General features: G+C 51.4%; 99 protein-coding genes and 1 pseudogene (2 of these 100 cut by a window edge). 35 read left to right on the top strand and 65 right to left on the bottom strand.

Going from position 1 to position 115,343, the window contains the following annotated elements:
• Positions 1–15 carry the 3' portion of a small multi-drug export protein gene (locus tag E1757_RS10245; protein WP_133227382.1) on the top strand. The gene continues 423 nt to the left of window position 1, outside the view, so only the last 15 of its 438 coding nucleotides appear in the window; the start codon falls outside the window, past its left edge; it ends in the stop codon at positions 13–15.
• 614 nt (positions 16–629) lie between these two features.
• Here E1757_RS10245 and E1757_RS10240 read toward each other — a convergent pair.
• The 8 genes from E1757_RS10240 to E1757_RS35730 all read right to left on the bottom strand — a co-directional run bounded on the left by E1757_RS10240 (position 630) and on the right by E1757_RS35730 (position 9,932).
• Positions 630–2,339 carry a putative polysaccharide biosynthesis protein gene (locus tag E1757_RS10240; RefSeq protein ID WP_133227380.1) on the bottom strand — a complete coding sequence of 570 codons (1,710 nt, stop codon included), beginning with the start codon at positions 2,337–2,339 and terminating at the stop codon, positions 630–632.
• A 78-nt stretch (positions 2,340–2,417) separates the two neighbouring features.
• A complete protein-coding gene (locus E1757_RS10235) occupies positions 2,418–2,903 on the bottom strand; it encodes a DUF456 domain-containing protein (protein WP_133227378.1) in 486 nt (161 codons plus the stop codon).
• Positions 2,904–2,957: 54 nt separating this feature from the next.
• Positions 2,958–3,695, bottom strand: a complete 738-nt coding sequence (locus tag E1757_RS10230) for a Cof-type HAD-IIB family hydrolase (RefSeq protein ID WP_133227376.1) — start codon at positions 3,693–3,695, stop codon at positions 2,958–2,960.
• Positions 3,696–3,723: 28 nt separating this feature from the next.
• Positions 3,724–5,601 (bottom strand): asparagine synthase (glutamine-hydrolyzing), encoded by a 1,878-nt coding sequence (gene asnB / locus E1757_RS10225; RefSeq protein ID WP_133227374.1) that lies wholly within the window; start codon positions 5,599–5,601, stop codon positions 3,724–3,726.
• A 228-nt stretch (positions 5,602–5,829) separates the two neighbouring features.
• Positions 5,830–7,878 carry a peptidoglycan D,D-transpeptidase FtsI family protein gene (locus tag E1757_RS10220; protein WP_133227548.1) on the bottom strand — a complete coding sequence of 683 codons (2,049 nt, stop codon included), beginning with the start codon at positions 7,876–7,878 and terminating at the stop codon, positions 5,830–5,832.
• Positions 7,879–8,107: 229 nt separating this feature from the next.
• On the bottom strand, positions 8,108–9,268 hold the full coding sequence (locus E1757_RS10215) for a transglutaminase domain-containing protein (RefSeq protein WP_133227372.1): 1,161 nt from the start codon (positions 9,266–9,268) through the stop codon (positions 8,108–8,110).
• 15 nt (positions 9,269–9,283) lie between these two features.
• Complete coding sequence (locus E1757_RS10210) at positions 9,284–9,706, bottom strand: hypothetical protein (RefSeq protein ID WP_133227370.1); 423 nt, start codon at positions 9,704–9,706, stop codon at positions 9,284–9,286.
• 70 nt (positions 9,707–9,776) lie between these two features.
• Entirely contained in the window at positions 9,777–9,932 is a 156-nt protein-coding gene (locus tag E1757_RS35730) for a hypothetical protein (RefSeq protein ID WP_165972054.1), read from the bottom strand.
• Between the two features lie 163 nt (positions 9,933–10,095).
• On the opposite strand from E1757_RS35730, the gene E1757_RS10205 reads away from it, so the two are divergent.
• Both E1757_RS10205 and E1757_RS10200 read left to right on the top strand, forming a co-directional pair.
• On the top strand, positions 10,096–11,265 hold the full coding sequence (locus tag E1757_RS10205; RefSeq protein WP_133227546.1) for an MFS transporter: 1,170 nt from the start codon (positions 10,096–10,098) through the stop codon (positions 11,263–11,265).
• Between the two features lie 407 nt (positions 11,266–11,672).
• Positions 11,673–13,256, top strand: coding sequence for an S-layer homology domain-containing protein (locus E1757_RS10200; protein WP_133227368.1), 1,584 nt, complete (start codon positions 11,673–11,675; stop codon positions 13,254–13,256).
• Positions 13,257–13,381: 125 nt separating this feature from the next.
• Here the strand turns inward: E1757_RS10200 and E1757_RS10195 are convergent, their stop codons facing one another.
• Both E1757_RS10195 and E1757_RS10190 read right to left on the bottom strand, forming a co-directional pair.
• Positions 13,382–14,167 (bottom strand): pirin family protein, encoded by a 786-nt coding sequence (locus E1757_RS10195; protein WP_133227366.1) that lies wholly within the window; start codon positions 14,165–14,167, stop codon positions 13,382–13,384.
• 292 nt (positions 14,168–14,459) lie between these two features.
• On the bottom strand, positions 14,460–14,813 hold the full coding sequence (locus E1757_RS10190; protein ID WP_133227364.1) for a hypothetical protein: 354 nt from the start codon (positions 14,811–14,813) through the stop codon (positions 14,460–14,462).
• 647 nt (positions 14,814–15,460) lie between these two features.
• Here E1757_RS10190 and E1757_RS10185 point away from each other — a divergent pair.
• Entirely contained in the window at positions 15,461–15,811 is a 351-nt protein-coding gene (locus tag E1757_RS10185; protein WP_133227362.1) for a toprim domain-containing protein, read from the top strand.
• Positions 15,812–15,857: 46 nt separating this feature from the next.
• Here E1757_RS10185 and E1757_RS10180 read toward each other — a convergent pair whose 3' ends face one another.
• The 8 genes and pseudogenes from E1757_RS10180 to E1757_RS10145 form a co-directional block, all read right to left on the bottom strand.
• Complete coding sequence (locus tag E1757_RS10180) at positions 15,858–16,475, bottom strand: SCO family protein (protein ID WP_133227360.1); 618 nt, start codon at positions 16,473–16,475, stop codon at positions 15,858–15,860.
• 176 nt (positions 16,476–16,651) lie between these two features.
• Positions 16,652–17,599, bottom strand: coding sequence for a heme o synthase (cyoE, locus tag E1757_RS10175; protein ID WP_425464832.1), 948 nt, complete (start codon positions 17,597–17,599; stop codon positions 16,652–16,654).
• Between the two features lie 517 nt (positions 17,600–18,116).
• Positions 18,117–19,022, bottom strand: coding sequence for an urease accessory protein UreD (locus E1757_RS10170; RefSeq protein WP_133227358.1), 906 nt, complete (start codon positions 19,020–19,022; stop codon positions 18,117–18,119).
• On the bottom strand, positions 19,015–19,677 hold the full coding sequence (gene ureG, locus E1757_RS10165; RefSeq protein WP_133227356.1) for an urease accessory protein UreG: 663 nt from the start codon (positions 19,675–19,677) through the stop codon (positions 19,015–19,017). The genes E1757_RS10170 and ureG overlap by 8 nt, the downstream gene beginning before the upstream one ends.
• A gap of 34 nt (positions 19,678–19,711) precedes the next feature.
• Positions 19,712–20,416: an urease accessory protein UreF gene (locus tag E1757_RS10160; RefSeq protein ID WP_246079115.1), complete on the bottom strand. Its 705-nt coding sequence runs from the start codon at positions 20,414–20,416 to the stop codon at positions 19,712–19,714.
• A 216-nt stretch (positions 20,417–20,632) separates the two neighbouring features.
• The gene (ureC, locus tag E1757_RS10155; protein WP_133227352.1) at positions 20,633–22,363 is read right to left on the bottom strand and encodes an urease subunit alpha; all 1,731 of its coding nucleotides are present in this window, start codon (positions 22,361–22,363) and stop codon (positions 20,633–20,635) included.
• A 58-nt stretch (positions 22,364–22,421) separates the two neighbouring features.
• Positions 22,422–22,775, bottom strand: a pseudogene (ureB, locus tag E1757_RS10150) (urease subunit beta); the annotation flags it as partial.
• Positions 22,776–22,803: 28 nt separating this feature from the next.
• Positions 22,804–23,109 carry an urease subunit gamma gene (locus E1757_RS10145; RefSeq protein WP_133227348.1) on the bottom strand — a complete coding sequence of 102 codons (306 nt, stop codon included), beginning with the start codon at positions 23,107–23,109 and terminating at the stop codon, positions 22,804–22,806.
• Between the two features lie 464 nt (positions 23,110–23,573).
• Here E1757_RS10145 and urtA point away from each other — a divergent pair, with 464 nt between their 5' ends.
• From urtA to E1757_RS10115, 6 genes are all read left to right on the top strand, one after another.
• Positions 23,574–24,845 (top strand): urea ABC transporter substrate-binding protein, encoded by a 1,272-nt coding sequence (urtA, locus tag E1757_RS10140; RefSeq protein WP_425464831.1) that lies wholly within the window; start codon positions 23,574–23,576, stop codon positions 24,843–24,845.
• A gap of 155 nt (positions 24,846–25,000) precedes the next feature.
• Positions 25,001–25,906, top strand: coding sequence for an urea ABC transporter permease subunit UrtB (urtB, locus tag E1757_RS10135; RefSeq protein ID WP_133227346.1), 906 nt, complete (start codon positions 25,001–25,003; stop codon positions 25,904–25,906).
• 149 nt (positions 25,907–26,055) lie between these two features.
• Positions 26,056–27,183 (top strand): urea ABC transporter permease subunit UrtC, encoded by a 1,128-nt coding sequence (gene urtC / locus E1757_RS10130; RefSeq protein WP_133227344.1) that lies wholly within the window; start codon positions 26,056–26,058, stop codon positions 27,181–27,183.
• A gap of 119 nt (positions 27,184–27,302) precedes the next feature.
• Positions 27,303–28,094, top strand: coding sequence for an urea ABC transporter ATP-binding protein UrtD (gene urtD / locus E1757_RS10125; RefSeq protein ID WP_133227342.1), 792 nt, complete (start codon positions 27,303–27,305; stop codon positions 28,092–28,094).
• A complete protein-coding gene (gene urtE, locus E1757_RS10120) occupies positions 28,078–28,773 on the top strand; it encodes an urea ABC transporter ATP-binding subunit UrtE (protein ID WP_133227340.1) in 696 nt (231 codons plus the stop codon). Before urtD ends, urtE begins: the two co-directional genes overlap by 17 nt.
• Positions 28,774–28,900: 127 nt before the next feature.
• The gene (locus tag E1757_RS10115; protein ID WP_133227338.1) at positions 28,901–29,728 is read left to right on the top strand and encodes an aldo/keto reductase; all 828 of its coding nucleotides are present in this window, start codon (positions 28,901–28,903) and stop codon (positions 29,726–29,728) included.
• A 419-nt stretch (positions 29,729–30,147) separates the two neighbouring features.
• Here the strand turns inward: E1757_RS10115 and E1757_RS10110 are convergent, their stop codons facing one another.
• From E1757_RS10110 to E1757_RS10095, 4 genes are all read right to left on the bottom strand, one after another.
• Positions 30,148–32,100, bottom strand: a complete 1,953-nt coding sequence (locus E1757_RS10110; protein ID WP_133227336.1) for an FtsX-like permease family protein — start codon at positions 32,098–32,100, stop codon at positions 30,148–30,150.
• Positions 32,075–32,854: an ABC transporter ATP-binding protein gene (locus tag E1757_RS10105; RefSeq protein WP_133227334.1), complete on the bottom strand. Its 780-nt coding sequence runs from the start codon at positions 32,852–32,854 to the stop codon at positions 32,075–32,077. The genes E1757_RS10110 and E1757_RS10105 overlap by 26 nt, the downstream gene beginning before the upstream one ends.
• Before the next feature lie 188 nt (positions 32,855–33,042).
• Positions 33,043–34,131 (bottom strand): sensor histidine kinase, encoded by a 1,089-nt coding sequence (locus tag E1757_RS10100; RefSeq protein ID WP_133227332.1) that lies wholly within the window; start codon positions 34,129–34,131, stop codon positions 33,043–33,045.
• The gene (locus E1757_RS10095) at positions 34,128–34,835 is read right to left on the bottom strand and encodes a response regulator transcription factor (protein ID WP_133227330.1); all 708 of its coding nucleotides are present in this window, start codon (positions 34,833–34,835) and stop codon (positions 34,128–34,130) included. The genes E1757_RS10100 and E1757_RS10095 overlap by 4 nt, the downstream gene beginning before the upstream one ends.
• A 407-nt stretch (positions 34,836–35,242) precedes the next feature.
• Here E1757_RS10095 and gerQ point away from each other — a divergent pair, with 407 nt between their 5' ends.
• Both gerQ and E1757_RS10085 read left to right on the top strand, forming a co-directional pair.
• Positions 35,243–35,680: a spore coat protein GerQ gene (gerQ, locus tag E1757_RS10090; protein ID WP_133227328.1), complete on the top strand. Its 438-nt coding sequence runs from the start codon at positions 35,243–35,245 to the stop codon at positions 35,678–35,680.
• Positions 35,681–35,964: 284 nt separating this feature from the next.
• Positions 35,965–36,966, top strand: a complete 1,002-nt coding sequence (locus E1757_RS10085; RefSeq protein ID WP_133227326.1) for a zinc-dependent alcohol dehydrogenase family protein — start codon at positions 35,965–35,967, stop codon at positions 36,964–36,966.
• A gap of 3 nt (positions 36,967–36,969) precedes the next feature.
• Here the strand turns inward: E1757_RS10085 and E1757_RS10080 are convergent, their stop codons facing one another.
• The 13 genes from E1757_RS10080 to E1757_RS10020 form a co-directional block, all read right to left on the bottom strand.
• Entirely contained in the window at positions 36,970–38,064 is a 1,095-nt protein-coding gene (locus tag E1757_RS10080) for an Ldh family oxidoreductase (protein WP_342774554.1), read from the bottom strand.
• Positions 38,061–38,738 (bottom strand): RraA family protein, encoded by a 678-nt coding sequence (locus E1757_RS10075; protein WP_133227324.1) that lies wholly within the window; start codon positions 38,736–38,738, stop codon positions 38,061–38,063. The genes E1757_RS10080 and E1757_RS10075 overlap by 4 nt, the downstream gene beginning before the upstream one ends.
• Positions 38,739–39,014: 276 nt before the next feature.
• The gene (locus tag E1757_RS10070; RefSeq protein ID WP_133227322.1) at positions 39,015–39,998 is read right to left on the bottom strand and encodes a 2-hydroxyacid dehydrogenase; all 984 of its coding nucleotides are present in this window, start codon (positions 39,996–39,998) and stop codon (positions 39,015–39,017) included.
• A gap of 13 nt (positions 39,999–40,011) precedes the next feature.
• Positions 40,012–41,025 (bottom strand): LacI family DNA-binding transcriptional regulator, encoded by a 1,014-nt coding sequence (locus E1757_RS10065; RefSeq protein WP_246079126.1) that lies wholly within the window; start codon positions 41,023–41,025, stop codon positions 40,012–40,014.
• 460 nt (positions 41,026–41,485) lie between these two features.
• A complete protein-coding gene (locus E1757_RS10060; RefSeq protein ID WP_133227318.1) occupies positions 41,486–42,265 on the bottom strand; it encodes an SDR family NAD(P)-dependent oxidoreductase in 780 nt (259 codons plus the stop codon).
• A 145-nt stretch (positions 42,266–42,410) separates the two neighbouring features.
• A complete protein-coding gene (locus tag E1757_RS10055; protein WP_133227316.1) occupies positions 42,411–43,238 on the bottom strand; it encodes a carbohydrate ABC transporter permease in 828 nt (275 codons plus the stop codon).
• Positions 43,238–44,122, bottom strand: coding sequence for a carbohydrate ABC transporter permease (locus E1757_RS10050; RefSeq protein WP_133227314.1), 885 nt, complete (start codon positions 44,120–44,122; stop codon positions 43,238–43,240). The genes E1757_RS10055 and E1757_RS10050 overlap by 1 nt, the downstream gene beginning before the upstream one ends.
• 13 nt (positions 44,123–44,135) lie before the next feature.
• Positions 44,136–45,536, bottom strand: a complete 1,401-nt coding sequence (locus E1757_RS10045; protein WP_133227312.1) for an ABC transporter substrate-binding protein — start codon at positions 45,534–45,536, stop codon at positions 44,136–44,138.
• An 11-nt stretch (positions 45,537–45,547) separates the two neighbouring features.
• On the bottom strand, positions 45,548–46,513 hold the full coding sequence (locus tag E1757_RS10040; protein WP_165972053.1) for an ROK family glucokinase: 966 nt from the start codon (positions 46,511–46,513) through the stop codon (positions 45,548–45,550).
• Positions 46,513–47,334 (bottom strand): alpha/beta fold hydrolase, encoded by an 822-nt coding sequence (locus tag E1757_RS10035; protein WP_133227308.1) that lies wholly within the window; start codon positions 47,332–47,334, stop codon positions 46,513–46,515. The genes E1757_RS10040 and E1757_RS10035 overlap by 1 nt, the downstream gene beginning before the upstream one ends.
• Before the next feature lie 13 nt (positions 47,335–47,347).
• Positions 47,348–48,178 (bottom strand): sugar phosphate isomerase/epimerase family protein, encoded by an 831-nt coding sequence (locus tag E1757_RS10030; RefSeq protein WP_133227306.1) that lies wholly within the window; start codon positions 48,176–48,178, stop codon positions 47,348–47,350.
• Between the two features lie 20 nt (positions 48,179–48,198).
• Positions 48,199–49,218: a zinc-dependent alcohol dehydrogenase gene (locus tag E1757_RS10025; RefSeq protein ID WP_133227304.1), complete on the bottom strand. Its 1,020-nt coding sequence runs from the start codon at positions 49,216–49,218 to the stop codon at positions 48,199–48,201.
• 32 nt (positions 49,219–49,250) lie between these two features.
• Positions 49,251–50,324, bottom strand: coding sequence for a Gfo/Idh/MocA family protein (locus E1757_RS10020; RefSeq protein ID WP_133227302.1), 1,074 nt, complete (start codon positions 50,322–50,324; stop codon positions 49,251–49,253).
• 273 nt (positions 50,325–50,597) lie between these two features.
• On the opposite strand from E1757_RS10020, the gene E1757_RS10015 reads away from it, so the two are divergent.
• On the top strand, positions 50,598–51,344 hold the full coding sequence (locus E1757_RS10015; RefSeq protein WP_133227300.1) for a DeoR/GlpR family DNA-binding transcription regulator: 747 nt from the start codon (positions 50,598–50,600) through the stop codon (positions 51,342–51,344).
• Between the two features lie 75 nt (positions 51,345–51,419).
• Here E1757_RS10015 and E1757_RS10010 read toward each other — a convergent pair whose 3' ends face one another.
• Together E1757_RS10010 and E1757_RS10005 are read right to left on the bottom strand one after the other, a co-directional pair.
• Positions 51,420–53,069, bottom strand: a complete 1,650-nt coding sequence (locus E1757_RS10010; RefSeq protein ID WP_133227298.1) for a response regulator — start codon at positions 53,067–53,069, stop codon at positions 51,420–51,422.
• Positions 53,066–54,838, bottom strand: a complete 1,773-nt coding sequence (locus E1757_RS10005; protein WP_165972052.1) for a sensor histidine kinase — start codon at positions 54,836–54,838, stop codon at positions 53,066–53,068. Before E1757_RS10005 ends, E1757_RS10010 begins: the two co-directional genes overlap by 4 nt.
• A gap of 204 nt (positions 54,839–55,042) precedes the next feature.
• Here E1757_RS10005 and E1757_RS10000 point away from each other — a divergent pair, with 204 nt between their 5' ends.
• The 5 genes from E1757_RS10000 to E1757_RS09980 all read left to right on the top strand — a co-directional run bounded on the left by E1757_RS10000 (position 55,043) and on the right by E1757_RS09980 (position 60,510).
• Positions 55,043–56,560 (top strand): ABC transporter substrate-binding protein, encoded by a 1,518-nt coding sequence (locus E1757_RS10000; RefSeq protein ID WP_133227294.1) that lies wholly within the window; start codon positions 55,043–55,045, stop codon positions 56,558–56,560.
• Between the two features lie 69 nt (positions 56,561–56,629).
• Positions 56,630–57,577 (top strand): carbohydrate ABC transporter permease, encoded by a 948-nt coding sequence (locus E1757_RS09995; RefSeq protein WP_133227292.1) that lies wholly within the window; start codon positions 56,630–56,632, stop codon positions 57,575–57,577.
• A 7-nt stretch (positions 57,578–57,584) separates the two neighbouring features.
• Complete coding sequence (locus tag E1757_RS09990; protein ID WP_425464830.1) at positions 57,585–58,421, top strand: carbohydrate ABC transporter permease; 837 nt, start codon at positions 57,585–57,587, stop codon at positions 58,419–58,421.
• A gap of 69 nt (positions 58,422–58,490) precedes the next feature.
• On the top strand, positions 58,491–59,282 hold the full coding sequence (locus tag E1757_RS09985; protein WP_133227290.1) for an SDR family NAD(P)-dependent oxidoreductase: 792 nt from the start codon (positions 58,491–58,493) through the stop codon (positions 59,280–59,282).
• A gap of 16 nt (positions 59,283–59,298) precedes the next feature.
• Positions 59,299–60,510 (top strand): enolase C-terminal domain-like protein, encoded by a 1,212-nt coding sequence (locus E1757_RS09980; protein ID WP_133227288.1) that lies wholly within the window; start codon positions 59,299–59,301, stop codon positions 60,508–60,510.
• A gap of 324 nt (positions 60,511–60,834) precedes the next feature.
• Here E1757_RS09980 and E1757_RS09975 read toward each other — a convergent pair whose 3' ends face one another.
• The 10 genes from E1757_RS09975 to E1757_RS09930 form a co-directional block, all read right to left on the bottom strand.
• Positions 60,835–62,304, bottom strand: a complete 1,470-nt coding sequence (locus tag E1757_RS09975; protein WP_133227286.1) for a sulfatase — start codon at positions 62,302–62,304, stop codon at positions 60,835–60,837.
• A 25-nt stretch (positions 62,305–62,329) separates the two neighbouring features.
• Positions 62,330–63,199 carry a carbohydrate ABC transporter permease gene (locus E1757_RS09970; RefSeq protein WP_133227284.1) on the bottom strand — a complete coding sequence of 290 codons (870 nt, stop codon included), beginning with the start codon at positions 63,197–63,199 and terminating at the stop codon, positions 62,330–62,332.
• A 12-nt stretch (positions 63,200–63,211) separates the two neighbouring features.
• Positions 63,212–64,090, bottom strand: coding sequence for a carbohydrate ABC transporter permease (locus E1757_RS09965; RefSeq protein ID WP_133227282.1), 879 nt, complete (start codon positions 64,088–64,090; stop codon positions 63,212–63,214).
• A 21-nt stretch (positions 64,091–64,111) separates the two neighbouring features.
• Complete coding sequence (locus E1757_RS09960; protein ID WP_246079125.1) at positions 64,112–65,389, bottom strand: extracellular solute-binding protein; 1,278 nt, start codon at positions 65,387–65,389, stop codon at positions 64,112–64,114.
• A gap of 197 nt (positions 65,390–65,586) precedes the next feature.
• The gene (locus E1757_RS09955) at positions 65,587–67,797 is read right to left on the bottom strand and encodes a helix-turn-helix domain-containing protein (protein ID WP_165972050.1); all 2,211 of its coding nucleotides are present in this window, start codon (positions 67,795–67,797) and stop codon (positions 65,587–65,589) included.
• A gap of 495 nt (positions 67,798–68,292) precedes the next feature.
• A complete protein-coding gene (locus tag E1757_RS09950; protein ID WP_133227267.1) occupies positions 68,293–69,462 on the bottom strand; it encodes a mandelate racemase/muconate lactonizing enzyme family protein in 1,170 nt (389 codons plus the stop codon).
• A gap of 98 nt (positions 69,463–69,560) precedes the next feature.
• The gene (locus E1757_RS09945) at positions 69,561–70,457 is read right to left on the bottom strand and encodes a dihydrodipicolinate synthase family protein (protein WP_133227265.1); all 897 of its coding nucleotides are present in this window, start codon (positions 70,455–70,457) and stop codon (positions 69,561–69,563) included.
• Positions 70,458–70,644: 187 nt separating this feature from the next.
• Positions 70,645–72,102, bottom strand: coding sequence for an alpha-ketoglutaric semialdehyde dehydrogenase GucD (gene gucD / locus E1757_RS09940; RefSeq protein ID WP_133227263.1), 1,458 nt, complete (start codon positions 72,100–72,102; stop codon positions 70,645–70,647).
• 224 nt (positions 72,103–72,326) lie between these two features.
• Entirely contained in the window at positions 72,327–72,989 is a 663-nt protein-coding gene (locus tag E1757_RS09935; RefSeq protein WP_133227261.1) for a GntR family transcriptional regulator, read from the bottom strand.
• 123 nt (positions 72,990–73,112) lie between these two features.
• On the bottom strand, positions 73,113–74,162 hold the full coding sequence (locus E1757_RS09930) for a lactonase family protein (RefSeq protein WP_133227259.1): 1,050 nt from the start codon (positions 74,160–74,162) through the stop codon (positions 73,113–73,115).
• A 253-nt stretch (positions 74,163–74,415) separates the two neighbouring features.
• Between E1757_RS09930 and E1757_RS09925 the strand changes: the two genes are divergently transcribed.
• Positions 74,416–74,736, top strand: coding sequence for an NIPSNAP family protein (locus E1757_RS09925; RefSeq protein ID WP_133227257.1), 321 nt, complete (start codon positions 74,416–74,418; stop codon positions 74,734–74,736).
• Between the two features lie 67 nt (positions 74,737–74,803).
• Positions 74,804–75,919: a Gfo/Idh/MocA family protein gene (locus E1757_RS09920; RefSeq protein ID WP_133227255.1), complete on the top strand. Its 1,116-nt coding sequence runs from the start codon at positions 74,804–74,806 to the stop codon at positions 75,917–75,919.
• A gap of 488 nt (positions 75,920–76,407) precedes the next feature.
• On the opposite strand, the gene E1757_RS09915 is transcribed toward E1757_RS09920, so the two are convergent.
• The 3 genes from E1757_RS09915 to E1757_RS35725 form a co-directional block, all read right to left on the bottom strand.
• A complete protein-coding gene (locus E1757_RS09915) occupies positions 76,408–77,199 on the bottom strand; it encodes a VOC family protein (protein ID WP_165972049.1) in 792 nt (263 codons plus the stop codon).
• 79 nt (positions 77,200–77,278) lie between these two features.
• Positions 77,279–78,586, bottom strand: coding sequence for an ABC transporter substrate-binding protein (locus E1757_RS09910; protein WP_133227251.1), 1,308 nt, complete (start codon positions 78,584–78,586; stop codon positions 77,279–77,281).
• A gap of 20 nt (positions 78,587–78,606) precedes the next feature.
• Complete coding sequence (locus E1757_RS35725) at positions 78,607–78,744, bottom strand: hypothetical protein (RefSeq protein WP_165972048.1); 138 nt, start codon at positions 78,742–78,744, stop codon at positions 78,607–78,609.
• A gap of 647 nt (positions 78,745–79,391) precedes the next feature.
• On the opposite strand from E1757_RS35725, the gene E1757_RS09905 reads away from it, so the two are divergent.
• The 3 genes from E1757_RS09905 to E1757_RS09895 all read left to right on the top strand — a co-directional run bounded on the left by E1757_RS09905 (position 79,392) and on the right by E1757_RS09895 (position 80,398).
• On the top strand, positions 79,392–79,529 hold the full coding sequence (locus tag E1757_RS09905; protein WP_246079113.1) for a hypothetical protein: 138 nt from the start codon (positions 79,392–79,394) through the stop codon (positions 79,527–79,529).
• A 107-nt stretch (positions 79,530–79,636) separates the two neighbouring features.
• Positions 79,637–80,125 (top strand): hypothetical protein, encoded by a 489-nt coding sequence (locus tag E1757_RS09900; protein ID WP_133227247.1) that lies wholly within the window; start codon positions 79,637–79,639, stop codon positions 80,123–80,125.
• Between the two features lie 117 nt (positions 80,126–80,242).
• Positions 80,243–80,398, top strand: a complete 156-nt coding sequence (locus E1757_RS09895; protein WP_133227245.1) for a DUF1540 domain-containing protein — start codon at positions 80,243–80,245, stop codon at positions 80,396–80,398.
• Positions 80,399–80,473: 75 nt separating this feature from the next.
• On the opposite strand, the gene E1757_RS09890 is transcribed toward E1757_RS09895, so the two are convergent.
• The gene (locus E1757_RS09890; protein ID WP_165972047.1) at positions 80,474–81,241 is read right to left on the bottom strand and encodes a phytanoyl-CoA dioxygenase family protein; all 768 of its coding nucleotides are present in this window, start codon (positions 81,239–81,241) and stop codon (positions 80,474–80,476) included.
• Between the two features lie 137 nt (positions 81,242–81,378).
• Here E1757_RS09890 and E1757_RS09885 point away from each other — a divergent pair, with 137 nt between their 5' ends.
• From E1757_RS09885 to E1757_RS09850, 8 genes are all read left to right on the top strand, one after another.
• The gene (locus E1757_RS09885) at positions 81,379–82,164 is read left to right on the top strand and encodes an AraC family transcriptional regulator (RefSeq protein ID WP_165972046.1); all 786 of its coding nucleotides are present in this window, start codon (positions 81,379–81,381) and stop codon (positions 82,162–82,164) included.
• 102 nt (positions 82,165–82,266) lie between these two features.
• A complete protein-coding gene (locus E1757_RS09880) occupies positions 82,267–83,805 on the top strand; it encodes a response regulator (protein ID WP_133227239.1) in 1,539 nt (512 codons plus the stop codon).
• Positions 83,802–85,628: a sensor histidine kinase gene (locus tag E1757_RS09875; protein WP_133227237.1), complete on the top strand. Its 1,827-nt coding sequence runs from the start codon at positions 83,802–83,804 to the stop codon at positions 85,626–85,628. Before E1757_RS09880 ends, E1757_RS09875 begins: the two co-directional genes overlap by 4 nt.
• A gap of 88 nt (positions 85,629–85,716) precedes the next feature.
• Positions 85,717–86,676 carry an ABC transporter permease gene (locus tag E1757_RS09870; protein ID WP_133227235.1) on the top strand — a complete coding sequence of 320 codons (960 nt, stop codon included), beginning with the start codon at positions 85,717–85,719 and terminating at the stop codon, positions 86,674–86,676.
• 18 nt (positions 86,677–86,694) lie between these two features.
• The gene (locus E1757_RS09865; RefSeq protein WP_133227233.1) at positions 86,695–87,567 is read left to right on the top strand and encodes a carbohydrate ABC transporter permease; all 873 of its coding nucleotides are present in this window, start codon (positions 86,695–86,697) and stop codon (positions 87,565–87,567) included.
• A 33-nt stretch (positions 87,568–87,600) separates the two neighbouring features.
• The gene (locus E1757_RS09860; protein ID WP_133227231.1) at positions 87,601–89,097 is read left to right on the top strand and encodes an extracellular solute-binding protein; all 1,497 of its coding nucleotides are present in this window, start codon (positions 87,601–87,603) and stop codon (positions 89,095–89,097) included.
• A 53-nt stretch (positions 89,098–89,150) separates the two neighbouring features.
• Positions 89,151–89,900: a LamG domain-containing protein gene (locus tag E1757_RS09855; RefSeq protein WP_246079112.1), complete on the top strand. Its 750-nt coding sequence runs from the start codon at positions 89,151–89,153 to the stop codon at positions 89,898–89,900.
• Positions 89,901–90,142: 242 nt separating this feature from the next.
• A complete protein-coding gene (locus E1757_RS09850; RefSeq protein ID WP_165972045.1) occupies positions 90,143–91,003 on the top strand; it encodes a helix-turn-helix domain-containing protein in 861 nt (286 codons plus the stop codon).
• Between the two features lie 183 nt (positions 91,004–91,186).
• Here the strand turns inward: E1757_RS09850 and E1757_RS09845 are convergent, their stop codons facing one another.
• On the bottom strand, positions 91,187–91,909 hold the full coding sequence (locus tag E1757_RS09845; protein WP_246079111.1) for a GNAT family N-acetyltransferase: 723 nt from the start codon (positions 91,907–91,909) through the stop codon (positions 91,187–91,189).
• A 255-nt stretch (positions 91,910–92,164) separates the two neighbouring features.
• On the opposite strand from E1757_RS09845, the gene E1757_RS09840 reads away from it, so the two are divergent.
• Together E1757_RS09840 and E1757_RS09835 are read left to right on the top strand one after the other, a co-directional pair.
• Positions 92,165–93,484, top strand: a complete 1,320-nt coding sequence (locus tag E1757_RS09840) for an ABC transporter substrate-binding protein (protein WP_133227227.1) — start codon at positions 92,165–92,167, stop codon at positions 93,482–93,484.
• Positions 93,485–93,613: 129 nt separating this feature from the next.
• Positions 93,614–94,435: a tetratricopeptide repeat protein gene (locus E1757_RS09835; protein WP_133227225.1), complete on the top strand. Its 822-nt coding sequence runs from the start codon at positions 93,614–93,616 to the stop codon at positions 94,433–94,435.
• Positions 94,436–94,744: 309 nt separating this feature from the next.
• Here the strand turns inward: E1757_RS09835 and E1757_RS09830 are convergent, their stop codons facing one another.
• The 9 genes from E1757_RS09830 to E1757_RS09790 all read right to left on the bottom strand — a co-directional run bounded on the left by E1757_RS09830 (position 94,745) and on the right by E1757_RS09790 (position 105,708).
• Complete coding sequence (locus tag E1757_RS09830) at positions 94,745–96,106, bottom strand: MATE family efflux transporter (RefSeq protein WP_133227223.1); 1,362 nt, start codon at positions 96,104–96,106, stop codon at positions 94,745–94,747.
• A 308-nt stretch (positions 96,107–96,414) separates the two neighbouring features.
• Complete coding sequence (locus E1757_RS09825) at positions 96,415–97,995, bottom strand: response regulator transcription factor (protein ID WP_133227221.1); 1,581 nt, start codon at positions 97,993–97,995, stop codon at positions 96,415–96,417.
• Positions 97,985–99,802 (bottom strand): cache domain-containing sensor histidine kinase, encoded by a 1,818-nt coding sequence (locus E1757_RS09820; RefSeq protein WP_133227219.1) that lies wholly within the window; start codon positions 99,800–99,802, stop codon positions 97,985–97,987. Before E1757_RS09820 ends, E1757_RS09825 begins: the two co-directional genes overlap by 11 nt.
• Before the next feature lie 121 nt (positions 99,803–99,923).
• Positions 99,924–100,142, bottom strand: a complete 219-nt coding sequence (tatA, locus tag E1757_RS09815; RefSeq protein ID WP_133227217.1) for a twin-arginine translocase TatA/TatE family subunit — start codon at positions 100,140–100,142, stop codon at positions 99,924–99,926.
• Positions 100,135–100,887 (bottom strand): twin-arginine translocase subunit TatC, encoded by a 753-nt coding sequence (tatC, locus tag E1757_RS09810; protein WP_133227215.1) that lies wholly within the window; start codon positions 100,885–100,887, stop codon positions 100,135–100,137. Before tatC ends, tatA begins: the two co-directional genes overlap by 8 nt.
• 27 nt (positions 100,888–100,914) lie before the next feature.
• Entirely contained in the window at positions 100,915–102,519 is a 1,605-nt protein-coding gene (locus E1757_RS09805) for a glycosyl hydrolase family 32 (RefSeq protein WP_133227213.1), read from the bottom strand.
• A 36-nt stretch (positions 102,520–102,555) separates the two neighbouring features.
• Positions 102,556–103,401 carry a carbohydrate ABC transporter permease gene (locus E1757_RS09800; protein ID WP_133227211.1) on the bottom strand — a complete coding sequence of 282 codons (846 nt, stop codon included), beginning with the start codon at positions 103,399–103,401 and terminating at the stop codon, positions 102,556–102,558.
• A gap of 16 nt (positions 103,402–103,417) precedes the next feature.
• A complete protein-coding gene (locus E1757_RS09795; protein ID WP_133227209.1) occupies positions 103,418–104,362 on the bottom strand; it encodes a carbohydrate ABC transporter permease in 945 nt (314 codons plus the stop codon).
• Positions 104,363–104,379: 17 nt separating this feature from the next.
• The gene (locus E1757_RS09790; protein ID WP_165972044.1) at positions 104,380–105,708 is read right to left on the bottom strand and encodes an ABC transporter substrate-binding protein; all 1,329 of its coding nucleotides are present in this window, start codon (positions 105,706–105,708) and stop codon (positions 104,380–104,382) included.
• A gap of 432 nt (positions 105,709–106,140) precedes the next feature.
• Between E1757_RS09790 and E1757_RS09785 the strand changes: the two genes are divergently transcribed.
• A complete protein-coding gene (locus E1757_RS09785; RefSeq protein ID WP_133227205.1) occupies positions 106,141–106,428 on the top strand; it encodes a hypothetical protein in 288 nt (95 codons plus the stop codon).
• A 107-nt stretch (positions 106,429–106,535) separates the two neighbouring features.
• On the opposite strand, the gene E1757_RS09780 is transcribed toward E1757_RS09785, so the two are convergent.
• From E1757_RS09780 to E1757_RS09765, 4 genes are all read right to left on the bottom strand, one after another.
• Positions 106,536–107,390, bottom strand: coding sequence for a sugar phosphate isomerase/epimerase family protein (locus tag E1757_RS09780; protein ID WP_133227203.1), 855 nt, complete (start codon positions 107,388–107,390; stop codon positions 106,536–106,538).
• A 36-nt stretch (positions 107,391–107,426) separates the two neighbouring features.
• Positions 107,427–108,491: a Gfo/Idh/MocA family protein gene (locus tag E1757_RS09775; protein WP_165972043.1), complete on the bottom strand. Its 1,065-nt coding sequence runs from the start codon at positions 108,489–108,491 to the stop codon at positions 107,427–107,429.
• Positions 108,492–108,722: 231 nt separating this feature from the next.
• On the bottom strand, positions 108,723–113,255 hold the full coding sequence (locus tag E1757_RS09770; RefSeq protein ID WP_133227199.1) for an S-layer homology domain-containing protein: 4,533 nt from the start codon (positions 113,253–113,255) through the stop codon (positions 108,723–108,725).
• A 327-nt stretch (positions 113,256–113,582) separates the two neighbouring features.
• Positions 113,583–114,716 (bottom strand): response regulator, encoded by a 1,134-nt coding sequence (locus tag E1757_RS09765; protein ID WP_133227197.1) that lies wholly within the window; start codon positions 114,714–114,716, stop codon positions 113,583–113,585.
• Positions 114,717–114,991: 275 nt separating this feature from the next.
• Between E1757_RS09765 and E1757_RS09760 the strand changes: the two genes are divergently transcribed.
• Positions 114,992–115,343, top strand: the beginning of a protein-coding gene (locus E1757_RS09760) for a LysR family transcriptional regulator (protein WP_133227195.1). It continues 524 nt past the right edge of the window; the window shows 352 of its 876 coding nt (coding positions 1–352); the start codon lies at positions 114,992–114,994; its stop codon lies off the right edge, out of view.

Genomic DNA, 115,343 nt, shown 5'->3' with positions numbered 1-115,343 from the left:
ACTTCGTTTATTTGAAGCCGGCGGCGTCAATGCCCCGGATTAGCGTCTACGTCTACTATTCCTCCGGGTATATGGCTCCGCTACAACCTTCACAAGAGTATTGCGGAAGCACTCCAGCCCCCCCTCCCATAGAGCCGGTCTTGGTTGCAATTGAAGAAAATAGCGGAAGTCAAAGATTGGTTCCGCTATTGCCGCCGCCTGCCCCGCAAAGTGAAGCCAAGCTCTGATGCAAATTTCAATCCCGGTACTACCGGACCACTCTACGCGGTCTCATTCAGATATTCGGTACCATAATGATCAAAAACCTGCATATCTGCATCTGTTTACTTCTTAGTTTGTTCGCCCGGCATCTTTCCTGCAAAAATACATCTTTTTCCCCTGTTTCATTCAATTTAGGCCAGACCGGAATAAATTCCTGTACATTTGCAGCAATTATTCCCCAATTGGCGGTTTTGATGAAAAAAACTTGCATTTTCGCAGGTTTTTATATTCCAGCAACTTTGTGGTGATGATGAGAATCGTCCTTCATTGGCAGCGGAAGTTTAAGTTCCGCCAAGATCAGCTTCTTTCATTCAAAAGAAGCCCGTACAAGCTTGCACATCTGCAGCTTGTACGGGCTTTGCGGTTTCTTAGCTTCCGCCGCTTTCCTTATTGGCGCGAACTGACCGCGGGGCCAGTTTCGCGGCGATTTTCCGGATGGGCCCCGGCATTTGCTGCACATCGGACCATGTAACGGTACGGGTCAAAAGCAGCAGCAGCGGGTACAATCCACCCGTAACCGCGCAAACGATAACGGCCTGCACAAATGCGTCGCCGCGGGGATGGCCGAAAGGTAGAACGTAAGCATGTGTCAACCGTTCCAACACGAAACCTATGGCTATAATAACAATGGTCGTTACGGCAATGCCGACCCATCTGCGGCCGCCCAGAACGCGGAACGTCACTTCCTTGCGCAGCACCCGAATATTAATTATAGTCATGACGACGAAGCATAGACATGTGGCGGCGATAATGCCGTATATGCCGAAATATCGCGCCAGCGCATAGCTTGCGATCAGCTTGGCGGCGATTCCGACGGCCACGCTCAGCATGAGCGGGCGCATTTTCCCCATACCCATCAGCACCGCTCCGGACGTCTGCATCACAATCTGAAAAATCGCGCTGACCGTCAAGAAAATAATAACCGGCGCCGCGTAAGCGTCGACAATCGCCGAGCCTTTATCGTTACCGAAAATAAACGCGTTGATCGGACCGGCCGCCAAACAAATAAGCAGCACCATAGGCAGCCCCGTCAATATCGACAGCTGCAGCACTTTGCCGGTTTGCTCCGTAAGCTGCTTGGTATCTTTGGTCGAATAAGCGGACGAGATGATCGGTACGATTGATTGGCTCAGCGCGACAGCCAAAATAATCGGAATGCCGGCGAGCGACTGCGCCCGGCCGAGCAGGATGCCCAATATTTCTTTCGCCTGCTCCTCGCCCACCTGATCTTTCAGCAAAATAGTGACGATCGACGAATCGATCGTGTAAATTAACGTCACCGTTAAAGAGAAAATAACGATCGGGATCGAAACCTTGAACAGCTGCGCATATATCGTCTTAAACGGCAGGGCGCTCGTTCGAACGCCTTCGCGGGCGCCGCTGACGCACGCCCGCTCCGTGCCGCCTGTGCCAGCGGCGGCAGACAGCAGCCCTTCCGCGCGGTCGCTGCGGCGCAGCTTCAGCGCGAAGTAGAGCATGACGGCGGCGGCGGCCACACTGCCGATCACGCCGCCGAAGGATGCTCCGGCTACAGCCCAGTCCATGCTGTAGTCCAGCAGCACATACGCGAGCGCTACCGAGGTGACGACGCGGAAAATTTGCTCAATGATCTGCGACAAGCCATTGGGCATCATCATGCGGCGACCCTGGAAGTAGCCGCGCATAATCGCGATCAGCGGAAACAGCAGCAGCGCCGGCGCCAATGCGCGGATCGGCAGCGCGGCCTGCGGATTGATGATGCTGTCGGCATAGAACGGCGCGAACCCGTACAGGAACAGCGTCATCAATAGGCCGGCGGCTGCCGCAAACAGCAGCGCGGCGCGGTAAATCCGGTTCGCCTCGGCGTGGAGACCGAGCGCCGTCCGCTCCGAAATCATTTTGCTGAGCGCGCTTGGAATGCCGGCTGTCGCTACGACCAGCAGCATCGAATACAGATTGAATGCGATTCCGTAAGCCGCCATCCCCAGATCGCCCAATAAAAAAACGAGCGGAACCCGCTGCACGACACCTAGCGCGCGTGCAACCAGAGCCGCCATCGTCAAAATAAACGTACCTTTTATTAACGAATCTTTAGCCACAACGTTCCCTTCTCCCCGCTTGCATGCAGCGGCCGTACCGATAGCGTTCGCCAACGCTGCGGCACGGCTGAGCAATAATCAGTTCCAAAATATCCAGATGAAGAATAACAATATCATCAGTCCCTGCAGCAGCACCTTTACGACGACGCTTGAGAAAAAGCCGACAAGCGCGCCCAACCCGGCCCGCAGCGACTGCTTCCACTCGGTTCCGACGATCAGCTCGCCGATGACGGCGCCAAGGAAAGGTCCGATCAGCAAGCCCGCTACCGGGATCACGAACGGCCCCAGCAGCAGACCGACCGTACTGCCGATGACAGACGCTTTCGTACCCCCGAATTTTTTGACCCCCAGCGCACTCACCGCATAATCCGCAATAAGCAGAATGGCGAGCAGTGTCGTCTGGGTCAGCCAAAACCATAGCCCGAAGGAATTGAATCCGACCATCCATCCGTACGCGAAATAAGCCGCGTAAATGGCGATGGCTCCGGGAAGCACCGGATAGACCGCACCCGCCATTCCGACGATAAACAGTACGATCACCAGGATCCATGCTGCAATAACCATCGATTTTCCTCCTCGAACTTAAAGGACTGTACAGCCGGACACGGCGCGGCGGCATCAAGAGAGTACATATCGCTCGATGATACGAGCTACGCCGTGCTCCTCATTCGTCTCCGTAACGACATCGGCCAGCCGTTTGACCTCATCCTGCGCATTGCCCATCGCTACGCCGAGACCCGCTGCGCGAATCATGGACTCGTCGTTCAAGCTGTCGCCCATCGCAATGACCTGCGACATGTCGATGCCGAGCAATCCGCATACTTGCCTGATTCCGCTCGCTTTGTTAATGCCTTTCGGATTGATCTCAATATTGAACGGATGCGAATTGGTCAATTCCAAAGCATCCCAGGAAGCCAGCCTGCTGCGGATCGCCTCCAGCTTATCGGCATCCTCGTAATAGTAGCCGAATTTCAGCCACTGCTTCGAATCGACTTCATCGGTCCATTTGTCCCGGTTGAATATTTCCTGCACCGCATAGGCCCAATACCATGTGTCATATTCCAGCGCGATGGCGTGCATTTCACGGATCAGCGCCGTATCCATCAGCGTACGGCTGTGCAAAATGCCGGGCGCCGCCCACACCTCGCTGCCGTTCACGGTCACGATCGGTGCCGACAACTGCAGCTCCTCTACATAGGCCGCTACATTTTGTATGCCCCGGCCTGTCGCGAACATGACGGTAACGCCGGCCGCATGGGCCGCCTTGATCGCCGCTTTGTTATCCGCTGAAATGAGCTTGTCCTCCGTTAACAGCGTTCCATCCATATCCAGAGCGATCAGTTTATAATTGCCCACGTACGATCCAGTCCCCTTTACGTAAGAGTTACAATGCTTCGGCAAACGTCGGTCTCGGCAGCTCTTCCAAATAAGTCGCATGCCATAAGGCGAACATATAAATCGTCCACAGCCTGCGCGCGTAGTCGCCCTGCCCGTTCTGGTGCAGCTGAACCATTCTGCGCACCGTATCCATATTAATATAATCCTCGACGCCGCTTGAGGCGATCTGCTCCATCATGACGCCGCCCTGATTGCCCTTTAACCAATCGCGGAGCGGCACGGGAAAGCCGAGCTTCGGTCGGCCCAGGATAAAGTCGGGAATGATGCCTTCCATCGCTTTGCGGAAAATGTACTTGGTCGTGCCTTCGGCTATCCGGTAGCGTGCCGGAATTTTTCGCGCGACCTCGTACAACTCCACATCCAGGAACGGGACGCGCAGCTCCAGGGAATGCGCCATCGTCATCTTGTCCGCTTTCATCAGTATATCGCCCGGCATCCACAGATTCATGTCGATATACTGCATGCGCGTCACCGGATCCTGATGGCGCGTCTTCTCGTAAAACTGCTGTGCGATTTGCAGCGGATTGCGGTAGCTGCGCAGCATTTCCTTATCGATCCGCACAACCTCGGCCTTCATGTCCTCGGTGAATATTTTCGCATTGCCGATAAACCGCTGCTCGAGCGGCGTCGTGCCGCGCAGTACATAATTTCGGCCGTACATTCCGCCCGGCAGGAGGCGCGCCACCGCATGCAGCAGCCGCTTTAACGGCAGCGGCAGCCGCTCGATCGGGGCAAGCGACAGCGGCTCGCGGTAAATGCGGTAGCCGCCGAACAGCTCGTCGGCGCCTTCGCCGGAAAGCGTCACCGTGACATGCTCGCGCGCCAGCTGCGCGACGTGATACAGCGCAATAGCCGAAGGATCGGCCACCGGCTCGTCCTGATGCCATACGGCTTTCGGCAGCGCGTTAAAAAAGTCCTGCTGCGTAATGATTTTCGCATAATGCTCCGTATCCAGCGCCTTCGCGGTTTGACGCGCGATCTCCGTTTCGTTGTTCGGCCCTTCGAAGCCGACAGAGAACGTCCGGATCGGCTCGATCGACCTCATATGCGCCGCGATCGCCGTCGAGTCGATGCCGCTGGACAGGAAGCAGCCGCGGTCCACATCGCTCTGCATATGGTGAATGACCGAATCCTTCAAGCCTTCGCGGATTTGCTCCACGTAGTCGGCAAACGGGCGCTCCTCCGGTTCGAACATCGGATCCCAGTAACGGCGGATGCTCATATCCCCGTCATAGCCGATCGAAATGCAGTGACCCGGCGGCAGCTTGCGGATGCCTCTGAACATCGTATCCGGCTCGGGCACGTATTGAAATGTCAAATAATTAAGCAGGCTCTCCGTATGTATGTTCCGGTCCATGCCGTTTGCAGCTAGCAGGCTTTTAATCTCGGAGCCGAACAAAAATCGTTTGCTGTCCTTGTAGTAGTAGAACGGCTTGATTCCGAAATGATCGCGCGCGCCGAACAGCCGTTTTTTTCTGCGGTCCCAGATGACAAAGCCGAACATCCCGCGCAGCCGGTGCACGCATTCCTCGCCGTATTCCTCGTACAAATGTACGATGACCTCGGTATCGCTGTGCGTTTTGAATTGATGTCCTTTTTCCTGAAGCTCGTGCCGCAAATATTTATAATTATAAATTTCTCCATTGAATACGATCCATACCGAATCGTCCTCGTTGGAAAGCGGTTGGTGACCCTCTTTCAAATCGATGATGGACAGCCTGCGAAAGCCTAATCCTATGCGGTTTTCACCCCAAAATCCAACATCGTTCGGCCCGCGGTGCACAATGCAGTCCGTCATGGCCTTGAGCATCGTCTGGGACGGTTCCCTATCTTCAAAATACATCGCTCCGGTGATCCCGCACATGTTTACATTTCCTCCTCAAGCGTCCAAACAGCCAAAATATAGACCCAATATATGAATCAATATATTAGTATACCATATTCGCTGCAAGATCAGAAAATAAGCTCGTAATTACCAGTTACATCCAACCGCCGTAGGGAAGGGGCTCGATTTGTCAAGGTTGTGCGAAGCAAATAATGATACTTGTACTTTACATACAAAGAAACTCCCCGAAGGGAGTTTCCGCAATGATTATTGCTGTGTAGACGCTGTGCCTTTACCGCCCTTCGGCACGCCGTCCAAGCCGTAATATTGATCATACGCGTCAAAAATTTTTCTTGCGATCGGCGCCGCATTCCAGGCCCCGAAGCCGCCCTCCGGCACGACGACCGCAACGGCCAGCTTCGGGTTATTCACCGGAGCGAAAGCGATAAAGACGGCGTTATCGATCATTTTACCGCCGACCGATTGGGTCGATGTCCCTGTCTTGCGGGCAAAGCTGTATGGGAAGTCGTCGAAGCCCTGCACACCGACCTTCTCCATCCCTTTGATGACGGCATCCCAGTACGGTTTGGGGAAATTCGTCTCCTCCATAATTTCCGGTTCGATCTTTCTGACCGGCTTGCCTTCGTACGTTTCGATTTTATCGACGAGCAGCGGCCTCAGTTTTTTGCCCCGGGTCGCGAGCGTGGTCGCATATTGCGCCATTTGCAGTGTCGTATATTTTTCATTCTGGCCCCATGATGCATAGACCATCCGCGACTGCAGCGTTTCCTTCGTATTGACTTTAAATTCGCTGATGCCCGGGTTCTCTCTCGGCAGACCGCTGCCGGTCACAACGCCCATACCGAATTTGTTCATATACGATTCCCACAGATCGGGAGCCTTCGCACCGTCGCGCAAATAAAGCGGATTGCCGATCATCGCGGACATATAGGTGTTGGACGAATGCCAGATGGCATCAGCCGCATTGATCGGTCCGTAAGCCGCACGATCGGAGTTCGTCAGTCTTGCGTTGTTATCTTTCCCGTAGGTGAATACTCCCGTATCGTTGTAGATCGTATTGACGCCGAACAAGCCTTCGTTCAGTCCGATCAGCACGGACAACGGTTTGATGATCGAACCGACATATACGATCGAGGAGGGATGGTTTTTCATCTCTTCCGGCGGATAATTGGGATATGCAGTCGTAATCGTTCCATTGTTTATAAAAGGCTGAATCCGCTGAAACTCTTCATTATTCGAAAAACCGCTGCTCCATACGCCGGGATCGTAGTCGGGCATGCTGGCCATCGCGACGACCCGTCCGCTATCCACTTCCATCGCTACGGCGTAGCCTGCCCTTGCATTCGGCGCATAGCCGTAACGGGAATTGCGGGCCGCCGGCGATTTGGCATAGTCCAACTGATCGAGAATCGCCTGCTCCGTAACCTGCTGCACATCCTTATTGATCGTCAGGAACAAGTTGTTCCCCTTCTTCGGCGCTTCGACCTGAACTTTGCCGATGATTTTGTCGGAGGCGTTGACCGGGTATGTTTTCATCCCGTTTTGACCGCGCAGTTCTTCCTGATACATCAGCTCAATCCCGTCATAACCGACATCCTCGGTATCCAGGTAACCCTGCGTATTGTCTTTGTTTTTATAAAATTCCAGTCCGTTTTTCGGTTCTCTCGCTCTGGAAAAAGGCCTCATGTAACCGATCAGCTGTACGGCAATCGTGCCCGGATCATAGGTACGGATGCTCTCCTCCATAATTTCCAGCCATTTCAGCTCGTCGCGATGCTCCAGAATAAAGGCGATTTCCTGTGGCGACAAGCCCGATTTAATGCGGCGCGGTACGAAGGAATAGCTGGGCGGCGATGTCGTGTTTTTATCCAGATCGTAACCGACATCCATCTCTTTAATAATTCCGGCGGCCGTCAGCGGACTGTTGGTAGGGGTGCCGTATTCGCTGAAAATTTGCTCCAGCTTGCGGGCCAGCGCCACGATATCGTCCTTCTTTTGATCGGATTCCATTCGGAAATAGAGGGATTGCGCCGAAGAGGTGAAAGCAAGCGGATAACCGTTGGCATCGTAAATATTGCCCCGGATCGGCGCAATTGGCGAAGGGCGCACTGCCGTCTTGGCTTCCTCCTCCTTAAGCTGCTTGCCTTCGACAAACTGCAGTATCGCCAGACGCACAATAAGCACCGAAAACAGAAAAAATATACAAAAAAACAACAAATTCACACGAACCGTAAAATGACGGCGCTTCGTCGCTTCCTGCTGCTGAGGATCTTCTACGGACATCGACTTTCTTATTTTCATTGCCTGCTGACACTCCTTTTTCCTTACCAAAATGCTTGAACAGCGGGCTCGGGTGGCGCGTTTCGGTCGCGGATGCAGCATAGCATCTCCGAAAAACCGCTTGCCGACAGCATTCGCAAAGGCTGCCTCCAACAGTTTAACATAATTCGCCGTAAAGTGGAAAATCCGCGGGAGTGAAGAAAAAAGAAGGCTTACCCGCATGGCGGACACGCCGCTTTACGGATTAAGCCTCCCGGATATGCGTTTGATCGAAATTCGGCGGATCGAACCAATTGCCTCCGCTTGCGACCCAAGTAGCGTCCAACGGGACCCACTTCTGCATATCGGCGATATAAACCTCGTTCCATGCATGCGGACCGTAACCGCCTCTCCCGTCATAGCCCAGGCCGGTCACAACCTTCACGTCAAGCCCGACCGAACGGGCCATCACGGCATACAGCCGGGAATAATCGATGCAGACGCCGCTTTTGGTCGCAAATGTTTCTTCCGGCGTCTGCTCCTTCCAAATTCGTTTCTGCTCATACAAATTCACTTTATCCCAATCGTATTTCACCCGGGTGCCTACCCAGCTGTAAAGCAGTCTCGCCTTATCCTCGTCCGTCCTGCCTTTGGCCGTCACTTCCTTTGCCGCCTGGGCGATATCCGCCGGAACATTGGCGTCAAGCACCTCGTATTTGCGCTGCAATATATTCGCGAACTCCTGTTCGACCGCTCTCGTAAACACCGGCAGCTTGTCGGCCAGAAAGTCGCCGGTTACCGGCTTGATAATTTCGTTCGCGCCCTTCCGGTACAAGTCCGACGCTTGAATGTATGCAGCAGCAGGCGACTGGGGAAACAGTGAAGCGACGATAAATAACGCCGCGATCACGAGCAGAGCGCGGCCGGCTCCGATCACACAACCGATAACGCCCCCGGCCAGGCTGCTGATCAAGGCAGGCCGGCGGCTGCGCTCATGATGCCGATCCGGCTCTACGGTTCGAACCGTCCACCCGACCAGGATCGAATCGAAAATCCGAAGCAGCACTTGCTTCGAAATGATATAGCCGAGTATGAAAATAATCCCGATGCGGAGCAGCGGAAAATCGCGAACCGCGGTCACGCCTGTATAATACATCTGCTCGAAAAAACCGAGCTCACGCGAAGGAATGGCAATTTGCAGCGATGTCAGCCACATCTGCACATGCGGCGACAGCCAATTCGCCAGCTTCCAGCCGATGACAAGCCCGAGAATAACGGCAGCGCCTTCCGAAGCCATGAGCAGGAACTGTTTGGCCGAGGTCGAAGCGCCGCGGACTAACCCCATGATAACGGATAGGAGCACAATGGCTGCCAGCAGCAATGTAATCCCGTTTGCCGCGCTAATCTCCTGCCATGCTTCGCTCATTGGACTCAACTCCCCTTACAGCTTCGCGTTTTTCTTCGCCTGCTCGATGAGCGCGTTCAGCGCATCGTCCAGCTTCATCGTAAAAGACTGGTTCATGAATGTCACCTTGACTTCATTCGAGCCGGGATTGCCATCCAGCTTCAGGCTTTTCGTCGTGACGGTGAATGTGCCATCCGAATTTTGCTTGTACTGCGCATCCTTCATTTCATTAGAGAACGCAGAGACGGCCTGATTTTTTACATTGGCCGAGACAACCGAGCCCAGATCAAGCAGCTGGTCCTTATAGCTCGCGCCGTAGAAATACAATCCGGCCAGTACCGCCAATACAATAACCCATTTGACGACCGTTTTTACAATCCGTACGACGAGAAACAGCACAACGATCGCCGCCACGATAATAAACCAGCGTTCCTGCAAAAAAGACATTACGAAATCCAAATTTCATCTCTCCCTCTACACCTTTTCAATATTAATGAGCAACAAATTTGCTTGAAACTAAAACCCCTTCTTATTTGTTGTCTTCATTCCGTTTTTTTCTCAGCGCGGCCAGCTTCTCCTGAATTTCATCCGAACGATCGGCTTTCCGCGCGCGGCGGTATGTCGAACGCAGTCTGAACAAAGCAAGAAGAACGATAATGACCGAAATCAATATAAATGGATCCACCTGCCGGCATCCGCCTTTCTGAACATAATAGCTTGTGCAGTCCGTTGCGATGACCTTCCGTCGGGCTGCCGCGAAAATAATGGTACTAACCCCAAGGCTTGTCACGTAAAAGTAATGATAGACGGATAAGCAGTAGTTAATGATCATACTTGAGGTGATGATGTTGAAAACCGCTATATGGCTTTATTTGTTTATGTTCGTAGCCTTTTTCGATCTGCACGCGCAATATCCGATACTTTCACCGTTCGCCATCTCGCTGGGTGCGGCGCCATCCTTTATCGGACTCATCCTGGGCGTCTATTCGATTACGCATTTGCCCGGCAACCTGATTGCAGGCTATGGTGTCGATAAGTACGGCAGCAAACGGTTTATCGTGTTCAGCCTGATTGTAGCAGGAATTGTGCTGCTCGTACAATCCCGGGTTACCGATCCCTGGGACCTGCTCATCGTCAGATCGATCAGCGGTTTCGTTCTTGCCTTCCTCTCTCCGGCATGTTTGTCCCTGCTGGCCAAAATCGCCAAAGATAGCGTCCAGCAGAGCAAGCTGATGGCGGGCAACGGCTTCGTGCATACGATGGCCTCGGTGCTTAGCCCGGCTGCAGGCGCATTCCTAGTCGCGAAGCTCGGATTCGCGCAATCGTTTCATCTGCTCGGATGGATTCTCATTATCACCGGCGTACTTGCCATCTTCGGCGTTAAAGAACGGCAGTATACGCAAACCGCCGCCGAACTGTTTCCGCCGCCGCATAACGCACAAGCGATTCAAGGCGATGCCGCCGGTGCGCCGGCTTCCAGCGAAAGCAGTCCGATTCCATGGTTGTTCTTCGGCGTGCCGCTCGCCATTTCCTGCTCCCAGGGCATCTTATTCTTCGAGCTTCCTTTGATGAAGGAAACGAACGGCTCGATTTTAACTTCGGGCATCCTTTTTTCACTGGTCAGCCTCGGCGCTCTCGTCACATTAAGTATGGTTTTTCTAAACCGCGTATCCCCTCTGCTTCGCACGTCCATCGGAAGCTTGGCCTTAGCTCTTATCTTCTTCGGCTTGTCGGTTCATTGGCCGCTGCCGATGTATGTTTCGCTGTTCATGATCGGCATGACCAAAGGCGTGATTTATCCCGCCATTGCTTCCTTGCTGGCCAGCTTGACGAGCGCGAACCGGTACGGACGCATTTTTTCGTTTCTGTCGATCTCTTTTTCCGTCGGCGCCTTTATAGGACCCATTGTTGCCGGGCATTTGAGAAGCCATACTTCTCCTTATTTTATCGCTTTTGTATGCCTAATGACAGCATTAACGATGCTTCCGCTTCGCTCTTTTAAGCCTGTCCGTATTTAATCAATGCACCGTTTGCAAATAATCTTCATCCGATTACGACTTTATCGGGTTAAGACCCCCACCTCTAAGGTGGGCCTTGAATCAGGTGGGGTAGAGTCCCCATCTGATTCCCCGATGTTCTGCAAAGCTGAACGAGTTCACTCCGGGCGGTTATTTTTTTTCGACTGCTTGTTTCACCATCGGATTTACGGGGTAATTACACATTATGTCGGGCCATTTTTCACGAAATCGCCATAATTCCCACTATTTTCAATCCTACATAGGGGGACAGGACGGACTGATTCCGAGAAATGCGTTCGAATTTTTTAGTGTTTATTTTTATATATGAAAAAGGAGGTGAGATGCATTTGAAAAAGGCGGATTTACAAAAAATTAAACAAGGCAATGATAGGAGGAGTGAGCCCCGCATGAAGTCAGCGGTAGTTAAAAAGACAGCTCAGGTGACCGTCATGATGCTCATCATTTCGGTGTTAATGCCTGTGCTTGCATTCGCAGCAACAGGATTCAGCAATTTAACTTACAAGAACAATTCCGTTTCCGGTACGGTTTACAGCGACACTCCTTTTACTGAAGGCGCGCAAATAAACTTTTACGACCCAAGCGGCAATCTAGTAGGCACTACAACGACCAGCGCAACTTACAACGTATACGATGGCGTTTACTACAATTATTCGTTCAGCGGCTCGCCAGACGTGCTTCGTCAAACTTACCTGGATCTTAAGGAAGTTTCAAGCTCCGTTTACGGTCGTGTCTATGACTCGACATCCAGCGGCAACAGCGGCGGTGGTGGTGGCGGCGGCGGTGGCGGCGGCATCGCCAACGGATCTTCAATTACCGTATCGTCCGATGGAACAATTGACGCCTACGCTTTGAAAAATGCTCTCGACCAATACGACCTCGTCGAGCTTAAGCTGAGCGGCGACGTCGCATTGATACCTGCCAAAGCATTGGTGGACTACGTAAGCGACAAAAACAAGAAATTGAAAATTTCCAACGACAAAGGGACTTATACACTTCCTCTTCATGTATTAGCGTTGGAAGACATTGCTACCAAGCTTTCCACAACTGTCGATGACTTGATTATTAAAGTCGGCATCGCGGCAGCAAGTGAAGCTGACGTTAGCGACATCAATACGGCCGCTTCTTCCTTGAGCGCGACTGTAATCGGCAATGCCGTTGATTTCACGCTTGCAGGTCAGGCACCTGACGGTACATCGCAAGCAATCGATCTGGGCAGCAATTACATCAGCCGTACGATTCCTTTGACGAAAGAAGCGAATTCTTCGCAATCTACAGCTGTCGTGTATGATCCGACTACGAAAAAGCTTAGCTTCGTGCCTTCCCTGTTCTCCACGGAAGACGGAACGGGCGTTGCCGAGATCAAACGCAACAGCAACAGCATTTATACAGCTATCGAGCTGAACAAAAGCTTCGCTGACAGCAAGGGCCACTGGGCTCAAAGCTACATCGATCTGCTTGCCAACAAGCTCGTTATCGATGGCGTAACCGATACTTCGTTCGAGCCTGAGCGCAATATCACGCGTGCTGAATTTGCCGCGCTGGTCGTTCGCGCATTAGGATTGGATCAATCCGTTGGAAGCAGCTCGTTCAAAGACGTTTCTTCCAGCGACTGGTTCTCCAGTGTAGTCGGAGCCGCTGTTAATGCCAAAATCATTGACGGCTACGAAGACAACACATTCCGTCCGAACCAACCGATCAACCGTGAAGAGCTTGCAGCTATGGTTGTTCGCGCATTGAGCTATGCTGGCGCTAAACCTGAGGTTGACGCATCCCAGCAATCGAGCTTGTTGGCCAAGTTTACTGACGCCGGCAAAATCGTATGGGCTCAAAACGAACTGGCTGTAGCGGTTCAAGCAGGAATTGTTGACGGAGTTACCGATACGACAATTTCTCCGAATACGCAAGCAACCCGCGCTCAATCGGCAACTATGCTGAAGCGTTTGTTGACAGCGGCTAATTTCATTAACTAATTCTTTTTAAGTACACTCTCCAAAAAAACCGGATTGACCCGCGGGTCAATCCGGTTTTTGCTGTTATGCCAGAACCCCTTTTCGGAATAGACAGCCTGGAGATTATCATTGCACCGGCATCAATCTTAACGGTTCTTTTTATATAAAGGATAGTCCACCTCTGTCGGAACCTCGATCAGAATGATGCGCAAGCCTTCCTCGCCGGCCGCCAGCCGTACAGACTCCCCTTTCCCCGCCTCTGCCGCAATGACGGTGAAGTCTTTGGGATTAAACTCGACAGTCGATCGATTCGTATCCGATGCCAGCGACCAGCCGCCGCGGCCGCGGATCGCCAGCGCCGCCAGAGAGCTCCCGCCTTTAAGCTCGTGGCTGTAGGCGCTCCCCTGTGCCAGCTCCACATCCCACATCTTCACATCGGCAACCAGTTTGACCGGAGAGCCGCTGCCAATAACGGTTTTCACTGTAATCCCCGGCGATTGAGCGGATTGAAAAGCTTCATGATCGTATTGGTTATAAGCAGGTTGACGCTGCAAAGCTTCCCGCATATACGGCTCAAACCAAATTTGAAACCCTTCCGAATCCGGACCGACGAAACGTTCGCTATGCGATACCCCGGATCCGGTCTGCATCACCTGAGCGCCTCCGGGCCCGACTATACTTCGTGTGCCTAACGTGTCGGCATGCTCCGCTTGACCGTGAATCATATACGTGATAATTTCAAACGCCTGATGCGGATGCATCGGGATATAGCCTTCCTGCTTCGCATGCGCCCATGCCCAATAAAATAACGGCCCGATCCCCTTTACGGCAGAGCCTTCGCCAGGGAAACCGATCGGTTTTTGCTCCGTAATTTTCCCCCCGTCAAATTCCCCTATAGCTTGTTGGTCCGGTGTATATATGGTGATTGTCATTCTGCATCCCTCGCTTTCATACGATAATTGATTATTAACTTACTTTTAATTAGTTTATAAACATAGTTTAATTTATTGTTTCATTTTCGTCAAGCAGCTGTGAACATCTTTTTTATAAGTTTTCAGCGGCGCTGAAGCTTTCTATCATTTAAGAAAAACCGTCAGGGAAGTTCGCCCTGACGGTCCTTGGTTCTAACAATACGTTGGTGCGCTGGGAGGGAAATGGGTATGGGGTTCCAATCGCTGTTGAAATCGTGTCCCATTGAATGTATGTAGCGGTATTGACACGATTTCAAAGGCGACCGCTATCGCTTTTCCACCCCATACCCATTTCTACCTTCTGCTTTACTTCTACCTCTTTCTTTACTGCACGGTCTTCGATCCGGTATTCATATCCATGCACACCCTTGTAATACTCAGGGTACATTTCCCCCACTAACCTCACAGGTAAACTGCGGCGGTACTTCCGGATCTCCATCATCCATTCTATCACTCGCACTTCCGGCAGACTAGGGGGTCTATTCCTGTCCCCGCCTTCACTTTTTCCCGCCAATTTCTTCGTTTCAAGCGTTTCTTTGCTTTTACGATCCATTTCCGCGCTTGTTTTAACTTCAAGAAAACCTACATTTAAATCGCGGTCGCTCATCTTGGATAGACCTCGATAGAGGTTATTTTAACATAAAAGAAAGTATAAAATCCGGGAACCAAGGTGTTCCCCTTTTTAAGTTTTTTGGTAAGTAGAGTTATGAAGACCATTATTTTACGACAAATATTTTTTGATGATTATAACCATTGGGAAAATTTTGTGAAGTAGCATGGGAAACAAATACCGCTTAGTGTGATCCGGGACTTCGATAGGATGGATGATGGAGACCCGGAAGTGCCTCCGCAATTCGCATGTGAAGCTTGCGGCGGAGCCATGTACCCGGGATACGACAAAGGTGTGCATGGTTATGAAAATACCGGATCGAAGACCGGCTAGTTAAAAAAGAGGTAGCAGGAGACACAAGAGTAGAACAGTAAGAGGGTATGGATGTGGGGTGGAAAGTTTACGGGCCGTCTTTGAAGTCGTGTTCCCCCTCTCCAGTCTAATCGAAGGAACACGACTTCAACAACGGCTGTAACCCCACATCCATCCCTCCCCACGCTCAAACGTATATCCTACACCAAGGACGCCGCAAGGCGTTTTACTTATAACATCAGAATAGGACTTGATAAACGCTTGGAACAAAGAGCAAAACTGGTTATACTACAAAAAAGAAGCAACGGATACAAATGAGGGGTGCTTTACTGATGCCGATTACAATTATTGTAGAAGGAAAAAACGACAAAAGCAGGCTGCGCCGCCTTTTGAACGACGAAATTACGATTTTATGCACCTACGGCACGTTAAATAACGAAAGGCTGGAAGCTTTAAAAAAGAAAGCGGGTCAAAACGACATTTACTTATTTACCGATAACGATGCGTCCGGAAAAAAAATTCGCGGCATTTTACGGGATACGTTTCCCGATTCGGATCAAATTTATACGAGGAGAGGTTACGCAGGAGTAGAAGGAACGCCGGACGAATATTTAATCCAGCAGCTGGAAAAAGCCGGCCTGGAAGAGTTTATCGTATACCCTCAGCAGGACCCGGCTTTTTAAATATTATGATCATCGGTTGAACAACGTCAGAGTCGTTGCCTTATCATTATTCTTTCGTAAGCTTAATCATATCTTGAGCGATTTTTTCCACATCCAAATCCGGATCGCTGCCAACATAGTACGTTCGCAGATCGCCCTTTTTATCCACCAGCAAAATGACATTGTTATGCGTAAACGTACCTCCTTGCTTGTCTTTAATGACGGTGACGCCGAACTTTTGGGCCAGATCGATGATCGATGCTTCTTCGCCCCGAAGGAAATACCAGCCTTTCGGGTCGGCATGAAACCGGCCGGAAAACTCCTTAAGCTGCTCCTTTGTATCATTGGCAGGATCGAATGAAATCGAAACGATTGCCGTTTTATCGCCAAAGCCGCCTTTTTTTACAAGCGAATCCTGAATTTTCGAAATCGTATACGTAGTCGGCGAGCAAACGTCGGGACAAGTCGAATAGAAGAAATAAACAAGCTTGGCCTTGCCTTCCAAATCAGCGGAGCCGATCTGTCTGCCGTCCATATTTTCCAGCTTAAAATCGGGTGCTTTCTTGATGACGCCCATCTTGGTGTCGTTTCCCTTGAGCAGCATATAGCCGAAAACCCCGATCATTGCCAACAGAACTACCGAAACGATAATTTTAAATGCGTTGCTTTGCGCTTTTGAATTCATACAGCTCCCCATCCTTTATCTATAAGTCCGGTGAATCCATGCCCGCTGCGCGAGCGAATCATTTCTCCTTGCACAGATGTCCCGCCGGAACGATCCGGCTCTCCGCTTCTTCACCGGATTTCCAAAAAAATATCCCATGCTGCCATGGGATGAACGCCGTACTTCAATTTAAAGGATTACGAAACCGCAACGGTTGTTATAACCATAATAATAAACATAACTGTCAAATAATTGATGGAGTAAATAAACATTTTTTTGGCCCACAATTCTTCGTCCTGAGCCTTGAAGCCTTTAATACACAGAAAAGCCCAATAAAGCCCCATAACAACCGCCGCGTAAAAATAAAACACATTCACGTAGCCATATACATAAAGCAGCAGCGACAAGGGAACAAGCAGAACGATGTAGCGGATCATGCTGATCTTCGTTATAAACGTCCCTCTAACGACAGGCAGCAGCGGGAAGCCAGCAGCGCGGTATTCCTCCATCCGGCGAATGCCGAGCGCCCAAAAATGTGGCGGCTGCCACAAGAACAAAATGCCGAACAAAATAATCGCGCCTGCGTCAATATCGTTACGGACCGCGCAATAACCGATTACCGGGGGCATTGCACCGGAGATGCTGCCGACCACAGTGCTCCATACCGATGTCCGTTTAAACCAAGCCGTGTATATCCATACATAAACGAACAGTCCGATAAGCCCTAGCAGTGCCGACATCGGATTAACAAGCAGCCCGAGCCCCAATACACCGATAACGCCGAGAATAATGCCGTACATCATCACGACCTGCGGAGAGATTTTGCCGCTGGGGAGCGCCCGATTTTGGGTCCGCGCCATCTTGATGTCCATATCGCGGTCCAAATAATTGTTGAGCACGCAGCCGGAAGCCATAACAAGCGCCGTACCGATCATCGTATAAATCATTTGCAGCCAATTAATATGCCAGCCCGATGCAACCCAAAACCCGCCGAATGCGGTAATCGAATTGGAAAAAATAATGCCCGGTTTGGCCAACTGGACAAAATCCCTCCAAGTGACGGGACCCTGGTCAACCGATTCGGACACCGCTGCGTCTGTAGAATCTGCCGTATTGTTGAGGTTAAGCCTCATTTGATCGTCCACGATTAAAGTACCTCCTAAAACTTTTCATCGAAAAGTCAACATCGAAACCGACGTCGTTTCGTCTGGTTATAATGAACAGAACATGCCGTGTCCTCTTATATCTTCTCTATAATAACAACCCTGCACCTATTTGACAACAAACCGGGATGCGAGTTCAAAATATTGTCGATTTATATATGGCGGCGTCTCGTCGATCTTCTTTCCGGACTCAAGTGTCGCCAAGTCCGCTTCCTCATTATAGCCAAATAAGCTTGTTTCCATTTTAAAAGCGATCCGATCCAGGCCGAACCGGCGGATTTGAAAAGCGCCTTGCGGCGTCCCTGGTGCAGGATATACGTTTGAGCGTTGGGAGGGATGGATGTAGGGTTTGGCTTCCCAGATTTTACTTTGCGCACAGGGAGGCATGGGTATGCGCACGTCAAACAGCCATAGGCCCCGTCTGCCGCCTGGTGCTGCGGACGAAGGCCTATGGCTGCATTCCCTATTCAACTGCTGCATTCGAATGGTTTTGATTCTGCTATTTGCGGACATTCAGAACAGGCTTCGCAAACAGCCGCTGCCTTGTAAACTGCCACGCCGCGGTCATTAGCTCCTGAATTTCATACATTTTGCTGCCGATAACCGAAAGCACGAGCCCGTATTTATAAGTTCGGCTAATGCCGAAGTAAAGCGGTGCCCCGGGCCGTGAAGCTTGGCCCGCCGTCATATTATTCCGAAGCGGCGAATCATGCTCCTTGTTTCGTTCTTCCAGAAAATCTTTTAACGCCTCGATAAACGCCGCATCGACCCGGTCGCTGAAAACGCAAAGAGAGCCGGCATGCGTATGCTCCGCCCAGCCGCCGATGGCATTCAGCCGCAAGCCTTGGGCTGCAGGCTGAATCCGCTGCTTGGCGCAATAAATCAATTCACCGTCGTAAGTAACGGTAAGCCGATTCTGATACAGCCCATACTGAAAAAGCTCTCCCCGGTACGTCCGCCCGGGACAGACCGCATCGGCATAAATCAATACCGAGCCGGCATCCATCCGAATGTCGGTAGCGCTGTAAAACACAGCGTCCTTATACAGCATCAGCGGCTCCGGCATATATTCCACATAGCTGTCGCGCCCGAGCGTAAGCCGCTGCTCCTGACTGCTTGGCCGCGCTGCGGCACCGGCATCGCTATCGCGGGCAGGGTGAACCTTCGTGTAGGACTGATTAGTGATATAGACGTCCGTCTGCTCGCCAAACGTCCAGTCCAGCACATACCGGTCACCGGCCATAACGCCTGGCGACGCGTCCATCACATAAACGCCCAGCTGTCCTTCGGGGAACGGAAAAGCTTTGGCGATTTTGAGCGGGTAAGCATGATATCTGCCGCTTAGCCGGGTCTGCTCCCCGGCCGCCGTGAAGGAGGCCGTGACGCAGCCGGTTACATTAGGCATGATCGTATTCCCGCTCCACCCACTGGACGATATCGTCGAGCCCTTGACCATCGAACAAATTGGAGAAAATAAACGGGCGTTCGCCGCGCATTTTCAGCGTATCCTCCTCCATCACTTTCAGGCTGGCGCCTACATGAGGCGCAAGGTCGATCTTGTTAATGACCAGCATGTCGGAGCGGATAATGCCCGGGCCGCCTTTGCGGGGAATTTTTTCGCCCTGGGCCACGTCGATAATATAAATAAACCGGTCCACCAGCTCAGGGCTGAAAGCTGCAGCCAGATTGTCGCCGCCGCTTTCGATAAAAATGATGTCCAGATGCGAAAACCGATTTTCCAGCTCCTCTATCGCCTCAAAATTCATCGATGCGTCCTCGCGGATTGCGGTATGCGGGCAGCCGCCCGTTTCTACGCCGATAATACGCTCCGCCGGCAGCGCTTCGGAACGAATCAGGATGTTGGCATCTTCTTTCGTATAAATATCGTTTGTGATTACCGCAATGCTGTACTTGTCGTTCAGCTTGCGCGCGAGCCTCTCCACAAGCGCTGTTTTGCCAGAGCCTACCGGTCCTCCGATACCGATCCGCATAGGCCGGTTCAATTGATGCTGCTCCGGTGTTTCCCATTCATGATGGTGATGCGTTCCTCCCTGACACATAGACATGTCCTCCTATTCGTTATGGTTTTAAAGGTTATGACATAAAAAGCCTTGAGTAAAGCGCCTCATGGCGCATCATCGCAATGTCCGCCTGCGGGGTGCAGCCAAAGCCGTCCTCGAGCGGATCCAGATGCCGCGCTTCCCGCCATGCCTGCGCGATTGCAGGCGTCAGCTCCGCCAGCAGGCGCTGGCCTTCGGTCTGGCCGATGGACATGAGCCGCAGACCGCTGTTGATGCATGTCATCGTACATGCATACAAATAGCCTTCGGCCGCCATATCGAGCGGCACCTGCAGCTGGCGGCTGACCCAGCCGTGGATCAGCGGATGCGTACCGCGGCAGCGGCGTTCCTGCAGCGCCGTCTGCAGCGGCTCCCACATCAGCTGCGGGTAGATCGAACGGGCCAGCTGGTACAGCCGCCTGCCCATCTTTACGACCCCTTCTCTCGTTTCGGCTGCCGCCCGCTGAACATGCTGCATTTGATCTGCCCGCCACAGCGAATCCCACTGCTCGTCGGGCGAGTAGACGTACACTGCCTTCACCGCAAGGGCATCGATCGGAGCCCAGCTTTGCGACAGCATCGTTTCGATATATTGCTTCAACTGGGCAGGCCGCCGGATGATCCCTTCCTGAACCAGCGTTTCCAGTCCGAAGGAGTGGGAGAAGCCGCCGATTGGCAGCGCGGAGTCGAGCAGCTGCACATAGGAGAGCCATAAAGCCGCTGAAGGTTGCTGAAGCATCGCCCGTATTCCCCTCCCCATTATCGTGTTTCTACTATTAATATAGTGAATTGTCCGGAGTGAACTCGTTCAGCTTCGCCGAACATCGGGGAATCAGATGGGGACTCTACCCCACCTGATTCAAGGCCCACCTTAGAGGTGGGGGTCTTAACCCGATTAAGTCGTAATCGGATAAACGGCTGCGCCATCCTTAGGGGATGAACGCAATCCTGAAATCTAAAAAAGAAAATAACGCTGCGCCATCGGCAGTTCCTTAGCCGGCTCGCATGTAATCGCGGTTCCGTCAACCTTGACCTCGTACGTTTCCGGGTTCACGTCGATCCGCGGGGTTTCGCCGTTGTGGATCATATCCTTCTTCGTCACGTTCCGGCAGTTCTTCACCGGCTCGATCCGCTTCGCCAGCCCCAGCTCCCGGTGTACGCCGGCATCGTAGGCGGCCTGGGAAACGAAAGTAATGCAATGGTTCAGCGCCTTGCCGAACGCCCCGAACATCGGCCGCCCGAAGACTGGCTGCGGCGTCGGTATGGAAGCATTCGGGTCCCCCATTTGCGCGAAAGCGATCATTCCGCCCTTTAGCACCATCTCCGGTTTAATGCCGAAAAACATAGGGCTCCACACCACCAGGTCGGCCAGCTTGCCTACCTCGACGGAGCCGACCAGATGGGAGATGCCGTGCGTGATCGCGGGATTGACCGTATACTTGGCAATATAGCGTTTGATGCGAAAATTATCGGCATTCGACGAGGCTTCGCTCTCCTCATCCGGGGACGGCAAATAACCGCGCTGCTGCTTCATTTTATCGGCGGTTTGCCATGTCCGGATAATAACTTCTCCCACCCGGCCCATCGCCTGCGAATCCGAGCTGAGCATGCTGAACACGCCCATGTCGTGCAAAATATCTTCAGCTGCGATCGTTTCGGGCCGAATCCGCGAATCCGCAAAGGCAACGTCCTCCGGAATTCGGCTGTCGAGATGATGGCATACCATCAGCATATCGAGATGTTCCTCTATTGTATTGACTGTATATGGACGGGTCGGATTCGTGGAGGACGGCAGCACATTCAGCTCTGCTGCGATTTTGATAATATCCGGCGCATGCCCGCCTCCCGCACCTTCCGTATGATACGTATGAATCGTTCGACCGCCGATAGCGGCGATCGTATCCTCGACGAATCCGGATTCATTCAGCGTATCGGTATGAATGGCTACCTGCACATCGTACCGATCGGCAACGCTCAGACAGCAGTCGATCGCAGCCGGAGTCGTCCCCCAGTCCTCATGCAGCTTGAGACCGATGGCACCTGCCTCCACCTGCTCGATCAATGGCTCCGGAAACGAAGCGTTGCCCTTGCCTGTGAACCCGAGGTTCATCGGGAAAGCTTCCGCCGCCTCCAGCATTCGGTACATATGCCACGCGCCCGGCGTGCAGGTCGTAGCGCTCGTGCCGGCGGCCGGCCCTGTGCCGCCGCCGATCATGGTCGTGACGCCGGAGGACAGCGCCGTCTCGATCTGCTGCGGGCATATATAATGGATATGCGTATCGATGCCGCCGGCCGTGACGATCCGCCCTTCGCCCGCAATGACCTCCGTTCCGGCCCCGACGATCATGTTCGGCTGGACGCCGTCCATCAAATCGGGGTTGCCGGCTTTGCCGATACCTACGATGACACCGTCCCGAATGCCGATATCGGCCTTAACGATCCCCCAATGATCGATAATCACCGCGTTTGTGATCAGCGTATCGAGAACGCCCTGCTGCCGGGTATGTCGGCTCGACTGCCCCATTCCGTCGCGGATTACTTTGCCTCCGCCGAACTTGCATTCCTCCCCGTACACGGTGTAATCATGTTCGATTTCCGCCCACAGCCCGGTATCGGCAAGCCGCACCGCGTCGCCGACGGTAGGCCCGTAGGTTTGGGCATAAGCTTTACGATCCATTTTGACCATCCGCTGAAATGCCCTCCTTATCGTTATGCTGAGGCGAAGCCTGCATTGCAGTCGAAGGCTTCCACGCCTCCAAGCGGCGTTTCGCCTCGTCCGGCAGCTCGCCGTGCCGCGCCGCTCCTTGGGACAGACCGTTCAAGCCATAAGACAGCTTTGCCCCGCCCAACTCCACCAATTGCACGGGCTTTGCTTCTCCCGGCTCGAACCGGACGGCTGTCCCGGACGGAATATCAAGCCGCATCCCGAAGGCGTCCTCCCGGGTAAAAGCCAGCGCGCGGTTCACTTCAAAAAAATGAAAATGCGAGCCTACCTGAATCGGGCGGTCGCCGCTGTTGACCACAACGATGCGTACCTTTTTTTTACCTTGGTTCAGTTCGATTTCGCCTGCTTGGGTTCGATATTCTCCCGGAATCATTATAGTAAGCTCCTTTACATGAAAGTGATTAATGGGTGATCGGATGATGAACGGTAACGAGCTTTGTCCCGTCGGGAAAGGTCGCTTCGACTTGAACCTCGTGAATCATTTCGGGCACCCCTTCCATCACCTGCTCCGCTTTTAATATGGTGGTGCCGAACTGCATCAATTGGGCAACCGTCAACCCGTCCCGCGCGCCTTCCATAATCTCGGAAGTAATCAGGGCGACGCTTTCGGGATAATTCAGCTTTACACCCCGCTGCAGACGTCTTCGTGCCAAATCCGCGGCTACGGTAACGAGCAGCTTTTCCTTTTCTCGTTCGGTTAAATGCACAGAATGTGTACCTCCTCAGCCAATTGTTTAATGTAATATTATCTAACATATAACACGAATATTGGCCTTCCATAATGTTTATTATATTCGCTTTCTTGCATATTGTAAATTGACTGCGTTAGCTTTAAGTGAGTTTTGTATATCATATTTTCTGTTTTTTCACATATTGTTAATATGATTTAATGCGAATGATAATTATTATTTACACAAATGCCCATTTTTGTAATTTAGAAATATTTTTGTGTAATGTATATTGACATTTGTATAACGTAAAATTATGATAACAGATGTAAGAAATCCTTCCCTCATCATTGTCGCGAAATGTTTTTCCGACGAGAGCACCCAGACATGTTCTTACGTTTGGCAGTCCCCCGTGGCCCATGCGCTTACAAATACATAATCTGCAAAAACAATGCAGGAGCGTTCCATGCGGCACACCATCTATTTTAAAGGAGTGGTTGAACATGTTGTTGGGTAAAAGAAAAGGGATCAAAGCTTTTATGGCGGCCAGCTTGACGCTTACGATGCTTTTGGCGGGCTGCGCTACACAATCCGCTCCCGCTGCAAAGCCGGCGGCGGAAACCAAAACGGATGCCAAGCCCGAAGCGGGCAAAGACGATGCGGTGCCTGTAGGCATTCTGCACTCATTGACCGGCACGATGTCCATCAGCGAGGTTTCGGTAAAAGATGCCGAAATGATGGCTATCGAGGAGATCAACAAAGCAGGCGGCGTGCTCGGCAAGCAGCTGAAGCCGATTATCGAGGACGGCGCATCCGATTGGCCGACCTTCGCCGAAAAAACGAAGAAGCTGCTGCAAAAAGATAAGACGGCGGTTATATTCGGCGGATGGACTTCCGCAAGCCGTAAAGCGGTGCTGCCCGTTGTCGAGCAAAACAAAGGACTCTTTTTCTATCCTGTGCAGTATGAAGGCCTCGAGTCATCCCCGTACATTTTCTATACGGGCGCAACAACCAACCAACAAATCGTACCGGCGGTCAGCTGGTTGCTTCAAAACAAAGGAAAGAAATTTTTCCTGCTCGGCTCTGATTATGTTTTCCCAAGAACGGCCAATAAAATCATCAAAGAACAGCTGAAAGCGGAAGGCGGCACATTGATCGCCGAAGAATATACACCGCTCGGACATACCGATTACAACACAATCATCAGCAAAATTAAAAAGGAGAAGCCCGACGTTGTATTCAACACATTGAACGGCGACAGCAACGTTGCTTTCTTCAAGCAGTTGAAGGATGCGGGCATCACCGCCAAAGATTTGACCACGCTATCGGTCAGTATCGCCGAGGAAGAAATCCGGGGGATCGGCGCCTCCGTACTGGAAGGCCACTACGCAGCGTGGAATTACTATCAAACGACCGACACGCCTGAAAATAAAAAATTCGTAGAAGCTTATAAGGCTAAATACGGTAAAGACCGCGTTACTGACGATCCGATCGAGGCCGGTTACTTCGGCGTCTATCTGTGGGCCGAGGCTGTAAAAAAAGCGGGCTCCTTCGATGTCGAAAAAGTAAAGGCGGCGGCCAAAGGCATCGAATTCAACGCCCCTGGCGGCAAAGTAACGATCGACGGCGAAAATCAGCACGTATACAAAACAGTCCGGATCGGCCAAGTGCAGGCCGACGGCCAATTTAAAGAAGTATGGAATTCAGGCAAGCCGGTGAAGCCGGATCCGTTCCTCAAGACGTACCCATGGGGCGCCGAGGTGACAAAGAAATAATCGTTGCTTAGCTGCGGCAAATAAATGAACAAACGGGGCTGCTCCTATGCGGGCAGTCCTGCATTTTTATTCCGTTGCCGCGCGACATGCTTTTCCGGTCAGGTTCGCGACGCTTAACATTATGATCGTATTTTTAATCAAGGAGGTTGTTGCCCATGGGTTTGCTGCTGCTTCAACTGTTTAACGGTATTTCGCTCAGCTCCATCCTGCTGCTGATCGCTCTGGGTCTCGCCATTACGTTCGGCTTGATGAACGTGATCAATATGGCGCATGGGGAGTTTATTATGATCGGCGCCTATATGGCTTATACGATTCAGCTGCTGTTTCAAAAGCTGCTGCCCGCTTCCGCCTTCGGCTGGTATTTCATCCTGTCGCTCGGTGTCGCCTTCGCGGTCGCCTTTGCGATCGGCTGGCTGCTTGAGGTTACGCTGATCCGGTTTCTATATGGCAGGCCGCTTGACAGCCTGCTGGCGACCTGGGGCGTCAGTCTCGTGCTGCAGCAGTTGGCTCGTCAAATATTCGGCGCGCCCAACGTTGCCGTCAAAGCGCCGGAATGGCTCGAAGGAGGTCTCGCGCTTGGCGACGATCTGATGCTGCCTTATAAACGGCTGTTCATTATCGGGCTGGTAATCGTATGCATTACAATCATTTACTTGTACCAGTATCGCAGCCGTGGCGGACGAAACATGCAGGCGGTTATGCAAAATCGCAGCATGGCCTCGTGCCTTGGCATATCTACGCGCCGCGTCGATGCGCAGGCGTTCGCCTTCGGCTCCGGTATGGCCGGAATCGCCGGCTGCGCGCTGACGCTGCTCGGTCCGATCGGACCGTCGATCGGCACCTACTACATCGTCGATGCGTTCATGGTCGTCGTGCTTGGCGGCATCGGCAAAATTGTCGGTACCGTCGCGGGCGCGCTCGGCATCGGCGTACTGAACACCGCGCTCGAATATTCAACAAGCGCAACGCTCGGCAAGGTTATCGTCTTTACCCTGATCATTGCGTTCCTGCAGTGGAAGCCGTCCGGCTTCGCGACTATGAAGTCGCGGGCATTAGATTGACCGGGGACGCAAAGCTCAGCCTATGCATTCGATGCCAGCTTTGCTCCGCAAAGCTCAGCTTATGCTTTCGATGCCAGCTTTGCTCAGTAAAGCTCAGCTTATGCTTTCGATGCCAGCTTTGCTCCGCAAAGCTCTGAGGAGTTGACCATATGACCATATCGAACACAAAAATAAAAATTGCATTTACCTTTATCCTGCTTGCGGCGATGCTGATCGCTCCGATGTTTTTATCCGAATTCCGGCTATCCCTGCTCGGCAAGTTTCTTGCCTTTGCGATACTCGCCATGGGACTCGATCTGATATGGGGCTATACCGGCATTCTCAGTTTGGGCCATGGCGTATATTTCGGACTTGGCGCTTACTGCATGGCGATGCATCTGAAGCTGGTCAGCTCGCACGGCGAACTGCCCGATTTCATGTCGTGGAGCGGCGTCGAGCAGCTGCCCTGGTTCTGGCTCCCCTTCCAGTCGGCGGGCGTCGCGATCCTGCTGGCCCTGCTCGTCCCGGTGGCGGTCGCCTTTATACTCGGCTATTTAACCTTCCGCAACCGGATCAAAGGCGCTTTTTTCTCCATTCTTTCGCAAGCGCTCGTAATTATCACTGTAACGCTGTTTGTCGGGCAGCAGGGCTATACTGGCGGAACCAACGGTCTCACCAACTTCGATACGTTTCTCGGCTACCCGGTCGGCGAACCGTCGACCAAGCTGATGATCTACTACGTGACCGCATTTATCGTTATCGGCACCTTGGTTCTTTGTCTGTGGATTTCCTCCAGCAGGCTGGGCAAAATTCTTGTCGCGGTACGCGATGCCGAAAACCGGGTCCGCTTTATCGGCTATAATCCGGTTACGTACAAAGTGTTTATTTATTGCTTTTCCGCTGCGCTTTCCGGGCTGGCCGGCATTATGTTCGTACTGCAGGAAGGAATTATTTCGCCCGCGCAAATGGGGATCGTCCCGTCGATCGAAATGGTGCTGTGGGTAGCCATCGGCGGGCGGGGGACGATTTTCGGCGCAATTATCGGGGCGGTTGTTACCAACTCGGCAAAAACAACCTTCAGCGAGGCATACCCGGAATGGTGGCCGATTATTCTCGGCGCTATGTTCATTATCGTCGTATTATTTTTTCCGAAAGGCATTGTCGGTACTTTTCAGGATTTGGCCGAAAAATGGGGACTTTACCCGTTTAAAGGCTCTAAAAAGCTGCTGCCCCCATCCGCTCCGCTGGCCGGTTATTCCGACTTAAACAGCGACAGCAACCCGGCACATACCAAATAAAACGGTGCAAAACTTTGTTCTACAAAAGCTTTGATCGAAGCGGTGTTGCATCGCAAAACTTTGAGTCTATGCTTTCGAAGCCAGTTTTGCTTCACAAAAACTTTGAGGAGGTTCCGAAGATGGAAACATCGCCAAAAAAACAACTGAGCGGCGACTTGATTCGCATCGAACAGCTGGAGGTCGATTTCGACGGCTTTAAAGCGATCCGTGGACTCGACTTCTCTCTGCAGCCAGGCGAGCTGCGGTTTCTGATCGGTCCGAACGGCGCCGGCAAAACAACATTGCTGGATGTTCTATGCGGAAAAGTGAAGCCCTCCAAAGGCAGTGTACGCTTTAAAACCAGCATCGACCTGGCCAGACATCAGGAGCATCAGATCGCCCAGCTCGGCATCGGACGGAAATTCCAGGCGCCCTCGATCTTCGTCACATTAAGCGTCCTTGAAAATTTGCTGCTATCCATGCGCCAAAAACGCGGCCTGCTGAGCTCGCTCATCGCCAAAACGACAGCCGAGCAGCGCAGCCGCATCAAATATTATTTGCATATGATCGGGCTCGAGCATAAGTCCCAGGATAAAGCCGGGTCGCTATCGCACGGCGAGAAGCAGTGGCTCGAAATCGGCATGCTGCTCATTCAGGAGCCGGAGCTGCTGCTGCTGGACGAACCTGCCGCAGGGATGACCGACAGCGAAACGGAGAAAACCGGCGAGCTGCTGCATAAAATCAGCGACAGGCAAACTGTCATCGTAGTCGAGCACGATATGGATTTCGTCCGGCAATTTGCCAAGACGGTCACTGTCATGCACGAAGGAGCCGTGCTGTGCGAAGGCACGATGGACGACATACAGAACGACGACAAAGTCGCCGAAGTTTATTTGGGAAGACGGGGTGAACGCGATGCTGAGCATACGTAATTTGGAAGCGGGCTATGGAGAAAGCATGATACTGCGGAATGTGCGACTGCAGGTCGAGCCGGGTCAGGTCGTCTGCCTGATGGGCCGCAACGGCGTAGGAAAAACGACGCTGATGAAAACGATCATGGGGCTGATCAAGCCCCGCAAAGGCGCAATTGCCTATGACGGGCAGGACATCACCGCTGCCTCTCCCGACCGCCGGGCGAAGAGCGGAATCGGGTACGTGCCGCAGGGGCGGGACATTTTCCCGCAGCTGACGGTCGAAGAAAATTTGCTGCTCGGACTGGAGGCCGGCAGCTCGCGCAAGAGCCGCATCCCGGACACCGTCTACGACATGTTCCCGGTGCTGAAGGAGATGCTGCGCCGCAAAGGCGGCGAATTGAGCGGCGGACAGCAGCAGCAGCTGTCGATCGCGCGCGCTTTGGTCGCCGAACCGAAGCTGCTGCTGCTCGACGAGCCGATGGAAGGCATTCAGCCGTCCATCGTGATGGAAATCGAGCAGGTCATCGAAGCGATCAAGGCAAGCAAACGCATGTCCGTACTGCTTGTCGAGCAAAGCCTCGCTTTCGCCACCAGCATCGCCGATTACTACTACGTACTCGACAAGGGAACCATCGTGGCGGAAGGCAGCTCATCGTCGCTAAGCGAGGAGCAGGTGAAGAAGCATTTGGCCGTCTAGCCTCCCCTGCCATTTTATTTTCCGGAAATGAAATGGTATGATAAGGAAGAAGTACAAGCCGACCCAACAAGTCGGACTTTCTTTCAAATGAAGCTTTCATGAGAAAGCTGTGGAGGAGGATTGCAAGATGGCTCAAAATATTTCGGACACGACGACATTGCACAACGGCGTTCAAATGCCATGGCTGGGCTTGGGCGTCTGGAAAACGAAGGAAGGCGACGAAGTCATCCATGCGGTGAAATCCGCTATTGGTGCCGGCTACCGCAGTATCGATACGGCGGCCGTTTATGGCAACGAAGAAGGCGTCGGCATCGCGATCAAGCAATCCGGCGTACCGCGTGACGAATTGTTTATTACGACGAAGGTATGGAACTCCGATCAAGGCTACGATTCGACGCTCAAAGCCCTTGAAGTCAGCCGTAAAAAGCTCGGACTTGATATTATCGACCTTTACCTTATTCATTGGCCTGTTAAAGGCAAGTATAAAGAAACATGGCGCGCCCTGGAAAAGCTGTATAAGGACGGAGCCGTCCGCGCAATCGGCGTCAGCAATTTTCAAACCCACCATCTGAAGGATGTTATCTCCGAGAGCGAAATCGCGCCGATGGTCAATCAGGTGGAGTATCACCCGCTGTTAAGCCAACAGGAGCTTCGCGCCTTCTGCAGCTCGAATCAAATCCAGCTGGAAGCCTGGAGCCCTCTGATGCAGGGCAATCTGGACAACCCACTGCTGAGCGAGCTCGCTGCCAAATACGGCAAGTCGCCTGCGCAAATTGTGCTTCGCTGGGATCTTCAGAACGGAGTCGTCACGATTCCAAAATCGATCAACGAGAAGCGCATCCGCGAAAATTGCGATGTTTTCGACTTCACCTTGTCCGAGGACGATATCGCCAAAATCAATTCATTGAACAAAAATCAGCGTTTCGGCGCCGATCCCGACAACTTTAATTTTTAACGCCAATAAACCACGCGGATGTCGTTTCCATACGTCAGCCGGCGTGGTTTATTTTATAATGATAGAAAGTATAAGTTTTCAGCGGAGCTGGAGCTTTCTATCATTGCAAGAAAATCTACATTTTAATCGCGGTCGCTCATCCTGGGAATCCTCGATAGAGGTTTTCTTATAATATCAGAATTTATATGTTGTCAGCGGAGCTGAACAATTCTGATATTGCAAGAAAAGCTACATCAAAAACACGAATGTATCTTCATCGAAAGGGCTTCGGTCAGAAGCTTTTCTTATAATGATAGAAAGTATAAGTTTTCAGCGGAGCTGGAGCTTTCTATCATTGCAAGAAAATCTGCATTTAAATCGCGGTCGCTCATCCTGGGAAAGCCTCGATAGAGGTTTTCTTATAGACAAGCCTTATTCGATTACAATCGGGTCAACTGCTTCAAATAAAGTCTGCGCGTGATCAGGAAATAAACGCCTTGCATCAATAAATAAATACCGATGACGACAAGCCCGTACCCTAAAACATTTAACGAGAGTACGTTCCCGAGCGCACGCAGCGCAAACGCCGCATGTATGATGCCAACGAAACATGGAATAAAGAAGATCAGACCGATCTGCAGCGTCGTAATTCGGGTAATCTCCTTGATGGACACGCCGATCCGCATCAACGATTTATATAAAGCCTGATCCTCCTGCAGCTCGGTAAACAGTCTGAAATAAATCATGCTGCCCGACGCCACAAAGAACAGAAAGCTGACGAACAGCCCAATGAACAACGTAAGCGAGCTCATTTGCTTGAGCGTCAAGTACGATTCGACACGCGACACGAAATAAGACTGCTGATATTTGGGAACAAGCTGCTCCAGCTTTTTCACCGCAGGACCCGCCTTTTCCCAATTGTCCAGCTCGTAGCCGTACAATGCATACGTTTCAGTATCGGGCAGCCGGCGCATCATTTCGTCAAACTGGCCTTGATCGATGACAAGAAACCCTTTGTAGTTCAGCATTGACGGTACAATATGGATGCCTTCCCGGATATCGTCCACCAGCAGCTGGATGGAGCTGCCGCCCAATTGGGCCGTAAACGTCATTCCTTTTGCAATGGAGTCCTTCGAGATTTCGGCGGGAATCGGCGTCACGGCAACCGCATGGCCGCGCTCCACCTGGATGGCTTTAAGCTTTCCAGGTGCCGCGACCTCACGGTTGAACGCATCTTCGGAGATGAGCAGCGGCACGACTCTCGGGTTCGCCTTGGCTTCGGAGTTTTTCCCGGCCGCTTCCGCCGTAGGCCATGGTACCGAGACCAGCTTCATTTCCGATGCTATCGTCACCCCTTCCTGCTGCAGCACTTCTTTCAGCTTGGCCGGATCGATCACCCGATGGGCATCGGAGCCCGATTCGGCAAATGCGATGGTGTGCGGGTAGTTTTCCATCATCTGGTCTTTATTCCCTTGGTAGAAAACATAGAAGGTTCCGGATGCGCTCAGAATGACCGCGCTTAAAACCGCGACAACGAACAGCACGCGGGCATTGTCCTTCATTTTAAATACCAGCTGGGAGATCGCGATCAGATTCGTTCCGCTATAATAAACCGGCAGCGTCCGCTGAAGCCTGCGGAAAATCGCAACACTGCTCTGCGTGAACAAAAAATACGTTCCCAGCACAACCAGAAATATAACCGGCAGCACGACAAAAAGAACCTTTTGCGCCGTAGTAAAATAAGCGATCGTGTAAGCCGTCCCCAGGCACAATACCGATAAGAGCACGAGCCACCCTGAAAACACCGGCAGCGTTTTCGGCTTTTTTGCCGCGCGGATCAGCTCGATAATCCGGCTGTTTCTGATTTGAAAAACCGTAAACAAGGTGATTGCCTGAAACAGCACGAAAAATCCGGCAGCCGTCATGATGAGCGCCTTGGGTGCAAGATAGAAAGAAATCGGACTTTCCACCTGCAGCAGCTCGGACATCGCCATAAAAAAGAGCTTGGAAAACAGCGCCCCAAAGCCGATTCCTACAGCAATCGCTATAAGCGCGATAAATGTGTTCTCGTAAACGATCATTTTATGCATTTGCCGGTTCGTCATCCCGAACAACGATAGCAGACCGAACTCTTTTTTTCTGGACTTGAGAAAGGCCGAATTGGAATACAGTACAAAGAAGAACGAAAAAATCATAATGATGTATTCACAGGCGAGCATCCCGATCCGCACTCCGCTGGCACCCTGAATATGTCCGTTGATTACATCTGGATGAAAAATAAAAGCAGCGTAAATGAAAAAGACCATAACGGAAAATACGCTGCTCAGAAAAAAGGCTCTGTACCGATGCCAGTTCCCCTGTACGTTCTTAACGGCGAATTGTCGAAAATTCATCGAAATCCCCCCCAAGCACACTAAGCGCGTCCAAAATTTGTTGGAAAAAAGCTTGCCGGTTTGTACCGCGGCGAATTTCCGAAAACAACCGGCCATCCTTTATAAATACGATACGCTGGCAGAAGCTGGCGGCAAACGGATCATGCGTAACCATCAAAACCGTCGCCCGCTTCTGCTCGTTGATTTCTTTCAGTGCGTTCATGACATCCTTGGCCGCTTTAGAATCGAGGTTGCCGGTCAACTCATCGGCGAGCAAAATCGCAGGGCGGTGGATCATGGCGCGGGCAATCGCCGCCCGCTGCTGCTGGCCTCCCGATACCTCGTAAGTCCGTTTATCCAGAATACGATCGATGGCAAGCAGCTCCGCCAGCTCCAGCAATCGGGCCTCCATTTCCCGGATCGGAGTGTTTTCGAGCACCAGCGGCAGCAAAATATTTTCCTTGACGGTTAACGTGTCCAGCAAATTAAAATCCTGAAACACAAACCCCAGCTCGCGGCGGCGAAATAATGCCAAATCTTTATTTTTCAGGCTCAACGGATTTTTCCCGTTAATTTCCACGGTTCCTGAGGTCGGCGTGTCGATGGTCGATAATATATTAAGGAGTGTCGTTTTACCGCTCCCCGAAGGTCCCATAACCCCGACAAATTCCCCCTGTTCAACGGTCAGGTCAATATCCTCCAATGCTTTATAGGTGACGTTGGCTTTGGCAGAGCCGTATATTTTGGATAATGCCACTGTTTTTAAAACGCTCATACTGATGCCTCCATTCTGTCATGATATCGAATTCAGTATAAAGGAAGCTGGCGTTTCGTCCCACCGAATTACCTTTCAATTCGGTCTTCCAACCTTACAATATTGTCACGTTCGAGACTGTCGATGAAAGGATGGGAAGCCGTTCTCCAAGCCCTTTTCCCTTTTCAACGACAGTTTCCGTTTAATCGTTACATAACTTCCTTGTGAATCGATTCGCCGGCAAAAGCAACGGAAAATGTGGAACCGCCGCCCTCTCTGGTGCTGACGGTAAGCCGATGGCCCAAACGATTGCAAACCTGCTTCGCCAAAAAAAGTCCCATCCCCGTCGAACCGGACGTTAGCCGGCCGTTATCGCCGGTAAAGAAGGCGTCGAACACCCGCGGCACATCCTGCTCGGGGATGCCGATCCCCTCGTCCGCAACATGGACTGAAATCCCCTGCGCCGTCCGCTCCACGGTATACATCAGCCGTTTCGCATCAAGTTCCGCAGCCGCTCCCACAGGCTCCGTTCTCGAATATTTGATCGCGTTCACCGTCAGTTGATTGAGTACGAATCGCATCCACTTTTCGTCCGTCTCAACCTCCATTTGCGGCTCGCCGCTTTCCAGTTTCGGATAAATCGCTTGGCGGATACACGCTTTTTTGTTGTCATTGATAACGCTTCGGATCAGACCGTTCAAATCGACCCGCCTCACCTGCACATCAAGCTCGAACTGATCCAGCCTGGCCATTTGGAGAATCATATCCAGCCCGTAGTACAGCCGGTCGTTCTCCTCCTCAATACTCTCAAGCAGCTCTCGGGCGTTCGCGGCCGCCCCGGTCTCGCGGAACTGCTGAATGAGCAGACCGATCACCGAAACCGGCGTTTTCATATGATGCACCCATTGATTCATAAAAGAGCGGTGATAGTCCTGCCTTTGACGATATCTCGTCAGCTCGTCCATATAAAGCCTGTGACGGGCCTGCATCAAATCTTGAACGAGCCGCTGCTCGCGATTCGCAGCCCCGTTCAGCATCACAGTCTTATCCGGCTCCTCCTGCTGCCGAAGCAAATCGGCGAGCCGCCTATAATAAGCCCGCTTCGAAACAAAGTCGAGAATGAGAAACAGGCTGAGTCCGGCAAGCGACAGCACAAAAATATAGACCATATTTCCCGGTTTGAGCTGCACGCCAGCGCTCAAAAAATCGAGCCCGATGACGAGGAGCACGAGCAGAACATTGACAAGAAAAATAACGATATATAAAAGCCTGTCCATAATAAAGTCGCTCAGTCTCATCGTGCGGCTCTCCAGGTTACGACCAGCCGGTAGCCTTGGCCCCGAACCGTCTCGATCGCTTTGTCCAAACCAAGCTCTTCCAGCTTTTTGCGCACTCGTGTAACATTGACGGAAAGGGTATTGTCATCGACAAACGTCGTATCGTCCCACAGAGCCTCCAGCAGCCGCTCGCGCGTGACGACTTGGTCCGGTGCTGACAATAAACAATCCAGCAGCAAAAATTCGTTATGGCTAAGCTCCACCTTGACGCCGTTCCACAGCGCTTCATTGCGGGTACGGTCCAGATAGAAGCCATCGACCTCAATCACATCGCGATTGCCGCTGCCGGAAACCGCATATTCCCCATAAGTCCGGCGCAGCACGCTTTTTACTTTGGCAATGACGAGATCAAGATGAAACGGCTTCGTTAAATAATCGTCACCGCCGTTCTCGATGGCCATGACCTGATCCATTTCCCCTGTGCGTGCAGATAAAAAAACGATCGGCACATTGGACACGGTACGAATTTGCCTGCACCAGTAGAACCCGTCATAATGCGGAAGGTTGATATCGAGCAGAACAAGATCCGGCGCATACGCCAAAAACTCGCTCTTAATTTCGCGAAACCGGATCGCGCGATAAGCGTTATAGCCATATTTGAGCAAATAGTCCTTGACAATCCCGGCGATTTTATCGTCATCTTCGACGATCATAATTTTGTACATAGGAATAACTCCTTCATTTCCAATAACTCCTTCATTTCCAATACTTTCATCTTCCTATTATACCTTAAGAGGCTGTCGATTAACTGTGGAAACCAGAAGTGGAAAGTGAAAAGATTGCCTTCCGCGAGTTTTGGCTTTAAATTCCAAACCGCTAACCCCTTTATAATCAAGGAATTTAAAACAAGATGTCTGAGCGTATGAAGGCAACTTTTCACTTGGAACGGCTTGCCTCGTTTCTATACACAATGAATCGACAGTCTCCTTAATGCCGCTAAAAATCCCGACGGGCATACAAGCAGTCCCAAAAAGCGGCGCTTAATCTTCACGAACAAGTGATAATTGTCCAAGCGTTCCTAATAGGTATTAATGTAAAGGTATTATACTATCCTTAAGGAGGATTCGAGTTTATGACGAACAATCCATACCGAGCGACGGGGAGCCCTTACGGCGGTTTTCCTGGGTACGCTCCTCAAGGAGGAGGTATGTATTACGGCGGGCAAATGCCGTCGCCACAGCCTCCTCCGGCGAGCGGACACGTCATGCCTCAAGGTCAGGCCCAATCCGGGCCGGGCATGCTGCCGCTTGAGCAATCGTTTATCGAAAATATTTTACGGCTCAATCTCGGCAAAATGGCAACGCTCTATATGACGTATGAAAATAACAGCGAGTGGAATGCCAAAATTTTTAAAGGCAGGCTGGAAGCTGCCGGACGCGATCATATTATCATCAGCGATCCGGCTACCGGCATGCGTTATTTGCTGCTTATGGTCAATCTCGACTACATTACGTTCGAGGGAGAGCTTAAGTACGCGTACCCGTACGCCGCACAACCGACGCCAAGGTAACCATGCGGTCGAAATCCGATTATAGTCGTATAGGGAGGTGATCCGCAAAAAGAATGAATGCGCGTACCCGCCGTTTATTTGCATAAAATCGACTCCGGAGCCGCGCGGAAGCTTTATACGACGTTCGAAAAAGCCGTCACTTGCGTGGCGGCTTTTTTCGGCTGGCTTGCAATCGACTTTGGGGCAGCGATGGCACATGCTATAATATAAAAACATACATGAGCGTGTTTCCGCACGGATAACCATAAAACCATTCGCAGATGAGCTGGAGAGGAGAGGCGCATATGGAAACGTTCGATGCAGTCCGGTTTTACCGGTTCGGCCAGCCGGCCGATGTGCTGCAGCTTGTCCGCCGGCGCATCCGGGAACCGGGTCCCGGCGAGCTGCGCGTGCGCATGACCGCACGCCCGATCAACCCGTCCGACCTGATTCCCATCCGGGGCGCTTACCCGCATCGTACGCCGCTGCCGGCAATTCCCGGCTACGAAGGCGTCGGCGTCGTGGAAGCGGTCGGCCCGTTCAGTCCTTCCTCCCTACTCGGCAAGCGGGTGCTGCCGCTGCGCGGCGAAGGCACCTGGCAGGAGCAGGTGATCGTTTCCGCCGAGCTGGCGGTTCCGGTACCCGATGCGCTGGACGATGAAGCGGCAAGCCAGTTGTATATCAACCCTGTCACGGCATGGATATGTACGGAAACGCTCCGCCTCGAGCCCGGCGTCACGCTGCTTGTTAACGCGGGCGGTTCCTCCATCGGCCGCATCTTCGCCCAGCTGGCGGCCATTCTCGGCTTCCGGCTTATCGCGGTCACCCGCCATGCCCGCCATACCCGGGAGCTGCTGGAGCTGGGCGCATCGCATGTGATCGACACCTCCGATGCGGACACCCCTTCCCTGCGCGAAGCCGTGCTTGCCGTTACGGAAGGCCGAGGGGCCGATTCGGCTATCGACAGCATCGGCGGCGGCGACGGGGCGGAGCTCGCCAGCTGCATTCGTCCGGGCGGAACGATCGTCAGCATCGGCCTGCTATCGGGCGTACCGGTCTCGTGGGGCGAAGTGGCAGCCAACTGCGGGATTGACGCCCGACTGTTCTGGCTGCGCCAATGGATCGGCAGCGTTCCGAATCACGTGTGGCAGGACACCTTCGCCAAGCTGCTGGAGCTGATCGCCCGGCAAAAACTGAAGCTGCCCGGCATTTGCAGGCGGTACGAGCTTGCGCAATTCGGGCAAGCCGTACTCGACGCAGAGACGCCGGGCAGACAAGGGAAAATCATATTGGTAAATTACTCCTGACCTTCAGGCGATGCTTCCGCCCATTATCGAGCCTTCCCCGAACGCCGCCGCGCTTACATCGAGCCCGTACTTTTGCCCGATCGCGTCCAACTCCATCGCCACCTTCAGCGGCAGACGGATGCCCTGCCGCTTGCGCAGCAGCGTCTGACGGTGCTCCAGCTCGCCCGGTATCAGTATCTCCTCGACGCCCTGCGCCTTCGGCTCCGCCTTAATCAGACGTATATAATCGTCCATCCTCCGCTTGAACTGCTCTACAGGCATAAACCGGCTCACGTCCACCGCGATGAAAAAATGCCCTACCTGCTGAGGCTCCTCCCAGTTTTCATACATATTGTTTACATACTTCCCATAGCCCGCGCCGGTCAGCACACCCGATAAAATATCGATAAACATCGAGATCGCATAGCCTTTCGGCCCGCCCAACGGCAGCACCGATCCGTTCAGCGCCGCCTGGGCGTCATTCGTCGGGTTGCCGTCCTTATCGATCGCCCAGCCCGAAGGGATCGGTTCGCCCTTTTGCGCGGCAACGATAATTTTCCCCCTCGCGACAACGCTTGTCGCCATATCGAGGAGGAAGGGCTGCTCCTGCCCGGCCGGAACGCCGACACAGAGCGGGTTCGTCCCGAGGAACGGCCTGACCCCGCCGGTCGGCGGCATCGTCTGGGACGCATTGGACATCACGAGCAGAATCAAATCCTGCTCGATCGCCTTCAGCGCGTAATAAGCGCCGGTGCCGAAATGGTTCGAGCCTCTCACGCCGACGATCGAGGCTCCGTTCGCTTTCGCCCGCGCCATGGCGATGTCCAGAGCGCGGGTGCCGACCACGGCGCCAAAATTGTTGCTGCCGTCAAGCAGCGTAACCATATCGCGCTCCGATACGACGGCCGGCTCCGCGTGCGGATTCATCCGTCCGGCCTCCACTCGCTTCATATAAATATCGGTGCGAACGACACCATGCGATTCTACGCCTCTCAGATCGGCCTGCACCAACGATTCGGCAACAATCGCAGCATTGGCTCGAGGTACGCCGGCCCGCGCAAACACTTGCTCACAAAACTGCTGCAGCTTAGCCCAATCATACATTACAGGCAGGCTCAATCGAGCTCACATCCTTTCTGCCTCAACGTCTGGTCGACCCAATCCCGGTTGACCGTGCCGTCTTCGATCGATTGCAATATGTCTCGCTCACGGACCTGCTGCTCAAGCACGAGCTTGAGGACATCCTTGGCCTCTCCGAGTGGCACTACCGCCAAGCCGTCCTCGTCGCCAACGAGAATATCGCCGGGGTGAATGACCATTCCGCCTATCGAGACGGGCACATTGATCTCGCCGGGACCGTCCTTGTAGGGACCGCGGTGCGTGATTCCTCTCGCATATACCGGGAATGTGTCGTTCGCAAAGGCACCTGTATCGCGGATGGCGCCGTCGATGATGAACCCGGCGATCCCTTTTTTCTGGGCAAGCCGCAGCATGATCTCGCCGACGATCGAATTCGTCACGTCCCCGCCCGCATCCACGACTATGACATCCCCCGGCTCGGCCAAGTCGATCGCCTTATGTACCATCAGATTGTCTCCCGGTCTCGTTTTCACGGTCAGCGCGGCGCCGACCAGCCTTCCCTCCTTGTGATAAGGCCGCAATGCGGATGAAATGGCATGAATCCGGTTCAAATTATCGCTGATATGCGGAGTTACAACGTTGCGGAATTGTTCCAGCAATACGGCGTCCGGCCGTTCGGTCCGGGACAAAATTCGAAATCCGAGATTAGTCATGTTCTTCACTCCTAATTAGATTTGGGCTTGCATAAAATATTAAATATAAGAAAACCTCTATCGAGGCCTATCCAAGATGAGCGACCGCGATTTAAATGTAGGTTTTCTTGCAATATCAGAATTGTTCAGCTCCGCTGAAAACATATAAATTCTGATATTATAAAAAATCGGGCGCTTGTAAATCGTTTTAGTAAATCGATTTCCTTAATTAAAATTTAACAGATATCTCCAGTTTGTTCAATCTTTTTTTTCACAGGAGATATCTGTTCAACCGCGTTACAATGCCGCCGCTATTTCCGGATTGACAAGATGCTTCGGCTTTTGGCCGTTGACGGCCAGCGCGAGATTTTGTACGGCGAGCATAGCCATCTTCGTCCGCGTCTGCACGCTGGCGCTGCCGATATGCGGCAGCGCCGTCACGTTGGGGAGCCCGAGCAGCCGGTGGTTTGGCGCAATCGGCTCCGATTCAAACACATCCAGACCGGCCGCCCAGATTCGGCCGCAGGTCAGCGCCTCATACAGCGCGTCTTCATTGACGATGCCGCCGCGGGCCGTGTTGATAAGCACGGCTGTCCGTTTCATCAGCGCAAATTGCTCCGCACCGATCAAATTGACCGTCTCCGGCGAATAAGGCGTTAACACGACGATAAAGTCCGAGCTGCCAAGCAGCGTATCCATATCCGCATAAACAATGCCGAGCGATTTTTCGGCTTCCGGCTTTCTGGAGCGGTTATAATATAAAATGTTCATGTCGAAGCCGGCCGCTCTCTTGGCTACCGCTTCGCCGATTCTGCCCATTCCGATGATGCCGAGCGTCGCACCGTAAATATCGAGACCGGTCAACTGCATCGGCGACCATGTTTTCCAATCTCCCTTCCTCAAATAATCGGAAGCCTCAATCAATCTCCGGGAAGTCGCGAGCAGCAGCGCAAACGTCAAATCCGCCGTCGTTTCCGTCAAAACACCGGGGGTGTTCGTCACCGCGATCCCTCGCTTCGTCGCCGCCGCAACGTCGATATTGTTGTAGCCTACGGCCATGTTGCTGACAACCTTCAGGTTCGGCGCCGCGTTCAGCAGCTCCTCGTCAATCCGCTCGGTCAGGAGGCACAGCAAGCCGTCCGCATCGCTCAGCCGCTCAAGCAGCACCTCTCTCGGCACAGGCGTATCTTCCTCATCCCACAGCGTGACTTCACACTGCTGTCTTAACGATTGCAGCACCGCTTCGGGGAGCTTGCGCGTTACGTATACTTTTTTCATCATCCCGCTCCTTTCTTTATGTACGAGGCTGTTCGCCGCATGATTGCCGCACAATCAAGCTCGGCTCAAGCACGGTCATACCGCTTCCTCGCGGTTTGTTTTTCGACTGAATCCGTTTGATAAGCTTCTGTGCAGCGAGCACGCCCATTTCATAAGCAGGCTGGTTCACTGTCGTCAGCGGAGGGTGCAGATGCTTGGACCAGACCGTTTCGTCATAGCCGAGAACGGCCACATCATCCGGGACCGTATAGCCGGCCTCCTTGATGCCTTCCAAAATTTCCAGCGTCATCATGTTGTTCGTGGAGAGGATGCCGTCCGGTTTAAATTCCGCCAGCAGCCGCTGCACCGCCCGTTTCGCCGCGCCTTCCCGCATCTCCGCCACTACGACGGTATAGCTGTCCTCCGCAAGGCCGCGCTCCGCCAACATATCCTTGAAGCCGTTGACCCTCTCCTGCCAGGTGCTGATCCCTTCATAAGGGTAGACCAAGGCGGCAAGCCTCTTCTTGCCCAGGCTCAGCAAATGCTCCACAGCCAGCTGTGCGCCCTTGCGGTTGTCGACCACCACCCCGTCGGCGGCGAGTCCCTCCACCTTGCGGTTTACGACGACAAACGGATACTTGTCGGCCGTCAGCTTGTCAAACATCTCTTTGTTGCCCAAGGTCGGGTTGATCACGATGCCGTCCACTCTGCGGTGCTGCAGCCCGTGAATCAGCTCCTCCTCCAGCCGGTTGTCCTCGTTGGAATTGCAGATCATCAGGCTGTAGCCGTGCTTCCGGCAAGTATCCTCCACACCTTCCAGCACTCGCGTCCAAAACGAATTTTTCAGATTGGAAAGAACGATGCCGAGCACATTCGTCTTCATCTGCTTCAGCCCTTTGGCCAGCAGATTCGGCTGGTAATTCAGCTCTTTGATCACCTGCAGCACTCGTTCCTTCGTTTCGGCGGTCGTATGCCCGTAATTTTTGTTAATAATCCGCGAAACCGTCGACTTGGAAACGCCTGCGCGCTCGGCTACGTCCGAAATCGTCACTTTCAAGCCGGTTCCTCCCTTCCTAATCTGTACAACGCTTCGTAATCGTTTACACTCAATGTATGAACTTTACCGTTACTTGTCAAGGGAGACCTGAACATTACCCGCATCATCCAAACCGATTCAACCTAATGAACGCCCGAAATACATGTTTTTACAAAATAAGCGGCACGTTTGTCGAAAAAAGAAAAATCTTGAAAGCGGTTAACTTTCAAGTTATATTTTACCTGTATTTAGCAATCTTTTACGAAGCGATTATAAACCGATTTTGGAAAACGATTTACAGAATGCAAATAGCGACGCTCATGAGACTGTCGATTAAAGGACGGGAACGGGCTTTGGAGATGACTTCGAAGCTCAAACACGTTTTATTGCATTAATTTGATTAGACTTTTCGGTATCAATGCAATAAAAAACTCGCCCTGAAGCCATTCTCCAAGCCCTTTATCGTTTCCCTACTTCACAAAATGGTATATCCGCCATCCATCGTAAACACGCCGCCTGTCGCGTAAGAAGAAGCATCCGACGCCAGGAACAAGGCTATGCCCTGCAGCTCGTCCGGCGTGCCCGGACGGTGCATCGGCGTCATCTGCAACCAGGTTTTGACCATATGGCTGTCCTTGTTCTCGTTAAAGTCCGACGCTGTCATCTCGGTCTTCATATAGCCCGGCGCGATCGTATTGATTCGAATGTTGTATTCGGCCCATTCCAAAGCCATACTCTTCGTAATCATAATGACCCCGGCTTTGGAAGCGTTGTAAGCGGTATGCTTCTGCGGAACGTTGGCGATAATGCCCGATATGGAGGAAATGTTGATGATCGATCCTCTTCTTTGCCCGATCATCACTTTACCTACCGCCTTGGAAACGAGGAACACGCTGTTCATATTGACATCCATCACCCGCTGCCAATCTTGGTAGCTCATATGTTCAATTTCGATACGCGCACCGATCCCCGCATTGTTGATCAGCACATCGATCTGTCCATATTGAGCCATCACCTTCTCTACCATCCGATCGATCTGTTCTTCATCCGTCACATCGACCTGAACGGCCAAGGCGTTGACGCCCTGACCCATAAGCTCTTCGGCAAACCGTGCGGCTGCCTCCAAGTTAATATCGGCTACCACGATATGAGCGCCGGCTTCCGCCAAGCCTCTGGCCATTTCTTTACCCAATCCCGATGCGGAACCTGTAACAATTGCAACCCTGTTATCCAAACGGAATTTATCAAATATCATCGTTCATGTCTCCTTTTTCTCAATAAATATATTTTATCGACCGACAGCCCGCTGTCTGGGTTGACGCTTCATTGTCTCGACTGACCGCACACTGGCATGGCTAACAGTCCATTGTTTCGGCTTACTATCCGTTCATGAATCTTCGTTACCCTTTCACGGCTCCCATTGTCATCCCGCGGACAAACGCTTTCTGCGACAGCCATCCGAGTATGATCGGAGGCAGCACCGCAATGGTCGAAATCGCCGACATCTTAGCCCAAAACAGCCCCTGCTGCGTCATAAACGAAGCCATATAAACCGGGATGGTCGACGATTGTACGCTTGTAAAGCTGACGGCAAAGAAAAACTCGTTCCATGTAAACACAAACACTAATAAAGCGGACGAAGCAACGCCTGATTTGATCAGCGGTAGAATGACTTTGAAAAACGCCGTCGTCCGGCTGCTGCCGTCGATCGAAGCGGCTTCCAATATTTCCTTCGGAATTTCCTTCAAGAACGAATAGACCATCCAAACTACCAATGGAATATTGCCCCCGGAATAAAGCAAAATCAGCGTCAACTTACTATCCAGCATCTGCAAATTTTTCAAAATTAAATAGATCGGAACAACGACGCCTACCGGAGGCAGGAGATTGGTCGTCACAAACCAAAAGAACAGATTATTTTGCTTCTGAGGCTGCATCCGCGAAAACACGATCGTATAGGCGGCCATCAACCCTAATACTACCGATATGAGGATCGTAAATACCGTGACGGTAACGGAGTTCCAAATAAAGCTTTGAAATTCCGGCGTTAATACCGTTCTGTAGTTCTCAAGCGTCGGGGTGAAAATAAAGGAAGGCGGCGTAACCTCGGATTCCTTTTTAAAGCTGGTCAAAACCATATAAATCAATGGAAACGAATACAATATCCCTACGGCATAAGCCAATAAAATAAGGAAAGGGCGCGTGATGTTTTTTCTCAAGCTTCTCATTAGACGGCCCCCTCCATTCTGCGCTTCATAAATTTAAAAAACATCGTAATGATAAATAAAGTCAACGCAACCGAAATGACAGACAGCACAGCCGAGTTTCCTACATTCCAGCCGTTAAAGGCCAGTCGGTACGAATAAAACGGAAGGTTGGAGGAAGTTACGCCGGGCCCTCCGGTTGTTGTGACGTAGATCAGACCGAACACTTTCAAAATAAAAATCAAACCAAGCATCACCGCTACTTGCAGATGATTCATGATGGCCGGAAGCTCGATGGACACCAGCCGCCTCCACGCGTTCGCCCCGTCAACCTTGGCGCTTTCCACCAAGTCCGCGGATATTCCTTGAAATCCGGCCAATATGATCAGGAAGAAAAACGGTGTCCATTGCCACACAATCAACATGATCACTGTCAATAAGGAGCCCGGTCCGAAAAAATCAACGGGGGTCAAGTTAAACCACCCGGCAATATAGTAATTGAAGCCGAACGACGGATTGAGAATAAGCGTTTTCCAAATGATTCCCGCCACTGCATCCATAACGAAAAACGGCAATATAACCAGCGTCCGGACTACGTTCACACCGGGAAAATCCCTGTTTAGCATAATAGCTAAACAGGTTCCCAGCACTGTGCAGAACAACAGACTCGCGAGCATAATAATAACCGTTGTGACGATAACGGAATACGTATCTTTCGACTGAAATATTTGTATATAGTTTTGGACGCCGTTGAAGTGAATTCCTTGATCGGGTCTAATCACAATCCATCGTACGAAGGACAGAACGATTGTAGCTATAAACGGAATTTGCGTTACCAGGGCTACAATGACAATCCCCGGTAATGCGAGCCAGGCGGCTTTGTCTCTCGGTTGACTTCTGCCTTCCACCGCTATACACCTCCTACTTCAAATACCCGCCTCGTTTCATCACATTGACGGTAAAATTTTGGGAGTCCTTCAGCATTTGGTCCAACGATTTGGTGCCGGCCAAATAGGCGCCAAACTCTTGTCCGACCTGATCGCCGATTTCCTGATATTCCGGAATGGAAACCCAGCCCGAGCTTTTGTACGGAACCGGATCGATAGCGGGCTTCTCATAATCCGCGTTATTAATCGAGTCCAACGTTATTTTGGCAAACGGAGCTGCCGCTAAATATTTCGGATTTTCGTAAGTTGATATCCGGGTACCCGACGGCGCTCTTTCCCAACCGAATTCGTTGCCGACCATCTCAATGTACTTCTGACTTGTCGACCATGTTAAAAATTTAAAGGCTGCGTCTTTTTGCTTGGAGGAAGTCATCATCGCCAACGACCATCCGCCAATCGCTCCGAAGTTCGGCTTTTTCTTGATCGGCGCCAGTGCGTAACCGATTTTATCCTTCACTTGAGAATCGCCGCTCATTAATGTACCGCCGGATACCGTTGCATCTACCCACATAGCCGCTTTGCCGGTTGACATCAGGTTCAAGCATTCCGTATATCCCGTTGTATTCGGGCTGGGCTCTCCTGCATCCGTAATCAGCTTCTTATAAAATTGAAGCGCTTCCTTCATTTCCGGCGATGAAAACTGCGGGTTCCAGTTCATATCGAACCATTTACCGCCAAACGTATGCAGCATTTGGGTGAAAATAAACATGTTTTGTCCCCATCCGGGCAAACCTCTCATACAAACCCCGGTTACTCCTTTGGCGGGTTCGTTAAGCTTAACGGCCATTTCATAAACTTGATCCCAGGTCGGATTTTTCGGCATCGTTAACCCTTTGGCTTCAAACAAGTCTTTCCGATAAAACATCATCGTGCTTTCCGCATAAAATGGAAGTGCGTATAATCCGCTTTTGGAGGACAATGCATTTACAATAGGCTTCATAATGTCGTCGCGGTTATATTCCTTTTTCGTTGAAGCGTCCATTTTCTCGAAATACGGATCCAACGGCTCCAACCATTTGTTATCGCCCCAATGCGGGACTTCAAACGTTCCGATCGTGGCAAGATCATACGTGCCTGCACCCATCCCCACGGCGGTAGTCAACTTATTGCGAAGTTCATTTTCGGGCAATACGATGAAGTTAACGCCAATTCCGGTTTCCTCCGTAAATTTCGGAGCCAGCTTCTGCATGATCGTCATATCCGGATTATTGACTGTCGCCAGATTGATCGTAACATTGCTCTTCTTGCCGTCATTAGCGCCGCCCTGATTTTCGTTAGCTGCATTCTGCGTACCGTCGGAATTCGTTGTACAGCCCGCCATGACCGTACTTACAAGAAGCATAGCGGAAACCGATTTTAAAATACCCTTCTTCATACATAACCTCCTTATTGGTAATATGACTTCATCATCGAAGCGCTGCCGATCACACCTGCATCATTGCCCAGCAAGGCCGGCACGAAACGGGTATGGTCGCGTACGATATCAAGCGCAAATTCGCAGAAGGCGGCGTAAACCAAATCCGTATACAATTGTCCTGCGGCTGCGATGCCTCCGCCGACGATCACCTTTTGCGGGTTGATCAGGTTAGCCGTATTCGCCAATGCGACTCCCAAGTAAAAGGCTGCCTCACTTATAATTTCCATGGCAACCCGGTCGTTGTTCCTGGCTGCGTCGAATATTTGTTTGACGCTTAAGTCCCCGGTTGCTTGGAACTCTTCCCGGAGCGCCGTTTTTTTGTTGAGCTGTACCGCTTTTTTACTTTCCCTTATAATCGCAAGCCCTGAGGAAGTCGTTTCCAGGCAGCCCTTTTTCCCGCATACGCAGGCAATTCCGGTTTTAGGCTTCACTTTCATATGTCCGATTTCCCCGGCGAAGCCTTGAGAGCCGTGCACGACCTTGCGATCTATAACAATGCCGCAACCGACGCCGGTGCCGAGCGTAATCATCACCAAATCGTTTACATCGCTGCCTGCGCCTTGCCATAGCTCGCCCAGCGCAGCGGTATTCGCATCATTTTCGACCAGCACGGGAAGTCCGGTCAAGCTCTGCATATGCTCCTTTAAAGCGACATTGCTCCAGCCCAGATTCGGCGATTCATTCACAAAGCCGTTAGCCGGATCGATGTATCCCGGCACACCGATGCCGATCCCTTGGACAGTCATACCGGCATTGCCGGTCGTGGCCTTGAGCCTACCAATCAGACCGACGATTTGGGTGCATACTTCACTGTAACCGTTTAATGATGTAGGCGTTTCCAATTTAGCCGCGATGCCGCCTTGTTGATCCACTAATGCGGCTTTAATGTTCGTGCCGCCGATATCGATTCCGGCGTAATAAATCCGTCCCGGCACTAGCTCACCCCTCCTTCCAGCAGCGATCCAAGAAACTCGCCGACATAAGCCCCGGTTTGCTCCGCATGCGCCTGTGCGTCGATACTTTTAGGCGTAAGAATGTTGAACTGCGCATGCGGAATCGTTTTGGCTGCCAATTGCCCGTAAGCATACGGATGGATCGGGTCCAGTTGATTGGCCAGGATCAATGTCGGCACCCGGATCTCGGACCACGCCCTCCGGTCGCGGCTTGGCGCATCGGCGGGAATGCGTATAAATTTGATCCATGTTTCCTCCACATGCGGGTAGTCGAACTGGCGCAGCAAAGAATCGGCGGCATCGGGAGAAACGGCGGCCATATTCATATAAATGTCCGTTTTTCGGAACTGCTCTTTTCCGCGCTCCGCTCCCAACGTTTCGATCATACGAGCGACCGTGGCGAACACCCGCTGCGACTCTGCGGGCTGCGGCATATCCTCCCAGGCAATCCGGCTTAAAATAAGCCCCCTTACTTTGCCGGAGTAATTCAGCGCAAAATGCAAGGCGACACCGGCTCCCATTGAAATGCCTCCAATGACGGCATGCTCCAGCTGCAAATGATGCATCAGCGCAAAAACATCCGCGGAGAACGTATCGAATCCGATTTGATCCGGATCTCCGAGCTCCCTTGTCTCCCCGTGGCCGCGGAAATCGAGAGAAATGAAACGGACGCCCGGTATGGGCTTATATAGCCCTGCCGGCTGGGCGACACTTCCTCCGAGTCCGTGCAAAAATATGAACGGCATCCCTTCGCCTTCATCTATATAATGGAAGCGGATTCCGGCATGTTGAAAATAAGTCATTGCATTCCCCCCTTTACATTCCCAGCTTGCTGTGGAGAAAGGCTGTACTCGCCGCAACCTGCGTTTCACCCAGCCCGTGCATAATCAAAGGGCCGTCAAACGAAGCGCTGCGCAGTAAAGAAATGTAGCAATCGTAATCCAGCATCCCTTGTCCCGCCGCGACAAACGATAATTCATCGCCTGCCGTGAAGTCTTTGGCATGCGCCAAAACAATTTGCTCGCCCAAAAGCTCGAATGCGTGGTGTAAAACGCCTTTCATATCCGCCACATTACCGGGATGAAACAAGTTGGCCGCATCCATAACCACCTTCAACCGCTCCGATTGCATTAGCCTGAGCAGAGACTGGGCGCGACCGGCGTCGGATACGATATTGGCCGCTTCGGGCTCGATAGCCAGCGTCACCTGGTACGCCTCCGCAATTTCCAGAGCCTGCTCCATGGAAGCTGTCATATCGTCCCATGCTTCCTGCGAATCATTCGCCGGATGCCGCCGCCACATATGGTCCGGGTCCCGGCTTCCCGTGCAAAGCGTAATGACCGAAGTCCCCATCGTACCGCATACCGCCGCCAAATTCCGCAGCTTGACCAACCCGAGGCGGCGCACTTCAGGGTCGGGATGCGCCATATTATACGTGCCGGAAACCGCATGGATCGCAAGCTTCCGTCTTCCCGCCTCCGCTCTCACCCTCGCTGCCGTTTCGGTCTCCACTTGATCCGGCATCGAAGGCAATCCGGCACAAGCCATATTAAATTGAATCCCGTTCAATCCGCTTCCCTGTACAGCATCCAACGTTTCTTCCAGGGAGCTGCGGACGAACGTCTTTGCAAAAATCCCCAGTTCCATATATACCCTCCGCTCGAAACTTATTTAGGATCCAAAAACACTTTGAGCGCAGATTCCTTATTATGAATAATAAATTCAAACGCTTCCTTCACTTGCCGAAGCGGGAAAGTTTTGGTTTGCAGCCGTTTGACGTTAACCTGGCCCGAAACGATAAGCTCCTGCGATTTCTCAAAATCTTTGCGGATAAACATTAAATCGCCCACCAGCTCCAGCTCCCGGTCCTGGATCAACGATACGGGAAGCAGCACCTCGTTATCGACGACGCCCAATATGACGATCCGGATTCCTTTGCGGGCTATTTCAATCGCTTGGCGGATCGTGTGCGAGCTGCCCACACATTCAAAGATGACGTCAACGCCGTCAGGCGCAAACTGCTTCAGCCGTTCCTTCAGCGCCTCGGTTTTGGAATTGACGGTGCACGGGATTCCCAGCTCCTTGGCCAGCTCCAACCGGAACGGGATCACATCCGCAATGGCGACTTCCGCACCGGCCGCTTTGGCAGCCTGCGCCAGCAATAACCCGATCGTACCCGCGCCGATTACCAAAATTTTATCGCCCTGTTTGACCCGTCCCTGATCCAACGCGTGAACGCCTACGGAAAGAGGCTCCAACATGGCCCCGTCCTCAAAAGACAGCTTGTCGTTCAATACAATGATCTTTTCGGCGGAGACCGCGATATATTCCGTGTAAGCCCCGTCCGTCAAACACCCGACGACGCTAAGCTCGTCGCAAATGTTGTAGCGTCCCTTTCTGCAGTTATAGCAAGTCCCGCAAACGATGGAAGGCTCAACCGCCACACGCTGACCGACTTGATATTTGCTGCCGGTTGCTTTTCCCAGCTTGACAATGACCCCGGAAAATTCGTGGCCCATCACAAGCGGAGGGAATACGAACGGATGCTTGCCATGATAGGTATGCATATCGCTGCCGCATATTCCGCACAGCTCCACCTTCAACAAAACCTGATTATCGCCCGGCTCCGGTATGGCTGCATCCTCCAAAACAAACGTTTCATTGCCCGTAAATTTCGCTTGCAGCATCGGACCAATCACCTCCTCATTTATATTCGCTTCTATACAGCGCCCGAAACCTCCGCCAATTTGACGGTTTCACCCGTTTCAACGGATTTGGCGATCGCCACCATAGCGCGCATCGCAGCAATTCCGTCCTCAACATCTGCACCGATCATCGGCGCTTGATGCAAAATGGTATCCGAGAACGCTTCCACCTGAAGCTTGAAAAAGTGGGCGTCCTCGCCTAGCGGCCGGTGGTACGAGCCGTCCTTGACGGAGAACACTTCGATATCGCTTGATTTGAACAGCCATGGGATATACGTTTTGCCGATAACGCTTCCGTGTTCTCCGTAAATTTGAAATCCCTCATGCCAATCCATCCGAACCGCAACGGTCAAATCGAGCTGACCGACAAAACCATCGGCAAATTCAGCCGTTGCGAACCAACTGTAGGCGCCGAATTTTTGCGTGTTCCAAGCTTTGACGCTGACAATGTCTCCCCCCAAATAACGCGCCGTATCCACAAGGTGGCTTCCATGCGTCAGCATGAAATAGCGAAGCTTATCCTGCTTCGGATTGCCTCCCGGTCGTTTGGCGTTAGCGCTTAGAAGAGGTATCGGTTGGATGTTATCCGTCACCGTATACCGGTAAGAAGAGTCGCAATACCAGGCTTTCAGCGCCAGCATTTCACCGATTTCTTCCTTAATGAACTTCCGGGCGAATGCAATGCCCGGATCGAAACGTTTCATATTGCCGACTTGCAAAATAAGTCCCGTTTCATGCACCTTCTCTCTCAATTTCTCACATTCCTCTATCGACACGCCCAGCGGCTTCTCGACAAGCACGTGCTTGCCTGCCTCCAGCGCTTGAAGAGCAGCGCTTACATGATACTGATCGGCAATACCGATAATGACGGCATCGACTTCCGGATCGGCCAGCATTTGGCTGTAGTCATTGTACGTCACCTTCGGTTTGTGAATTTCAGCCATTCTCGTCAGCAGATCGTCCGCCAAGTCGCAGATCGCATACAACTCTGCGTTTCTGGCTCTTCTGCAGGCTTCAAAATGGGCAAACTGGGAGATCGGTCCGCATCCGAGTACTCCGATCTTTAACTGTTTTGATTCTTTTTCCATGTGAACCTCCTTGCTTGTTTTTGCCTGTATACAAAAAGAATAAACGCACAATCATGCATTGTCAAGATAAATTATGGAAATAATTTTTAATGCCAAAAAGAAACAATTACCTCATATAACCCTTTATTTATAAGGACTATCCGAAATTTCCCGTAATAATAATTGACGAATCTGAATACCATGTTCTATAATTAAAACGATTCATATAACGCAATTACACGGTAATTCAATTAATTCCATGCAAAAACATTCACCGAAAGTAGAGGGCCATTTATGTTAAAAGAGGAGCGGCACCAAGTCATATTGGAACTGCTTCATTCCGAGGGCAAAGTAGTTGCCACGGAATTGAGTATCCGCCTGAACGTTTCGGAAGATACGATCAGACGGGATTTGCGCGAGCTCGACACATTAGGTCTGCTCCATAGAGTCCATGGAGGCGCCCTGCTGCAGGGTCCGCCAATCGTTAATTTCGAGGAAAGGCATCAGCAATCTCCGGAAGCGAAGCTCGATATTGCCAGAACCGCCCTGCAGCTTGTCAAAAATGGGCAGGTCATCATCATTGACGGGGGGACGACCACCCAGAAATTTGCGGAACAGCTCCCACCGCAGCTATCCCTGACCGTCGTAACCAACAGCCCCCCGATTGCCGCGACACTGGCTTCTCATCCCAATGTCGAGGTCATCATGATCGGAGGGCGTTTGCTAAAAGGCTCCATCGTTAATATCGGCGCCGGCACGATAGAAGCGTTGGATCAAATTCGTGCCGATTTGTGCATACTTGGCGTATACAGTATCAATCCTTTAATTGGAAGCGTGCCCGATCAGGAGGAAGCATTCGTCAAACGTAAAATGATCTCCGTTTCGGCCGAAACCGCCGCCCTTGTTACCGCGCAGAAGCTGGGGACAGCTTCCTCCTATGTTGTAACGGAGACGTCGAAGCTGACCTATCTGGTTACAGAGAGGAACGTAAGCCAGGAGCATCTGCTGCCGTACCGTAAATTAGGGGTAACCGTACTGTAAGATGCGCCGAACAGGCCCGGGTCGATGACCCGGGCCTGTTCGTTTTCACATTTTGAACGACCAATCCCGCCAATTTCAAAATTCTTTCCGGTAAGCGCTTGGGCTGCAGCCGACCGTTCGGCGGAACAGCCGGGTGAAATAGTTGTAATCGGGGATGCCGATTTTTTCCGCGACCTCCTGCACGAGCAGGCTGGTTTCGGATAACAGCCGTTTGGCCTGCATCATTCGGAAGTTGGTCAAATAGTCGGTATAATTGATTCCGGTTTCTTTCTTGAAAATCATGCTGAAATAATTCGGCGTGACGTTCACCTGTTGGCAAATGTCAGTAATCGAAACCGGCATATGGTAATGGGCCGTTATGTATTGCAGCGCCTTTTCCACCACTTCCCGGTAATGAACGTTAGGGTCGTTCGGATGAGGGAGCGGCAGTTCGGTTTGTCTGCTTTGGATCAGAAGTTGAAGAAACGGTCCCACATCATGCAAAGCTTCAACGGTATCCAGCTTTTCCGAGATATGCTTGTGGACCGCCTGGCCCGGCAAATAAAAGTGATCGACCGCCTGTTCAAGCCAAGCCGTGACCTGCTCCGGCTGGAACCGCGCTTCCTCCAGCCTGGAGATGAGGAGGTCATGAATCTCCTGCTTGATTTCGCCCTGGTCGGCACAACCGTTTATGTATTCCAACGCATTGTTCAGCTGCTGTACCGATTCCTTATCCATTGCGGCATAACGGTCGTCGGGCTTGTATATGGAGAAGCTGCCGTTTCCCGAATAAAACCGCCGCTTGGCCGCAAGCTCCGCTTCCCGGAGCGCTTCTTTCAGCGAATGCTGCAAAAACATAGACGCAGACTGTCCGGAGGAACGCGGCTTCATACAGCTGATACCGAGCGAGAACGTAAACGGCAAATATTGGCTAACGGCGCCGGTTAGTTTTGCAAATACCGTCTGTACGAATCGTTCATACTGTCCGTCCTGCTGTACACTGTCCTCGTTCCAATGAAGGAGCAGCAGAAGCTCACGGTCATTCCAAGCCAATATATTGCACTTGCAATATGGAAAAGAAAGCTCCTCTGCAATCCGGATCAGCACATATTTAAAAAGTGCCACATCGCGTGCGGGATATGTTTGGCGGAGGCCGCTGTAATCATCGATATGAAGCGCAGCCGCCGATAGTCCGCCGGAAGGGAGATGAAGCTTCAAATCAGCCAGCTGCTTGAAAAGCTCCTGCTCGCCGGCATACGTATGATTCAGCACATCGAGCACAAATTGTTTTCGGAGAACGGGAAGCTGTTTATGCAGCAGCTGCCTCACGCTGATCTGCTCCATCATACGGGACCGTTCCTCTTCAATTTCTTTGCGCGCTTGCGCCAACAAGGACAAAAGCTCTTCATTCCCGGACGTCACCTTTAACATATATCCGAGCGCTCCGAGAGCAACGGCTTTACGGGCAAATTCGAATTCCTGATAATTGGACAAGATGATGACCTTGATCGCCGGATGCTTTTCTTTTAATCTGCGCGTCAATTCAAGACCATCCATTCGAGGCATTACGATGTCCGTAATGACGATATCCGTCTGCAGCTGTTCACACAGCTGCAATGCTTCTTCGCCGTCCTCGGCTTCGCCTGCAATAACGTATCCGTTCTCTTGCAGGGCGAATCCATACTTAAATCTTTCTCTGACCAACGGCTCATCGTCGACAATAATTAACCGGATTTGCTGATTCATAACATGCACTCCTTTTCGGATCGATCCAGAAGCACAACAGGATAATGAATCTCAACACGCGTTCCTTTGTCTACCTCGCTCCATATCTTCAAGCCGAATTCCGGGCCGAAGTGGAGCTGCAATCGTTCGTGCACGTTGTTCAAACCAATCGAATTATAACCGTCAAGCTTCGGAACCATCGGTTCTTTCTGCTCCAGCAAAGTAGAAAGCCGTTCGGGCCGTATCCCCACCCCGTTATCCTCCACGTATAACAGTACCGAAGAACGGTTAGGTTGAATTTCGCCTCCGACCTTAATGATCCCCTGCCTTCCCTTTCCTTTGATGCCATGGAAAATGCAGTTCTCGACAATGGGCTGCAAGGTCAGCTTCAAGATCCCCAGCTGGAGCAGAGTATCGCTTAGGTTATACTCGATCTTAAACTTGTTGGCGTATCGGATTTGCTGCAGCTCGACATAATATTGCAGGCCGTTAAGCTCGGTTTCGATCTGCACCCATTCGCCCTGCTTGTCCATCGTATATTGAAACAGCCTGACAAGCGAGCGGACAATAACCGGTATTTGCTCGGTTCGTTTCAGGTCCAGCAGCGCGTTAATGGAATTCAACGTATTGTATAAAAAATGCGGATTAATTTGCGATTGCAGCGCTTTCAATTCAGCTTGCTTTTTCATCACCTCCACCTTCGATTTTTCCTCAATCAGCGTTTCGATCCGAATCAACATATCATTAAAAGAATTGCTCAAGGTTAAAAACTCGTCATTGCGCGAAAACTGAATGCGGGTTTTCAGGTTGCCGCTCTTTACTTTCTCCATATCCCGAATCATTTTCCTGATAGGTTTATTAATGTAGCCGGCCAGATGCAAGGAGGATACGATCATAAGCAGCGAACAAACGACCGCCAAATAAAAGGCGAACGTCCTCAAATCGTTTACTTTGGACAAAAAGCTGTTCTCATCCACAAAATAGACCAGAGAAAACTCATTGAAGCCGATAAACGAACGGGTGACCAAATAACGGGTATTCGTTTCTTTGACTTCGATAAAATCATGGGTATGGCTTTTGTCTTGCAGCCATCCTTTGAGCACAGGCATCAGCGGGCTGTATTTGCCGCTCGTCAATTTGATATCGGTAAGCACGGGATCGTACTGTTTATTGTACAAAATCATGGAAATACGACGATCAAAATTGATTTTGGCGATGGAGTCGTTCAAGTTGGCCAAATTGATATCGGCGACCAGGATCCCGTTAATATCGGCACCGCTTCGTACGATTCTGGAAAAAGAAAAGGTCAACCCCTTGGCCGTATCCAAATATGGACCCATTGAATACAGGTTCGTATTATCCTGGACGGTTTCGTCGAACAATTGCTTGAGCTTGCTTTTGGGCGGGTCTTTGATGCCTGACGACGGATATTTGGTTAAATCGTTGGAGACGTAGTACACTTCCTGCCAGAAGGAGGTCGAGCCATATTTGTACTGCTCCAAAACCTTTACGATGTCGGACTGGGTCAAGCTGGAGCCGTTTCTGACGATATCGCCCGACAGCAGGCTGAACGCCATCCGCATATCGTACAAATATTGATTGAGCTGGTCGTCGGCCCGTTTGGAAAGCATCTGTATACGTTCGTATTCGTTATTGGTAATAATTGTGATCGAATAATGAAACACGATAAACCCTAATGTCAGAGCAGCAGTCAAAGGCAAAATCGAGCTGATCGTAAAAATTTTGAAGCGAATCTGATTAAACAAAGGATATAGGGTTCGTCTGATCATTTTTCGGAATGAAATCCACCCCTTCCGCAAGTTTGACTTCATTTTAATATGTGCATTCCCGGTTGTAAACCACTCCCGGCAAGCGTCTGCCCCAAAGCATTGATTTTTACACCCCGAGTGTAGAATGTTGCTATAATCCTGCTCCACGCCAGGCCTTATAATAAGAAGGCAGCTGCATAATAGTTAAGGGAGGTTTTAAACCAAATGAAGCGTCGACAAAATAAGTACAAACGAATCGCAGGCTTGGCGGCTCTTATTACCACACTTGTTGTAAGCGGTTGCTCGAATGTTGAATCGGGTCCGTCCGGCGTTTCCGGCAATGAGAAAAACAACGCCGGCTCGAAAAAAGCAGTCAAGCTCGTGCTGCCTACGGGCGGCACACCCGATGAGGAGCCTTACTATCAGAATCAGGCCAAAAAATTTAACGAGTTGAATCCCGATATTGACCTGCAGGTGCAGTTCATCCCTTCGGCTCAGTACGGCAATACGACCTCGCTGATGTTCGCTTCCGACGACTGGCCGGATATTATTCGGATGAACGGCAGCATCGCCACGAAAATGACCATTTCTTATGAAAAAGGCTGGATTCGCCCGTTGGACGAATTCGTGACGAACGAGTTCAAAAAGAGATTCCCGGACAATTTCTTCAGCCCCGGCGGGCGGCTGTATATCGACGGCAAGCTGTACGGGATTCCGTTCAACGACAACCGGGAGACGACCTTCCGCCCGCTCTACGTCAATTTGGATATTCTCAAGCAGTTCGGATACAGCGCTCCGCCGAAAACCTGGACGGAATTAAGGGAAATGGGCGCCAAGATTACGAAGCAGGGAGGCGGCAAAATTTACGGCTTCTCCACGACCTCCTCACCTTACCTGGATGCGATTAATTTGTTTGAAACGAATAACGGCCGCTATTTGGATGCGCATTTGACGGAAGGCTCTTTCTATTACGATACGAAAACAGGCAAGTCGGCTGCCGCTAACCCGCAGCTCGTGGAAGCGGTCAAATTCATGCAAAGCATAAACGCCGATAAAACGTTTATGCCCGGGTTCGAATCGGTCGATTTGGCCAAGCTGTATCAGCAGTTCGCCGCCGGAAACGTAGCGATGTTTATCGGACAAAACTGGGTCGCTCCCGAAATCCGCAAGCTGAACCCGCAGATCAACATGATGCTGGCTTCGATGCCGGTACCGGACTCCGGGCGCAAAGGATATAAAGCGATTTATGGGGTATCGGAGCCGTTTTACGGCATCACTTCGAAGTCGAAGCATCCGGAAGCGGCCTGGAAAGCGATCGAGTTTTTCAGTACGCCGGATTTTCACGAAGGCTGGTACAATATCGTGCAGCTGCCGACCGTATTTTTCGACAGGTACAAATTTGCGCAGCCTGACGAGAAGCGCGATCAGGTAGCCAAACAAATTCTTGAGGGCGCCAAGGCCGACCTGCGCGTTGCCCCCTATCCGACCCAGATCAATCCGAATGCGGAAAAATTCCTTGCCGCCATACAGGCCAACGCACCGAAGCCAAGCCTGAACGAGCTGATCAATCTCGCCGTCATCGGAAACAAGGACTTCGAAGCGTTAGCCAAGGAATACGATCAGAAAATGGAAAAAATCGTGGACGAACAAATAGCGGCAATGGCTGCCGCCGGCATGAAAATTTCCCGCGACGTTCTCATTGCGCCGTCGGATTGGGACCCTGCCAAAGATTACATCAAGTAATGCGGTGCCTGACTGTGGAATGGCGATAAGCCGATTTGGCAAGTCAAATATTTGTTTAGGAGCCTGCCTATGACGACGAAGTTGAGCCTTGCTTCCAAGCGTGCACAGCTTGGACGGAGTACGCTCCTTTACCGAATGTCGCAGCATACGTGGCATTATATTTTCATCACACCGATGCTCGTTTTGTTCGGCATGTTTACTTTGTGGCCGATGGCCGGAAGCATTTATTATGCGTTTTTCAACTGGGATGGAATGGGGCCTCCGACGAAATTTGTCGGCATGGGGAATTTCAGGGAGCTCGTGATCGACCCCTATTATTGGAATGCTTTCAAAAATAATTATATTTTTGCCTTCTCCCAGGTTGTCATTCAGTATCCGTTGGCTTTAATTATGGCCATGGTCCTGAACAACGCGTTGTTAAAGGGCCGGAACGTATACCGCCTGTTCATTTTCCTGCCCGTTATTACGACGACAGCGGTCATCGGTCTGGTGTTTACGCTGCTGCTGCATCCGGTGGGAGGGGCGTTCAACTCCTTTTTGAAAATGGCCGGGACAGGGCCGGTCAATTTCCTCGGTAACCCGAACCTGGCGCTGGCTACGGCAATCGCGATTGCTATCTGGAAAAATATAGGGGTAACCATAATCTATTGGCTGGCAGCTCTGCAAACCGTTCCCGCCGAATTGTATGAAGCAGCCAAAATCGACGGAGCCACATGGACGAAAGCGCTTATCCATATTACCGTACCTATCATCGCGCCGATCGGCTCGGTCATCCTGCTGCTGACGTTTATCGGCAGCCTCCATCCGTTCGATCTGATCAAAACGTTGACGAACGGCGGGCCGATGTATGCGACGGATGTGGTCGACACTTATGTTTACCGGTATGCCTTCTCGCCCGAGAGCAACATTCCGCGCTACGGCTTCGCCTCGGCCGCAGGATTTTTGTTCGGTGTGACGGTCATGCTGATTACGCTGCTGCAAGCTCCGTTTCTGAGAAAGGTCGGAAAATATCGGTGAACGAGAGGTGGTTATATTGAACAGGAAGCTGGGGCAATCCGCTTTCCATATCGTCTTTTTCCCGCTGGTCGTCATTTGGAGCTATCCATTCCTATGGATGATCTCGTCGGCCTTCAAATCGCAAAAAGAAATGCTGCTGGGCGGAGCAAGCTTAATCCCGGAATCGTTCACTATCGCGAATCTCGAACGGGCATGGATCAAAGCCAAGTTCGCCGCTTATTTCTTCAATTCCGTCGTCGTCACCTGCTCGGTCGTCCTGGTCATTCTCATTGTTTCGGCGACGGCGGGCTATGCGCTTGCCCGGGGCAGCATGCCGGGCAAGAAATGGATTGTCGCCGGGCTGGTAGCCACCATGTTTCTGCCGAAGGGCGTTACGATCCTGCCCGTATTCGAGCTGATTCAGGGACTGGGGCTCAATAATTCCTACGCCGCCATCATTCTGGCGGAAGCGGGTCCGGCCAACATCGTGGCGATATTGCTATTCATGGGCTACTTTTCGAACATCCCGGCGGAGCTCGAAGAGTCGGCGGTCATGGACGGGGCCAAATTTTTGACCGTTTTCTCGAAAATTATGCTGCCGCTCACGAAGCCGATTATCGGCACGGTCGCGATTTTCAATTTCATCGGCTCGTGGAACGCGTTCCTCGTTCCGTTGGTCTTTACACTGTCGAAGCCGAAGCTGAGAACGCTCGGTGTCGGCATGTATTCCTTCTTCGGCGAAAATTCCGTCGATTGGGCGGGATTTGCCGCGGGGGCGCTCATTTCCGTGATGCCGACCGTCATCGTCTTTCTATTTTTCCAAAAATATTTTATAGAAGGGCTGGCCGGGGCGGTCAAAGGTTAACGGTCGGGGCAGTCAGGGAAATGGTGAAATAATGATGAAAATAATGGTGAAAAACGAGGAGGCGCTGCAATGAAACCTAGTCGGACAGCTATCGTGACGGGCGCCAGCACGGGGATCGGCCGAGGAATTGCATTGAAGCTCGCTGCCGGCGGCTGCGATTTGTTCATTTCACATCTGAACGAGCCGGAGCAGGCCGAAGAAGTCGCACGGGAAATTGACCGGATCCACAGCCGGAGATGCGTCGTTTTCCAAGGGGATCTTTGCTTGGCGGAGACGGCGGAACAGTTGGTTGAGAGAGCTCTCGAGCATTTTACAGTCATTGATGTTCTGGTCAACAACGCGGGCATTACCAGAATGGGGAAAATGACGGAATTTACCCGTGAGACGATCGACCAGCTCTACCAGCTCAATTACAGGGCGCCGATGCTTCTTACCGGACTTGTCGCCAACCATATGATCCGGAAGCAGGTTAAAGGCAGCATCCTGTATACGACATCATCCCGCGGAACAAGAGCCTATCCGGCGGATGCGATTTATGGCGGGCTGAAGGGGGCGCTGGACCGTTCGGTCCAATCGATCGCACTCGAGCTGGCGCCTTACGGCATTCGCGTCAATGCGATAGCTCCGGGAGCCATCCGGGTGAGGCCGGCAACAGGCCATCATGAGAAGCTGGGAAGCCGGATTCCGCTTGGGCGCATGGGCCTCCCATCGGATATTGGCAGCGCAGCGGCGTTCTTGTGCTCCGACGAAGCCTCCTATATTACCGGCATCACTTTACGGGTGGACGGCGGTTTGATTTTGCCGGGAATGCCCGAAAGCCTTAACGTCGACCCGGACAACATCTGGGGAAAAATCAATTAAAAGGACGGTATCAACCATGGCGAAAAGCGGACAATTGCAAATTAGAGATGTCAAAACGATTCTGACCGCCCCGGAGGGCATCAACCTGGTCGTGGTCAAGGTCGAGACGAACGAGCCCGGGATGTTCGGATTGGGCTGCGCGACGTTTACGCAGCGTTATTTGGCCGTAGCTACGGCGATCGACCAATATTTGAAGCCTTTTTTGATCGGAAAAGATCCGTCCCGTATCGAGGACATTTGGAACACGGCCATGGTCAGCTCCTATTGGCGCAACGGTCCCGTGTTGAACAACGCCATCTCGGGGATCGATATGGCCCTTTGGGATATTAAAGGCAAAGCGGCGGGCATGCCGGTATACGATTTGCTCGGCGGCAAATGCAGGGAAGCGGCGGCGGTATACCGGCATGCCGACGGCACGAGTCTGCAGCAGGTCGAGGAAAAGGTGCTGCAATACCGGGAGCAAGGCTACAAGTACATACGCTGCCAATGGGGCGGATACGGCGGCAAGCAGCAGATGATGCACACCCCCGAAGGGGCCGCGGCCGGAGCTTATTACGATCCGGACGCTTATGCCCGCAGCGTGCCTGCCTTGTTCGACCATATCCGTTCCAAGGTCGGATTTGACGTGGAGCTTCTCCACGACATTCATGAACGGATCGCTCCCGTCGAAGCCGTCCGTCTGGCCAAACAATTGGAGCCGTATCGTTTATTTTTCCTGGAGGATCCGCTCGCTCCGGAGGATCTGGACTGGTTCCGCGCCATTCGCAATCAAAGCGCCACGCCGATCGCGATGGGGGAACTATTCGTTCACCCGCAGGAATGGATACCGCTGATCAAGAACCAGCTGATCGATTTTATCCGCTGCCATATAAGCGCCATCGGGGGCATTACGCCTGCGCGCAAGCTGGCCGTCTTATCCGAAGCATTCGGCGTGCGCACCGCCTGGCATGGTCCCGGCGACGTATCCCCTGTCGGCCATGCGGCCAATCTGCATCTGGATATGAGTTCGCTGAACTTCGGCATCCAGGAATGGTACAACCCTTCCGATGTGATCCGGGAAGTATTTCCAGGTACGCCGGAAGTGCGCAACGGCTACGCCTACTTGAACGGCAAGCCGGGTCTCGGCATCGACATTGACGAGCGGCTGGCGGCCAGCTATCCGACGGAAAACCGTTTGCCGGCCTGGACGCTGGCAAGAAGGCCCGACGGCACATCGGCCAGGCCTTAGCGGACGGCATGTTGATCCTTTGAAATTGTAACGGATCGTAAGAGACAGTCGATTCATTGTGGGGAACGGACTTTGGAGGTGACTTCGAGGCTCAAACACGTTTTATTGCCTACCGTAACGCCGTTATTTGCCCCGCCAGCCGCCGGTCGGCCCCATTTCTGGCAAAATAACGACTCAGCAAAAGTAAAGGTATACAGAATCGAAACTCTGTATACCTTTACTTTCCGGAGCTGCAACGATTGTTCAGCTATAAAGAAATATCCCAATCATTTTCCTTGAAACTGAAGCTGCGGTTCTTTCAGGCTCCATTTTTTACCTTAACACTTATTCCAATCCCAGCCGCACATACTGTTCCTTTGGAGCATCATGCCGCTTCATAATGTGCACGATGGCTTTCTTTATACGCAATTCAATTTGTTCATCCCGATAAGGCAAACGTTGGGCCGGATCACGCTCGAGATCAAACAGCATCGTATCGAGATTGCTGCCCCGGTGAGCCCCGGAGCCGGCTATCTTCAATGTGCGAAGTCCTTTCGTGAAGTCGAATGGTTCGGCCAACTCGGCGGTGGAAAGCTCTTCTACGGAAAATCTTGAGCGCATGTGCGTCGGCATCAACGTATAGTTATGGAGCGGCTCGTTCGACTCCTCTGCCGGACCGAGCATATATACATAACGGCCGTCGGTACAATTCACATGACCGCCGTGTATGCCGAATAAGGCGGCATCGCGCACCGGTTGATCCTTGTCAATCGTTTCCCGCAAAGGCACCCCTGTCATATCGCGGGGGACGTCCAACCCGAAAAACTCCAGAAGCGTCGGCGCCATATCGATCATCTGCACAAGACTTTTACGCCGTTCGCCCTTTTTTCTACTGCGCGGATCCCAAATAAACAGAGGGGGATTGGCAACTTCATTGTAGAACGGCTGCACGCATTTCGCCCATTGGTCGTGTTCTCCCAAAAGAAATCCATGGTCCGTGTTCACGATTAGCATCGTGTCCTTCCACAGATCAAGCTCATCCATCAAGTCCATAACTTTGCCCAAATAAGCGTCGCACATACTTAACAATGCCGCGTATTCGTACCGCAGATGCGCGATTTCTTCCGCACTCTGGTTAACCGGTCCGTATGGAGGCCAATCGAACTGCGGACCGTTGTATTCATGAGGGTACAAGTCCCTGTACTTCTGCGGAGCATAGAAGGGCTCATGCGGATCGAACGTCTCCAATTGCAGGAACCATCGATCCTCTCCGGCATTCCGGCGTATGAACTCCATTCCGCTGGCGAACGTCCGTGCTTGCGGAAACAGGTGTTCGTTATCGCGATTCACGTATTCGCGGTTAATCAAGTCCTGTCGAAACAGCGGACTCGCCAAGTCTTTTCCTATAACAGACGAATGCTCCGGGTCGCGAACATGCCCTTTCCATAAATCGCCTTCCTGCCCCCGAATCAATTCATAGGTGCTATATCGGTTGTGATACGTCCCTCCGCCATCCTCCCAATAATGTTGGTGATCGGTTACAAGATGAGTATATACCCCTTGTTTGCGCAGCAGCTCCGGCATAGAATCATCGAACGGCTCTATCGGCCCCCAGCTTCGATGCAAGAAATTATAGCGGCCTGTTTGCAGTTCCCGGCGGGCCGGCATACAAGGCATACTGCCGACGTAACAATGATCGAACACTACGGTACGCTCCGCCAGACGAGAGAAGTTAGGCGCTTTGATCCAATCGCAGCCATATGGCGGGAGCCAGTGCCGGTTTAAAGTATCGAACATGAGCATGATCGCTCTCATTTTACCACTCCTTTTCCAAATTATACTATCCTTTTACACTGCTGGAAATGAGGCTTTTAATAAACTGCTTCTGGAACATGAAGAACATAAGAATAAGCGGAAGCGAGACCACGACAGTGGCGGCCATCAGCAGATTGTACTGGATTTGGTATTGTCCGTTAAACACTTGCAAACCGAGCTGTATGGTTCGCATCGCTTCGCTATTTGTATAGATGAGAGGATGGAAAAAATCATTCCAAATATGAACCGTCTTGAAAATACCCAACGTTGCGAATAAAGGCCCGCTTTGCGGCAAGTAAATACTCAGGAAGCTGCGGAAGGCGCCGGCACCGTCAATTTGGGCTGCATCGTCAAGCGCTTTCGGAAACTGCAAGTAAAATTGTCGCGCCAGGAAGATGCCGAATGAACCGGACAGTTCGGGGACGACCAGAGCAAAGTACGTGTCCAGCCATCCGTTGCCACCATTCCCAAGCAGATCGTTGCCTCCGAACAGCGGAATCGATTTTAAGATTAAAAATTGCGGGATGACAGTTACTTGGGCCGGCACCATAAGACCGACCAACACCATGATGAAAATGAAATCTCTGCCCCGGAACGCCATGCGAGCGAAGGTGTACCCCGCCATCATATTGAAAAATAAACTTCCGCCTACAGTGAACACGGTGACGATGATCGAGTTTTTGAAATAAAGTCCCCAATTCGTGACCGTCATCGCCCGCAAGTAATTCTCGGGATGCCATGCAAGAGGAAGCAAAGCGTTAGCGGCTAAGCTGAACTCCTCGTCGCCCTTGAAGGAAGTCAAAATCATCACGACAAAAGGTATTAGCATGACGACGGACGCAGCAGCCAGAATCAAGTGTATCGGTATTCGCCGATGGATACTATGAACTTTCATGCTTCCCTCCGCTTAGTCGAAATCGCTCTCTTTGGAGCCGACCGTGTAATTGATTGCTGTAACCACCAGCGTAATAAGGAGCAGGACGATCGAAATAGCGGCAGCATACCCCATTCGGTATTCCTGGAAGCTCGCTTTCACGATTTCGTTGACAATCGTCGTGCTTGTATTGGCAGGTCCTCCATTCGTCAAAATAAACACAAAGTCGAACACCTGGAAAGAACGGATGGTCAGCGTGATGAACAGAAAAAACGTAACAGGACGCAGCAACGGGACTGTGATATGAAAGAACTGCCTCAGGCTCGAAGCACCGTCAATCTCGGCCGCCTCGTACAAGTGGTCGGGAATTCCCTGCAGCCCCGCGAGGAATAAAATCATGGCGTAGCCGATCCCCGTCCAAATTCCGATAATTACGATCGAAGGCAGGGCCGTCTGCGGTTCGCGAAGCCAATCGTGACCATGCAGCCCCATCCATTCAAGAGCCAAATTGATCGGGCCATGCCGCGGATCAAGAAGCCAAAGCCAGGTCATAGATACCGCCACCGATGAAATGACTCCCGGCAAATAAATGAAAGCCCGGTAAGCCGCTATCGCGCTTAATTTCAAGTTTAATAGCGCAGCTAATATAAGACCGATAACCATTGTCGGTATGACGGTAAACAACCAGTAAAGAATTGTATTTTTGAGTGCCATATGAAAAATTTCATCTTTAAGCAGCACCTTGTAATTGGCAAGACCGATCCAACGGCCCGGATTTAATATCGTGAAATTGGTAAAGCTCAAATAAACGACCCAAAGTACCGGTATCAAAATAAACAGCGTATAAATCAATACATTTGGAAAAATCATCGCATAAGGCAACAATCGGTTCCAGCGAAATCGGATCCCCATGAGTTCCCTGCCCTTCTTTTCTTACTTCGTCTTGATCTCGTCTCTCGCTTTTTGAGCATTTTCTTTCAGCGCTTGGTCTACCGGTTTGAAGCCGGTATAGCTCTGCTCCAAAGCAAGGCGCAAATATTTCACGTTCACATCCCAATACTTGGATGGACTATACCCGCGAGCATCCTCCATCGCTTGAAAAATCACTTCATTTTCAGGCGCCACTTTCACATATTGATCTTTCACCGATTTGAATGGTGGCACATAACCGGTTACGAGACTGAAATTGTACAAATTATCCTTATCGTACCAAAATTTAATAAATTTCCAGCTCTCATCCGCATATTTCGTCGATTTGGACATGGTCATAAACGTTCCAAGCATCAGCGATGTCCGGGTGCCATTCGGTCCTTTGGGCGGCAGAGACCAACCAATCTTGTCCGCGCCGACACCCTTTTGCAGAATAGCCAAAGAAGGCGAACTGCTAAAGCCGATCGCAGCCAGGCTGTTGCGGAACGGAGTACCGTTCGGGTCCAGTCCGTCCGAGTTAATGACAGCTCCGTCCTTGAATAGCTTGACCATCTTCTCTACCAATTGAATCGATTCCGGAGAGTCGAAGGTCGGGTTGCCGTTTTCGTCATAAATGTCTTTGCCAAGTAAAAGCAGAAGCGACAAATACGCTTGTTCTCCATTGGTGACCGATAAATCGATGCCGGCACGCACTGTTTTCTGGTCTTTGACCACTTTCAGTTTTTCTGCATAATCGAATAACTCTTCCAGCGTAGCCGGCGGCTTCTCGGTATCAAGGCCCGCCTCTTTAAAGAAATCTTTCCGCCATTCCATCGGTCTGATTTCAGGCATCAGAAGGCCGTACTGTCCTCCGTTCCATTGACCCGCCTTCAAAATGTTCGGGAATATGTCGTCCTTGCCCTGCCATTGATCGGCTTCGATAAATTTGCTCATATTTATATATTTGTTTTGATCTACGGTTGAGATCAACTGGCCGAAGCCAAGGCCGTGCACGTCCGGAGCGATACCGCCGGAATAGGCAATGGACAGCTTCTGGGTATAATCTTTAAACGGAATCGTGGTCAGCTCGACCTTGATGGTCGGGTTTTCTTGTTCAAATTTCGCAACAACCTTCTTCACTTCCGTGATCACAAGATCGTCGCTCGCCGGGTACCAGAACTTGATTGTCGTCGGTTTGCCGCTGCCCTGCTTGTCCGAAGCGTTTGAACCCGAGCCGTTTGCGGAACAGCCGGTTAAAAAAACGGTAAGCAATAAAATAACACTGAGTACTCTTTTTAACATTTTCAATCCTATCTCCTCCTGTTTTTTGAACCTCAGCGTTAGTGTATTCATAGTTCAGGTCAAAAAAAAGAGCCCATTTCTGACATTATTGACCGCTTCTGAACCGTTTAGCGGAAAATCAGGCTGAGGGCTTCTGGAAAAGCTGCATTTTATCCTGTTTTGACATCCTTTACATCTTTTGATCGGACAAGTGACCGTCAGTAAATCTCCTTCGCATCCAACAATTTCGGGTCGTGATTGGCTCTGAATTGTCCGGGCGTCATGTTCGCCTCTTTCTTAAAAGCCCGATTGAAACTGGTCACGTTGTGATACCCGACCATCGCACCGATCGTTTGGATACTGTGATCGGTTGTCAGCAGCAGCATCTTGGCGCGTCTGATGCGCATCGATACGAGATAATCGATAAAATTCATTCCCACACCTTGCTTGAACAATCTGCTTAAATAAGAGGCATCGAGATTCAATTGATCGGCCATTCCGTTCAAGGATATATCCTTGTCGTGATTGGCCTGAATGTATTCCAACATATGATCGACTGCCGTCCAGTTCACGTTGGTTGCCGCTTCATTACGTCGGGTTAACCACTGGTCTGCAGCGGCTTCCATCCAAAGCATAATCTCTTCCAGCGTCTCAAAACGGTAAAGTTCCTTCTGCAGTTTCTCCAATTCGATTTGCCGCTCTTGACCGGAAGCTTCAGTATGGTACAGCATCATTAGAACAAACTCCCACAACGTATGGTGAATCAAAGATAACGGACAACTATCGAGGTTCTTGATCGTATGTTCTATTTTCTTCAAACAGGTAGCGATCATGGCGCGATTGTTGCTATTAATGGCCACAACCCACTCCTGCTCCATTTCCTTCCTCTCGTTATATAGGAGGATGAGCGTTTGGTGGTGATTTTTCTTCACATGCCAAATCGGGGTTAGCGCCTTCGTTCCTTTATATACGCGGAATTCCAGCGCTTCCAACGCCTGATGGAACGACTCCGTAATACAGCCGATATCCGTATGCAGATCGCCAATGCCTAAACTGACGGTAAGATCCAGATAACTGTGGATATACTGGCAGATGGAATTGACCTCCTGAAGCAGCAGATTGCGGGCCGAAGCAATCGGCATATTTTCGATCAGATTGGCGATCACGATGACTTCGCGCTCTTTCACATCTGCATGAAATGAAACAAACTGGGCTGCGAGCTGCTCCTCCGCTATTTTGGCGATGAAGTATCTCAATAGCTTTTGATCCGCTTTGCTGTATGTGCCTATAAATTGAAAATAATCGTCGATTCGGAAAACGACGACAAAATACCCGTGGTTGGTTACAGCAATTCCATAATGCCTTAGATTAGCCATACGTTCTTCGGAATACACAGACGCTTCGGTCAGAAGCTCCTGAATGAAAATTTGTTTTTTTTGCACTTCGCTTTGTTGAAACAGCTCCGACAATTGTTCCGTTCGTTCCACCAACCCGTTCACCTCATGAAGCAAGTAAGCGAATTCGTCCCTTGCCGGATCATCGAATTTTCCGCGCTGTGCCAATATTTCACGGAGTTTGGACATCGAACTGGAAATTTGTTTAAAAATCCGCACCGCTTTGTGGGAAGCCGCAACGGCAATCACAAGCAGCAATAATACGACGATCCATTCTCCGATCCCGAAAGGCCGGGAGACCGGGTAAACTAACATATATTTCCAGTGTGGAATCATTGAATCGATCACCTGCATATTATAACGACCGTCCTGCAGCTTGACTTGAAACGATAATTTCCCGTTCATGTACGGCTGGACGACCTTGTCCAGATCATGTTTCGAAACCGTTGTTCCGAAACGGGTATCGTACGCAGTTTGTCCATCGGGCAGCTGTACCCACAGCTTCTCCCCTTCGCGATGCAAGAAAGGGCTCTGGAACAGCTCCTTGGGGTCAATAACAACGACCAAAGCCCCGTCGACCGAAGTGCCCAGAATAGGCAAGGGACGAATGAATTCAAGCATGGCGCCTTCGTTGCTCCCCTCCTTGCCGGTACTGCCCGGCCGTGTCTTCACGACCCATCTGTCTTCCTTGCTGCCTTCTCCGAGGATGGTTTGCAGATCGGCGACATCCAGCTTATAGGTTGACGGGGTACTGGACGACGAAGGAAGCGGCACTTGGATCGTGCCCCCTTGCAGACTATAAACAAATATGTCTTTTACGGCGTAGGATGATGGAAACTTTTGCTGAAGGCCGGGACCAAATTCAATCGCCGCTTCGTATAATTTTGATACGTCCTTTTGGGCTAACCCTGCGCCGACAGTGGACTGATTGGCAAATTGCATGGCCATCATATCAATATTGCGAAGCAGCGCATCGGTAAATTGCCTCGTCGCTTCACTCCGCTCCAAGCTGATCCGGTCAATTTCCGTCTCCAATTTCGAACTCCGGTAACTGTTTTGGACTCCATAAAAAATGATTGAGGCAACCATTACCAAAGCGATTAAAAGATAAAGAACGAATCTCAGAAATAAGCTTCGGATTTGCAAGCTCTTCAGAGCCCGCATCAAAAAAATCATACCAATCCCTCTCTCTGCCCTTCTTGGAATGATTCCTAATTATACGGCAAATGAAACCACTTTCATATGAAGAAGTTCGGATATATAAAATCTGCCGACAATTGATTCAACAATCCTTGTTTTATACCAATAGTGTAACATAAGAAAAACCGCCCGGAAAATATCCTTTTGGTTTGCCGAGTAAAACAAATGCATTAATAAAGCTTTGCAATTGGGTGTGCATTAAGTATTCATCCACATGGTAAATCATGTAAAATGTATTCAATTTTACAATCCTCACATGAACGGGAGCACCCCGATCGCTCATTTCGGCGATCGGGGTGCTTTCGGCTGTCCCATTCCTGTCAGGCTCCGTTATGCTTTCGTTTGGGATGTGCGATCCTGCAGCTGATGGACGGAAATTTGGCCCCAGCTCAGATCGGCCACCTTGTATTTCTCGATCAAATCCCAATCCAGCTCCATGCCGAGTCCCGGTTTGTCGCGTCCCGGAACGAGCAAATAGCCGTTTTCGTATTTCACCGGATTTTTAACGACATCGCCGACGTACAGCTCCGGACCCGTAGGGTCGGACGTAAAGTTCAAATTCGCGAGCGAAGCTCCCAGGTGAGCCATCGAGGTTGTGCCGATGGACAGCTCCTGCGTCGTCCCGAGCAGGCAGCCTTTGCCCGCCACTTCGGCGGCGGCGGCCGCTTTTCTGGCGGCGGTCAGCCCGCCGATAAAGATCGGCGAAATATTGAAAATATCGACCGAGTCGTGACGGATCATTTCATACTGCTGGCGGAAGCTCCATACATGCTCGCTGACAGGGTGATCCACTTTCAGCCGGAAATGCTGCAGCCCTTCGAAGTCGTTTTGCACGGCAGGGCTTTCAATCAGCTGGAAGTCGTACTTCGACAGCCGTTTCGTTGCCTGCCATGCTTCCTTCCAGCTCAGCAGATGGCTGAAATCGAGCGATTTGATCGTCACCTTCGAACCGAACTCGTTTTTCACGCCGTCCAGGAACGCTTCGTCCGCATCGAGATTTTTACCGACATACAAACGGAACGTATCGAAGCCTTCTGCAAAGCGGGTGCGGACTACCTGAAGGTTTTCTTCGACTTCTTCCATAAAGCGGTGTCTGAAAATCGGATAGCAGACTTTGATCTTTTCTTTAATGCGGCCTCCCAGCAAATCGGCGACCGACGTGTTCAGCAGCTTGCCCGCCAAATCGTGCAAAGCGGCGTCGACTCCGTTGCGGACGAAGTTGCCCTTCTCGTAATAAAACATCATTTCCGGGAAGTTGGCCAGCAGTTCTTTGTTGATCAACGAAATATCGAACGGGTTTTTGCCGACCAATATCGTTTTCAAAACGGTCGTCAGGTCGACGATATCGAGCGAATATTGCGGAAGATGCGAGAAGTCGGACATTTCCCCGATCCCGGTCACGCCCTCGTCGGTCATAATTTCAACAATCACATGCTTGCTGACAAAGCCTGTATGTCTCGGTATCCCTACTACGGTTAGCTTCAAATCGGATATTTTCATAATTTCGGTCGCTCCTTGTGCATGATTTCACAGCCTGGTATTCTGATGGAAAATTGTCCGCTGCGCCGGCAGATCGTCCTTCCAGCCGCTGTTGTTCCCTAGCGCAATCCCCAAGCGTTCAACAGGGCGGAAACCTGATTTTTCTCGGCATCGTTCAACAGACTGATCGGCGGTCTGACGGCGTTGGAAGGCAGCAAGCCAAGCTGATACATCGCTTCCTTTACGACCGTAACGTTGTTGCCTGTGTTATATTTGGCGCGCAAATCTTCGAATGGAGCCACATCTTTCCAAACCGCCATCGCTTCCGGATAATTGCTCTCACGCAGCGATTTCAGCATTTGGAACGAACGGGTCGTTTCCACGTTGACCAGGCCCGAAGTAAAGCCAACCGCGCCCGCCGCGAAAAAGTAAGGCGCCCACATTTCGGCGGTGCCGCAAATCCAGACGATATCTTCCTGTACGCCCTGCACCGCTTTCGTAAAGGAAGGCAGATGGTTGACCGCATATTTCACACCGATCACATTTGGCAGCTTTGCCGTCGCCCGCAGCACCTCCAATGAAATTTGCTCGCTGCGCACATAGAGGATAATCGGAAGCTTGGTCGATGCGGCTATTTGCGTATAGTATTCGATAAGTCCGGCAGGCAGCAAATACGGATGAATCGGCTGATGTACCATCAAGCCGTCGGCACCGCATGCCTCGGCGTTGCGGGCCAGCTCGCAGGCTGTTTTCACATCATAGCCGACGCCCGCGATAACAAGGCTGCGCTTGGCTACATGATTCGTGACGAAGCGGGTTACTTCCTTCGCCTCGTCTACGGACAATGCATAAAATTCCCCGGTATTGCCGCAAGGATAAATCGCTTCAATCCCTTTATCCAGCAAAAAAGTGATGTTCGCTTGAAGCGCCGGCCAATCGATCTCCAGCTCGGAATCGAAAGGTGTTACGTTAATGGCGTTGATTCCTTTAATTTTCTCTTTGACATGACTGTACATCAGTACCGCCGCCTTTCCATACACAATAATTGATATAACGATTTCATGCTGCCCTACTGCCTGCCGGAGCCGCATTTATCCGATTACGACTTTATCGGGTTAAGACCCCCACCTCTTAGGTGGGCCTTGAATCAGGTGGGGTAGAGTCCCCATCTGATTCCCCGATGTTCAGCATAGCTGAACGAGTTCACTGCTTGACGAACACGGTTTTGATCGAGGTGAAAAATTCGATCGCCGCCTGCCCCTGCTCCCGCGAATGCGAGCTGGATTGCTTCATGCCGCCGAACGGCGCCTGCAGCTCTACGCCCGCGCTTTCCGCGTTGACCCGCACCAGGCCGGCTTCCATATCGTTGATGAATGAAAGCATACTGCCGATATTGCGGGTGAAAATAGACGCGCTCAAGCCGAATTCGGTATCGTTCGCCGTCCGTACGGCTTCCTCCAGCGTCTCCACCTTGATCAGCGCCAGCACAGGTCCGAAAATTTCTTCTTTGGCGATCGCCATATCCGGCTTCACATTGTCGAAAACGGCAGGCTCCACGAAGTAGCCGTCGCCTGCGCCATCCGGCACTTTTCCGCCGTACAGCAGCGTCGCTCCTTCGCTAATGCCTTTTTCCACGTAAGACAGTACGGTTTGCTGCTGGCTTTCGCTCGCGCAAGGGCCCATCCAAGTCGACGGATCCATGCCGTCGCCGACCTTCAGCTGCTTGACCCGTTCCAGCAATTTTTGCTTGAACGGCTTGTAAACGGCGCTTTGCACAATCACGCGGCTCGTTGCCGTACATTTCTGCCCTGTGGAACGAAGGCCGCCGCTGATCGTCGCTTCCACCGCCAGATCGAGATCGGCGTCCGCCGCGACGATGACCGGGTTTTTGCCGCCCATCTCCAGCTGGTATTTCGCACCGCGCGCCAGGGCGCCCATTCCGATCCGTTTTCCCGTCTCGTTGGAGCCGGTGAACGTAATGCCGTTGATGCCCTTATGATCGATAATGCCTTGTCCGATCTCGCTGCCTTTGCCCGTCACCATATTGATGACGCCGGCGGGCAGTCCCGCCTCGTGGAAGCATTCCACCACTTTCGCGGCGGTTACAGCCGTCTCGCTGGCCGGCTTGAGCAGCACCGTATTGCCGTAAACAAGCGCAGGCGCGATTTTCCAGATCGGAATTGCAACCGGGAAATTCCATGGCGTAATGACGCCAACCACGCCAAGCGGCACGCGGGTTGTAAACATTAGCGCTTCGCTGTCGGTCGATGGAATGACGTCCCCCACTTTGCGCATGCCTTCGCCGGCATAATAGCGCAAAATAGCAACGCCGCGCGCCGTTTCCCCCTTCGCTTCAGGGAATGTCTTGCCCATCTCGCGGGTCATCGTCTCGGCGATTTCATCCAGTCGTCTCTCCAGCGCGTTAGCCGCCTTGTACAACAGGTCGCCGCGCGCCGCGCCCGACAGCTTGCGCCAAGCCAACTGAGCTTGCTGGGCAGCATCGATCGCCCGGTTTAAATCCTCTTTGGAGGAGCGCTGAATATAGCCGACAATCTGCGATTTGTCGGAAGGGTTCAGACTCGGATCGGTCTGTCCGGTGACGGAAGGCGTCCATTCACCGTTGATGTAATTAAATACGGTTTCACCTGCTTGAAAAGCCATTATTGCACACGTCCTTTATGATGGGATAGGTGGAAGAATAATGAAAATTGCGAAAGGATGTGAAGCGCGATAGTTGATTTAAAATGAAATACAATATCTGATATATCAGATATTGCCATAATTGTCCTCAGTTCGTCAAGCCGCTTTTTGCGCCGTCCTTGCTATTCCGCAACGGTTGACTGAAAGCCTTATCACAGGGAGTCGGGCTCAGCCGGCCGCTGCGGTTACTTGTTGTTTTGCATAACGAAATTCGCCGTTCTGCGGATATGGGTGCGCATCGCATCCTCCGCGCCGTCCGGATCTCTCTGACTGATTTTCTCGAAAATCGAATAATGCTCCTTATAGGCCCGGTCCAGCTCTTCGATGTCCGATAAAGCCTGCTTGCGCACCACTTTATCAAAAGCACGCACCGCGGCAATCTGCTGTACGATATAATCGTTTTTGGCAATGCTTAAAATCATTGCATGGAATGCCGGGTTCAGCTCATATAATAGAGCGCTGTCATCCGCTTCGGTAGCCTTTTCGATCTTCTCTATATGCTGCCGCAGCGTTTCGATTTCTCCATCCGTAATCTTGATGGCGGCCAGCCTGGCGGCAACGCCCTCCAGCGCGGACTTCGCCCAAGTAATTTCTTCGACGGAGCTCATGATGTTAGTAGACACGAACGTGCCGATCCGCGGCTTTGTGATGACCAGACCTTCCTGATCCAAACGGCGCAGCGCCTCCTTGACCGGCGTTGTGCTGACGCCGAAATTTTCAGCGATATCCCGTTCCTTCAAATGGGCGCCCTGAGCAATATTCCCGGTTAATATGGCTTCTTTTAACGTTTCATAAACCATTTCCCGGATCGATAATACTTGCGAGCTTATGTCTACCCGATATTGCATCGTATTTCTCTCCTCGAAAACGTATTAGCTGAAGACCGTTATCTCTGATAGATACTATCTAATATATCTGATATATCATATATCCAAGAATATCATATCAACCGGTTTAAGCCGTGTCAATGCTTAGTTCATAAACGAAAGGCATATCGGACTTGCCTGTAATTGCACGCTCTCCCGCGGTGAAATCCGGCCCGATTCCCGGTCGATCGCGAACACTTCAATCCGGTTGGAGCCCTCGTTCGCCGCCAGCAAATAATCGCCTGCCGGGGATACGGCGAGGCATCTCGGCTTATGTCCTCTCGCCGGCTCCAGATCGATAAGCGAAAGCGTGCCGTCCTCGCGCACCCGATAGGCCGCGATGGAATCATGGCCGCGGTTCGTGCCGTACACAAATCGGCAATCCGGCGTCATCCGGATATCGGCGCATTTGTTTGCGCCCTCGCAGCCGGCCGGCAGCGTGGATACGGCCTGCAGCTCGCGCAGCATGCCCTCGGCTTCATCGAAAGCATAAACCGTTATGGTGGAGCTATGCTCATTGATGCAGTAAGCGCGGTCCTTCATCGCCGGGTGGAACATAAAATGCCGCGGACCCGTACCGGGAGCAACTGCGATCGTGCGGTGCAGGGTTAGCGTATACCGATTGTAATCGACCCGGTATACATAGATCCGGTCCGTGCCGAGATCCGGCACGATGACAAATTGATTGGACGGGTCCGGCACGATCGAATGCGGATGCGGCTTGTTCTGCGAGCCGGGAATAATGCTGCTTCCTTCATGTTGGATCGAGCAGGAAACCGGTTCAATCGTTCCGCCCTCCCGCAGCGGCCAGGCGCAGATGCTCCCCCCGCCGAAGTTGACGGCGAACAACGTCGAAAACGAAGGATCCACACTGGCATAATTCGGATTTACTCCTTCCGACGACTGCATGCCGATAAGCTGGAGCGAAGCATCGGCCGGCTCGAACCGGTAGGAAGCCGCCCGTCCCTCCGTCTTTCCCTCCGAACCAACCGCATATAGTATATTGCGGGACGCATCGGTAACAAAATAGGCGGTCTTGGGCATTCCGCGGTACGAATTGAACAGCGAGAGGCTGCCCGCCTGCTCGTCGAATTTTGCTGCAAACATACTTTCCTGCTGATCCGCGGCAACACAACCTATAAATACGTACATCATGTCTACACCTCTTCTTCCGTTATTTTGCAGTCAAATGGAATCATTCACCATGAATTTTGAAACATACTATCCTCAGCGAAACTAAATATCGTAAGATTCAGTCATTTCCGGCCGTTGAAAAGTCGCTTATAATGAAACAAGGCACTGCAATCATGACGCATGCCGCAATGCGGGTGGAACGCTTGTTAACCCGAGCGCCTTTTATATCTATCGCTTCCATCCAGCCAAATTTTTTTTGAGGGGGAATCGCTTCATGCTTTATGAGCTTCGTATTTATCATATGTACCCGGGTAAAATGCAGGCGATCAACGACCGGTTCGCGAATCACACGCTGCGTATTTTTGCCGGTCTCGGTATGCGCGTCACCCATTTTTGGGAGGACCTCGATGCCGGGCATAACCGTCTCTACTATATTATGGAGTTTGCCGATATGGATGAAAGGAACGCGAAATTGGAAGCTTTCCGCAGCAATCCCGAATGGGTGCAGGTGAAAACCGAATCCGAGAAAGACGCTCCCATCGTGGAAAAGGTTGAAAGCATTTTCATGAAGCAGGCTCCGTATTTTCCCCAATAATCGGAAAATCGCCTATATGCAATCAGCCGAAAAGTGAAATGGAAATCAAATACGAGGAGGCAGAACCATGAAACCGTTAAAACTTGGAATGGTCGGCTCAGGCGATATCAGCAACCGTTTTTTTGAGCAGGCAGCCCGGCTGGAGCAGGTCGCATTCACCGCAACCTGCGCGCGGCATCTAGAAAATGCCGAAAGCAAGGCCCGAAAATACGGGATTCCCCGCTGGTATGACAATTACATAACGATGATGGATACCGAGGAGCTCGATGCGGTCGTCGTGACGACTCCCCACTCCGTGCATGCCGAAGTCGTATTGGCTGCGCTGGAACGGGGGCTCCATGTGCTGAATGAAAAGCCGATGGCTACAAGCTTGGAAGACTGCCGGCGGATGGTCGAGCTCGCTGAGGCGAAAAACCGCATATTCATGAGCCTGCCGTATGACCTGAACCCCGGCATGATGACAGCGGCCCATTATTTGAACGAAGCCGTGCTGGGCAAAATTACCGGCGCCGACGTACAGCTGAACATTCCCGGTCCGGGCCGCGACAACTGGTATTATAACCGGGCCGTGTCGCATGGCGGCGCGATTCTCGACTGCCTTGTCTATCCGGTCAGCCGGCTCGTTTCCCTGCTCGGCCCGGTTCAAAGCGTGGCGGCCGAGGTGAATACGCTCATTCCGAAGCGGATCGTCAATGACGGCAAACACGTTCACAGCGACGTCGACGACAACGTTACGGTCATTGCGGAATTTGCCGGCGGCCAGCATGCCGTCATCCGCACGCTGTGGGGCACGTCGTTCGCCGCGAATCATACGCTTATTTACGGCCGCAAGGGCACGTTGGCAGTCAATGATAGCGGGTTTCCGCTTGTCATTCACTCCCCGGAGGCGCCGATCCCCGATGCGGAGCAGGTGACCTGGCGCGGCATCGCAGGCTGCTATACGCCCAAGCTGCTGCCCTCCGAGAGCACGGAGGCCGACATTATGAGCCACTTCGTCCACTGCCTCCGCAGCGGCCGACAGCCCAAGCAATCACCGCGCATGCAGCTGCATGTGCACGAAGTGATGTTCGCCGCCTATCAATCGGCGGAGACGGGCCGGCGCTGCGCGCTGACGACGACGTTCGAGCATTGGAATGCGCAGCTCGAGCCCGCTATTTTCGATACGAAGAGCGAATTTATTTAGTCGGGATGCCTATGCCTGACCCGCGGTCATTGATATGCCTTTGCGCAAGCCGTACGCTACCCGCTCCGCACGGCAGCCGCGGCATCCGATGAAGCCTGCGCAGCCTTCCGGCAAGCGCTATAAAGCTGAATAATGTTCATGCGAGGGACCGTCCGCACATCCCGGACGGTCCTTTTTCCGTTGAATATATAAGTTGAACCGATAAAGCGTGTCCATTGCATTCCAAAAGGGATGGCCTTGCAGCTTCAGACATCTTGTTTTGAGTTTCCTTGATCATAGGCCTTCGGCTTGAAGAAACTCAAAGCCAAAACAACCTTGACAAACGCGCTCGTCCCAATAGGACGGCTAAGCCGTTTATCCTTGATAACCTTTTGCCAGGCGATGCATCAGCCGTGTCCAACGGCCCAAAATCGGGTGCCGGCTGCCGACTCAGCTTACCGAAGCCGATCTTCCGCAGCCGATGGCAGCGCTCGCGACGGTGCTGCTTCTCACAGCTCCCTCAAGTCTTTCCGGTCCACAAATTCGATTCTTGCGCCGTTCGGATCCTTCACCATTGTAATGCGGCCGATGCCTGTTCCGGCCTGCTTCGGAAAGCCCTGTAAAATTTCCACACCGCGGGAGGCTAAATATTCGCCCATCTCGTCGACATTATCCACTCTTAACGCGATATGTCCGATCGGAGGGCTGACGGGCTGCTGGTTAGGACGGTTCAGAAGCTCGATCACATCTTCGCCGTAATTCAAATAAACCATGGTCAAATCGGTCGCATCCACCCGCATCCGTTTCAGTTCCTTCATGCCCATCTTCTCCGTATAGAAGCTTTCGGCCGCTTGCAAATCGTGGGCGGATAACGAAATATGGTCAAAGCTCAAAATGCGGCCCTCAACCTTCGGGTTTTTGTACGACTGATCCCGCTGGATCAATTCGACTCTCGTTCCGATCGAATCCGTCAGAAACGTAAGCCGGCCGTCTCCCGAGCCCGCAACCTTGGGCGGCGATGTAAACACAAAGCCGGCGGCAAGCAGTTTTTCATAATCCCCGTCCAAATCGTCGGTCAAAAAGCAGACGTGGTTTAAGCCGAGATTGACCCGGTCCTTCTCGTTGCCCCGGCACAATAGCTCGATGATGCCGCTGGCCAGCTGCACATAAATGCACTTGGTATTGCTCGCTTCGATATAGCCTTCGTTTACGACCTTACCGCCTAAAATATCAACGTAAAAGTTCAAATTTTCCTCTACCGCTCCGGCTACAATCCCTACATGGTTCAATTCGGTTATCATTGTTTTCTCCTCCTGTAATCTGTAATGGCATTGCATGGCCCGTTATGCGCGGTCGTGCCGTAATCAGCGCCCGGCCCGGTTATTTTTTCAGCAGCGCATTCATTTGTTTGGCCATGTCGTCAGCCGCCTGCTGCGGCGTTTTGTTGCCTTGCAGCACCTTTTGCAGCTCCGTAATAATGACGGTTTGCATTTCGGTCCACGACCCTACCGACGGCAGCATTTTCTGAAATGGGGCCGCTTTGAAAATGATTTTGAATTCCTCGCTGTTCCATGGCGGCACGTTCGTGGCGGATGCCCGCGAAGGCTCCCGGTTGGCGAGCTTGCCGAGATTTTCCGGCTTCACGAACCAGAGCACGAAGTCGCGCGCCTCCTGCTTCTGCTTGGCGTCCTTCGGCACCGAGAATGCCCAGCCGCCGCCGCGTCCGAACTTGTCGGGTCCGAGCTGCATGCCCCATTTCAGCTCCGGATGCTTTTTCAGCTCGTCAAAGGTGTTCGAGGTACCCGGCATCATCGCGACCTGATTATTGATGAACATCGGGAGAACGTCCTTCGTTAGCGAGTAGTTGATCGTGCCTTCCGGAGCCACCTTGTACTTCGTGTACAGCTCCGCCCAAAATTGAATGCCCTTCACGGCTTCAGGGCGGTTAATAATCGCTTCCGTACTGTCCGCATTCAGAAAATCGCCTCCGAACGCCCATACCATCGGTGCGAACGATGTGAATACATTGGCCTGATCGCTGTTGGAGGCCGCCAGACCGATGCCGTATTTTTTACCGGGAACGGTTATTTTTTTGGCTATTTCCAGCATATCCTGATGCGTCCAGTTTTCCGTCGGGTAAGGAACCCCGGCCTCGTCGAACATCGTCTTGTTATAATAATAAACCTGCGATCCGCCGCGATGCGGCAGCGCGTACAGCTTGCCTTTGAACTTGCTCGCGTTCCACATGCCCGGCGCAAAATCTTTGACATCCAGTCCCTGGATGTATTCATCCCACGTATCGATCAGTCCTTTGCCCGCCATCGAGGAAATCATGGTGGAGTCCAGCTCCAGCAAATCGGGAGGATTGCCCCCCAATGCCGCAGCCGTCGCTTTGTCGAGATAGCCGTTGATAGGCAGCAGCTCCATTTTCAGCTTCACGTTAGGGTGTTCCTTCTCATAAGCTTCAACAACCTTCGGTACGATATCCTGCCACCAGCTTCCGGCCCAAACCGTCAAAGTAACGGGCCCTTTCGTTTCGCCTTTCGTTTCGGAGGACGGCTTCGCCGCCGTCGGCGTTCCCCCGGCATCGCCGGTTCCTCCCCCGCCGCTGCTGCAACCGCTTACAACGCTGAGAGTGATGAGAATAGCGACTACGCCGTTGCGACTTAATCTCCATTGACCTTTCATCGTTTAACCTCCCAATCCATTCACACGACTTCGAACAAAACAATAAGCATGGCGACGGCTTTCGGCCTCCGCCCGATGCTTCCGGCCTTTTCATGATTGCCGGCCGCGACTCCCTCTTTCACAGGCAGACGAACTTGAATATCAACGCAAAGCTGCAACCGTCTCTTCTCCTTTCCATACCGCTGTATTACGCTTCGTCCGCTGAAAGTCCGGCGAATAACGGCCCGCTGCTCAGGCGGATCATTCTTCCGGTCTCTGTTGTCCCCGGATCTACGCTTCTAAATAAGCGCCGTAACTACCAGCTGGCACATCACCGCCTTTCATATGTATTAACGTTAATACAATATTGAAAAAAAATACCGGTTTCATGTTGACGCCATATGCTGTGCCGAAGAATAAAGATATGAAGACTGTCATTTTGCTTGCGGTTCAATTTTTAAATTGATGAAGTTCCGATAGATTAACATATTAACGTTAATACAAAAAAAGGAACAACCCGCTTTAGCTTACATTATGATCTTATTCTCCAACTATGCGGAACATGACTGATTGTATTCCCGTCCATTGCATCTCCGCATCAAATGCAGCTTTTAACCGCCAACCGAACCCAACTCTGTAATTAATGATACCTTATGGCCGATTGTTTTTCAAGGATGATATTCGGGTTCAGTCACTAAAGCCTTCGGTCCTTCGTTCGCCGCACTTGTTCTTTCCCCGCTCTCATGCGACAATAGCTTCATCTGAATATTCCAAACATATGAAAAGAGGGGTCCCATTGAGTTCAGGAGGATGGTCATTCAGTCTTTTGACAGCTATTATTCAGATTGTTTATCTCGTTGCAGCGGGATTTGCCATTTACGGCTTCGTGCTGTTTATTAAGCTGGCACGCAGAGGTATCCGGGCGTTGGATATTTATTTGGACGAAAAGTCCCGCAGCAAATAAATTGATTTGATTGGAGAGACACCGTTCATTCTTATGGGAAAGTACTGTAGCGCAAGTTTGTATTCGTTTGCTTATCTTAGGATTAGATAGCCGCTTGGAGGATCACGATGGCACAGGATAATCAGGAAAAACGCGCCTTGGAACGGACTGCAGTCACCATTTTCATACGGCTCTACAATCAAAACCACGATAACAAGCTCAGATTGCTATACCAGCGCGAACGGCCGGACGCCGTCCTGCAGGATGCGCGGCAGCGGATGATCGGCATGGAAATTACCCATCTGTTCTACGACTCGGAAGAAGCCAAAATGCTGCTGGGGCGTTCCCATGCGAACATTCACAGCCTTGAGGTCGTTGAGATGCTCATAAAGGAATTGAACAAGCGCATCCGGACGAAGGAAGCGAAAATCGATCAGTACGAGTCGTCGTACCCCATCGCGCTCCTTATTCGCAACGCCTCCTCCGCGTTCGGGATGTCCGACATCCTGCGGGCCAAGGAGCTAATCTGCAAGCCTCAAGGAAAGTTCACCCATATCTGGTTTGTGTCGCGCGACGGCTCCGAGGAATGGCTGATGAAAGATTTGAACGGCCTATAAAACGCCGGTTGTCGAAAGACGAAGAGCACTACACCGCTGGAAAGCGATGAAGTGCTTTTTGCCATGTATATATTACCAGCCTCAAAGCCCAAACTAACGAAGAAGGGGGTGAAACTTTTGGCACAGGATGTATTATGTGATGTGAACTCCTGTAAGTATTGGGCGGCTGGCAATAAATGCAGCGCTTCCTCGATCTATATCGTCAGCCATCGCGGAAAGCAAGCCAATAATTCCGGAGAAACGGACTGCAAAACGTTTGAATCCAAGCTGTAACTTTTTCAAGCGGCCCTTCGGGGTCGTTTTTTTTCTACTGCACAAGTAGTATACCCAAATTGATAATGATTATCGTTACTTATAATAAATTCGTTGCAATGTCTCTTCATCGTTTCGGCGTGTAATGTATTTTTGATAATGCCTGTAGTGCCACTCGTACAATTGTCCGTTTTGGGCCGGCGAATACGTTAAATACAGCTGTTTGCGGCTGCTGTCCGTATTGTTCACCCCGCTCTGATGCGGAACGAATGAATGGAAAATGATAATGTCCCCGGGGTTCGTTTCATAAAGCTCCCCTTTATTCGGATCGACCAGCGCAGCTTCCTCCGCATTAAAGTTTCTCACTTCGCCTGCCGCCGAGATCAGCCGGTCATGATAGCCCGGGAATAATTCCAAGGCACCGTTTTCGGTTGTTGCGCCGTCGATTGCAACCATGACCGAGATTAGCCCTTCCATTGGAAACGGCTGCCAAAACGCAGCATCCTGGTGCATGGTGTACCCGCTGTTGCCGGGCAGTTTAAAAATGAGCTTATCCTTGAACAGCAGCGGTTCATCCATGTAAATATCGCGCAAAGGATTTAATATCCGGTTATCCTGCGTCAACGAGGCGATAACAGGTGAAATATCTTGAATCGGGTCGAATTTTTCAATGACGCTTTCCCCGCTATCCCATTTTCGATAATTTACTCTTACGTTGTTCGGGTCAATATATTCGGAGTGCAGCAACCGTTCGATTTCTGCATTCCAAACCGCGACCTCATATTCGGAAAACACATTGCGCAATACAAGGAACCCCTTTTTGTTATACTCCTCCAATTGATCGAACGTTAAACTGTTGATCATGCCGACAACTCCCATCGTTTGGTATGGTAAGATTTTCTTTACAAGCAAATGTTACAATTTTATATTTAGTATGAACATGCATGGAATCATTATTTTCCATATACTTTTTTGCAAACAGAGGAGGCGATTCAACATTTATGGAAGCGTTTACCTGTTGTTCCATACGGACCTCGTTAATACGCCGGCACTATAGCGGTCCGGGAAAAGCGTTCATGCTGTCCGAGGATACGTATAAGCAGTGGGTGCTGATGGCCTCGGAAACCGGGACGTTTCATTACCGGATCGACGACCGGTCGGGAGTCGTTCACGTTGGCGAGTTGGTCCTGTGTCCGCCTGGGCTTACCTTCTACCGGCAGACACTCTCTCCGCTCGCGTTTCATTTCGTCGAATTTTCCATCGCCATCTCGGACGGACAATCCGACTTGAACCCGAACGACTACATGCCCTGCGGCAAAGTCACATTCCAAAATATTTCACGCATTATTTCCACATTCGAATGCATGCGCAGCGCCCCTGTCCATTATATGGAGCATTTGCTGGATGACATCCTTTTTCAGTACTTGAAGGAATCGGCCGCCCTCGAATCAGACAAAATCCCGCAGGATGAAGAAGTGCAGAAGGCCGTCGAGCATATCAGGAAGCATGCATACGAAGATCTGTCCATGCAGCATGTAGCGTCCTTGATCGGACTAAGCCCTTCTCAATTAACCCGGAAATTCAAAGCGGAGCTGGGTGTTTCCCCCAATGTCTATTTGACTCAAATACGCTTGCAAAAAGCAAAGACGCTGCTGACGGAAACCTATGCCTCGCTGCAGCAAATTGCCGAACAATGCGGCTATGACAACGCATTTTATTTCAGCCGGGTGTTTTCCAAATTCGTCAACATGAGCCCTTCCCAATACCGGAAATCCCAACAAATATAGCAGGCTTCCCTGTGCGGCAGGCAGCGATTCACCAGAATATTCACCGATTTTCAAGCAGCCTTTCCAAAAAAAAAGTAAATGATATGATTGAGGTGATCCGATATGTATTCATTAATGATTGTCGAGGATGAGGAGATCATCCGTGAAGGATTGAAGCAGTGTCTGGATTGGCCATCGCTGCAGATCGGCGCGATCTATGAGGCTGCGGACGGCAAATCAGCGCTTGACCTAGCCGTCGCAGTTCAACCCGATATCATGTTAACGGACGTCGTGATGGCCGAAATGGACGGGATTGAATTAGTCGGGGCGCTGCGGGAGCATGTTTCCGGAAAAAACATCCGGGTCATCATGATCAGCGGACATGAAAATATCGATTATATCAAATCGGCCTTGAGGCTGCAGGTGATCGATTATTTGCTCAAGCCATTTCATACCGAAGAGCTGGAAAGCATCATCCGTAAAGTACTGCAGGATTGCGAGACAGATCGCAGGCAAAGCTCGCATATTCAACGACTGGAGGAGCAAATGTCATTGTCCCGCTCTATGGTCAAGTGGCGATTTTTGCACGATCTTTGCTTCCGCAGCCTTCCCTCCGAAGAAATTCAGCAATATATGGACGTATTGGAGGAGGATACCCTCGGAAAGGGGCCGTTCCGGGCCGTCTATATTGAAGCCGAGGCGGATACGGAACTGCTGTCGGATTTGGAGGCGCAATGGGCCGGTACGGAATCTATCGTTCTGTTCCGTATCGGCAAAGGGATATACGGAGGAATATGGGCGGAAAACCTTCAACCGGATCGGGATACGATCACACGGCTGCTCGGCGGGTGGAGACTGAAGGCCGGTGTCGGCTCAAGCGTCATGCGGATGGACGATATATATCAATCGTTTCAACAGGCGCGAGTCGCGCTGATTCACCTCTCCCCTGACAAGCAGTATGCCTCTGCACTTATTGATTATGCGGCCTCGCAAAGGCCAAAGGAAGAACTCATGCTTAAGGAAATCGCACAGCAGCAGGAAGCGATTCTTCGGGCGATGGAGAACAACGAACGATTGGCACTGGCTTCGACGCTGCACCCATACTTTCGACTGATCGGCCTCATGGAGCAGCGCTCGCTCCCTTACTGTCAAGCCTACTGCAGCATGCTGCTGATCCATATCAACAGGCATTTTTCCGTTCTGATCGAAGACTCCGCTGCCAACCCGACCGTATTGGCGCTGGAAAGCATTCATGCCGCGCACGATCCGTCGGAGCTTGAACCGCTTGTGCTTCACACGATCGATACGCTCACCGGAATCATCCACAGCCGGCCGGATCAACGCAAGGTGGTCCGCGACATTACGGGTTTTATTCAAAGCGCGTACCGAGAAGAGCTGACGCTGACGCAAATAGCGGCACATGTTCATTTATCGCCGAACTATTTGGCCAACCTGTTCAAGAAGGAAACCGGCATGACCGTCAACGATTGCATTACGGCCGTCCGCATCACCGAAGCCAAACGGCTCCTGGCACAGGAAAGCAGCCTGTTAATCAGCGATCTCGCAGAGATGGTCGGATACAAGGACGGCAAATATTTCACCAAGCTGTTCAAACGGGAGGTCGGCATGAATCCAAGCGAATACAGGGAGAAGGCGCGATGATCCGATACATGCTGCGCAAGCTGGCCTCACTGGACGCCCAATTGATGCTGCGGCATAAGCTATTGATCTCGTTCGCGCTGATCGTGCTTATCCCGTCGATATGCATCGGTTTCTTTTCGCATCAAAAATCCTCCTCCATCATCCAGGAGCAAACAAGCCGTGCCTATCTGGAAGCGCTGCGCCAAACGACGATTAATATTTCGTACCGGCTGACTGAAGTGGAAAATATTTCGGAACTCATCTACAACAACGAGAAGCTGCAAAAAATATTGCGGAAAGCTAAGGAACATGAATTAACGATGGCCGAAATTCTCGATGATTATAAGAATATTACAGAAATTATTCATAATTTGGAGAAAAGCCGCAACATATTCCGCATTCGTCTGCTCGTACCGTACCCGGTGCTGTACGCCGCTGATAACCAAAACATTTTTAACGTTACCCAGGATGAATTCAAAGAATGGAATAAAGATCTGGTTGACCAGCCGGGATTGATGAAATGGAAATATGTCGCCAATCAGTCTTACTTGAGCATTGGTGTCAAGCCCGTTGTTTCGTTAAACCGGCTAATCCTCGATTTCAACAATATCAATACCGTATTAGGCACCGTTGCCATCGATGTCGATGAGGCAAAATTTAACGACGTCCTGAAAAACATGAACCTGACCTTGCCTTACCAGGCGATGCTATTTAAAAATACGGAGATGATTACGTCTTACACGCACAAGCCAGATCAAATCAAAGTCAATCTCCAAACGATTCAGGAAACGGTAAAGGATAAGCCGACGGAAGCGCAAAATTATAAAAAAATTCAGCTTCAGGGAAAGGACTACTTATATCTCGTCCAAAATGTCGAAAACGTCGATTGGAAATTGATTGTACTTATTCCGGCCTTGAACATTACCGACCAAAGCCAGCTGCTGGGCGTATACATCATGATCCTCTCCGTTACGCTGATCGCGTTCGCTATCGGGCTGTCCTTTCTACTGTCCAACAGAATCACAAGACGGTTGCAAATTTTGGCCGAAAAAATGAAGGGCATTGAACAAGGAACGCTCGGCGAGATCGTGGAGATTAAGGGGAAGGACGAAATCTCCCTGCTGCAGCGACGGTTTAACAAAATGTCAACGCAAATTAAAAGCTTGATTGACGAAGTGTACACGATTACGATCAACAAGCAGCGCGAGGAGATGAAGGTGCTGGAAGGCCGGATTAATTCCCACTTTCTGTATAATACGCTGGATACGATCAAATGGATGTCGATCAAATCGAATGCGCCAGAAATCGCGACAGTCGTAACGAATTTGTCCAAATTTTTCCGGATCAGCTTAAACCGGGGTCAGGATACGATCAGTGTGGAAAGGGAATTGGAGCATGTGAAAGCATACATCGATATTCAAAACATCCGGTTCAGCGGCAATATCCAGTACGAAGTTGACATCGATGCCTCTACTCTGTTCCCGTTGGAGATCATCAAGCTGATTTTGCAGCCGATTGTGGAAAATTCGATCATCCATGGAATCAATAAAAGCCTAAAAAAACAAGGAACCATCATCATTCGCGGACGGCTTCGAGGAGAACGGATCGCCTTTTATATTTCAGACAACGGCGTCGGCATGAATCGGGAAACTTACGAGTCGATTGTCCATTCCTCTTCAGACGGATACGGTGTGAAAAACGTCCATCAGCGGATTCAGCTCTACTACGGCTCGGAGTGCGGCGTCAAAATCCGCAGCCGGTCGGGCCAGGGGACCGTGGTCAGACTGCTGCTGAAGACGACAGGCCCCGGCTCCAAGAGCGTAAGAATAGACACCAAATCGTAGAGCTGACCCGTTTTCGCTCCATGCTGGCTCCTATATAATAAGTATCTGAAAGCGATTACAACAATAAACGGAAAGGATACTCCCACTTATGTCCAGTCTGAAAAAAGAACGTTTGCCCGCTTCGAGAGCGGCAGCCCCGACACGGCAAAGATGGTGGGTCGAGCTTCGGCAGGATTATGATTTGTATCTGCTTCTGCTGCCGGGTCTGGCCGTATTGCTGCTGTTTAAATACGCCCCTATGTTCGGCATTGTCATAGCTTTTAAAGATTTTAATTTGTTGAAAGGCATTTGGGGCAGCCCTTGGGTCGGCGGGAAATACTTTCAGGAGCTGCTCGCAGATCCGAAGTTTTATTCCGTCCTCGCCAACACGCTGCTGATCAATTTGTACAAACTGCTGTTTCAATTTCCGCTGCCGATCATTCTCGCGCTGCTGATCAGCGAGGTCCGCAATCTCGTGTTCAAACGTGTTGCGCAAACGATTACGTACCTGCCCCATTTTTTATCCTGGGTCATCATCAGCGCGATTTTCATCAACCTGCTGTCGCCGCAAACCGGCATATTGAAAGGGCTGTTCGGGTTGTTCGGACTGCAGAACATCATGATGATCGCAGATGAGCGGTTTTTCCGCAGCATCCTCGTTTTATCGGCGGCATGGAAGGAGACGGGCTGGTCGTCCATCATCTACCTTTCGGCGATTCTTTCCATCGACACGCAACTGTACGAAGCCGCCAAAATCGATGGCGCCGGTAAGTGGCGGCAAATATGGCACATTACGCTGCCGGGCATCCGCAGCGTCATTTTCTTTATAATTATGCTGCGCATCGGCAATGCGCTCTCCAACGATTTGGAGCAGGTGCTCATGTTCTATAGTCCTCTGGTTTACAATGTCGGTGATGTGATCGGCACCTATGTATACCGGATCGGATTGGGTCAAATGAAATACAGCTTTACAACGGCAATCGGCTTATTCCAATCGATCATCGGAATGGCCCTTATTGTAACAGCCAACTATTTCAGTAAAAAATTCGGCCAGCGCAGCCTATGGTAAAGAAAGCGAGGGAGCGGCATGAGGTTAAAATCGAAAGGCGAGCGGTTATTCGACGGATTTAATTATATGTTGCTAACCGCTGCAATCCTTATTTGTCTGATTCCGGTCCTGAACATTGTCGCCAAGTCGTTCAGCGCAGAAGCGAACGTTCTGGCCGGCGACGTATTTATTTGGCCGGTGGGCTTTAATCTCGAAGCGTATAACATTGTGCTGGGCAGCCAAAAGTTTATTCGATCCTTCGGAAACTCCGTATTCATTACCGTCACGGGCACTGTGCTGAATGTTACGTTGACAGTGTTTACAGGGTACGTACTGTCGCGGAACCGTCTGCACGGTCAAAAGCTTGTCATGATGCTGTTTGTGTTCACCATGCTGTTTCATGCGGGCTTGATTCCGACTTATCTGGTCATCAAAAGCCTCGGGCTGCTTAATACATTGTGGGCGCTTATCCTTCCGACACTCGTAAGCCCGTTTAATATGATTCTCGTCCGGCTTTATTTTTTCAGCATTCCGGACAGTCTGGAGGAATCCGGGAAGATGGACGGCGCCAGCAATCTACGCATTTTGTTCCACATCATGATCCCGTTAGCGATGCCGGTTATTGCGACTGTCGCGCTCTTTTGCGCGGTGGAATATTGGAACAGCTACTTCGAAGCGCTTATGTATATTAACAATTATAAGCTGCTCCCGCTGCAGGTGTTTTTGAGGGAGATGATCCTTAGCGCATCGGACGCTTCCGACAATGTCGATATGCTGTCGCAAATCCACGTTTCGCAGGAATCGATACGGGGGGCCACCGTCGTGGCGGCGACACTTCCCATCGTGATCGTCTATCCGTTCCTGCAGCGCTATTTTGTCAAAGGCATGGTGCTTGGCGCCGTAAAAGGCTGAATTCATATCAAAACAAGGGGAGGATTCATCGTTATGAAAATCATTTCCAGAAAGCTTTCATTATCCGTCGCCGTCACAGCTGCGGCATCCGTTATACTTGCGGGCTGCGGGGGCGGCGATGCGGCAACCGCGCCTGGCGGGGCGGCCGGCTCCAAAGAGAATGTCACGTTAAAGATGCTCGTTCCGAACAACGTGGAGGAGTTTCCGGCCGGTTCCGATATTAACAACAATGAGATCGCCAGCGCCATCCGGGAGAAAACCGGCTTCAATGTCCAATGGGAGCTTCTGCCCAAGGATAGCGAAGCGGTACGGCAAAAGCTGAACGTCATTATGGCGTCTGGCGAGGCGCCGGATATCATTATTATCAACGACAGACAGACGTTCGGCAGCTTTGTGCAGCAGGGATTGCTTACGCCGCTCGACGACCTTCTTAACGACGTGGGCAAAGATATTAAAGCGATGGTCACACCCGAACAGCTCAGAACGTCCACGGCGGAAGACGGAAAAGTGTATGCCGTCAGGTCGCTCACCTTCAATATTGCATCCCGCGGTCTGTTAGCAAGAAAGGATCTGCTGGACGAGCTCGGCATCCAGGAGCCAAAAACGCAAGATGAGTTTTACGAAGCGCTGAGAACGATAAAAGCCAAAAAACCGGATACCGTGCCGTACTCTGCTAATTTGGCGCAGGGCCTCTCCTCGCTGCAGGTTATTCAAAGCATGTTTTACCCGCCGGTCGATTATTTGCAAAAGAACGGAAAGGTCGTTTACCCGGCCGTTGAGCCCGAAGCGAAGCAATTTTTGACTTTTGCCAATAAATTGTTTACCGAAGGCTTGCTCGACAAGGAATCGGTAGTGAACAAGATCGATAATCTCAAAGAGAAGTTCGTCAGCGGGAAGGTGGCCATGAGCACCGTCGGCTGGTCCGATGCCAAAGCCATCGACGATGCGATCAAAACGAAAAATCCGAACGCCAAAATGATTTACATGGAGCCGCCTACTGGAAGCAACGGAGCCTTCGGCCTATACAAAGCGCCATCGCTCGTTCGTTATATCGTCATCCCGAAGTCCAGCAAGCATGCCAAGGAAGCGATTCAATTTTTGAATAAGGCGGCCAATAAGGAAATTATCGATTTCATCTCGTTCGGTTTCGAAGGCAAGCATTTCGAGAAGAAGGACGGCAAGGTGGTTCCGACGCCGGAAGCGCAAAAAATCCGGTTTGCCGTCTACTATAACATGTTCGACACCGTGGAACACGGGATGCAGCGCCTGCAAATTAAAGGATGGATTCCTTATTTTGTACCGTTGACCAAATATGCCAAATATGAAGATGTGCTGGAGCTTGTGTCCCCGATCGAAGCCGTTGATAAAAAAGCGAAAGAGCTGTTTGATTTAAGAGACGAGTATTTCCTGAAAATGATTACCGGCGCATTGCCTCTCTCCGCTTTCGACGAATATGTCGCCAAATGGAAAAAAGCGGGTGGCGAAGATGTTGTAAAAGCGATGAACGACGTTTATAACGGTAAAAAATAAAGGGCGCGCAACGCACAAGCGCGGCACAACCAGCGGAAGGAGCGTGGAATTAATTGAACAGCCGAGTACAAAGCATAATGAATCTTCCCGGTCTTGTTTCGTTCTGGGATTTCCAGGAAGAAGCAGGGCAAGCGCGCATTGCCAAAGGCCCGGTTGCCTGCCGGTTGGAGGAGATGGCCGGACCCGTAGCGCGAACGGAGGACGGACTGTTCGGCCGCTACGCCGCAAGCCTTCAATACGGCCAATGGCTCCGGGCTCCCCGCAGCGCTTGTCCGGAGCTGAATTTCTGCGGGAAGCGTGCAGCGTTCAGCATACTGGCCTGGCTGAAAAGGGAAGACCGCTTCTACCCGCAATGCCAGGCCGTCGCCGGCATGTGGAACGAAACGGAAAAGAAGCGTCAATACTGCCTGTTTCTGGACCTGCGAATATGGGACAGCGCCGATCAAATCGGAGGCCATGTTTCTTCAGGCGGGGGCGCGACACCCGGATATCCGTGGTGCATGACGACAGCAATCGGTGCCACCCCGGTCACGAAAGGCGAATGGCATTGCGCCGCCTTCACTTATGACGGGACATACGCCAAAGTATATTTGGACGGAACGCTGGACCGGCGGGAAGGCTACAACCCTTATTTATATGACGAGGGATTGCATGACGGAGGCATGGACGGAGCCGATTTTACGGTAGGGGCCGTGCATCGGTCGGGTGAGATAGGCAATTTCTACGCCGGGCTGATCGGCGGGCTTGCCATATTTAACCGAACCTTGACGGAGATGGAAATAGAAAATATTTCCAATTGTTGAAGCTGCTTCTCTCCCTCCTCGACACTAAGAAAACCTCTATCGAGGCATTTAAAGATGAGCGACCGCGATTTACAAGGAAGGTTTTCTTGTGATAAAGAAAGTGTTCAGCTCCAATGAAATTTTATACTATCTTTATCGTTAAAAAAAGCTTTACCAACCGCTTCCGGGCAGTTTACGATATACGTAATGAACGCGTTTACAAATCGGGGCCTGATGGACGCAAGAGGGAGAGGAGGGAGCTAGTGTTTTACGATGACATCCGTCTGGAGCATGAACTGAACTTTGTCAAAAAAATCGGTACGCTGACCGAGCATGAGCTGCACGTTCATGCAGCCCTGGAGATCAGCGTGCTGCTGGAAAACGATGCCAACTACCACCTCATCGACCGCGAATATCACGGCAGGCCGGGGGATGTCTTCGTCTTCCGCCCGTTCGAGCCGCATTGGAATCTCGCCCGCGAGACCGGCAGGCCGATGAAATGGACGATGGTGCTGTTCGCTCCCTCCATCGTCCGTTCCATCCCGGACGGCTACAAGCTGCTGACGCCGTTCTACGCGGCGGATAAATTCGCGCCTTTAATCAAAGGACATACTTCCTATGCCCAATCGATCCACCGGGCGGCGAAGGAAGCGGTGGAGGAGGAAGAGCGGCAGCTGCCCGGCTGGCGTGCCAAGCAGCTCGTATGCTTCATCGATATCCTGGTGCAAATTTTCCGTTGCTACACCGAGGCCCAGCAGGACCAGTCGCTGCACAAACGGCAGGCCGATCACGGGATCATTCAAGTGATCGAGTACATGCTGTCCCATTTTTCCGAGGACATCGATATGTGTGAAATGATCGCGATGTCGAACTTGCGCAAAACGATGTTTTTCAGAACGTTCAAGGAAATCACTCGGCTGTCTCCCAATGAATTCATCAGCCGGCTGCGGCTGCAATCGGCGATTCATCTGCTGGACCATACCGACAAATCGATCACCGATATTGCGTTCGAGTGCGGCTTTCACTCGTTAAGCTATTTTAACAAGCATTTCAAGCAGTTCAGAGGCGTTTCCCCCCGGGAGCACCGCAGCCTGTCGCGGAGCTCGGGCCGGTTGCGGTCCTAGAAGTCCGGTGATAACGGCCCGCTGCGCAGGCGGATCATTCTTCCGATCGCTGTTGTCCCCGGACTTCTTGAATTTATACCGCTTAGCGGTAGAAATCCGGAGACAAAGGCGAACGCTTGCGCTTCTCCAGAACGACACCGCCCTCTCCGCGTTTTCTTCACCGCACTTCTTCTAGACCTCCGTTTAATCAGCGCTCCATTCGGAAGCGAGCAGCCCCATAAAATAAGTGTCATAGTACTGCCCGCCGCTGTAGCCGTGCTTTCTCAGCTGTCCCTCGACGACAAACCCGACTTTTTTATACAGGCCGATGGCCTGCTCGTTAATGCCCCGCGTCGTTAAATAAATTTTGTTCAGGCGCAGCTGCCCGAACCCGATGGCGACCATTTGCCGCATCGCGCTCAGTCCATAGCCGCGCCCCCGCGCCTCGGGCGACAGCAGGATGCCGATTCCCGCCCGGCCGTGCTCGTACTCGATATGCTGCAAAAAAATCCAGCCGATCAACTGGTCGTCTTCATTTGCAATCGCCAATACGAGATCGCCGTTTTGCCGTTTTTTCTCGACATGCTTGACGGTCTGCTCGTACGTCAACGGCGTCCGGCCAACCATCTCGATGGAGACGGGATCGTTCAACCAGCGGTGAAGCTCCTTGATATGTTCCGGCTCGAACGCCCGTAGCCTCACCCGGCCCGGATCGCCATGCGGGCTGCTCACGCTGTCCATCTGCATTCCTCGCTTTCGTATTTGTGGAATGCCCTTATTGTAGCAAATATTCCCGGCAGCCGGATAGCCGTGCAGCAGATTCCCCGTCTCATCGAAACGAAGCTCGTACGGCTCCGTCAAGATGTCGATTTCGCCGTGACGTTTCGCCTCCTCCAGCATCGCCGTGCTGATCTCAATTTCGCCCACACGCAGCATATCCTTGATTCTGACGAGCCGGCACCGTTCATACTGCAGCATGGCACAGCTTATTTGCCAATAGATCGTTGACAGCCGTACTTGACGGTGCTATATTTTATCATAGTAAACCAATTGGAATAATAAATTTTATAGCTACCGGACATCCGGAGACTGGCTGACTGCCATGTCTCCTTTTTTTGTTGCCATGCGATGCTCCCGGAGCACAAGCACTTCAACTTAATCGAAAAGGCGGTGTATATTCTCATGAAGACATTTGTTTCCTCGCTTGCCGTACTGCTTGCCCTGACCGGCCCCTTAACGGCCTGCTCCAAACCGGAGGCCGGCAGCGCCGGCGGCACCGATGCCGCGGGCTCCGGCTCGTCCGACATCGTCACGCTGAAATTTTTATCCAACGGCCCCACCTTCACGAACACGGAGTTCAAAAACCAGATCCAGCTCCCCGTCCAGCAAAAATTTCCGCGCATCCGGATTGAACGGATCGAACCTCCCGCCGGTACGGCGATTCAGGAGCTGTTCTCCTCGGGGACGATTCCCGACATCGTCTTCGCCAGCAACTACAATCCTCTGAAAAAGCTGAAAGCGATCGAGGACCTGCGCCCGTGGATCGAAAAGTATCATTTTGACGAAAGCCGGATCAAACCGCACTTGTACGGTTATGTCAAGGCCGCCGCCGAGCACGGGGAAATTTACGCCATTCCGTATAACTCCAACCAGCACATTCTTTATTACAACAAAGACGTATTCGATAAATTCGGCGTTCCTTACCCGCCCGATGAGCAAATGACTTGGGAGCAAACATTCGAGCTGGCGCGCAAGCTGACCAGGACCGAGAACGGTGTCGACTATATCGGCCTGGACGTGGAAGGGTTGACCGGCTTTTCCAAAAGTTTGGCGCTGCCGATTCTCGATCCGCAAACCGGCAGATCGCTGCTGACCTCGCCGGAGTGGCTTCGCGTCTTCAACGCAACCAAGGAAAGCTTCGATATTCCCGGCTTTCTTCCCAAGGACAAAACGAAGTATTTGCACGGCCGCGACGTCTTTATGAAAGACCGGACGATGGCCATGCGCCCCGCATGGCTCGCCAACATGGTCGGGCCGATGGAGGAGCTGCACCAGCAGGGGATCGAGGTCAACTGGGATATCGCGCCGGTGCCGAACTTCGGCGACCAGCTGGGGAAAACGAGGGAAGCTCAGGTACACTCCGTGCTGATGACGCAGCAAAGCAAGCATAAGGACGAAGCGTTTCAAGTGATTCAATATTTGCTATCCGACGAGGTGCAGCGCATTATTGCCCGCAACGGCCGGGTGCCGGCGATTATTAACAAGGAGCTGGAGAAGGAATACGGGGCGGATGTCGGCGTGTTGAAGGGCAAAAAGATTGAAAATATTTTCAAAGGCCAGCCGCTGCAGGATCATACGATTCACGAGTTCGAAGGGGATGTCGGCAAATTCGTAACCGAGGCGAATCTCGATCTGGCCAAAGGAATCGACGTCAACACAGCGATACGCAAAGCGTCCGAGGCTATCGACAAGGAAGTCGAGCGGCTGCGAAAAAATCAATAGCGGCACAAACAGCGGTCTCCGCTATTGCCTGCCCGGAGTCTGTCATCTTTTTCCGGCGGCGTCAGTTGCATTCGGCACGGGTTTTGTCTAAAATCAAGACAATATGCTGATAGCAAAGGAGAACGTTTCATGAAACCGTGGCTCAAGATACTGCTTCAAATCGGCGTACCGGTCGTCATCCTGATTATCTTATTCAAGCTGGGCCCCTGGTACGGCTGGGCGGGTGTCGCCGTGCTTGCCGCCTTCGTTATTTATTGGCTGCGCGGAAATTACTTCGCCTTCCAGGCGAACGTCCGCTATAACAAGAAGGACCTGAGAGCCGCCGCCGATTATTACGGCCGGGCCTACAAGACGAACCGCAATCCCGGAATGGCCGTCTCGCAAGCTTTCGTACTGCTGAAGCTGGGCGAGAACGAAGCGGCGGAAAGCTTGCTGGAGCAGGTCATGCAGCGCAAGCTGTCGCGCAGCAGCGAAATCAACGCCAAGATCAACTACTCCATCGCTTTATGGAAGCGCGGCAAGCGGGCGGAGGCGATCGGGCTCATGGAGGCGATTGTTCCCAACTTCAAAAACTCCGTCGTCTATGGCAACCTCGGCCTGTTCTACCTGATGTCGAACGACTTGGACAAGGCGTTGGCGCATAATCTGGAGGCTTACGATTACAACGATACGGACAATACGATTCTCGACAATCTGGCATTGAATTATTACTTGCTCGGCCGGTACGAGGAAGCGAAAGAAATTTACGATAAGCTGATGGAGCAAAATCCGACCTTCGCCGAAGCTTACTATTACTACGCCATGACACTGGCGCAGCTGGACGAGCAGGATGCCGCCGTAAAGGCGCTGGAGCAGGGGCTGTCGTACGAGCCATCCATGATCACGGACGTGACCAAGGCGATGCTGGAAGCCAAGCTCCGTGAATGGCGGCCGGCGGCTGCAGAGGAATAGCGCTACGCGGCGCTTGGCGGCTGGCGGCGGCGATGGTTAACGCTGCAAATAGGGGCTCTAAGGTCCGGCAACACGCGCCATGCGCCATGCTGACATTACTTTGTGATCGTTGTTCCGGCATGCTCATTACTTTTGAAACGTTAACTTGAATTTCGACTAATTTCGGCTTTGCAGCGCGCAGCTGCGGCAGCTCAAAACCCGCCGTAATCGCATACGGCGGGTTTACTTTTGCACAACAATCAGAACATATGTTCGAATACAACTTCATCCGTTCTCTCGGCCAGCCAAAGGTTAGCCGGCATCGGCAGCTTACCTTGCAGTCACGCTTTTCGTATCCGTCCGGACCAAAGCCTTCTTTTCCCATGCCCGACTTTTCCAGCGATGCAGCAGCAGCACGCCGCGCACCCATTCATCTAATATAAATACGAACCATATCCCGATCAATCCGTAGCTCAGATGAATGCCGATCAAGTACGTCAGTGGAATGCACATCCCCCACATGACGATAATCCCCATAACGACGATATATCGGGCATCGCCCGCAGCGCGGAGCGCTTCGCCGATAACGATGTTCAAGCATCTGCCGGGTTCAAGCAGGAAACCAAGCGTCAACAGTGCCGCGCCAAGGGCGATGATCTGCGGATCGTTCGTAAACAGCCCGATCAGCGGTTCCCGGAAAATGAAGATGAGACAGACGCCGGCCATCGATAGCAGCTGGCTCAAGCCCAGACTGCGGAACAGCTGCCGGTACGCCTCCTCCTTCTCCCCCGCGCCGATCAGACGGCCGATAATGATCAGCGTTCCCCGTCCTAACGAGATGGACAGTACCATAATGAAATAAATAATATTTTGCGTATAGATTCGAGTCGACAGCATTTCCGCGCCGAGCGATGTGATGTAATACGTCGTGACGATTTGGCTGGCGGAATAAGCCAATTGATTGCCTCCGGTCGGGATGCCGACCGACAATATTTTCTTGATGTCCTCAAGCTTGCTCCGGACAAGATCCTTCAAGCCCAGGTTCAGCCTGACGACCTTCCTCAAAATGACGCAGTATACGATAAGCCCCAGCGATTGGCTGACCGCCGCCGAGATGGCGACCCCCGGAACGCCGAGCTTCGGAAATCCCCACGGCCCGAAAATGAACAAATAGTCGCCGGTCAAATTGAGCAGATTCATTCCGATGCTTACGAGCATCGTATATCTCGTAAAGCCGTGCACCTGGGTAATGGCGGATATCGTCAGATTGACCGCCTGGATAAACAGCGCTCCGCCGACGATAAGCAAATACGTCCGAGCCTGACTGAGCAGGTCGGCCTCCAGCCCGAACAAGCCGAGCAGCGATTTGCTGAACACCATCATACAGACGCTGATGAGCAGCCCGAACAAAAAATTGAGCGATATCGCGCCGGCCGCAAACCGTCTGACATCATCCGTCTTATTGGCGCCCAAATATTGCGATATGACCACAGCGGTGCCCGCCGAAATGACCTGAAGCAGCATAAAGGTAAACATGATCAATTGGTTCGAGACGCCCACGGCCGCTACGGCCGCGTCGGACACATGACTGACCATGAATGTATCTGCGGTCCTCATAAACATTTGCAGCGAAGATTCGATAAATAAAGGCCAGGTAATCGCAAATAAAGCAAGCTTTTTCGTATTCGTCATCTAACCGCTCCGCCCGCATCGTACATGTATCAGCATCGTCGTGCCGTCATAGGGGCTCCCCCTGTTTCTTATGATTGTCTTAAAGCGTTTACATGAAAAATGTCTCGCATTCGCGCACGCAGCTTTCCTGCTTACCATTTGTAATTTAACATATTTTTGTAAACCGGACAATTCAAATATTGCGACATGACGGCTTCGATTCGGAGCTGAGGCAAGCGGGCAGAGCAATAGGGAGCAAGATACGATTACGGCGGCAGTTCCTTAAACTCTTTATTTTTTAAACAATCTACTAGTTGACGGTCTCGTCTTCAGTTGTTTTTATATTCCTTCGGCGAAATGCCCTCGAGCTTTTTAAACACTTGATAAAAATACGCATATTCCTTGTAGCCGACCATCTCGCTGATTTGCACGATCGTATAATTGGGGCTCTTCAACAATTTTTTGGAAGCCTCGATCCTCGCTTTGGCCAGCAAATCCACGAAGTTCTCGCCGGTCTCTTTTTTCAAAATCCGGCTTATATGTCCTGCGCTTACCGAGAAACGGTCGGCAATGTCATGCAGCGTTGTTGTGACATAATGCTGCTGAATATACGAAACGATGCTTTTAACCAGCAATGAATAAGAAGATTGCTCCTCCATTTTGCTTTTGACGATGCGGATAAATTGCTTCAAATGAAGCTTGCTTTGGTCCAGGTCATTCGAGCCGCTTATTTGTTTAAACGCCTGGTCGAGCGTCGCGGCAAGCCCGTTATAATCGCCGGTGCTGTCGATATAGCTTTTCAGCGAGGAGAGGCAGGCTTCAGCCATCAGACTTTTGGCAATAACCGGGTTTCCCGCGCTGTATACGGTTATTTCCTCAAGCAGACGGTCCGCAAGCGATTCGGCTTGATCCGGTGGCGCCGACTCAAGCGAGAGCTTGAAGCGATCCAGGCTCATCACGATCGAGGCATGCTCCGAGCCGGGGTCATCCGTATCCCGGGTCAGCCTTTCAGGCGAAATCACGACCATTTCCCCGCAACTATAGAAGAAGCTGCTGTCCATCAGGACCGACGCTTCCTGATAAGCGAGTCTCATCAGGTTCGCGCTTTTATATACGGAGCTGACCGCGATGGAGAGAGACAGTTCTTCAGGCTCGGTCAAAATCCGGCTCAGCTCATGGGCCAATCCGGTTAACCACGATTTGGCATGTTTGAAGGAGCCCGCTTCCTTCATAAACAAAACGACGATCAGGTTCCCGTTGATGATCGTGTGCATAATCTCGAAGCTGTCCCGCTGGATAAGCGAATCCAGCCTTTGAACAAACTGGTCGTAGACCGGCTCCCGGCACTCCGCTTGCTGCCTTTGCTTGGCTACAACCGCCAGGCAGCCGCCCTTGAACGGAGCGGCCTGGCTCATGTTGTCATGCCAGGCCCGCTCGGATTCGTCGGCGACAACGCCTTGCAAGTAATGGGTCAGCAGCCTTCTGTTTTTTTCCTGGATATACTTTTGCTGTTCCTGAAACTGTAGCTTGTCGCCGGCGATTTGCAAGATGGCGGATTGTACCGCTGCAAACAAGTCGGCGTTTTTCACCGGCTTTACAATAAAATCGAAGACGCCTAGTTTGACCGCTCTTTGCGCGAATGTGAAATCCTCGTAGCCGGTAATGACGATCGTTTTCGAATAAGGCAAATAAGGTTTGATTTGCTGCGTAAGCGTCAGACCGTCCATACCCGGCATTTTAATGTCCGTGATGATGATGTCCGGCCGCTTGTCCACGATTAACTTTTTGGCGTCGCAGCCGTTATCGGCCTCCCCGGCGATTTCGCAATTTAGCAGGCCCCAATCCATCGTTTGTACAATACTTTTCCGTATTAAAGGCTTATCATCGACGACGATCACCTTATAGCCCATACTGAACCTCCTCTTGATTCAACGGAATCGTAATTTTTACTATCGTACCTTCGTTCATCTTGCTTTGCATGGTGACACCGTATGCTTTGCCGAACAATAGCTTGATCCGTTTATCGACATTTCTGATCCCTAACCCGGTATGTTTTTCGGCGGTTTGCGTTTCCTGAGCCTCTTGGGCAAAAATAGCGTCGATCTCGCCTGGTTCCATACCGACACCATTATCGCTTACCGTCAAGAGCAGCTCGCCGTCCATACGCCGGCTGCTCACCCGAATAAGGCCCTTGCCGCTCTTTTGCTCGATCCCGTGGATGATCGCATTTTCAACAATCGGCTGAAGTATAAATTTGGGCACCTGCACCTCCGATAAAGCTTCATCCAGATCGTAGGCAATTTCGATTTTATCCATATACGTGTAACCGTGAATAGCCAAATAATCTTGAATATACGACAGCTCTTCCCGCAAAGCAATCGTTTGCCCTTTCCATCTGACGCTTTCGCGGAGCAAGTTCCCCAACAAGCAAACCATGTTGCTGATATCTTCCTGTTTATTAATTTTGGCCATGCTGTTGATCGTTTCCAATGTATTGTACAAAAAATGCGGGTTCATTTGCGATTGGAGCGCGTTATATTCGGACTGCAGCGCCCGAAGCTCCGCCTCCTGCTTTAACAGCTTCTCCTTGTATACGGAATCGATCAGGTTTTGAATTTTCAGCGACATGAGATTGAATTTCTCCGCAAGCAAGCCGATCTCGTCCCGGCTTTTCGGCTGAATCCTTTTATGGAAATGGCCTTCCGAAATATTTTTTATTTGCTCAAGCAGAAGTCTTATATTATGGCTAATATTATTGGAGATCAGGTACGCGATCATGAGGGCGATAAAGAATGAAATGATACAGGCTGTCACCGTCCAAAATTTCAGCCGATCCGATTGCTTCGTTATTTGTGCCAGCGAAATGAGATTGACCGCTTTCCACTTGCCGGTTGCCGACGTTTTGGCGATAAATAAATACGGTTTTCCCTCATAGGCCAGTTTACCGGTCGGTTGTCCGTTTAAGTACCCGTTTTGCGTCAAATAATGAGTCATCCAATCATAAGGTATCGTATCTGGCGCGTCCCGGTTGCTGTATAAAAGCATCTCATTGCTTTCATTTAATATGAGAATATTGCCGCCCACCAGTTTATTCATGGAGACATACAGATCGCTCAGGTAAGATTTATTGATTTCGACTATAAATACGCCCAAATATTCCGACGTGTTAATATCGTATACAGCTCTCTCGATAATGATATTTTCGCCGGAGCCCGGGGACCACATGTACGTCTCCGCCGAATTTCGCAGCTTCGCTTCATCGGCGGCCGCTCTTTCCACGGCTTGCTCTTCCGTCAGCTTGGAATCGACTTTATTCACGTAGTAAACATGCTCCCGCTTGTCGACAACAGCTGCAGACATTAAATATTGCTTGGAGTAAACCAGGTAAAATAAAAAATTGCGGATAAACGTGTCTTTCTCGTTACTGCTCATTTTTAAAAGAAACGTATCGCCGTTAATCATTCTGTATATGTTGGAGCCGGAATACTGCAGACTTAGCAGTTCCTCGACATCTCTTTTTCCTGAGGTCAGGTTCAGCATCATCTGCTCCATGGAATATTCCGAATGGTTGGAGGTCACTTCCGTCAGCTGATCTGCGGAAATTTGATAATTGATCGTGCTGATCATAAACACGGAAATCAGTATAATTGCGGTGTACGAGACCAAAAACTTGGAGCGGATTTTTAAGTTGTTGAACATGGCCATAATCCGTTTCATCCGTTACCTCTACTCTGCAGTATCGCGTAATAGGCTATGAGGAGAAGAAGAGCGCACATCTATCATAGCATCAATCGTGCGCTCCTTCTATTCATTATTCGATAAGGGCCGGCTACCGTAATTAAGATTCTTTCCCGGAAGAAGCCTGTTCCTGCACGGAACCGGTGAGCGGCTTCGCCGTCCCTTCTTCTTGGGCATACAATCCTTTGGCGCCGTCCTTGAATTCCTTCAGCATCTTCCCGAAGCTTCGTCCCAGCTCAGGGAGCTTGCTCGGGCCGAACAATAATAAAGCGACAACGATAACTAGTAAAATATGACTGGGGGTAAACAGATCACCCATGAAGAACCACCTCTTTATTGGAGTTGAGCTGCTGCTGCTTGCGAATGACCGCAGCCGAGAGCCAAATACTGATCTCATACAACGCAAGCAGCGGGATTGTGAGCAAAATAGGCGATACGATATCCGGCGGCGTAATAATGCTGGCCATGATGACGAAGAGCAGGCAGGCCGTCTTGCGCTGCTTTCTCAAGAAAGCGGGCGTAACCAGCTGAAGATGGGTTAAAAACACCACCACCAAGGGAAACTCGAACACAAGCGATACCGGGAGCAGAACACCGAACATAAAAGAAAAATATTGATGAATCCCGTACATTTCATTGAGTCCGAGCTTATGCGTCAAGGAGGTGCTAAAATGCAGCGCCATCGGAAAAACGACAAAGTAGGCAAACGCGAAACCGATCAAGATGAGGCAAAAGACAACCGGTATGTAACGCAGCGTCGCCTTCCTCTCTCTCACCGTCAAGGCGGGAGCGACAAACGACCAGACCTGATACAAAATAAATGGAACCATAACGATTAATGCGATCATAAAAGCAAACTGGATATAAATCCGTATCGCATCCATCGGCGAAAACACGTTCCAATCCAGCGTTGAGGCGGGAGGCGTCCGCTTCATATATCCGAGCAGCGGCTGAACGGTGAAAAAAGAACCGGCTATAGCTGCCAGAAATACGATCAGAACCGATATGATTCGTTTGCGGAGTTCCTTCAAATGGCCCTCCAGGGAGCTGCTCTCCTGCTGCATCGATATCCCCACCTTATTGTACTCTCTTTACTTGCTGCCGACGGTATCAATCGGCCCTGTAAATCCCGGACCGCCGGCGGCGACGAAGCCGCGACTGGCGCCGAATGCATCCGGGCTGACCCAGAACGAATACAGCTCTCCCTCCGTCAGGAGGAAGCGAAGCTTAACCGGCTTGCCCACCCAATCCGACAGATCGTTCCTGCCGACCCATTGCACTTGCGCGAGCGTTTGGTCCGCACGCACCGGGATGCAGTCTTCCATTGTGTATCCGTCCACGGCATGCCCGGATTCGTCCAACAGCTCGACCCGCAGCTCCCCGTCCTTCGTGTTCGCATTGACGAATAAATAGCTGCCGTCAAACCTGATGAGACGGGTCATTAATTCCCCGCCGCCTTGCGGCGCATCCATCGAGGCGAAGCCGTCCCGGCGCAGCACGGCAAGCCCCGTGCTGGCTCCCGCATACAGATCGCCGCCCCTTTGCGGGGATATGCCCGAGAACCCGCCGACATAGAAATACAGCTCGTCGCCAACTACGAGACATGAGCCCCCGGCCGAATGCAAATAGGCGCGGTTCCATGTCCCTTCCTGCTGGGAGCAGGCCAGGAAAGGCGTGCGGTCCGAACGGTCGAAGTGAAATCCGTCACGGCTGAAGCCAATCATCAATTCCGTAATCTTGGGGAAACCCGCTTCCTCGCACACATGATTGGGCGGTCCTTGATGAATTTGGAACAACCCCAGAATGACGCTTTCATAAGCTACGGCATCAATATTGTACAGCTGGGTCGGACATTGATGCTCGGGATGCGGCGGGTCCAGATCGTCGGCTCGCGACCAGACGACCGTATCCTCGTCGGACCAGTCCGCGCCCTGCACGAAATCGTCATGCTCGCGGTAGGAGCGGATGCGGAAATAGCTGCGGTCGGAGCCTAAGCCCGTCCGGATGCTGTACACCCATTTTTGCCGGAACGGGTTATAAAAGAATGTCGTATTGTCCCCGCAAGGCCCCGTTCGCACCGGCTCTCCCCAATGTATGCCGTCAGGAGACGTATAGACCTCCCCGAATTCGCCGTCAGGCGTCCGGAAATAGGCGAACATCTTGAATCGTTCGTTCGGGTCCTGCGCGTCATGATCCAGCCATACGCCGACCCCGTCGCGCCGGAAGCCGGGCCGGGTCGCCAAAACGCGGTTCGTTCCGGGCTCGATATCGAGAAGTTTTCTTTCCCAGCGAATACCGTCTTTGCTTTCAGCATAAGCGATCCCGTCGAACCATCCGGCGTGATACCACATTTTAAACAATTGATCCTTCGGATCATAGAAGACGCCGTCATTAAACGGGCAGGCGACCGGACAGACGCCGCTATTCATTTCCAGTCCGGTTTCCGGCTTCAGCACAGGATTGCCTTCATGCCATCTCGGCTTGTGAAACGTTCTGTGCAGCGTGGATTGCTCGATGAGAAAATCATCGACAAACAATTGACGTCCGACTTGAATCGGAATAACTGCGGGCGGGTTTTGCAAATACGGAACCGGCAGCGGCTCCCGCGACGTCCCGTCGATACCGGTCGGCGGCCATATTTCCGGCAGCTTGATTCCGTTATAAAGCGTGTCCGGCGCAGCGTTCTCTCTGTTCATATGCATAAATCCTCCCGATCATGTAATATGACGCGGCTAACCTTTGACCGCGCCGACAGTGGTCCCGTCGACCAAATATTTTTGACAAAATATGTAAAACAATACAACAGGCACGAGCGACATCGTGACCCCTGCCAACAGAGCCGACATATTGCCGTTGCCCATATATCCTTGCAAAATCGTGATGCCAAGGGGCAGCGTCATTTTTTCATACGTATTTATAAAAAGTAACGGCGAGAAAAACATATTCCATGAAGCGATAAAGCTGAACACCGCAACAACCGAAATAGATGGCATGGAGATCGGAACGATAACTTCTCTGAAAATCCGGTAGCGGGACGCCCCGTCCACCCTGGCCGCTTCCTCCAGCTCGGTCGGAATGGTACTCATAAACTGCTTCAATAAAAAGATGCCGAACGGATAAATCATATGCGGGACGATCAAAGCGGCGTGCGTATCCATCCAGCCCAGCTTGCGGATCATGATGAATAAAGGAATAATCGTCACCTGATGCGGAATCATGAGCGCCGACAGCACGAGAATAAATAAGGCGTCCCGCCCCGGAAAGCGCAGCCGCGCAAAGGCGTAAGCCGCCGTAGCCGAAGACGCGACTTGAGCAAGCCCGACCAGGACGGATACTTTCATGCTGTTCCAGAAAAATGCGGCAAATGGAATCGATGCGAATACGGCGGCATAGTTGTCCCACTCAAATACGGAAGGCCATAAAGAGGGAGGCAGCTTGAATGAGTCCATCGCCGGCCGCAAGGAAGTCGCAAACATCCAAAAAAAAGGAGCCATAATGAACCAGGCGATTACAAGCAGCACCGCAGTCAGTATGAGCTGATAAAAGCCGATTGTGCGTTTTACGCCGGCAGTTTCCATGCTTCTCTCTCCTATCCTATTGATAATGAACCCACTTCTTTCCCAACCGGAACTGGAGCAAGGTCAAGACAAGAATAATGACGAACAGGGTCATGGATAAAGCGGAAGCATAGCCCATATCAAAAAACTTGAACGCATGCTCGTATATATACTGGTTGATCGTTCTCGAAGAGTCGCCCGGCCCGCCCTTGGTAATCAGGAAAGGCTCGTCGAAAATTTGCAAACCGTTAATCAGCCCCATCGTAACGACAAAAAATAACGTAGGCGTCAATAATGGAAGCGTGATGCTCCAAAACGTCCTCCATCTGCCGGCGCCGTCGATTTTGGACGCCTCGTACAGCTGCTGCGGTATATTCGTCAAGCCGACAAACAGAAATATGAAATATTGCCCGCCCCCTTTCCACACGCTGAACAGCACGAGCGCAGGCACGCTCCAGAAGGAGGAGGTCAGCCAAGGGATCGATTCGACGCCAAGCTTGCCCAAATAATAATTGATGACGCCGAAATCTTTATTCAGCAAGTATCCCCAAACAATCGCTACCGAGGAGGTCGTAACCATCACGGGAAAAAAGTAAAACGTTCGCAGTACATATTTCCAAAAATTGGACGAAAGACTTTTTACAGCCAATGCCAGCGCAAGTCCGAACAAAATATGGAGCGGCAGCAGCAGCAGCAAATATTTGACGGAATTCATATAAACGACGGATAGTCTCGGATCATGGAACGCCTGTACATAATTGTCGAAGCCGGTAAACGCCATCGGGCTTATAATATCGTATTTCGTTAGTCCTAACACGATGGCCGCGATAACGGGGATGGCGATAAAAACGATAAATAGCAGCATCGTCGGAGCCAGAAAAATCCAGGCATCCAGCGCCTCCCTCTTTTTCTCCCTGCCCCATCTGTCGGCGCGTCCTATCCCCGGAACGGGTTGCCGTTGTTGCTTCACCTCATTGATCATTCAGCTGTCCTTTCTTGTTACAATCCTTTATCCAAAATTTTTTGCATTTCGGACGTCGCATAATCCAGCCCTTTCTTGAGCTCTACCTCGTTGGCAAAAACCGACCCCAATACCCGCGTATACACATCGTTAAGCTTGTTGAAGGTAGGCGGGGCTTGTACAGGCCGCGCCACTTCCGCGCTTTCATAATACAGCTTGCCGTTCTGCGGCGGTTTCTTCGGAATCTGCTCCTCGGCAACGGATTTCCGCGACGGAATGCCGGAAGAAAACAGCTGGGTCTGGGCGGCGGCGGAATTCAGAAATTTGATAAATTTCCATGTCTCGTTCGGATGCTTGCTGTCCTTCATGATCATAAATCCGTCCACCCCGTAAATCGTCGACGGCTTCTTCAAGGTCGGCATCGACTGGATATTAAAATCGGTAAATTTCTGATCCAAATAACCGGTTACCGGACTGTACCCCGCAGCCGCCATCGCGACGTTCTGAGTCAGAAAAGGATCGCCCATAGCGCCGACCTCGGATGGAGTGGGAGCATATTTGTATTTATAAATCAGATCGTGAAAAAATTGGAACGATTCTACGCAGGCCGGGTCATTGAGCGTGCATTTGGTCATGTCGTCGTTGAAGATCGCTGCGCCGTTGCTGTACAGCCACTGCTCGTTATCGATCATTCGAACCTTGAATTGATAGCCGAACTGCTTTTTGCCGTTGCTGTCGCGGGTCAGTTCCTTGCAATAGCGGAAGAAATCGTCAAGATTCCAGGTCGGAGGCGGAAGCTCCAGCTTCGCTTCGCCAAGCATTTTCGTATTGAAGTACATGACGCGGTTATTCCACGTAAACGGCAGGCCGAAATATTTGCCGTCGATAATAAAGGCCTTCTGAATATTCGGATGAATGTCGTCCAGCTTGTCTACCGGATCATTCTTCATGTAAGGCGTCAGCTCGATCGCCATATTTTTCTTGACGAACAGCTGGGTGCCTTCAATCGCGATGTGCGCGACATCGGGAGGCGTGCCGCCGGCAATCATGACCGATACCTTATTAAAATAGTCGTCCCAATCCGAACCGGGCACATAAATAAGCTGCACTTCGATATCAGGATTTTGATCCATAAATTGCTTCAGCAGCGCGTCCCAGGCGCTCTTGTCCTGTCCGTTTCCCTGGCGGGCGAATGTCAGCTTCACCTTCTCCTGACTGCCCCCGGCGGCCCCGCTTTTACCGGTCTGATTGGTCACTGCGGAGCATGCGGCCAGGAAGCCCGGCGTTGCCATACCCAGAACGACGAGCCCCGCCTTGCCTGCTTTCTCTAAAAATTCCCTGCGTGAAATCGATTTTTCGTTAGACAAAGAAAGTACCCCCTGACTTGTATGGTAAGTGTTTCTTCCTAAATTGTAACGCTTATTGCGCGCTCTTGACATGAGGTGAAATTGATCTTTTATTAGTTTTATTAACATCGTCGGCCTTAAAAGTCCGGTGAATAATTCCCCGCTTCGCAGGCGAATCCTTCTTCCAATCTCTGTTGTCACCGGATTTCTTGAATGTATACCACATTAGCAGTAGAAATCTGGGGACAATAGGCGACGAAAGCCACTTCGTCCGTTCGCGACTGTAATGCCCCATCTGCTGAATGGTGACGGCGCAGCTCGTTCTCTGTGCGGAACTATCGCTCCAACTTTTTTCCCGCAAAAAATGATCGAATATGACACCGTTATTTCGACAGCTTTTACATGACGGCTGATGTAAACTTGAAGCTACATTATCCAGGAGGTGCGTTGTTTTTGACTAATAAGAGTATCGAGACTAGAGCAAAATGGTTTATCGAGGAAGAAATCGAACGGCAGTTGACCGGTTTGGAAAGGGGTATTATTAACAGGGATCAAGCGATCGGAAGCCTGAATACGATTTTCAATATCGCGTCCGGCATCGAGGATGCTCAATATATGCAAATGATTTGCCGATTAATCGGACATATCAAGTCAAATAACCATTATTTCCAATTAAAAAAGCTGTATTTGAAAAAATACTTTGACAGCATGCAAATCGCGGAAGAAAAAGAGATTATATAATTGAACAAGGAAGCCGGCGCGGTCTTATTACCGCTCCGGCTTTTTTTGATAACGGAGCTGAAGCTTTCTATCATTGCAAGAAAACCTACATTTAAATCGCGGTCAGATTAACGATAATATTTCTTGACGAGTCCCTTCAAATGATACCGCATCAAAATCGTCTGTTCCACCGCATGAATCCCGGCTGCCGTTTCCGCAGGTCCGCTCCAAAATTCCATCGCGATCACCCCGTTCCAACGAAGTCCTCTCAGCCGCTTGACGATCGCATCGTAATCGATTTCCCCGTACTCGAAAGGGCATTTGCCCCAGCCGACCGCCGCCTGTCTCGCATGCATATGCCCGGTGTACGGCAGCAGCTTCATCGTCTCGCGCTGATCGTAGCCATGCACCTGATAGTGCAAAAAGTCGAGCGTATACCGGAGTCCCTGGACCCGCTGCGCCATCTCCACGGCTTTGGCCGGTACGTTCAGCAAAGAATGCTGGCTCGGCTCAACATGGAAAGCGACGCCGTGATCGGCGGCAATAGCCGTCATCTTGCCTAACGTCTCTGCGGCATGCTCAAAGGAGCGGTCGAAGCCCTCTTCTGCGATCAGTATGCCCGCCGAGCCCATAATGCTGCGGAAGCCCGCCAGCCCGGCAAACCGGCAGACGCGCTCGAAGCTTTCGAGCATCCGCTCACGCTTGCGGAGATCCGGCTGGCTCGTTTCCAGCTTCTCGCCATCCGCCAGAACGGTACCCAAAAAATATTCCGCCGGGCGAAGCTCGTACTTTTCGCACAGCTCCCTGACCACCTCAGCTTGCCGCTCCGGGTTGTCGATAACCTCGGCTTGTCCGATCGTACTGACCGAATCGACGTCAATGTAGGCGTAGCCGAGCTTTTGAATGAATCCGAAAATTTCATCCGGCGTGCCGGGCCCGTAATTCCGCGAGTGACAGCTGAAGCCGATCTGCAAATTATCCATTGAATGTTGCCTCCCCTGATTTGATGTGACGTTAGCTCAGTCCAGCGCAACCTGCCTGCCTTTGTCCTTCATTGAGACCCGCAGCGCGTCCAGCACCTTCATCACGACGACGCTCCGCTCGCCGCCGCTGATCGCCGACCGGTTGCATTCGCGAATGCATGAGAAAAAATGCTCGTACATCGCCGCATGCGTTTTTCCGCATTCGATCAGCGGTTTCGATTCCGTCATGTGCCCGTCGAGGTGCTGCGTATAAATCCGGATGCAATCATCCGATTTTTCCTTATAGCATTTGTTGACGTCATAACGGATCAGGCCCATATCGCCCTGAATGTCGACCATATACTCGGCAGGGGCCGCGGCGGATCTCATCGCTTTGTACAAAAAGCTGCTGCCGTTATCGAATTGGATCAGCGCCATCGCGCAGTCGTCGACTTCACCGGCCTCCCTCCGCTCAAACGGGATCGACAGGTTGTCGTATTTGTAGTAGCCGATACCGGTTACGGATACAGGCCGCGGATCGCCCAGAAAATAAAGCGCCCATTCCACATTATGCGAAGCGCTTTCCATGCTGATGCCGTCGCCGCCGATCGTTTTCCGCTTCCCGCCCGCGCTTCTCGTCGAAGCGCGCGTGATCGTCACATTAAAAACCTCGCCCAGCTCCTTGTTGTCGATCATCCGCTTGAACATCTGCATCTGGCTTTGCAGCAAGCCGTTGGAGCCGACGATGAACACCTTGCCGCTCTCATTCGCTGCCTGCAGCACCTCGCGCATTTCCGCTTCATTCAGTGTCGCCGGCTTCTCCAGGTACACATGCTTGCCCGCGCGGAGCGCATTGATCGCGATTTGGGCATGGGTGAACGTAGGCGTACAGACGCATACGGCATTAATTTCCTCCATCGCGAGCAGCTCCCTGTAATCCTCGAAAGCATGCGGAATGCCGTGCTTCTCCGCTGCCTGGAGTGCAATTCCCGGCTTGGCATCGGCAGCCGCCGCGATATTGACGTTCGAATCTCCGATCGACCGGATCGATGGAATATGCCTTTCCACCGCTACCCGCCCCATACCAATAATGCCCAGATGAATCGTTTGGTCGCCATGCATAGCAAATTCTCCTTGTCCCATATATTTACGGTCCGGACTCATGCCGGAATCGCGCCTTCTTCTCCATCTTATCTGTTAATGCCGTAAACTGCCACTGTAAAATATAAGAACATACGTTCGTTTGTCGCGTGTGCGTAGGGAGAATCCTCGCTCAAGCTTCCGAATCCGCACTTATATCTTCAACTAAAAAACTGACGCCGGCAAAATTCCGACGTCAGTTCTTTTTAGAGTTTATTGCACTTCATCGCCAAGCTTGCTCATCCAAGTCTCGCTGCCGTCGTCATTTCTTACGGAGCCGTGGGAAGCGGTGGCTTCCTGTACATCTCCGAAGCCCCAGTGACTTGCGTCAACATCCGGGAACAACGGCTCCATTCCCTTCAGCGGACCGCGATACAGCATCCGGTTGATCATGGTCACCGCCTCGACTCTGCGAATGCTGTCTTGCGGCTTGAACACTCCGTTCGGATAGCCGGCAAGGAATTTGCCGCGGTACAGCTCTTCAATCGCATCCGCAGCCCAATGCCCTTCGATATCCGTGAAATGAAGGTCGCCGGCTGTACTGACATTCAGCTTGAGGAAGCGTGCCATAACGGAGGCCAGCTCGCCTCTGGATACTTGAGCCTCAGGACGGAAGCTTCCGTCTTCGAAGCCGCTGAAATATCCGTGCTTCGTTGCAATCTTAATGTAATTCGCCGCCCAATGATTCTCTTGGACATCATTGTACGCAAGAGTTCCGTCTACCTTGACGTTCTCCGTCAATCTCGCAACGATCGCCGCAAGCTCGGCGCGTGTGAGCGAGTTGTCCGGATGGAACTTGCCGTCAGGATAACCGAGAATATAGCGTTGATGCTTCAGGTTGCCGAACCGGTCGGAGAATACTTTGACCTGTACTTTTCCATCGGTTGTTATCGGATCTGTCGCATTGCTGTTGACTGCAAATTGTCCTAAAATGTCATACTGTGCATCCATGGAGGTTATGGAGTCCCATTTCAGCACCACTTTGAAGCTTCCGCCTTCGCCGGCAGGTATGTTGGCGACATCCCACGTAATTTTGTTGCCGTCAACCGTACCGCCGTTGGCGTCTACGACTTGGGCTCCCGCAGGGATCGTAATCGTGACCTTGCCGTCCGTCAGAGTAGACGACGACAAGTTTTTGTAATTCACGGTAACGGTCGATTGATCGATTTCTTTGACCAGGTTTTTGTCGATGGACAAGTTCAGCGACAAATCCGCTGCTGTCGGTGCATACGCGGAACCGCCGCCTCCACCGCCACCGCCGGATGGACGATTTGTCGAAATTTTGCGCATGGCGAAGTCAAACGCCAATATATCTGTTCCGATATGGATGATGCCGTCCTTGATGTAGCTGTCCGAGCCTTCCGCAGCAGGCTGATTCGGCTTCGCATCCAACGTGCTGTAATTCAAGTAACCCGTTTTGCTCGCGACGATATAGTAATCGCCGTCAGGGTGTACCATCCAGCCATATTCCCCTGCGCCTGTCGTCACTTGCGGATTATGATTTTGATTCGGTGCAAACTTCGGCAGTTCCGGTAAAGTAACCGGCGTGTGCGGGGTACGGCCCTTTTGCTTGTTCAGTTCGGTATCCGCCCAATACAAGGTTACATTTACTCCGCTCAGAACTTGCCCGGTCACGACGTCGGTCACGATACCGTACGGATCGATCAAGGAGTAGACTACGCCCACCTCGCCGTTTTGGTTCACACTGATGTTAACCGACGGTCCGGCCAAAATGCTGCCGTCCGGCGCCTTGATTTGATAAGTCACGACATACTTGCCTTGCGGCACATTTTCCAGACTGAAGTTTCCGTCATCATTTAGAGGTACGGTCGAAACGACAGTTCCGTTCGCGTCTTTGATAGTCGCCACGACATTCCCGTTGCCGAACAAGCTGCTTACCGTCGGATGCGAGCTCGGATCGGTCGAGGATGTGGCGATAAACAAATCGCCGCTAATTTTGTTGGCCGGGTCGATTTTTTGTCCTACGCCCGTGATCGGACCGACCGTTGCTTTTTGTGTCGTTTTCAACGTTACGGTTTTATTTCCGACTTGTACCGGCGTTTCAATGTTCATCGTATAGGTGAAGTTGCCGCGTGGAACGCCAATCTTGTAAGAACCGTCCGGGCCGGTCGTTACGGTCGAAACGAAGTCGATAATTCCGTCGCCGTTGAAATCGGCGTTAACGGAAACAGTCGCGTTGGCAACAGGTTTTCCCGTCACCTGGTCAATGACCACGCCTTGCACGAAAGCAGGCATATAATCGATCGAAATGCTTTGCTGTGCGGACAATCCGGATTGCGGTTCGGTCACGGTTGCCGTGATCACTTCATTAACAGGCTTGGTGCTTTGGAGCGCCGGAGCCGTGTACTCCATGGAAGCGATCCCCTGCTCGTTCGTAATCGCTGTAACATCGGCCGCAGAATTGTTGCCGAAGTGGAATGTAACCGGAACTCCGGCCACCGGACTTCCCGATGTCGAAACTACACTTGCTTGCAGCGTCACTTTGGAATTGCCGTCTCCTACGACAGAATCAGGAGATGCGCTCAAGGTTACTTTATACTGCGGAACGCTGTCTTGAACCACGATCGTTTGTGTGGTTGTTTTACCGTCAAAAGTTACCGTAATCGTCGCTGTGCCAGGAGCTACGGCGGTGATTACGCCATTCGCATCGACCGAAACGACACCGGGATTGGAAGAAGTGTACGTCGCCTGACGCGTTACATCCTTTATGCTTTCATCCAGATACACGGCGGTCGTCTTCGTTTGATGAGTCGCCCCGATCGGCAATGTGTAGCTCGCCGGATCTGCTTTCAACTCGCGCAGTGCCGTTGTTGTCGTGTTCGATCCGTTGGATTGGGCCGATTCGATATTGTTGCTTACGGCGCTTACCGTAAAGTTGTGGTCGGTGCCCGGAGTAAGGCCCGTTACGTTGTAACTAGTGCCCGTTACTCCCGATGCGATCAATACGCCATTGTCGTAAATGTTATACGATTGGGCAAGCGGAACCGCATTCCAGTTGATCGTTGCACCGGTCGATGTAACATCTTTGGCCGTTACGCCCGTCGGCGCATCGATAGGCACGGTAACGGTAGCTTGTACCCTTTTGCCGCCATAAACGGCTTGGATCACGGTTGTGCCGGCACCTACAGGTGTAACAAGACCGTCCGGACCGACCGTTGCGACATGACCTGCGCTGGAGTTGTAATTGGATTGGCCTGTTACATTTCCATTTCTTGCCGTATCCGAATAAACAGTCCTGACTACAGTCTGATGAGTGGAACCGTATGGCAGTGTATAGCCGTAGCTGTCCAGCTCAAGCTTCAGTAAAGCCGGAAGCCATACAGGGTTGGAATCAAGGATCTCGGCTCCACCCTTGACCGCTTTAACTGTGAAAACGGCATTCTCTCCTGGCGTCATATCCATTACTTCGTAGGTGACATTCGTCACGCTCGGGCTGGAATAGTACAAAGTTTCGTTCTTGTACAGGTTATAAGAGGTTGCATCAGCGATTTTACTCCACGTCAACGTATTGGCCGTTGCTGGCGTTGTACCCGTGGACAGCAGCAAAATCGGTGCAGTTTCGTAAGCGCCGCCGACTGAAGCCGCGGTTATGGTAGCAGTACCATTCGGGATGGCGTCTCCAAATTCGATAAAGCCTGTCGCCTGACCGCTGCTATCCGATATTAAACCGGTCAGCGGGATCCCGTTCCGATCGACGACGGTGCCTTGCGGCGACGAGCTCAAAGTAACTGGAGCGTCCGGAACCGGGTTGTCGTCGACGTCAAGCAGTGTTGCCGTTACTTTGAATTTGCCGGGTTCTCCCGTTGGCGTAGTGGTGACTTTAACGTCTGTCGGCGCCTGTCTGTATGCATCCTTTGTAAACTTCGCCGTATCGATTGGGTCCAGGTCGTTGATAAAATACCAGGATACGATATCATGAATCTCATAGGATCCGCCTGTAGCTGCGGTAAAACCTGCATAAACTCCCGGTTTTCCTTGGAAAATCTCCTCCAGATCAATACCGTTAACATCCAACAGTGGAAGAGTCGGGCGCGTTTCGGAATTACTGATATAGACCTTCACATTTTTGGCATTTCCGTCATAGTCGATCCAAGTGTAATGATCGTTGCCATCCGATAGCTTTACTTGACTTCCACCCGTTAGATTGGTTGAGGTCTTGTCCAGGTCTTTATACCAGGCCGAGTCTGTATTTCTGACATCACCGTTTTTGGCTAAACCAATATAATTGCTGGATGGGTCATTAATATTATTCTCAGTATTCTTCCATGTATCGTATTTGACTGCAAAACTTGGTGAAATGTCCCCATATCCGATACCTGATCCTACTTTTCCTGCATTATTGGATTGGGCTTGGATAGTAAACGTAATGCCATCCGCTGGCGCGGAAGATTGTACCTTTGTCATACGAAACTTAAAAAACGTGCTGAATGAATACTTGTTCTTTGGAGCTATTAATTTCTGGTTAAAAGCAGTACCGAATAAGTTATCAATTGCCCGTGTTAAACGCAACACTTTGCGCCCTTCATTGTCGGTTGCTTCCTTTGTGTCTCCATTCAGTGAAAACAAATTTCTCTGATTGGCCGACGAGAAAAACTCATCGTTCTTATACGTCACCCATTTGGTTTCGCTTGCCGCATAGGCCGGCAACGCAAACGGCTGCAGCATAGAAATGACCATGCAGAGCATCATCGTCCAAGATATCCATTTTGCTTTATATCGCTTCATCTCTTTTAACTCCTTATTCATAAAAGTTCTGGTGATATGTAACTGCCCTTTCCTTTATCCAATTGCCTGACTTCCCCTGGTAAAGTCCCGGCCGAAGGAGAGTCTGATGTAAATCACTTCCTTCCCAAGAATCAGATTCGTACCTTGTAATCCACACGAACATCCCAGCAAAAATCGAGAGCGACGGGTTCTTAAAACCTCCTTTATTCTCGCTATCGTGACGGTAGCAATCGACATTAACAAACAAAAATTTCACAACTCTCATCCTAGCACTTGCATCTATACAAAAACTATACACACGTTGCCTTTCATCGAAGTGACATCGATTTATACGTTCGACTGGCGTTTCCATCCCTCATACCACGCTGAAATTTCAGCGCCGGGAGCGGAATCCAGTTCCTCCAGCGATGAAACCAGCAGCCCATATTGTTCTTCCACGCCCAAGCGGTTGTTTAACGAAGCATAAAGCTTCATCAGCGTATAGTGATTTTCTTCATCGTAAGGATACAATTGCCGAATCGTTTGATAGATTTTGATCGCGGCCCCCGGCCTTTTTTTCCGAACATAATAGTTGCTTACTTCCCGCGCATGATTCAGCCACAGCCGCTTCAGTCTTTCCCGTTCCGGCTCCGCCCATATATAATCGTAATCGCCAAGGTAAGTTCCCGAATACATCGCAAGCACATGCTCATGCTTGTCGATATTATGATGACCGGGCGCCCCCAGCTGTTTTAATTGCGTTTCCCATTGTTCAGTATCGATGTGAACTTGTCCGACATCAATCCTGTATCCTTCGAACAAATTCCCGCTTCTAATGGAAACAGCGTCGAGCCCGGATGACTTCAACGTTTGACGGATCAGATAGATCGTGGTGTACAACTGCGTCGTGCCTTTGGCTGTTTCGGATTCCGGCCAGCACAGTTCGATTAACGTTTCTTTGTCAACCCATCTCCCCCGATGATGGAACAAATAGGCGAACACCTCACGCGCCTTGGCGGTACGCCACTTGACCGCGCTCTTCTCTTTGTCCGCCCCCTGAATCCCGATCTGATTGAACAAACATATCAACGGCGGCGTTTCGCTGCCGTCCCCTTTGTTTGGACCCGCCCGTTCTTTCAACCGCCTTACGGTTTTCTGCAAACGCTCAAACTGCAGCGGTTTCATAATGTAATCTAGCGCATTCATTTCAAAAGCTTGGACGGCGTAATGGTTATAAGCAGTAACAAAAACGATCTCCACTCCGGGAACCGCTTCTTGAATCTGCAGCCCGGCCTGTAATCCATCAATATCATGCATGTGAATATCGAGAAATACAACATCCGGTTGAAGCTCGTACGCCATAGCAATAGCCTGATCCGGATTTGTATGCGCTCCGATTACGTGAATGCCGCCAATATGTTCCAGCAGCATCTGGAGATAGCTCACAGCCATTTGTTCGTCATCGACCAATAGAGCTCTCACTCATCAGTTCCCCCCTTTAGCGAAAATATAATCGGGCTATTCTAGAGTTTAACAATTCAATCTATACAAAATCTGTAAAAGCAAATGAAAGCTGAAAGGATCATCACGCAAAAAAAGATCATGGCTCCCATGACCATGATCGGTAAATGATGAAATTTATAAGAAATTGCCCGAAAAATGAATTATATTTATCAGGATAATTCCTGTATAATCATAATTAATTTGAATGATTATTATCGTTTTGTATAATTACTTTTTATGGAAGAGGCGGACGAATGGAAGAAAAGGACTGGCTGATTCTGAATACACTTTATCTAAAAAAGAACATTACGAAAGCGGCAGAACAGCTTTACATATCTCAGCCTGCGCTAACATACCGTATTCAACAGTTGGAGAAGGAATTTGGCGCCAAGATCGTATCCCGGGGCAAAACCGGAGTGGAATTCACTCCCCAAGGCGAATACCTGGTCAAATATGCGGAGCAAATGCTGCATGAGCTGAGAAGGACCAGGGAACGCATATTGAATATGAACAATCAGGTTGCCGGCACATTGCGGCTTGGCGTTTCCGCAAGCTGCGCCAGGTACTATCTTCCACCGCTGCTCAAAAGCTTCGTTCGTCAGTACA

The organism is Paenibacillus piri, assembly GCF_004354045.1.
GTDB lineage: Bacteria > Bacillota > Bacilli > Paenibacillales > NBRC-103111 > Paenibacillus_S > Paenibacillus_S piri.
The sequence above is the reverse complement of the archived record's forward strand: the minus strand, read 5'-3'. Positions and strand labels throughout refer to the sequence as shown.

Bases quoted from the DNA above. Each gene is read 5' to 3' on its own strand.
- E1757_RS10235 (WP_133227378.1), bottom strand. From the start codon at position 2,903: ATGGTTATTGCAGCATGGATCCTGGTGATCGTACTGTTTATCGTCGGA.
- asnB (WP_133227374.1), bottom strand. From the start codon at position 5,601: ATGTGCGGGATCACCGGAGCGATGTATTTTGAAGATAGGGAACCGTCC.
- E1757_RS10215 (WP_133227372.1), bottom strand. From the start codon at position 9,268: ATGAGCGAAGCATGGCAGGAGATTAGCGCGGCAAACGGGATTACATTG.
- E1757_RS10200 (WP_133227368.1), top strand. From the start codon at position 11,673: ATGAAGTCAGCGGTAGTTAAAAAGACAGCTCAGGTGACCGTCATGATG.
- E1757_RS10195 (WP_133227366.1), bottom strand. From the start codon at position 14,167: ATGACAATCACCATATATACACCGGACCAACAAGCTATAGGGGAATTT.
- E1757_RS10190 (WP_133227364.1), bottom strand. From the start codon at position 14,813: ATGAGCGACCGCGATTTAAATGTAGGTTTTCTTGAAGTTAAAACAAGC.
- E1757_RS10185 (WP_133227362.1), top strand. From the start codon at position 15,461: ATGCCGATTACAATTATTGTAGAAGGAAAAAACGACAAAAGCAGGCTG.
- E1757_RS10180 (WP_133227360.1), bottom strand. From the start codon at position 16,475: ATGAATTCAAAAGCGCAAAGCAACGCATTTAAAATTATCGTTTCGGTA.
- E1757_RS10170 (WP_133227358.1), bottom strand. From the start codon at position 19,022: ATGCCTAATGTAACCGGCTGCGTCACGGCCTCCTTCACGGCGGCCGGG.
- ureG (WP_133227356.1), bottom strand. From the start codon at position 19,677: ATGTGTCAGGGAGGAACGCATCACCATCATGAATGGGAAACACCGGAG.
- E1757_RS10160 (WP_246079115.1), bottom strand. From the start codon at position 20,416: ATGCTTCAGCAACCTTCAGCGGCTTTATGGCTCTCCTATGTGCAGCTG.
- ureC (WP_133227352.1), bottom strand. From the start codon at position 22,363: ATGGTCAAAATGGATCGTAAAGCTTATGCCCAAACCTACGGGCCTACC.
- urtA (WP_425464831.1), top strand. From the start codon at position 23,574: ATGTTGTTGGGTAAAAGAAAAGGGATCAAAGCTTTTATGGCGGCCAGC.
- urtB (WP_133227346.1), top strand. From the start codon at position 25,001: ATGGGTTTGCTGCTGCTTCAACTGTTTAACGGTATTTCGCTCAGCTCC.
- urtC (WP_133227344.1), top strand. From the start codon at position 26,056: ATGACCATATCGAACACAAAAATAAAAATTGCATTTACCTTTATCCTG.
- urtD (WP_133227342.1), top strand. From the start codon at position 27,303: ATGGAAACATCGCCAAAAAAACAACTGAGCGGCGACTTGATTCGCATC.
- urtE (WP_133227340.1), top strand. From the start codon at position 28,078: ATGCTGAGCATACGTAATTTGGAAGCGGGCTATGGAGAAAGCATGATA.
- E1757_RS10115 (WP_133227338.1), top strand. From the start codon at position 28,901: ATGGCTCAAAATATTTCGGACACGACGACATTGCACAACGGCGTTCAA.
- E1757_RS10110 (WP_133227336.1), bottom strand. From the start codon at position 32,100: ATGAATTTTCGACAATTCGCCGTTAAGAACGTACAGGGGAACTGGCAT.
- E1757_RS10105 (WP_133227334.1), bottom strand. From the start codon at position 32,854: ATGAGCGTTTTAAAAACAGTGGCATTATCCAAAATATACGGCTCTGCC.
- E1757_RS10100 (WP_133227332.1), bottom strand. From the start codon at position 34,131: ATGAGACTGAGCGACTTTATTATGGACAGGCTTTTATATATCGTTATT.
- E1757_RS10095 (WP_133227330.1), bottom strand. From the start codon at position 34,835: ATGTACAAAATTATGATCGTCGAAGATGACGATAAAATCGCCGGGATT.
- gerQ (WP_133227328.1), top strand. From the start codon at position 35,243: ATGACGAACAATCCATACCGAGCGACGGGGAGCCCTTACGGCGGTTTT.
- E1757_RS10085 (WP_133227326.1), top strand. From the start codon at position 35,965: ATGGAAACGTTCGATGCAGTCCGGTTTTACCGGTTCGGCCAGCCGGCC.
- E1757_RS10075 (WP_133227324.1), bottom strand. From the start codon at position 38,738: ATGACTAATCTCGGATTTCGAATTTTGTCCCGGACCGAACGGCCGGAC.
- E1757_RS10070 (WP_133227322.1), bottom strand. From the start codon at position 39,998: ATGATGAAAAAAGTATACGTAACGCGCAAGCTCCCCGAAGCGGTGCTG.
- E1757_RS10060 (WP_133227318.1), bottom strand. From the start codon at position 42,265: ATGATATTTGATAAATTCCGTTTGGATAACAGGGTTGCAATTGTTACA.
- E1757_RS10055 (WP_133227316.1), bottom strand. From the start codon at position 43,238: ATGAGAAGCTTGAGAAAAAACATCACGCGCCCTTTCCTTATTTTATTG.
- E1757_RS10045 (WP_133227312.1), bottom strand. From the start codon at position 45,536: ATGAAGAAGGGTATTTTAAAATCGGTTTCCGCTATGCTTCTTGTAAGT.
- E1757_RS10035 (WP_133227308.1), bottom strand. From the start codon at position 47,334: ATGACTTATTTTCAACATGCCGGAATCCGCTTCCATTATATAGATGAA.
- E1757_RS10030 (WP_133227306.1), bottom strand. From the start codon at position 48,178: ATGGAACTGGGGATTTTTGCAAAGACGTTCGTCCGCAGCTCCCTGGAA.
- E1757_RS10025 (WP_133227304.1), bottom strand. From the start codon at position 49,218: ATGCTGCAAGCGAAATTTACGGGCAATGAAACGTTTGTTTTGGAGGAT.
- E1757_RS10020 (WP_133227302.1), bottom strand. From the start codon at position 50,324: ATGGAAAAAGAATCAAAACAGTTAAAGATCGGAGTACTCGGATGCGGA.
- E1757_RS10015 (WP_133227300.1), top strand. From the start codon at position 50,598: ATGTTAAAAGAGGAGCGGCACCAAGTCATATTGGAACTGCTTCATTCC.
- E1757_RS10010 (WP_133227298.1), bottom strand. From the start codon at position 53,069: ATGAATCAGCAAATCCGGTTAATTATTGTCGACGATGAGCCGTTGGTC.
- E1757_RS10005 (WP_165972052.1), bottom strand. From the start codon at position 54,838: ATGATCAGACGAACCCTATATCCTTTGTTTAATCAGATTCGCTTCAAA.
- E1757_RS10000 (WP_133227294.1), top strand. From the start codon at position 55,043: ATGAAGCGTCGACAAAATAAGTACAAACGAATCGCAGGCTTGGCGGCT.
- E1757_RS09995 (WP_133227292.1), top strand. From the start codon at position 56,630: ATGACGACGAAGTTGAGCCTTGCTTCCAAGCGTGCACAGCTTGGACGG.
- E1757_RS09985 (WP_133227290.1), top strand. From the start codon at position 58,491: ATGAAACCTAGTCGGACAGCTATCGTGACGGGCGCCAGCACGGGGATC.
- E1757_RS09980 (WP_133227288.1), top strand. From the start codon at position 59,299: ATGGCGAAAAGCGGACAATTGCAAATTAGAGATGTCAAAACGATTCTG.
- E1757_RS09975 (WP_133227286.1), bottom strand. From the start codon at position 62,304: ATGAGAGCGATCATGCTCATGTTCGATACTTTAAACCGGCACTGGCTC.
- E1757_RS09970 (WP_133227284.1), bottom strand. From the start codon at position 63,199: ATGAAAGTTCATAGTATCCATCGGCGAATACCGATACACTTGATTCTG.
- E1757_RS09965 (WP_133227282.1), bottom strand. From the start codon at position 64,090: ATGGGGATCCGATTTCGCTGGAACCGATTGTTGCCTTATGCGATGATT.
- E1757_RS09960 (WP_246079125.1), bottom strand. From the start codon at position 65,389: ATGTTAAAAAGAGTACTCAGTGTTATTTTATTGCTTACCGTTTTTTTA.
- E1757_RS09950 (WP_133227267.1), bottom strand. From the start codon at position 69,462: ATGAAAATATCCGATTTGAAGCTAACCGTAGTAGGGATACCGAGACAT.
- E1757_RS09945 (WP_133227265.1), bottom strand. From the start codon at position 70,457: ATGTACAGTCATGTCAAAGAGAAAATTAAAGGAATCAACGCCATTAAC.
- gucD (WP_133227263.1), bottom strand. From the start codon at position 72,102: ATGGCTTTTCAAGCAGGTGAAACCGTATTTAATTACATCAACGGTGAA.
- E1757_RS09935 (WP_133227261.1), bottom strand. From the start codon at position 72,989: ATGCAATATCGGGTAGACATAAGCTCGCAAGTATTATCGATCCGGGAA.
- E1757_RS09930 (WP_133227259.1), bottom strand. From the start codon at position 74,162: ATGATGTACGTATTTATAGGTTGTGTTGCCGCGGATCAGCAGGAAAGT.
- E1757_RS09925 (WP_133227257.1), top strand. From the start codon at position 74,416: ATGCTTTATGAGCTTCGTATTTATCATATGTACCCGGGTAAAATGCAG.
- E1757_RS09920 (WP_133227255.1), top strand. From the start codon at position 74,804: ATGAAACCGTTAAAACTTGGAATGGTCGGCTCAGGCGATATCAGCAAC.
- E1757_RS09915 (WP_165972049.1), bottom strand. From the start codon at position 77,199: ATGATAACCGAATTGAACCATGTAGGGATTGTAGCCGGAGCGGTAGAG.
- E1757_RS09910 (WP_133227251.1), bottom strand. From the start codon at position 78,586: ATGAAAGGTCAATGGAGATTAAGTCGCAACGGCGTAGTCGCTATTCTC.
- E1757_RS09900 (WP_133227247.1), top strand. From the start codon at position 79,637: ATGGCACAGGATAATCAGGAAAAACGCGCCTTGGAACGGACTGCAGTC.
- E1757_RS09890 (WP_165972047.1), bottom strand. From the start codon at position 81,241: ATGATCAACAGTTTAACGTTCGATCAATTGGAGGAGTATAACAAAAAG.
- E1757_RS09885 (WP_165972046.1), top strand. From the start codon at position 81,379: ATGGAAGCGTTTACCTGTTGTTCCATACGGACCTCGTTAATACGCCGG.
- E1757_RS09880 (WP_133227239.1), top strand. From the start codon at position 82,267: ATGTATTCATTAATGATTGTCGAGGATGAGGAGATCATCCGTGAAGGA.
- E1757_RS09875 (WP_133227237.1), top strand. From the start codon at position 83,802: ATGATCCGATACATGCTGCGCAAGCTGGCCTCACTGGACGCCCAATTG.
- E1757_RS09870 (WP_133227235.1), top strand. From the start codon at position 85,717: ATGTCCAGTCTGAAAAAAGAACGTTTGCCCGCTTCGAGAGCGGCAGCC.
- E1757_RS09865 (WP_133227233.1), top strand. From the start codon at position 86,695: ATGAGGTTAAAATCGAAAGGCGAGCGGTTATTCGACGGATTTAATTAT.
- E1757_RS09860 (WP_133227231.1), top strand. From the start codon at position 87,601: ATGAAAATCATTTCCAGAAAGCTTTCATTATCCGTCGCCGTCACAGCT.
- E1757_RS09840 (WP_133227227.1), top strand. From the start codon at position 92,165: ATGAAGACATTTGTTTCCTCGCTTGCCGTACTGCTTGCCCTGACCGGC.
- E1757_RS09835 (WP_133227225.1), top strand. From the start codon at position 93,614: ATGAAACCGTGGCTCAAGATACTGCTTCAAATCGGCGTACCGGTCGTC.
- E1757_RS09830 (WP_133227223.1), bottom strand. From the start codon at position 96,106: ATGACGAATACGAAAAAGCTTGCTTTATTTGCGATTACCTGGCCTTTA.
- E1757_RS09825 (WP_133227221.1), bottom strand. From the start codon at position 97,995: ATGGGCTATAAGGTGATCGTCGTCGATGATAAGCCTTTAATACGGAAA.
- E1757_RS09820 (WP_133227219.1), bottom strand. From the start codon at position 99,802: ATGAAACGGATTATGGCCATGTTCAACAACTTAAAAATCCGCTCCAAG.
- tatA (WP_133227217.1), bottom strand. From the start codon at position 100,142: ATGGGTGATCTGTTTACCCCCAGTCATATTTTACTAGTTATCGTTGTC.
- tatC (WP_133227215.1), bottom strand. From the start codon at position 100,887: ATGCAGCAGGAGAGCAGCTCCCTGGAGGGCCATTTGAAGGAACTCCGC.
- E1757_RS09805 (WP_133227213.1), bottom strand. From the start codon at position 102,519: ATGAACAGAGAGAACGCTGCGCCGGACACGCTTTATAACGGAATCAAG.
- E1757_RS09800 (WP_133227211.1), bottom strand. From the start codon at position 103,401: ATGGAAACTGCCGGCGTAAAACGCACAATCGGCTTTTATCAGCTCATA.
- E1757_RS09795 (WP_133227209.1), bottom strand. From the start codon at position 104,362: ATGATCAATGAGGTGAAGCAACAACGGCAACCCGTTCCGGGGATAGGA.
- E1757_RS09780 (WP_133227203.1), bottom strand. From the start codon at position 107,390: ATGGATAATTTGCAGATCGGCTTCAGCTGTCACTCGCGGAATTACGGG.
- E1757_RS09775 (WP_165972043.1), bottom strand. From the start codon at position 108,491: ATGCATGGCGACCAAACGATTCATCTGGGCATTATTGGTATGGGGCGG.
- E1757_RS09770 (WP_133227199.1), bottom strand. From the start codon at position 113,255: ATGAAGCGATATAAAGCAAAATGGATATCTTGGACGATGATGCTCTGC.